107 protein-coding genes and 5 tRNA genes (1 of these 112 only partly in view) are annotated in these 112790 nt (G+C 67.1%); 45 read left to right on the top strand and 67 right to left on the bottom strand.

Translation table 11 applies throughout. From position 1 onward, the window contains the following. The 4 genes from gyrA to ABNQ38_RS16430 all read left to right on the top strand — a co-directional run. Positions 1-317, top strand: partial view of a DNA gyrase subunit A gene (gyrA, locus tag ABNQ38_RS16445; protein WP_377809332.1) — the 3' end only. It extends 2485 nt beyond the left edge of the window; only the last 317 of its 2802 coding nucleotides appear in the window; the start codon falls outside the window, past its left edge; its stop codon occupies positions 315-317. Between the two features lie 23 nt (positions 318-340). Continuing rightward, positions 341-904, top strand: a complete 564-nt coding sequence (gene coaD, locus ABNQ38_RS16440; protein WP_109050033.1) for a pantetheine-phosphate adenylyltransferase — start codon at positions 341-343, stop codon at positions 902-904. Positions 905-1045: 141 nt separating this feature from the next. After that, positions 1046-1121 (top strand) — tRNA-Lys (locus tag ABNQ38_RS16435). A gap of 195 nt (positions 1122-1316) precedes the next feature. Further along, positions 1317-2996: a methyl-accepting chemotaxis protein gene (locus ABNQ38_RS16430; protein ID WP_377809331.1), complete on the top strand. Its 1680-nt coding sequence runs from the start codon at positions 1317-1319 to the stop codon at positions 2994-2996. A gap of 76 nt (positions 2997-3072) precedes the next feature. On the opposite strand, the gene ABNQ38_RS16425 is transcribed toward ABNQ38_RS16430, so the two are convergent. The 3 genes from ABNQ38_RS16425 to ABNQ38_RS16415 form a co-directional block, all read right to left on the bottom strand. Further along, positions 3073-3149: transfer RNA gene (locus ABNQ38_RS16425), tRNA-Arg, on the bottom strand. 66 nt (positions 3150-3215) lie between these two features. After that, positions 3216-3512, bottom strand: a complete 297-nt coding sequence (locus tag ABNQ38_RS16420) for an ETC complex I subunit (RefSeq protein WP_109050332.1) — start codon at positions 3510-3512, stop codon at positions 3216-3218. A 75-nt stretch (positions 3513-3587) separates the two neighbouring features. Further along, positions 3588-3665, bottom strand: a tRNA-Pro gene (locus ABNQ38_RS16415). A 155-nt stretch (positions 3666-3820) separates the two neighbouring features. On the opposite strand from ABNQ38_RS16415, the gene ABNQ38_RS16410 reads away from it, so the two are divergent. Then, positions 3821-4225 carry a hypothetical protein gene (locus ABNQ38_RS16410; protein ID WP_377809330.1) on the top strand — a complete coding sequence of 135 codons (405 nt, stop codon included), beginning with the start codon at positions 3821-3823 and terminating at the stop codon, positions 4223-4225. On the opposite strand, the gene ABNQ38_RS16405 is transcribed toward ABNQ38_RS16410, so the two are convergent. The 10 genes from ABNQ38_RS16405 to tpiA all read right to left on the bottom strand — a co-directional run bounded on the left by ABNQ38_RS16405 (position 4194) and on the right by tpiA (position 15293). Beyond that, positions 4194-5426, bottom strand: coding sequence for an ABC transporter permease (locus tag ABNQ38_RS16405; protein WP_377809329.1), 1233 nt, complete (start codon positions 5424-5426; stop codon positions 4194-4196). The two genes, ABNQ38_RS16410 and ABNQ38_RS16405, sit on opposite strands and share 32 nt — an antisense overlap. Continuing rightward, positions 5423-6136, bottom strand: coding sequence for an ABC transporter ATP-binding protein (locus ABNQ38_RS16400; protein WP_377809328.1), 714 nt, complete (start codon positions 6134-6136; stop codon positions 5423-5425). Before ABNQ38_RS16400 ends, ABNQ38_RS16405 begins: the two co-directional genes overlap by 4 nt. A gap of 19 nt (positions 6137-6155) precedes the next feature. Next, complete coding sequence (locus ABNQ38_RS16395) at positions 6156-7802, bottom strand: efflux RND transporter periplasmic adaptor subunit (RefSeq protein WP_377809327.1); 1647 nt, start codon at positions 7800-7802, stop codon at positions 6156-6158. 91 nt (positions 7803-7893) lie between these two features. Next, positions 7894-8364 carry a DUF192 domain-containing protein gene (locus ABNQ38_RS16390; protein ID WP_377809326.1) on the bottom strand — a complete coding sequence of 157 codons (471 nt, stop codon included), beginning with the start codon at positions 8362-8364 and terminating at the stop codon, positions 7894-7896. An 87-nt stretch (positions 8365-8451) separates the two neighbouring features. After that, the gene (kdsA, locus tag ABNQ38_RS16385; protein ID WP_377809325.1) at positions 8452-9279 is read right to left on the bottom strand and encodes a 3-deoxy-8-phosphooctulonate synthase; all 828 of its coding nucleotides are present in this window, start codon (positions 9277-9279) and stop codon (positions 8452-8454) included. Between the two features lie 127 nt (positions 9280-9406). Continuing rightward, positions 9407-10102, bottom strand: coding sequence for a dienelactone hydrolase family protein (locus ABNQ38_RS16380; RefSeq protein WP_377809324.1), 696 nt, complete (start codon positions 10100-10102; stop codon positions 9407-9409). Between the two features lie 74 nt (positions 10103-10176). After that, positions 10177-12006, bottom strand: a complete 1830-nt coding sequence (locus ABNQ38_RS16375; RefSeq protein ID WP_377809323.1) for an autotransporter domain-containing protein — start codon at positions 12004-12006, stop codon at positions 10177-10179. 165 nt (positions 12007-12171) lie between these two features. Then, entirely contained in the window at positions 12172-13803 is a 1632-nt protein-coding gene (locus tag ABNQ38_RS16370) for a CTP synthase (RefSeq protein WP_377809322.1), read from the bottom strand. 222 nt (positions 13804-14025) lie between these two features. Beyond that, on the bottom strand, positions 14026-14349 hold the full coding sequence (secG, locus tag ABNQ38_RS16365; protein WP_377809321.1) for a preprotein translocase subunit SecG: 324 nt from the start codon (positions 14347-14349) through the stop codon (positions 14026-14028). Between the two features lie 188 nt (positions 14350-14537). Next, positions 14538-15293 carry a triose-phosphate isomerase gene (tpiA, locus tag ABNQ38_RS16360; protein WP_377809320.1) on the bottom strand — a complete coding sequence of 252 codons (756 nt, stop codon included), beginning with the start codon at positions 15291-15293 and terminating at the stop codon, positions 14538-14540. Positions 15294-15598: 305 nt separating this feature from the next. Between tpiA and mbfA the strand changes: the two genes are divergently transcribed. Next, on the top strand, positions 15599-16555 hold the full coding sequence (gene mbfA, locus ABNQ38_RS16355) for an iron exporter MbfA (RefSeq protein ID WP_377809319.1): 957 nt from the start codon (positions 15599-15601) through the stop codon (positions 16553-16555). A 113-nt stretch (positions 16556-16668) separates the two neighbouring features. Continuing rightward, positions 16669-17181 (top strand): MarR family winged helix-turn-helix transcriptional regulator, encoded by a 513-nt coding sequence (locus ABNQ38_RS16350; protein WP_377809318.1) that lies wholly within the window; start codon positions 16669-16671, stop codon positions 17179-17181. Between the two features lie 21 nt (positions 17182-17202). Here the strand turns inward: ABNQ38_RS16350 and ABNQ38_RS16345 are convergent, their stop codons facing one another. Next, positions 17203-17493, bottom strand: a complete 291-nt coding sequence (locus ABNQ38_RS16345) for a hypothetical protein (protein WP_377809317.1) — start codon at positions 17491-17493, stop codon at positions 17203-17205. Positions 17494-17661: 168 nt separating this feature from the next. Between ABNQ38_RS16345 and ABNQ38_RS16340 the strand changes: the two genes are divergently transcribed. Then, a complete protein-coding gene (locus ABNQ38_RS16340; RefSeq protein WP_377809316.1) occupies positions 17662-18363 on the top strand; it encodes a response regulator in 702 nt (233 codons plus the stop codon). Then, complete coding sequence (locus ABNQ38_RS16335; protein WP_377809315.1) at positions 18360-19772, top strand: ATP-binding protein; 1413 nt, start codon at positions 18360-18362, stop codon at positions 19770-19772. Before ABNQ38_RS16340 ends, ABNQ38_RS16335 begins: the two co-directional genes overlap by 4 nt. Positions 19773-19919: 147 nt before the next feature. Here ABNQ38_RS16335 and ABNQ38_RS16330 read toward each other — a convergent pair whose 3' ends face one another. Beyond that, positions 19920-20609 (bottom strand): response regulator transcription factor, encoded by a 690-nt coding sequence (locus ABNQ38_RS16330; protein WP_098739703.1) that lies wholly within the window; start codon positions 20607-20609, stop codon positions 19920-19922. Between the two features lie 524 nt (positions 20610-21133). Here ABNQ38_RS16330 and ABNQ38_RS16325 point away from each other — a divergent pair. Then, positions 21134-21307, top strand: a complete 174-nt coding sequence (locus ABNQ38_RS16325) for a hypothetical protein (RefSeq protein WP_199235437.1) — start codon at positions 21134-21136, stop codon at positions 21305-21307. 90 nt (positions 21308-21397) lie between these two features. Here the strand turns inward: ABNQ38_RS16325 and ABNQ38_RS16320 are convergent, their stop codons facing one another. The 3 genes from ABNQ38_RS16320 to hflK all read right to left on the bottom strand — a co-directional run bounded on the left by ABNQ38_RS16320 (position 21398) and on the right by hflK (position 25447). Further along, positions 21398-23047, bottom strand: coding sequence for a DegQ family serine endoprotease (locus ABNQ38_RS16320; RefSeq protein ID WP_377809314.1), 1650 nt, complete (start codon positions 23045-23047; stop codon positions 21398-21400). Positions 23048-23247: 200 nt separating this feature from the next. Continuing rightward, positions 23248-24171: a protease modulator HflC gene (gene hflC, locus ABNQ38_RS16315; protein ID WP_377809313.1), complete on the bottom strand. Its 924-nt coding sequence runs from the start codon at positions 24169-24171 to the stop codon at positions 23248-23250. A gap of 13 nt (positions 24172-24184) precedes the next feature. Then, positions 24185-25447, bottom strand: a complete 1263-nt coding sequence (gene hflK / locus ABNQ38_RS16310) for an FtsH protease activity modulator HflK (protein ID WP_377809312.1) — start codon at positions 25445-25447, stop codon at positions 24185-24187. Between the two features lie 172 nt (positions 25448-25619). Between hflK and apbC the strand changes: the two genes are divergently transcribed. Next, positions 25620-26780: an iron-sulfur cluster carrier protein ApbC gene (gene apbC, locus ABNQ38_RS16305; RefSeq protein WP_377809311.1), complete on the top strand. Its 1161-nt coding sequence runs from the start codon at positions 25620-25622 to the stop codon at positions 26778-26780. A 39-nt stretch (positions 26781-26819) separates the two neighbouring features. On the opposite strand, the gene ABNQ38_RS16300 is transcribed toward apbC, so the two are convergent. Then, on the bottom strand, positions 26820-28070 hold the full coding sequence (locus tag ABNQ38_RS16300) for an Hsp70 family protein (RefSeq protein WP_377809310.1): 1251 nt from the start codon (positions 28068-28070) through the stop codon (positions 26820-26822). Positions 28071-28177: 107 nt separating this feature from the next. Then, positions 28178-29218 (bottom strand): SDR family oxidoreductase, encoded by a 1041-nt coding sequence (locus ABNQ38_RS16295; protein WP_377809309.1) that lies wholly within the window; start codon positions 29216-29218, stop codon positions 28178-28180. Positions 29219-29445: 227 nt separating this feature from the next. Between ABNQ38_RS16295 and ABNQ38_RS16290 the strand changes: the two genes are divergently transcribed. From ABNQ38_RS16290 to ABNQ38_RS16280, 3 genes are read left to right on the top strand one after another with little or no spacing between them, the layout of a single operon-like run. After that, on the top strand, positions 29446-29667 hold the full coding sequence (locus ABNQ38_RS16290; RefSeq protein ID WP_377809308.1) for a sulfurtransferase TusA family protein: 222 nt from the start codon (positions 29446-29448) through the stop codon (positions 29665-29667). A 48-nt stretch (positions 29668-29715) separates the two neighbouring features. Next, entirely contained in the window at positions 29716-30954 is a 1239-nt protein-coding gene (locus ABNQ38_RS16285) for a DUF2478 domain-containing protein (protein WP_377809307.1), read from the top strand. Between the two features lie 32 nt (positions 30955-30986). Next, entirely contained in the window at positions 30987-31313 is a 327-nt protein-coding gene (locus ABNQ38_RS16280) for a DUF1244 domain-containing protein (protein ID WP_149233625.1), read from the top strand. A gap of 61 nt (positions 31314-31374) precedes the next feature. On the opposite strand, the gene ABNQ38_RS16275 is transcribed toward ABNQ38_RS16280, so the two are convergent. Next, positions 31375-32001, bottom strand: coding sequence for a glutathione S-transferase family protein (locus ABNQ38_RS16275; RefSeq protein WP_377809306.1), 627 nt, complete (start codon positions 31999-32001; stop codon positions 31375-31377). 99 nt (positions 32002-32100) lie between these two features. After that, on the bottom strand, positions 32101-32910 hold the full coding sequence (locus ABNQ38_RS16270; protein WP_377809305.1) for a substrate-binding periplasmic protein: 810 nt from the start codon (positions 32908-32910) through the stop codon (positions 32101-32103). A gap of 490 nt (positions 32911-33400) precedes the next feature. On the opposite strand from ABNQ38_RS16270, the gene ABNQ38_RS16265 reads away from it, so the two are divergent. Together ABNQ38_RS16265 and ABNQ38_RS16260 are read left to right on the top strand one after the other, a co-directional pair. After that, positions 33401-36769 (top strand): response regulator, encoded by a 3369-nt coding sequence (locus tag ABNQ38_RS16265; RefSeq protein ID WP_377809304.1) that lies wholly within the window; start codon positions 33401-33403, stop codon positions 36767-36769. Positions 36770-36842: 73 nt separating this feature from the next. After that, entirely contained in the window at positions 36843-37811 is a 969-nt protein-coding gene (locus ABNQ38_RS16260; RefSeq protein ID WP_377809303.1) for a response regulator, read from the top strand. On the opposite strand, the gene ABNQ38_RS16255 is transcribed toward ABNQ38_RS16260, so the two are convergent. The 4 genes from ABNQ38_RS16255 to cobD all read right to left on the bottom strand — a co-directional run bounded on the left by ABNQ38_RS16255 (position 37774) and on the right by cobD (position 42084). Then, the gene (locus ABNQ38_RS16255; protein ID WP_377809302.1) at positions 37774-38964 is read right to left on the bottom strand and encodes a PP2C family protein-serine/threonine phosphatase; all 1191 of its coding nucleotides are present in this window, start codon (positions 38962-38964) and stop codon (positions 37774-37776) included. The two genes, ABNQ38_RS16260 and ABNQ38_RS16255, sit on opposite strands and share 38 nt — an antisense overlap. Before the next feature lie 3 nt (positions 38965-38967). Beyond that, positions 38968-39318 (bottom strand): STAS domain-containing protein, encoded by a 351-nt coding sequence (locus ABNQ38_RS16250; RefSeq protein ID WP_377809301.1) that lies wholly within the window; start codon positions 39316-39318, stop codon positions 38968-38970. Between the two features lie 56 nt (positions 39319-39374). Continuing rightward, on the bottom strand, positions 39375-40829 hold the full coding sequence (locus ABNQ38_RS16245; RefSeq protein ID WP_377809300.1) for a diguanylate cyclase: 1455 nt from the start codon (positions 40827-40829) through the stop codon (positions 39375-39377). Between the two features lie 136 nt (positions 40830-40965). Then, complete coding sequence (gene cobD / locus ABNQ38_RS16240) at positions 40966-42084, bottom strand: threonine-phosphate decarboxylase CobD (RefSeq protein ID WP_377809299.1); 1119 nt, start codon at positions 42082-42084, stop codon at positions 40966-40968. Between the two features lie 65 nt (positions 42085-42149). Here cobD and cbiB point away from each other — a divergent pair, with 65 nt between their 5' ends. Beyond that, the gene (gene cbiB / locus ABNQ38_RS16235) at positions 42150-43112 is read left to right on the top strand and encodes an adenosylcobinamide-phosphate synthase CbiB (protein WP_377809298.1); all 963 of its coding nucleotides are present in this window, start codon (positions 42150-42152) and stop codon (positions 43110-43112) included. A 4-nt stretch (positions 43113-43116) separates the two neighbouring features. On the opposite strand, the gene ABNQ38_RS16230 is transcribed toward cbiB, so the two are convergent. After that, positions 43117-43698 carry a hypothetical protein gene (locus tag ABNQ38_RS16230; RefSeq protein ID WP_377809297.1) on the bottom strand — a complete coding sequence of 194 codons (582 nt, stop codon included), beginning with the start codon at positions 43696-43698 and terminating at the stop codon, positions 43117-43119. A gap of 157 nt (positions 43699-43855) precedes the next feature. On the opposite strand from ABNQ38_RS16230, the gene ABNQ38_RS16225 reads away from it, so the two are divergent. The 3 genes from ABNQ38_RS16225 to ABNQ38_RS16215 all read left to right on the top strand — a co-directional run bounded on the left by ABNQ38_RS16225 (position 43856) and on the right by ABNQ38_RS16215 (position 50418). After that, positions 43856-46222 (top strand): MHYT domain-containing protein, encoded by a 2367-nt coding sequence (locus ABNQ38_RS16225; RefSeq protein WP_377809296.1) that lies wholly within the window; start codon positions 43856-43858, stop codon positions 46220-46222. A 165-nt stretch (positions 46223-46387) separates the two neighbouring features. Beyond that, a complete protein-coding gene (locus tag ABNQ38_RS16220) occupies positions 46388-49207 on the top strand; it encodes a penicillin acylase family protein (protein WP_377809295.1) in 2820 nt (939 codons plus the stop codon). Then, positions 49204-50418 carry a threonine ammonia-lyase gene (locus ABNQ38_RS16215; protein WP_377809294.1) on the top strand — a complete coding sequence of 405 codons (1215 nt, stop codon included), beginning with the start codon at positions 49204-49206 and terminating at the stop codon, positions 50416-50418. The genes ABNQ38_RS16220 and ABNQ38_RS16215 overlap by 4 nt, the downstream gene beginning before the upstream one ends. Before the next feature lie 12 nt (positions 50419-50430). Here the strand turns inward: ABNQ38_RS16215 and ABNQ38_RS16210 are convergent, their stop codons facing one another. From ABNQ38_RS16210 to ABNQ38_RS16175, 8 genes are all read right to left on the bottom strand, one after another. Next, positions 50431-51198, bottom strand: coding sequence for an ABC transporter ATP-binding protein (locus ABNQ38_RS16210; protein ID WP_377809293.1), 768 nt, complete (start codon positions 51196-51198; stop codon positions 50431-50433). Next, positions 51186-51938, bottom strand: coding sequence for an ABC transporter permease (locus tag ABNQ38_RS16205; RefSeq protein ID WP_377809292.1), 753 nt, complete (start codon positions 51936-51938; stop codon positions 51186-51188). Before ABNQ38_RS16205 ends, ABNQ38_RS16210 begins: the two co-directional genes overlap by 13 nt. Positions 51939-52029: 91 nt before the next feature. Then, positions 52030-53070, bottom strand: a complete 1041-nt coding sequence (locus ABNQ38_RS16200) for an ABC transporter substrate-binding protein (RefSeq protein ID WP_377809291.1) — start codon at positions 53068-53070, stop codon at positions 52030-52032. 183 nt (positions 53071-53253) lie between these two features. Next, positions 53254-53382 (bottom strand): hypothetical protein, encoded by a 129-nt coding sequence (locus tag ABNQ38_RS16195; RefSeq protein ID WP_377809290.1) that lies wholly within the window; start codon positions 53380-53382, stop codon positions 53254-53256. A 157-nt stretch (positions 53383-53539) separates the two neighbouring features. Beyond that, on the bottom strand, positions 53540-53827 hold the full coding sequence (locus ABNQ38_RS16190; RefSeq protein WP_377809289.1) for a DUF1330 domain-containing protein: 288 nt from the start codon (positions 53825-53827) through the stop codon (positions 53540-53542). Between the two features lie 99 nt (positions 53828-53926). Then, the gene (locus tag ABNQ38_RS16185; protein WP_377809288.1) at positions 53927-55321 is read right to left on the bottom strand and encodes an NAD(P)(+) transhydrogenase (Re/Si-specific) subunit beta; all 1395 of its coding nucleotides are present in this window, start codon (positions 55319-55321) and stop codon (positions 53927-53929) included. Positions 55322-55325: 4 nt separating this feature from the next. Then, positions 55326-55745: an NAD(P) transhydrogenase subunit alpha gene (locus ABNQ38_RS16180; protein WP_377809287.1), complete on the bottom strand. Its 420-nt coding sequence runs from the start codon at positions 55743-55745 to the stop codon at positions 55326-55328. Positions 55746-55771: 26 nt separating this feature from the next. After that, entirely contained in the window at positions 55772-56920 is a 1149-nt protein-coding gene (locus tag ABNQ38_RS16175; protein WP_377809286.1) for a Re/Si-specific NAD(P)(+) transhydrogenase subunit alpha, read from the bottom strand. 386 nt (positions 56921-57306) lie between these two features. On the opposite strand from ABNQ38_RS16175, the gene ABNQ38_RS16170 reads away from it, so the two are divergent. Further along, entirely contained in the window at positions 57307-57555 is a 249-nt protein-coding gene (locus ABNQ38_RS16170) for a DUF2312 domain-containing protein (RefSeq protein WP_012973951.1), read from the top strand. A gap of 53 nt (positions 57556-57608) precedes the next feature. On the opposite strand, the gene ABNQ38_RS16165 is transcribed toward ABNQ38_RS16170, so the two are convergent. Beyond that, complete coding sequence (locus ABNQ38_RS16165) at positions 57609-59861, bottom strand: anthranilate synthase (RefSeq protein WP_377809285.1); 2253 nt, start codon at positions 59859-59861, stop codon at positions 57609-57611. Between the two features lie 289 nt (positions 59862-60150). Then, positions 60151-60870 carry a phosphate signaling complex protein PhoU gene (phoU, locus tag ABNQ38_RS16160; RefSeq protein ID WP_377809284.1) on the bottom strand — a complete coding sequence of 240 codons (720 nt, stop codon included), beginning with the start codon at positions 60868-60870 and terminating at the stop codon, positions 60151-60153. A 188-nt stretch (positions 60871-61058) separates the two neighbouring features. Here phoU and ABNQ38_RS16155 point away from each other — a divergent pair, with 188 nt between their 5' ends. Next, on the top strand, positions 61059-62372 hold the full coding sequence (locus ABNQ38_RS16155) for a pentapeptide repeat-containing protein (protein ID WP_377809283.1): 1314 nt from the start codon (positions 61059-61061) through the stop codon (positions 62370-62372). A gap of 99 nt (positions 62373-62471) precedes the next feature. Here ABNQ38_RS16155 and ABNQ38_RS16150 read toward each other — a convergent pair whose 3' ends face one another. Beyond that, complete coding sequence (locus ABNQ38_RS16150) at positions 62472-63005, bottom strand: MarR family winged helix-turn-helix transcriptional regulator (protein WP_377809282.1); 534 nt, start codon at positions 63003-63005, stop codon at positions 62472-62474. Between the two features lie 534 nt (positions 63006-63539). Between ABNQ38_RS16150 and aguB the strand changes: the two genes are divergently transcribed. Beyond that, positions 63540-64448, top strand: coding sequence for an N-carbamoylputrescine amidase (gene aguB, locus ABNQ38_RS16145; protein ID WP_377809281.1), 909 nt, complete (start codon positions 63540-63542; stop codon positions 64446-64448). Between the two features lie 50 nt (positions 64449-64498). On the opposite strand, the gene ABNQ38_RS16140 is transcribed toward aguB, so the two are convergent. Both ABNQ38_RS16140 and ABNQ38_RS16135 read right to left on the bottom strand, forming a co-directional pair. Beyond that, entirely contained in the window at positions 64499-65098 is a 600-nt protein-coding gene (locus ABNQ38_RS16140) for a putative metalloprotease CJM1_0395 family protein (protein ID WP_377809280.1), read from the bottom strand. Between the two features lie 101 nt (positions 65099-65199). Then, complete coding sequence (locus ABNQ38_RS16135) at positions 65200-66234, bottom strand: histone deacetylase family protein (RefSeq protein WP_377809279.1); 1035 nt, start codon at positions 66232-66234, stop codon at positions 65200-65202. Positions 66235-66553: 319 nt separating this feature from the next. On the opposite strand from ABNQ38_RS16135, the gene ABNQ38_RS16130 reads away from it, so the two are divergent. From ABNQ38_RS16130 to ABNQ38_RS16120, 3 genes are all read left to right on the top strand, one after another. Continuing rightward, positions 66554-69376 (top strand): SLBB domain-containing protein, encoded by a 2823-nt coding sequence (locus tag ABNQ38_RS16130; RefSeq protein WP_377809278.1) that lies wholly within the window; start codon positions 66554-66556, stop codon positions 69374-69376. Next, positions 69373-70167: a glycosyltransferase gene (locus ABNQ38_RS16125; RefSeq protein WP_377809277.1), complete on the top strand. Its 795-nt coding sequence runs from the start codon at positions 69373-69375 to the stop codon at positions 70165-70167. Before ABNQ38_RS16130 ends, ABNQ38_RS16125 begins: the two co-directional genes overlap by 4 nt. A gap of 134 nt (positions 70168-70301) precedes the next feature. Next, positions 70302-70769, top strand: a complete 468-nt coding sequence (locus ABNQ38_RS16120; RefSeq protein WP_109051699.1) for a helix-turn-helix domain-containing protein — start codon at positions 70302-70304, stop codon at positions 70767-70769. Here ABNQ38_RS16120 and ABNQ38_RS16115 read toward each other — a convergent pair. The 5 genes from ABNQ38_RS16115 to ABNQ38_RS16095 are packed head-to-tail and all read right to left on the bottom strand — an operon-like array spanning position 70679 to position 75786. Beyond that, complete coding sequence (locus ABNQ38_RS16115) at positions 70679-71728, bottom strand: glycosyltransferase family 2 protein (RefSeq protein WP_377809276.1); 1050 nt, start codon at positions 71726-71728, stop codon at positions 70679-70681. The genes ABNQ38_RS16120 and ABNQ38_RS16115 overlap by 91 nt on opposite strands. An 11-nt stretch (positions 71729-71739) precedes the next feature. Next, on the bottom strand, positions 71740-72741 hold the full coding sequence (locus tag ABNQ38_RS16110) for a hypothetical protein (RefSeq protein ID WP_377809275.1): 1002 nt from the start codon (positions 72739-72741) through the stop codon (positions 71740-71742). Then, positions 72734-73990, bottom strand: coding sequence for a glycosyltransferase family 4 protein (locus ABNQ38_RS16105; RefSeq protein ID WP_377809274.1), 1257 nt, complete (start codon positions 73988-73990; stop codon positions 72734-72736). The genes ABNQ38_RS16110 and ABNQ38_RS16105 overlap by 8 nt, the downstream gene beginning before the upstream one ends. 43 nt (positions 73991-74033) lie before the next feature. Continuing rightward, entirely contained in the window at positions 74034-75251 is a 1218-nt protein-coding gene (locus ABNQ38_RS16100; RefSeq protein ID WP_377809273.1) for a hypothetical protein, read from the bottom strand. A 31-nt stretch (positions 75252-75282) separates the two neighbouring features. Further along, positions 75283-75786 carry a hypothetical protein gene (locus tag ABNQ38_RS16095; RefSeq protein ID WP_377809272.1) on the bottom strand — a complete coding sequence of 168 codons (504 nt, stop codon included), beginning with the start codon at positions 75784-75786 and terminating at the stop codon, positions 75283-75285. Between the two features lie 380 nt (positions 75787-76166). On the opposite strand from ABNQ38_RS16095, the gene hutG reads away from it, so the two are divergent. Continuing rightward, entirely contained in the window at positions 76167-76991 is an 825-nt protein-coding gene (gene hutG, locus ABNQ38_RS16090; protein WP_377809271.1) for an N-formylglutamate deformylase, read from the top strand. A 108-nt stretch (positions 76992-77099) separates the two neighbouring features. Here hutG and ABNQ38_RS16085 read toward each other — a convergent pair whose 3' ends face one another. The 7 genes from ABNQ38_RS16085 to ABNQ38_RS16055 form a co-directional block, all read right to left on the bottom strand. Next, positions 77100-78725 carry an ATP-binding protein gene (locus ABNQ38_RS16085; RefSeq protein ID WP_377809270.1) on the bottom strand — a complete coding sequence of 542 codons (1626 nt, stop codon included), beginning with the start codon at positions 78723-78725 and terminating at the stop codon, positions 77100-77102. A gap of 483 nt (positions 78726-79208) precedes the next feature. After that, the gene (locus ABNQ38_RS16080; RefSeq protein WP_377809269.1) at positions 79209-79697 is read right to left on the bottom strand and encodes a MarR family winged helix-turn-helix transcriptional regulator; all 489 of its coding nucleotides are present in this window, start codon (positions 79695-79697) and stop codon (positions 79209-79211) included. A 217-nt stretch (positions 79698-79914) separates the two neighbouring features. Beyond that, positions 79915-80694, bottom strand: a complete 780-nt coding sequence (locus ABNQ38_RS16075) for an SDR family oxidoreductase (RefSeq protein WP_377809268.1) — start codon at positions 80692-80694, stop codon at positions 79915-79917. Positions 80695-80717: 23 nt separating this feature from the next. Further along, positions 80718-81440, bottom strand: a complete 723-nt coding sequence (locus ABNQ38_RS16070) for a DnaA ATPase domain-containing protein (RefSeq protein WP_377809267.1) — start codon at positions 81438-81440, stop codon at positions 80718-80720. Between the two features lie 13 nt (positions 81441-81453). Then, positions 81454-82521, bottom strand: a complete 1068-nt coding sequence (locus tag ABNQ38_RS16065; RefSeq protein ID WP_377809266.1) for an AI-2E family transporter — start codon at positions 82519-82521, stop codon at positions 81454-81456. Next, a complete protein-coding gene (locus ABNQ38_RS16060; protein WP_109446365.1) occupies positions 82518-83078 on the bottom strand; it encodes a CDP-alcohol phosphatidyltransferase family protein in 561 nt (186 codons plus the stop codon). Before ABNQ38_RS16060 ends, ABNQ38_RS16065 begins: the two co-directional genes overlap by 4 nt. Continuing rightward, a complete protein-coding gene (locus tag ABNQ38_RS16055) occupies positions 83075-84445 on the bottom strand; it encodes a DUF2066 domain-containing protein (protein WP_377809265.1) in 1371 nt (456 codons plus the stop codon). The genes ABNQ38_RS16060 and ABNQ38_RS16055 overlap by 4 nt, the downstream gene beginning before the upstream one ends. A 97-nt stretch (positions 84446-84542) precedes the next feature. On the opposite strand from ABNQ38_RS16055, the gene purM reads away from it, so the two are divergent. From purM to ABNQ38_RS16040, 3 genes are all read left to right on the top strand, one after another. Further along, positions 84543-85604 carry a phosphoribosylformylglycinamidine cyclo-ligase gene (gene purM, locus ABNQ38_RS16050; protein ID WP_377809264.1) on the top strand — a complete coding sequence of 354 codons (1062 nt, stop codon included), beginning with the start codon at positions 84543-84545 and terminating at the stop codon, positions 85602-85604. 21 nt (positions 85605-85625) lie between these two features. Further along, positions 85626-86291 (top strand): phosphoribosylglycinamide formyltransferase, encoded by a 666-nt coding sequence (gene purN / locus ABNQ38_RS16045; protein WP_377809263.1) that lies wholly within the window; start codon positions 85626-85628, stop codon positions 86289-86291. Positions 86292-86415: 124 nt separating this feature from the next. Further along, positions 86416-86559, top strand: coding sequence for an aa3-type cytochrome c oxidase subunit IV (locus ABNQ38_RS16040; protein ID WP_109051686.1), 144 nt, complete (start codon positions 86416-86418; stop codon positions 86557-86559). Between the two features lie 47 nt (positions 86560-86606). Here ABNQ38_RS16040 and ABNQ38_RS16035 read toward each other — a convergent pair whose 3' ends face one another. The 6 genes from ABNQ38_RS16035 to ABNQ38_RS16010 form a co-directional block, all read right to left on the bottom strand. Further along, positions 86607-89255 (bottom strand): valine--tRNA ligase, encoded by a 2649-nt coding sequence (locus ABNQ38_RS16035; protein ID WP_377809262.1) that lies wholly within the window; start codon positions 89253-89255, stop codon positions 86607-86609. A gap of 66 nt (positions 89256-89321) precedes the next feature. Further along, positions 89322-90005, bottom strand: a complete 684-nt coding sequence (locus tag ABNQ38_RS16030) for a DUF2497 domain-containing protein (RefSeq protein ID WP_377809261.1) — start codon at positions 90003-90005, stop codon at positions 89322-89324. Between the two features lie 96 nt (positions 90006-90101). Then, on the bottom strand, positions 90102-91505 hold the full coding sequence (locus ABNQ38_RS16025) for a TolC family outer membrane protein (protein ID WP_098739751.1): 1404 nt from the start codon (positions 91503-91505) through the stop codon (positions 90102-90104). 2 nt (positions 91506-91507) lie between these two features. Next, on the bottom strand, positions 91508-91834 hold the full coding sequence (locus tag ABNQ38_RS16020) for a rhodanese-like domain-containing protein (protein WP_098739752.1): 327 nt from the start codon (positions 91832-91834) through the stop codon (positions 91508-91510). Positions 91835-91936: 102 nt separating this feature from the next. Beyond that, complete coding sequence (locus ABNQ38_RS16015) at positions 91937-92593, bottom strand: protein-L-isoaspartate O-methyltransferase (RefSeq protein ID WP_377809260.1); 657 nt, start codon at positions 92591-92593, stop codon at positions 91937-91939. Beyond that, positions 92590-92811 (bottom strand): hypothetical protein, encoded by a 222-nt coding sequence (locus ABNQ38_RS16010; protein WP_377809259.1) that lies wholly within the window; start codon positions 92809-92811, stop codon positions 92590-92592. The genes ABNQ38_RS16015 and ABNQ38_RS16010 overlap by 4 nt, the downstream gene beginning before the upstream one ends. 87 nt (positions 92812-92898) lie before the next feature. On the opposite strand from ABNQ38_RS16010, the gene ABNQ38_RS16005 reads away from it, so the two are divergent. From ABNQ38_RS16005 to ABNQ38_RS15995, 3 genes are all read left to right on the top strand, one after another. Continuing rightward, a tRNA-Cys gene (locus ABNQ38_RS16005) sits at positions 92899-92972 on the top strand. Between the two features lie 219 nt (positions 92973-93191). Beyond that, positions 93192-93267, top strand: a tRNA-Asn gene (locus ABNQ38_RS16000). Positions 93268-93530: 263 nt separating this feature from the next. Then, positions 93531-93782 (top strand): hypothetical protein, encoded by a 252-nt coding sequence (locus ABNQ38_RS15995; RefSeq protein WP_377809258.1) that lies wholly within the window; start codon positions 93531-93533, stop codon positions 93780-93782. A gap of 35 nt (positions 93783-93817) precedes the next feature. On the opposite strand, the gene ABNQ38_RS15990 is transcribed toward ABNQ38_RS15995, so the two are convergent. After that, positions 93818-94060, bottom strand: coding sequence for a hypothetical protein (locus ABNQ38_RS15990; RefSeq protein ID WP_109048993.1), 243 nt, complete (start codon positions 94058-94060; stop codon positions 93818-93820). A 69-nt stretch (positions 94061-94129) separates the two neighbouring features. Beyond that, the gene (locus ABNQ38_RS15985) at positions 94130-94309 is read right to left on the bottom strand and encodes a hypothetical protein (protein WP_098739756.1); all 180 of its coding nucleotides are present in this window, start codon (positions 94307-94309) and stop codon (positions 94130-94132) included. Positions 94310-94536: 227 nt separating this feature from the next. On the opposite strand from ABNQ38_RS15985, the gene ABNQ38_RS15980 reads away from it, so the two are divergent. The 8 genes from ABNQ38_RS15980 (at position 94537) to ABNQ38_RS15945 (ending at position 100510) form a co-directional block, all read left to right on the top strand. Continuing rightward, entirely contained in the window at positions 94537-95565 is a 1029-nt protein-coding gene (locus ABNQ38_RS15980; protein ID WP_377809257.1) for a S1C family serine protease, read from the top strand. A 98-nt stretch (positions 95566-95663) separates the two neighbouring features. After that, entirely contained in the window at positions 95664-96275 is a 612-nt protein-coding gene (locus ABNQ38_RS15975) for an NUDIX domain-containing protein (RefSeq protein ID WP_376959431.1), read from the top strand. Between the two features lie 154 nt (positions 96276-96429). Continuing rightward, entirely contained in the window at positions 96430-97431 is a 1002-nt protein-coding gene (locus ABNQ38_RS15970) for a cysteine synthase A (RefSeq protein ID WP_377809256.1), read from the top strand. A 17-nt stretch (positions 97432-97448) separates the two neighbouring features. After that, the gene (locus ABNQ38_RS15965) at positions 97449-98156 is read left to right on the top strand and encodes an alanyl-tRNA editing protein (protein ID WP_377809255.1); all 708 of its coding nucleotides are present in this window, start codon (positions 97449-97451) and stop codon (positions 98154-98156) included. 53 nt (positions 98157-98209) lie between these two features. Then, positions 98210-99097 carry a sulfurtransferase gene (locus tag ABNQ38_RS15960; RefSeq protein WP_377809254.1) on the top strand — a complete coding sequence of 296 codons (888 nt, stop codon included), beginning with the start codon at positions 98210-98212 and terminating at the stop codon, positions 99095-99097. Then, positions 99094-99528 (top strand): GNAT family acetyltransferase, encoded by a 435-nt coding sequence (locus ABNQ38_RS15955; protein ID WP_377809253.1) that lies wholly within the window; start codon positions 99094-99096, stop codon positions 99526-99528. The genes ABNQ38_RS15960 and ABNQ38_RS15955 overlap by 4 nt, the downstream gene beginning before the upstream one ends. Continuing rightward, complete coding sequence (locus ABNQ38_RS15950) at positions 99504-100121, top strand: GNAT family N-acetyltransferase (protein ID WP_377809252.1); 618 nt, start codon at positions 99504-99506, stop codon at positions 100119-100121. The genes ABNQ38_RS15955 and ABNQ38_RS15950 overlap by 25 nt, the downstream gene beginning before the upstream one ends. A gap of 146 nt (positions 100122-100267) precedes the next feature. Then, positions 100268-100510 carry a hypothetical protein gene (locus tag ABNQ38_RS15945; protein WP_246307237.1) on the top strand — a complete coding sequence of 81 codons (243 nt, stop codon included), beginning with the start codon at positions 100268-100270 and terminating at the stop codon, positions 100508-100510. A 326-nt stretch (positions 100511-100836) separates the two neighbouring features. On the opposite strand, the gene ABNQ38_RS15940 is transcribed toward ABNQ38_RS15945, so the two are convergent. From ABNQ38_RS15940 to ABNQ38_RS15920, 5 genes are all read right to left on the bottom strand, one after another. Then, on the bottom strand, positions 100837-101922 hold the full coding sequence (locus ABNQ38_RS15940) for a pyridoxal phosphate-dependent aminotransferase (protein WP_377809251.1): 1086 nt from the start codon (positions 101920-101922) through the stop codon (positions 100837-100839). Between the two features lie 162 nt (positions 101923-102084). Next, positions 102085-102858 carry an amino acid ABC transporter ATP-binding protein gene (locus ABNQ38_RS15935; protein WP_376959759.1) on the bottom strand — a complete coding sequence of 258 codons (774 nt, stop codon included), beginning with the start codon at positions 102856-102858 and terminating at the stop codon, positions 102085-102087. A gap of 42 nt (positions 102859-102900) precedes the next feature. Then, complete coding sequence (locus tag ABNQ38_RS15930) at positions 102901-104007, bottom strand: amino acid ABC transporter permease (RefSeq protein WP_109047536.1); 1107 nt, start codon at positions 104005-104007, stop codon at positions 102901-102903. A 5-nt stretch (positions 104008-104012) separates the two neighbouring features. After that, positions 104013-105212 carry an amino acid ABC transporter permease gene (locus tag ABNQ38_RS15925; protein WP_377809250.1) on the bottom strand — a complete coding sequence of 400 codons (1200 nt, stop codon included), beginning with the start codon at positions 105210-105212 and terminating at the stop codon, positions 104013-104015. 215 nt (positions 105213-105427) lie between these two features. Next, positions 105428-106447 carry an amino acid ABC transporter substrate-binding protein gene (locus tag ABNQ38_RS15920; RefSeq protein WP_377809249.1) on the bottom strand — a complete coding sequence of 340 codons (1020 nt, stop codon included), beginning with the start codon at positions 106445-106447 and terminating at the stop codon, positions 105428-105430. Positions 106448-106850: 403 nt separating this feature from the next. Between ABNQ38_RS15920 and metC the strand changes: the two genes are divergently transcribed. The 4 genes from metC to ABNQ38_RS15900 all read left to right on the top strand — a co-directional run bounded on the left by metC (position 106851) and on the right by ABNQ38_RS15900 (position 110373). Next, complete coding sequence (gene metC / locus ABNQ38_RS15915; protein WP_377809248.1) at positions 106851-108029, top strand: cystathionine beta-lyase; 1179 nt, start codon at positions 106851-106853, stop codon at positions 108027-108029. 30 nt (positions 108030-108059) lie between these two features. Then, a complete protein-coding gene (gene hisI, locus ABNQ38_RS15910; RefSeq protein ID WP_377809247.1) occupies positions 108060-108494 on the top strand; it encodes a phosphoribosyl-AMP cyclohydrolase in 435 nt (144 codons plus the stop codon). 574 nt (positions 108495-109068) lie between these two features. Beyond that, positions 109069-109752 carry a calcium-binding protein gene (locus ABNQ38_RS15905; RefSeq protein ID WP_377809246.1) on the top strand — a complete coding sequence of 228 codons (684 nt, stop codon included), beginning with the start codon at positions 109069-109071 and terminating at the stop codon, positions 109750-109752. 135 nt (positions 109753-109887) lie between these two features. Further along, positions 109888-110373, top strand: coding sequence for a PRC-barrel domain-containing protein (locus ABNQ38_RS15900; protein WP_377809245.1), 486 nt, complete (start codon positions 109888-109890; stop codon positions 110371-110373). A gap of 102 nt (positions 110374-110475) precedes the next feature. On the opposite strand, the gene ABNQ38_RS15895 is transcribed toward ABNQ38_RS15900, so the two are convergent. Further along, positions 110476-111987: a TRAP transporter large permease subunit gene (locus ABNQ38_RS15895; RefSeq protein ID WP_377809244.1), complete on the bottom strand. Its 1512-nt coding sequence runs from the start codon at positions 111985-111987 to the stop codon at positions 110476-110478. Between the two features lie 20 nt (positions 111988-112007). Next, positions 112008-112547, bottom strand: a complete 540-nt coding sequence (locus ABNQ38_RS15890) for a TRAP transporter small permease subunit (protein WP_377809243.1) — start codon at positions 112545-112547, stop codon at positions 112008-112010. Positions 112548-112790 lie beyond the last annotated feature (243 nt).

Genomic DNA, 112790 nt, shown 5'->3' with positions numbered 1-112790 from the left:
AGCGTAACGGCTCCATCGTCGCCGCCTTCCCGGTCGAATCGAACCATCAGGTGATGATGGTCACCAACGGCGGCCAGGTGATCCGCATGCCTCTGCACGATGTGCGGGTGGCAGGCCGCAAGACGCTCGGCGTCACGCTGTTCCGCGTGGGGGCGGACGAACGCGTGGTGTCCGTCGCCACCATCGCCGAGGAAGAGGGCGAGAATGGCGTGGGTGAGAACGGCGTCGGGGAGACTGGAGTCGAGGACGGCGGTGACGCCAACGGTTCGGTCGGGTCGGTCGGCGATGCCGGCGGCACCACCGGGCCGAACGAATAACGGACGGGCCTAAAGGGGAACCCATGGCGACCAGCCAGACCGAGACCAGCAAGGGTCGTCGAATCGGTGTCTATCCAGGCACCTTCGATCCGATCACCAACGGTCACATGGACATCATTCAGCGCGCCGCCCGTCAGGTCGACCACCTGATCATCGGCGTCGCCCGGAATGCCGGCAAGGGGCCGCTCTACTCCACGGACGAGCGGGTCGCCATGGTTCGCGAGGATGTGGCCGCGCTGAATGCCGGCGGTGCCAGCATCGAGGTGCGGGCGTTCGACAATCTGCTGATGCATTTCGCCATCGAGATGAACGCCCGCGTCATCATCCGCGGCCTGCGCGCCGTCTCGGACTTCGAATATGAATTCCAGATGGCGGGCATGAATGCCCGTCTGAACCCGAAGGTCGAGACGATCTTCCTGATGTCGTCGGAGAAGCACCAGTTCATCTCCTCGCGCTTCGTCAAAGAGATCGGGCGCCTGGGCGGCGACATCCGCCATTTCGTCTCGGCCCGTGTCGCCGAACGGCTGGCCGAACGCTTCGCGCTGGAGGCCGGCAACGGCACTGTCCCGACGACCAGCCAGACCTGACCTTCGAAACCATGGGTTTGATGGGCGAGTTCGATGCAAAATCCTGCATCCGCCATCAAGCCCATGGTTGACCTTTCAGGCGCGTCTTTCTATGGTGCGCCCACTTCCGGCGGGGGCCAGTTTCCCACCGCCGCGCTGGATGATCCGGTAGCTCAGTCGGTAGAGCACGTGACTTTTAATCATGTGGCCGTGGGTTCGAATCCCACCCGGATCACCATCCTTCCAATCACGCACTGATGAATTCCGGCAGTTTCCTGCCGGCTACATCGACACAAATCCGCACCGCTCGCTCCTTCTCTCCTTACCGAATCAGCGGAAGGGATGAATACGGGTCAAACCCAATTTATTCTTCCAGCGATCCCATTAAGACTCCCAAGCAATCAGGAATGGGAGCTTAGCCATGGATCGGTTGATGAATGCGTCCGTTCGGGCGAAGGTGATTGCCGCCTTTTCGGTGCTTCTGATTGGCATTGCGCTGCTCGGCATGTTTGCGATCAACCGCATGTCGTCTGTCAATGACGAGGCGGCGGAAATTCGCAACAACTGGCTGCCGTCGGTCGCCGCCGTTTCCGAGCTGTATGTAACCTTCTATTCCTATCGCACGGTGGAAGGTGCATTAATCGCGGTGCAGGACGAGGAACGGATCCGCAAGGAAGAGGAAAGCCTCGACCAGACCATCCGCACCATGGAGGAAAGGCGTCTCGCCTATGAAAAGCTGCTGACGCAGGGCTGGGAAACCGAGACTTATCGGAAGTTCGTCGATTCGCTCAACCGCTACGTTGCGATCAGCCGGGACAAGGTGCGTCCACTCGCCCGCAGGAACGAGACCGGCAAGCTGTCCGAACTCTTCATCGGTGAATCGCGGCAGGAATTCCGCACGGCGAAGGCTTTGCTGGAAGAGCTGGTGAATTTTAACCGCGTCGAGGGCGTCAAGGCGGCGGACCATGGCGCCGAGATCTACGTCGTCTCCCGCAACTGGATCATCGGTGCCGTTCTGGCGGCCGTGATGTCCGGCTTCGGCGCCGCCCTGCTGATCCTTACCGCGGTCGTGAAGCCGATCCATGCGCTGACCGGCACCATGGGCCGGTTGGCGAACCGGGAGATGAGCACAGAGATTCCCGGAACGGCTCGCCAGGACGAGTTGGGCTCCATGGCCCGCGCGGTTCAGGTGTTCAAGGACAACATGATCGAGGCCGACCGCCTTGCTGCCGTCGAAGCCGCCGAACAGCAGGCCAAGACGCGCCGCGCCCAAGCCGTCGAACGGTTGCTCACCGGCTTCGAAAATTCGTCGACCGCCGCCCTGCGCACAGTCGCAGCCGCCGCGTCGGAGTTGGACGCCACCGCGCACGGCATGTCGGCGATGGCCCAGCAAACCAGCACCCAGGCCACCGTCGTGGCGTCGGCGGCCGAGCAGACCAGTGCCAATGTCCAGACCGTCGCCACCGCGACCGAGGAAATGGCCAGTTCGATCCGCGAGATCGGCACCCAGATCGCCCGCTCCGCCGACATCGCCGGCAAGGCGGTGAGCGAGGCCAGCCAGACCAGCGACGCGGTCCGCAGCCTCGCCGAAGCCGCGCAGAAGATTGGCGAGGTGGTCGGGCTGATCACCGACATCGCCAGCCAGACCAACCTGCTCGCCCTGAACGCCACCATCGAAGCGGCACGTGCGGGAGAGGCCGGCAAGGGCTTCGCCGTGGTCGCCAGCGAGGTGAAGAGCCTTGCCGGCCAGACGGCCAAGGCGACGGAGGAGATCGCCAGCCAGATCGGCTCCATCCAGCAGACGACGCAGGGTGTGGTGACGGCGATCACCGGCATCGGCGGCACCATCGGCAGCATCAACGACATCACCACCGCCATCGCTGCCGCCATCGAAGAGCAGAGTGCCGCCACCAACGAGATTTCCCGCAACGTCCAGCAGGCCGCGGCCGGGACGCAGGAAGTGACGGGCAGCATCGTTCAGGTGACGCAGGCGGCGGGCGAGGCCGGCAATGCCGCCGGTCAGGTGCTGACCGCCGCCGGCGAGTTGTCCCGGCAGGCCGAACTGATGCGCCGGGACGTCGAAACCTTCCTGGGCGACATCAAGGCCGCCTGAGCGCCACCCTCCCAGCCGCAAACAAAAAGCCCCGCCGAAGCGGGGCTTTTTGTCGTTCCGAAACGGACTGCCGAGATGGCGACCCCAGCTGGATTCGAACCAGCGACCTGCCGCTTAGAAGGCGGCTGCTCTATCCAACTGAGCTATGGGGCCATATCCCGGTTTCTTCCCCCGGATGCCGGTCGCGACTCGAGCCGACACCGGCTGTCGCATAGGCTATCAGAAGCGCGGGCGGTCGGTGCGGAAGTTGTCGGCGTAGTTGCGCGGACGGACGCGGCGGACCGCAGCCTCCTGCACGGTATAGCTCCAGCCTTCGCGCTCCGCGAAGGCGATGGCCTCTTCCTTGGTCTCGAAGGACAAGCGCACCTGGTTCAGCGTGTCGCCGGAGCTGGTCCAGCCCATCAGCGGTTCCGGACGGCGCGGCGTCTCGATCTCGTAATCCAGCATCCAACGGTGAGTCTTGGCCCGGCCGGATTGCATGGCCGTCTTGCTCGGCTGATAGATCCGGACGTTCATGGCTTGCTCGTCTCCCCAAATGCCTGCCGTTGCGTCCTGGCTCCATGGCTTGGACGCGGATTTGTCCTCTGGCGATGGTCGGGGCGCCCGGATTCGAACCGGGGGCCTCCAGTACCCAAAACTGGCGCGCTGACCAGACTGCGCTACGCCCCGTCGCCGCGTTGTGAGATACACGAACGCCACGCCCACGGCAAGCGGAGGGCGCACCGCTTTCGCGGTCTTTTCCATCCCGCCTGCCCTGCCGGTTGTTCGCTGCGGCATTCGGTCGCTCAACAGCCTGTCGTCAACACCGTTCCGGATCCGTTTCGTTGCCATCACTCACCCCCGCACCAGTCGCCATCTTCCTGTTCCAGCCGGACCTTGCCGACCGGCCGGACCGCCGCTCGGCCATCGACCTCGCCCACGAACTGCTGCGAACGGGTGCCGCTGTGGATGTGGTGGCGCCGATGGGCGGAGGACCGCTGCGCGCCGAGTTGGACCCCGCTGTCGGGCAGATCGACCTTGCCAAGCGCCATGCCGCCACATCCCCTCTCGCCCTGGCGCGCATGGTGGCGGAACGGCAGCCGGCGCTGCTGGCGGTTCCGCGGGAGGTGGTCTGGGTCGGCCGGCTGGCGCTATGGCTGGCGCGCAGCAAGGTGCCGCTGGTCGTGCTGACGGGCGAGGTGGAGGCCGACCTCGCGGCTATTCGTGCCGCAGCGCCTCGATCGGGTTGAGGCGGGCAGCCCGTCTGGCGGGGTACAGGCCGAAGAACACGCCGACGATACCGCTGACCACCACCGCCAGAACGACCGAGTCGATCTGGATCAGCGTCGGCCATCCGGCCAGAGTCGCGACTCCCATGGCGGTGCCGATGCCGAGCGCCACGCCGACAGCCGCGCCGATCAGCGACAGGGTGGTCGATTCGATCAGGAACTGCACCAGGATGTCGCGCCGCCGCGCCCCAATGGCAAGCCGCAGCCCGATCTCCCGTGTGCGCTCGGTCACCGACACCAGCATGATGTTCATGATGCCGATACCGCCGACCAGCAGCGAGACTGCCGCCACAGCGGCCAGCAGGAAGGACAGGGCGCGTGACGAGGCATCGCGGGTCGCTGACACCTCCGACAGGTCGCGCATCCAGAAATCGTCGTCCTGGCCGGCAACCAGCCGGTGGCGCTGGCGCAGCAGGTCGCGGATCTGTGCCTGGGCCTCGGCCATGTCGGTGCCGTCGCGCATCTTCACCACCATGGTGTGGATGAAGCGCGGGTTGCTTTTCGCCATGCCCGGAATGTTGCGCTTGGCGGCGGACAGCGGCACGAAGATGACGTCGTCCTGGTCCTGTCCCTGGGTGTTCTGCCCCTTCTCCGCCAGCACGCCGACGACGGTCAGCGGGGTGGAGAAGACCCGCACCGGCTCGCCGATGGGGTCGCCGCCGCCGAACAGGTTGCGCACCACTGTCTGGCCCAGCACCACCACCTTGTTGGCCTGTGCCACATCCTCGTCCGACAGGCCGCGCCCCGTCGCGACACTCCAGTCACGGGCATCCATGTAGTCGGGCGTGATGCCGAACAGCACGGTGCCCCAATTCTGGTTGCCGGCAACGATCTGCAATCCCCAGCGCACCGACGGAGCCGTCACCACCACGCCGGGGATCTCCGACAGCACCGCCAGAGCATCGTCCTCCGTCAGGGAAGAGGCCGTGCCGGCGCCCAGCTTCACTCCGCCCCGGGCGATGCTGCCCTGCCCCACCATGATCAGGTTGGTGCCCAGGCTGGCGATCTGGCGCAGCACCTGATCGCGCGCACCGGCGCCCACCGCGACCATGGCGATCACGGCGGCCACGCCGATGACGATGCCCAGCATGGTCAGCGCGCTGCGCAGCGGATTGGCCCGCAGCGAATCGAGCGCGGCGCGCAGGGCGTCCCAGGCGGTCATGCCGCGGCCTCCGGCGTCTGGTTCACGTCGTCGATCAGCCGGCCGTCGCGGAAGTGCAGGACGCGGGACGCGAAGCGCGCCACCTCCGGCTCATGCGTCACCAGCACGATAGTGATGCCGCGGCGGTTCAGCCGCTGGAACAGGCCGATGATCTCCAGGCTGGTGGCGCTGTCGAGCGCCCCGGTCGGCTCGTCGGCCAGCAGCAACAGCGGATCGTTGACCAGCGCACGGGCGATGGCGACACGCTGCTGCTGCCCGCCGGAAAGCTGGGTCGGCCGGTGCCTTGCCCGCTCACGCAGCCCCACCGAGTCGAGTGCGGCGAGCGCCCGCTCGACCCGCTGGGCGTGGCCGACGCCGGCATAGACCATCGGCAGCATGACGTTGTCGAGCGCCGTCTGCCGCGGCAGCAGGTTGAAGGATTGGAAGACGAAGCCGATGCTGCGGTTCCGCACCGCCGCCAGCGCGTCGGAGGTCAGTCCGGCGCCCTCCTGCCCCGCCACCTCCTGCCCCCCCAGCCGGTAGGTGCCCGAATCCGGGCGGTCCAGGCAGCCCAGCAGGTTCATGAAGGTGGATTTGCCGGACCCCGACGGCCCCATCACCGCAACGAACTCGCTACGCTGGATGACGACGGAGACATCGTCCAACGCATGGACGATCTGCGGCCCCATGCGGTAATGGCGGGTCAGGCGCTCAACCGTAATCAGAGGCACGACCTGAGGCTTGGCCGCTTCAGAAACCAAGGCGCGGTCCCCGGCGGGTGTCGCGGTCGGCCGCGAGGATGCCGGTGATGACCTCCTGCCCCGCCCGCAGGTCGCCGGACACCACCTCGGTGAAGCTGCCGTCGCCAATGCCGAGCCGCACCGGCACACCGACAGGGCTCCCGTTGCCTGGGCTGGGCACCCAGACGGTGCGCGTGGCTTCGGCTGCCCGGCCGGGATCGACCAGTGACTCGAAGCGGTCGCGCTGCGCCGGGTCGAGCAGTCCGGCCATCCGCTCCAGCGTCGCGGTGCGGATGGCGTTGGCCTCCACGCGGCGGCGTTCCGGATCGCCACCTTCCGCATCCAGTGCTGCGAAGCGCTCGCGGGCCTCGGCGACCAGGGCGGCGATGTCGCGCCGCTTGATCTCGTCCAGCTTCAGCCCGTCCGTCACCCGCTTGGCGGCGGCCTCCAGCGCCGCGGCACCGCGCCCGCCATTCAGGCCGCCGGTGGTCGGCGCTGGCGCATCGGCGGAAGACTCTACGCCCGGCGGACGGAAGCGCAGGGCCGCATTCGGCAGTTTCACCGCCGATGGCCGTTCATCCACCGTGATGCGCAGGTTGGCGGTCATGCCGGGCAGCAGCCGCAGTTCCGGATTTTCCACCGTGATGACGACGATGTAGGTGACGACGGTCTGGTCCTCCTTCGGCGCCAGCCGCACCTGCGCCACCCGGCCGGTGAAGCTGTCGCCGGGGAAGGCGTTGACGGTGAAACGCACCGCCATGCCTTCGCGTACCCGGCCGATGTCGGCCTCGTCGATGTTGGCCAACACCTCCATCTGCCGCAGATCCTGGGCGATGGTGAACAGGGTGGGCGCCGACAGGCTGGCCGCCACCGTCTGGCCGGTGCTGACCGCCCGGTTCACCACCACGCCGTCGATGGGCGACCGGATGACCGAGCGGTTGAGGTCGACACGGACCAGCTGCAAGGCCGCCTCGCGCTGAGCCACCTGGGCACGGGCGACCTCCACCTGGGCGGCGGCGACCGCCAGCGACGCTGCGGCGGATGCCTCCGCCGCTTCGGCCTGCCGCTTCTGCGCGCGGGCGGCGATCAGCTGGGCCTGGGCGCTGTGGGCTGCGGTCTCCGTTTTCTCCAGATCGGCGGCGGCGACCACGCCACGGCCCTGCAGGTCACGCCGGCGCCGCAGGTCGCGCTCCGCATCGCGCTGGGCAAGGTCGGCGCGGACGATCTGCGCGTCGGCATTGGCAATGCTGGCGTTGGCATTGGCGAGATCGGCCCGCGCCTTGTCGAGCAGGGCCTGCTGCTGGATCAGCGCCGCCTTGGCGGAATCGACATCGGCACCGGCCTGGGCCAGCCGCGCGGCCAACTGGTCGCCGTTCAGCCGGGCGAGGATCTGCCCGCTGGTGACGCGGCTGTTGAAATCGGCATTGAGTTCGGCGATCTGGCCGGACAGTTGCGAGCTGACCTCAACCGTCACCAGCGCGCTCATGGTGCCAGTGGCGGTGATGGCGCTGACCAAAGGACCTTGCTCCACCCGCGCCAGCCGGTAGGCCGGTCCCGGCTCGGCCCGCGCCAGCACGACATAGGCGGACAGGCCGGCCGCGGCGCTGAGCGCCAGTCCGAGAAAAATCGCCGCCCGCCTGCCTGCTCCCTTGGCCATCGCGCCCCTCCGCACCGCGCCACCTGCACGATGAATCTGGGAGAGTTTACGCGAAAGTCATGGGCTGGGGGGCCGTCTTTCGGCTTTCGGCTTACGGCTTGGCAATGTCCGGCGAGACCACCCGGTCGCCGGGACGGATGCCGAGCCGCGAGGCCATGCCGCCGTTCAGTTCCAGGATCGCCTTGACCGGGCCGTCGGAATTGACGGAATCCAGCGATTCCGGCACCGCCCGCTCATGGATGTTCACGATGCGGCCGTCGGCGGCGATGAACAGCATGTCGAGCGGGATCAGGGTGTTCTTCATCCAGAAGCTGGCGGGCTGCACCCGGTCGTAGACGAACAACATCCCGGCATCGGCGGCCATCGACTGGCGGAACATCAGCCCCTGGGCCTGCTGGCCGGGCGTCAGCGCCAATTCGATGTCGAAGCGGAACTTGCCGCCGCCGGCCGTCTCGACGGTCAGCTTGGATTTCTGGAAACTTTCCAGCGCCAGTGCCGGGAAGGCGACCACCAGCAGCAGGAGTGCCGCCACCACACCCCGAAAATTCCGACCGACCGTCATGCATGTCCCCGAAGGCTGACTTGACCCGTGGATGAGGGAGAGGCGCCAGTGAAGCACGGCGCCCCGCCCCAGCCAAATTAAGCCTGTTTAGGACTTCGCCAGACGGTCGAAGGCCTGGAGCTTCGCCAGCAGCGCCGGCATGTCTGTCAGCGGGACCATGTTGGGACCGTCGCTGGGGGCACAGTCGGGGTTCTCGTGCGTCTCCATGAAGACGGCGGCGACGCCGACGGCGATGGCGGCGCGGGCCAGGACCGGAACGAACTCCCGCTGGCCACCCGAGGTGGTGCCCTGCCCGCCCGGCTGCTGGACGGAATGGGTGGCGTCGAACACCACCGGGAAGCCGGTCTCCGCCATGATCGGCAGCGACCGCATGTCCGACACCAGCGTGTTGTAGCCGAAGCTGGCGCCGCGCTCGCACAGCAGCACGCGCTCGTTGCCCGAGGCGACCAGCTTGGCGGCGACGTTCTTCATGTCCCAGGGCGCCAGGAACTGGCCCTTTTTGACGTTCACCGCGCAGCCGGTTTCGGCGGCGGCGATCAGCAGGTCGGTCTGCCGGCAGAGGAAGGCCGGGATCTGCAGCACGTCCACAGCCTCGGCGACCGGGGCGCACTGGGTGGATTCATGCACGTCGGTGATGACCGGGCAGCCGAACCGCTCGCGGATTTCCGCGAAGATCGGCAGGGCCTTGTCCATGCCCAGACCGCGCGCGGTGGCGATGGAGGTGCGGTTGGCCTTGTCGAAGCTCGACTTGTAGATCAGCCCCATGCCCAGCGCGCGGGTCATCTCCACCAGCGCGGACGCGGTCTCCATCGCATGGTCGCGGCTTTCCATCTGGCAGGGGCCGGCGATCAGGACGAAAGGACGGTCGTTGGCAATGGTCAGGTCGCCGACCTGAACGGCGCGCGGCGTGGTCATCGGAGTGCTCCAAAACAAATCGAGGCGAGAGGGCGCCGCCCTCCCGCGCTCACCCGACAGGGGGTCGGGCAAGGGTCGGAAGACCCTTGCATCCCACTATTCAGGAAATCGGTCAACGGCGCTGGCGTCAGGCCAGATGCGTCCGGAAAAACTCCACCGTCAGCCGGTTCGCCTCGTCGGCCGCATCCCGGTCGTAATGCTCGCCACCCGGCCGGGCGAAGGCATGGTCCATGCCGGGATAGACTTTGGCGGTCACCCATTCGTTGCCCTTCACCCCGGCGACCACCGCATCGCGCTTGTCGGGGCTGGAGAACTTGTCGTTCTCCGCGATGTGCAGCAGCAACGGCTTGGCGATCTTCCCGGCCTCGCCCAGCAGCCCTTCCAGCCCGACGCCGTAATAGCCGACATTGGCGTCGGCGTCCGACCGCGTCGCCATCATGAAGGCAAGCCGGCCGCCCAGGCAGTAGCCGACGCTGCCGGCCTTTCCGGTGCAGCCGTCCTGCCCGCGCACCCAGGCCAGCGCTGCTTTCAGGTCGTCCACCGCCTTGTCCTGATCCATGCCGTTCAGCAGGGCAAAGGCTTGGTTCCATTCCTCTTGCGTCTTATCGGTCAGTTGCACGCCCGGCTGCTGGCGCCAGAACAGGTCCGGGCACACCGCCAGGAAGCCCTGCGAGGCGTACCAGTCGCACATCTCGCGCATCACCGCGTTGACGCCGAAGATCTCCTGAATGACCACCAACCCGCCGGCGGGGGCCACCGTGGGCTTGGCAACATAGGCTGAGAAGCGGCCGCCATCGGCGGCGTCGATCATCACGTCTGACATGGTGCTGTCATCCTCCCGTTGGCAAATCCGCCCCTGATATGGAGCGGAGTTGCCCCCGGTCACCCCGCCTTTCGTCAGAAACCGACACTGACGCCAATGAGGCCGCCGAAATCGCGGCGGTTCTCCTCGCCCAGCCGGGCATTCAGGCCCAGCGTGCCGGTCACCGACTCCGCCAGCTTGAAGGAGGCGCCGGCCGTCAGGTCGACATAGCTGCGGTCCGGCTTCGCCACCGCCACGTCATAGGCCAGCGTGGAAATGCTGCGGCTTTCCACCGTGATGGTGCGCTGGTCGTCCTTGAACTCCCGGTTCAGCGTCACCTTGGCATAGGGCAGGACGCCGCCGAAATCATAGGCCGCCTGATAGCCGATGCTGCCGACCAGCGAGTTGCGGGTCTGCGAGCGGTAGGTGAAGCCGAACAGGCTGTTGTCCTCGCTGAACCCCTCCACCTCGACATGCTGGTAGCGCAGGCCCAGCACCGGGCCATGGGTCAGCCCGCCGGTCATGAACTCATAGCCGCCCTCGGCGCCGATGGAGGCGTTGATGCCCTCGGTGTTGCCGCTGGTCGAATGGTCGGTGCCGTTGATGCTGACACCACGGCGCAGATCGTAGTCGGCGAAGCCGATGGAGCCGACGCCGTTCACGAAGGCGCCGCCCATGCGGTAGACGCCGTAGCCGCTCAGCACATACTCCCGCTGCTTGTAATCGCCGCCGGTGGAGAAGCTGCCGCGGTAATGCGACGCCGTGCCGGCCACGCCGAGCAGCAGGTTCTCGGTGAAACGTTTGTCGATGCCGACGCTGACCGACAGCGGCGTCCCACGTACCTCCGCCTGACCGCCGGCACCGGGGTCGCCGGTGCGGTCGCTGGTCAGCCGGCCGACTCCGCCGCTGATCCAGGCGCCGCTGGTGCCGGGCTTGCGGCTCCACAGGCTGGTCGCCGCCTGGGCCAGGATGGTGGAGGTCAGCCGGTCGCGGGTGTGGATCGGCGATTCGGCGAGCTGCGCCACATTGCCGGGGGCGGTCAGCGCGTTCAGCACGAAGTCCGACACCGCGCGATGCCCGGCCGTGGTCGGGTGAACGCCGTCGGCGAACAGGTAGGTCTGGGCCGCGTTGGGCGCCACCAGCGTCCCGGAGGTGCAGAGCAGCGAACTGCTGGTGGTGCAGGCGGTGCCGGTCACATTGGTGAAGCCGAAGGCCGCCGGATTGGCCGCCGCCGCCCGCAGCAGGGAATATGTGTCGATGGGAATGACCGATACGCCGGCATTCGCCAGCCCCAGCGTGACCAGCTGGTTATAGCCGCTGACCAGCTGCGTGATCTGTGCCGCCGCAGTGGCACCCTGCGCCCGCCCGAGCGGCGTCGATCCGATATCGGGCACCGTCGGCACCAGGATCGTGCGCGCCCCGGCGGCGCGCAGACGCGCCACCTGCGTCACCAGATCGCCGGCAGCCTGCGTCACCGTCGCCTGTGCGGTGGCCGGGTTGTTGAGTGCCGTGAAGATGTCGTTCGCTCCACCCCAGACGGTGTAGAGCGCATTCGGATCGGCCCGGCCGCCGCTGGAGGCGAGATAGCCGGAGATCTGCGTCGCCACGCTGGGGGCGAACGCGGTCGGGCCGTTCGCCGGAAAACCGACCGAGGTGCTCACCCGTGCGCCGCCAACTGCATAGTCGGTGCCGCCCCGCGCAGCCGTGGTGGCGGACGTGCCGAATGCCCCGGCGACGGTCTCCGCCCACACCGGACCCGGGTTGGTGGTGAACTTGCCGCCGACGGGCAGCAGCGACTGGAACGCGCCGCTGTCGGTCAGGCTGTCGCCGAAGAAGATGGTGGAGGAATAATCCGCCGCGAGGGCCGGGACCGCGGCGACCGCAGTCAGACAGGTGGCGAGCGCGGCGATCCTGACGCGATTCATGGCCCTTCCCCGATCAGATTGTTCGATTGTCCGATTTTCAGAGGATCGTCGCACAAGGGTATCGGACGAGCAAGGCACCTGACGTATGGGGAAGGTTACCAGCAGCAAAAAGCCCCGCCGGTGAGGGCGGGGCTTCCGTGGCCAAGGACGGTCGGTCCAAAAAGGTCAGACCAGCCGGCTCTGATCGATGGCCGCCTTGATGAAGGCGGTGAACAGCGGGTGCGGTTCGAACGGCTTGGACTTCAGTTCCGGGTGGAACTGCACGCCGATGAACCAGGGATGGTCGGGGATCTCGACGATCTCCGGCAGTTCCCCGTCCGGCGACAGGCCGCTGAACCGCATGCCGCAGCGCTCCAGACGCTCCTTGTAGTACACGTTCACCTCATAGCGGTGACGGTGCCGTTCGGAGATGTCGGTGGTGCCGTAGACCTCGGCGACCTTGCTGCCGTCCAGCAGCTTGGCCGGATAGGCACCCAGACGCATGGTGCCGCCCAGATCGCCGACCTCGGCACGGCGTTCCAGCGTGTTGCCGCGCATCCACTCCGTCATCAGGCCCACGACCGGGTTGCCCGGCTTGCCCAACTCGGTGGAGCCGGCATCCTCGATCTTCGCCATGTTGCGGGCGGCTTCGATCACCGCCATCTGCATGCCGAAGCAGATGCCGAAGTACGGCACCCTGCGCTCACGCGCAAACTGGGCCGCCCGGATCTTGCCTTCCGTCCCGCGCGAGCCGAAGCCGCCCGGCACCAGGATGCCGTGGACGTTCTCCAGCCGCTTCACCGCCGCATCGTCGTCCTCGAAGATCTCCGAATCGATCCAGTCGAGGTTAACCTTGACGTTGTTGGCGATGCCGCCATGGGTCAGCGCCTCGGCCAGCGACTTGTAGCTGTCGAGCAGGCTGATGTACTTGCCGACCACCGCGATGGTGACCTCGCCCTGCGGCTTGCGCACCCGATCCATGATGCGGGTCCAGCGCGACAGGTCCGGCTCCTTGTCGGTCGGCAGGCCGAAATAGCTCAGGACCTGGGTGTCGAAGCCTTCCTCGTGGTAGCTGATCGGCACCTGATAGATCGAGTCGACGTCGAGCGCCGCGATCACCCGCTCCGGACGGATGTTGCAGAACAGCGCTATCTTCTTGCGCTCGTTCTCCGGAATCGGACGGTCGGCGCGGCACAGCAGGATGTTGGCCTGGATACCGACGCTCAGCAGTTCCTTCACCGAATGCTGGGTCGGCTTTGTCTTCAGCTCACCGGCGGTCGGGATGTAGGGCAGCAGCGTCAGGTGGATGTAGAGCACATTCTCCTGGCCGACCTCATTACCGAACTGGCGGATCGCCTCCAGGAAGGGCAGCGACTCGATATCGCCCACCGTACCGCCGATCTCGATGAGGACGAAGTCCTCGTCGGTGGCGTCGGCGCGGATGAACTCCTTGATCTCGTCGGTGATGTGCGGAATGACCTGGACGGTGCCGCCCAGGTAATCGCCGCGACGCTCCTTCGCGATCACGGTGGAGTAGATGCGGCCGGTGGTGATGTTGTCGCCCTTGCGGGCCGACACGCCGGTGAAGCGCTCGTAATGGCCGAGGTCAAGGTCCGTCTCGGCCCCGTCGTCGGTCACGAAGACCTCGCCGTGCTGATACGGGCTCATCGTGCCGGGATCGACGTTCAGGTACGGGTCCAGCTTGCGCAGCCGCACCTTGTAGCCGCGCGTCTGGAGAAGCGCCCCAAGCGCCGCCGATGCCAGACCTTTGCCCAGCGAAGAAACGACGCCACCGGTGATGAAGATGTAGCGAGTCATGTCCGTCCGAAGAGCTTGAGAGCTGTTCCATGTCCCCAAAGGGGATGGATTTGCCATGTTCCCGTGGGGGACGGAGTTTCCGTATCCCCCGACAGGGGCGAATGTTCCAGTCCCCGGAGAGCCGCAGCGGCGTCAGCCGCAATCAGCCCTCAAAAGAAAGAGGCGGCTTCGGGGAGGCCGCCTCGCTGTCCGCTTCGCACCCGTGCGCTGGGAACTGTCCCGTTACTGGGACACCGGCGGCGCGGGTTGGGTCGGAGCGGCCGGCTGGGCCGGGGCCGCCGGGCTCGCCGGCAGCGTGTCGATGATCGACACCGGGCGCGAATGGCCGCCGGCCAGGATCGCCAGCACGATGCTGGTGGCAAAGAAGCAGCCCGCCAGAATGCCGGTGGTCCGCGTCAGCAGGTTGGCCGTGCCGCGGGTGCTCATCATGCCGCCCATCGTGCCGCCGCCGATGCCGAGCCCGCCGCCTTCCGACCGCTGGATCAGGATCACACCGACCAGCCCGACGGCGATCAGTAGGTGAATGACCAGAATCACCGATTCCATGCGATGCTCACCCCACACCATCCCAAAAATCGAATAGCGCGCCACAGGCCGTCTTAAGGGCCCGTGGCGCGCGCCCATTGTTTGTACCGCGCCATCGCGCGATATGCCAGCGCCAAAATACCTGCGCCTTATCCATTGGCGGCATGGCTGACACCGATTGCGCGCCATGCCGCCAGGGAAGCCCGGCGTCAGCGGCAGGCGGTGCCGATGGCCCAGAAATCGTCGGCCTTCAGCGACGCACCGCCGACCAAAGCGCCATCGACATTCTCCACCGCCATCAGCTCCGCCGCGTTGCTCGGCTTGACCGAGCCGCCATAGAGGATGCGGACCTTGGCGGACTCCGCGATCTTGCCGTCCAGTTCGGCGCGGATATGGGCGTGCATCGCCTTCACATCGTCCGGGGTCGCGGTCTTGCCGGTGCCGATGGCCCAGACCGGCTCATAGGCGATGACGGTGTTCTCTGCCGTCGCACCGGCGGGAATGGAACCGGCCAGTTGCCCAGACACCACGGCGTTGGCCTGACCGGCATCGCGCTGCCCCTCGGTCTCGCCGACGCAAATGATGGCGACGAGGCCCTCCTTGTGGGCGGCCACCGCCTTGGCGTTCACCACGGCATCGCTCTCGCCATGGTCGGCGCGGCGCTCCGAATGGCCGAGGATGACGAAGCGGCAGCCGGCGTCCTTCAGCATGGTCGGCGCCACGTCGCCGGTGTGGGCGCCGGAGGTCTTCGGCGCACAGTCCTGGCCGCCCAGCGCCAGCGGGCTGTCGGCGATCGCCTCGCCCACCGGGAACAGCAGCGGGAAGGGCGGGCAGACCAGCATGTCGAAAGCAACCGGCCCGGCGCCCTTCAGCCGGCCGGCGAGGTCGGAGGCGAGATCCAGCGCGTCGGCCTTCAACCCGTTCATCTTCCAGTTTCCGGCGATCAGCTTCCGGTTGGCGGTCATGGTCGTTTCCTTCTTGTCTCGGCTTTATATGGGAACTTGCGGAACGTTCTTTGCCTCTCGTGACCAAAGCCCATAGCAAGCCCGCTGCGGAATTTCCACTCACCCGACCGGCACACCGACCCCCGAAAGCCATAAGAGACATCTTGTAGCAGTCCCCCGGCGGAGGCCGGCAAACCTCCTTCCGGCAAAGCCGGATCACATCCTTGGCAGAGCCTCACCATACGAAGTGCCATGTTGCAGATGCCCCTTTCCGGAATAGCATCAATTGCAATGAACCAACTCCCCGCGGCGAAGGCCTGACAACCATGAAGAACTTCTCGGACCTGACGGAAAAGGAGCTGCTGGCACTCGCCATCGCGCTGGAGGAGGAGGACAGCCGCATCTATGACGAGTTCGCCCACGGTCTCGCCGACAATTATCCCGACACCGCCAAGCTGTTCCGCGCGATGGCGTCGGAGGAAAGCGGGCACCGCCATCGGCTGCTGGAACTGTTCCAGGCACGATTCGGTGACCACATCCCGCTGATCCGCCGCCAGGACGTGAAGGGCTTCGTCGAGCGCAAGCCGGTCTGGCTGACCCGCCCGCTGGGGCTAGACACCGTGCGGCGGCAGGCCGAATTGATGGAGGCGGAAACCAAGCGCTTCTACACCCGTGCCGCCGAACGGACGCAGGACACCGCAATCCGCCAGCTTCTGGGCGACCTGGCGGAGGAAGAACGGCGGCACGAAGCCAAGGCCGAGCGGCTGGAGGCGAAATACGTCTCGCCCCAGGTGCGCGAGCAGGAGCACGAATCGGAACGGCGCCTGTTCCTCCTGCAGATCGTCCAGCCGGGTCTGGCCGGGCTGATGGACGGGTCGGTGTCCACGCTGGCCCCGCTGTTCGCCGCCGCCTTCGCCACCCAAAGCAGCCATGAGACCTTTCTGGTCGGTCTGGCCGCCTCCATCGGCGCCGGCATCTCGATGGGCTTCGCCGAGGCGCTGTCCGACAACGGGTCGCTGACCGGGCGCGGCAGCCCATGGCTGCGCGGTCTGGTCTGCGGCGCCATGACCACGCTGGGCGGACTGGGCCACGCCCTGCCCTATCTGATCCCGCATTTCTGGACGGCGACCGCCATCGCCATCACCGTGGTGGCGGTGGAACTGGCTGTCATCGCCTGGATCCGCAACCGTTACATGGACACGCCGCTGCTGTCCGCCGCCTTCCAAGTGGTGGTCGGCGGCCTGCTCGTCTTTGGCACCGGCATCCTGATCGGCAGCGCCTGAGTGCGGGAGGAAAAGCCGGTTTCCGGAACGAGCTTGTTCTTGTAACCGGGCGCACGATTGTTTATGTCTGAGTTGCTGTCCTAATTAGAATAAATTGAACCAACCGCGTCGCCATGGCTGACCTTAAAGCGGGCGTAAACCAGCTCTTCCTCCGCGAGGAGGAACTCCGCACCGGGATGGAGCTGCTTTTCTACGCCTATCGCGAATTCACCGCCGAACCGGACGAAATTCTGGCGGAAATCGGCTTCGGCCGCGCGCATCACCGCGTGATCTACTTCGTCGGCCGTTATCCGAAGATTACGGTGTCGGAACTGCTGGCGATCCTGAAGATCACCAAGCAGAGCCTGTCGCGCGTGCTGGGCGAGCTGGTCCGCCAGGGCTTCATTGACCAGCAGACCGGTGCCCGCGACCGAAGGCAGCGGCTGCTGGAGCTGACGGAAAAGGGTGTGGAGCTGGAGCGCCAGCTGTCCGAGACCCAGCGTCAGCGCATCGCCCGCGCCTATCGCATGGCGGGGGCCGAGGCGGTGGAGGGTTTCCGCAAGGTGATGATGGGCATGCTGGACGAGGAGGACCGGGCGAAATTCGCACCGCCCGTTCCCCCTGCCCGTCTTGCCATCAAACGCTGATCCGGAAAATGTCGTAGCGGATCAGCCGGCTTTCGATTCGATAGTCTCCGCCGGAGCTGCGGTTTGGGCCTCCGCCGGCGTTGCCTCGGTCGGCTTTGCTTCGGTTGCGCCGTCAGCCGGCTTTTCAGCGGCCGTCTTCGCCTCGTTGGGATTGCGGCGGCGGAAGCCGCCCTTGCGGTACACCACGTTTTCAGAAGCGCCCGGTGGGCATTGAACGATGTTCCCGCCCTTCGCCAGGAAGGCACGGGTCATGTCGGCGAGGTCTTGGGCGTCCAGGTCCCGGGGGTCGTTGGACCTGTGGTGGTCGGCCATCGTGATCGCTCCTCGTGTCTCTCGGCCCTCAGCGGAGGGCACATGGAGGTTAACACGGATCAAGGCCAAAACGGCCAAGCGCTTACACGACTGCCCGCCATGCATACCCAAGATATGTTCGACAGGCACCTCTATGTCGATTGCGGGGAGCCGCGTTATAGTCCGGCCATGACCGAAGATCAGCCCCACATCCTGGTCGTCGACGACGACACCCGCCTGCGCGAACTCTTGCGCAAATACCTCGCCGGCAACGGCTTTCTGGTCAGCACCGCCCGCGATGCCGCCGATGCGCGGGCACAGCTGGGCGGGCTCGCCTTCGACCTGCTGGTGCTCGACATCATGATGCCGGGCGAATCGGGGCTGTCGCTGACCGAATCGCTCCGGCGCGAGCGGGACCTGCCGATCCTGCTGCTGACCGCCCGCGACGAGCCGGACGACCGCATCGCCGGGCTGGAAGCCGGGGCCGACGACTATCTCGCCAAGCCCTTCAACCCGCGCGAGCTGCTGCTGCGCATCAACTCCATCCTGCGCCGGCAGGCGGCACGCCCGCCGGAATCGACGGCCCCGCCGGCCGCCCCGGTCCGGCTCGGTCCTCTCACCTACCTGCCCGACCGGGACGAGTTGCGCCAGGGCGACGAGGTGATCCGCCTGACCACGGCGGAGGCCAGCCTGCTGCGCATCCTCGCCACCTCGCCCGGCATCACCTTCACGCGCGACGAGCTGACCGAACGCAGCAAGGTCGCCGGCAATGCCCGCACCGTCGATGTCCAGGTCACACGCCTGCGCCGCAAGATCGAGGCCGACCCGCGCGAGCCGCGCTACCTCCACACCGTCCGCGGCGAGGGGTATGTGCTGAGGCCCGATCCGTGACGGCGAGCGGGCAGGCCGGGGCTGACAATGCAGCGGCCAAGCGGGCGGCGGTCCGCCGGGCCGAACGGCGGCGGCGTACGCCGTTCCTGAAAAGGTTCCTGCCGCGCACCCTGTTCGGCCGGTCCCTGCTGATCATCGTCACGCCGGTGATCCTGGCCCAGGCGGTGGCGACCTGGATCTTCTACGACCGCCATTGGGATACGGTGACGAACCGGCTGGCCTATGGGGTTGCCGGCGACATCGCCACCGTCATCGCCGTGCTGGAACACGACCCGACGCCGGAGGGCCGCGACTGGACGCTGGCCACCGCCGCCCGCACCACCGACCTGATCGTCACGCTGGAGCTTGGCCAGATCCTGCCGGAGCAGCGTCGCCAGCAAAGCGGCCTGCTCGGCGGCCTGCTGGAACGCACGCTGGGCAAGGCGCTGGATGAGCGGGTCGGCCGCCCCTTCACGATAAACACCCGCGTCGCCCACGAATGGTACGAGATCCGGGTGCAGATGGCCGACGGCGTGCTGTCGGTGATGTCGCCGGAACGCCGGCTGTTCACACCCACCAGCTACATCTTCATCCTGTGGATGGTCGGGTCGGCCATCGTGCTGTTCGCCGTCGCCATCCTGTTCATGCGCAACCAGATCCGGCCGATCAAGCGGCTGGCGATTGCCGCCGATGCGCTGGGCAAGGGACGCGACGTCTCCAACTTCAAGATGGAGGGGGCGACGGAGGTACGGCAGGCGGCATCCGCCTTCCTGCTGATGCGCGAGCGCATCCAGCGCCAGATCAACCAGCGTACGGAGATGCTGGCTGGCGTCAGCCACGATTTGCGCACGCCGCTGACCCGGATGAAGCTGGCGCTCGACATGATCGAGGATCCCGACCTCGACCCTGAGGTGGAGGAACTGAAGGCTGACGTCGCCGAGATGGAGGAGATGATCGAAGGCTACCTCGCCTTCGCCCGCGGCGAGGGGACCGAGGCGGTGCAGCCGACCGACCTGACCCGCCTGCTGAACGAGGTTGCCGCCGGCGCCCGGCGCGAGGGAACCGAGGTGACGCTGACCGCACCGGAGGGGCTGTCCCTTCCGCTGCGGCCCAACGCGGTCCGCCGCTGCATCGCCAATCTGCTGGTCAATGCCGGCCGTCACGCCGGCACCGCCTGGGTCAAGGCGGAGCGGAAGGACGGCGTGATCGAAATCACCGTGGACGACGACGGCCCTGGCATTCCCGCCTATCTGCGCGACGACGTGTTCAAACCGTTCTTCCGCGTCGACAGCAGCCGCAACCTCGACACCGGCGGCTCGGGCCTGGGGCTGACCATCGCACGCGACGTGGCGCGCAGCCACGGTGGCGACATCACGCTGGACGACAGCCCTTACGGCGGCCTGCGCGCGGTGATCCGGCTGCCGATCTGATCCGATGAGGGGATGCCATGAAAAAGCCCGCCTTCGTTCAGGCGGGCAATTCATGTCATGCAATGACGGCCTCGTCCCCCACCCTCCCTGCAAGCAGCAAAGCGCAGGCAGGAAAGGTGGGAACGGGGGCAATGGACGAGCGCGGGGTTACTGGTTCGCCGCCGCCGCGACGACATTGGCGCCGGCAAGCTCGCCGCCGATGCCGTTGTTCAGCGCCCAGATGGCGGCCTGGGTGCGGTTGGAGGCGTTGATCTTGCGCAGCAGGCTCTTCAGGTGAACCTTTACGGTGGCTTCCGTGATGTTCAGATGGTTGGCGATCATCTTGTTGCTGTCGCCGTTCAGCAGGCAGCGCAGGATCTGCACCTCGCGCTGCGACAGGCCCTTGCGCGACACCGGCATCTCGGTGCCGTTGCCGTTGACGCGGCCGGAGATCAGCAGAGCTGCCAGATGGGTCGGGAAGACCTTCTCGCCCATCATCACCAGCTTCAGCGACTGGGCCAGCGCGTCGGACGACAGGTCCTTCATCAGATAGCCGTCGGCACCGGCTTCCAGCGCGTTCGCCAGGCGGCGGGTGCACAGGTCGCTGGTCAGAATGACCAGCCGGGTTTCCGGCAGCAGGGCGCGCAGGCGGCGCATGCCGTCGGCTTCCTCGTCGCCGCCATTCTGCAGGTCAAGAAGGACCAGCTGAGGCCGAATGCCGTTCTCGACCGAACCCAGCGCCTCCCGCAGGTTTCCCGCCTCGGCGACGATCTGGAAGGGCGAATCATCGAGCAGGCGTTTCAGCCCCTCGCGAAACAGCTTGTTCGAGTCGATAAGAAAAGCGCGCACTGAGTCCATCGTCCGCTCCCGCAATTTTAGTCGATCGTCATGACGTCGTGGCCAGGATGAAGGCCGTTGTACAGAGGAAGGTCCCGACGCATTGGCGATTCGGCGATTACCCCTCGATAGCTTCGGCAGGCCGTTATTTAGGGGGAGGTTACCCCCGTGTCGTGTCCTACGGTACCACTCTCCGGAGTTAAAAGAAGAACGCATTGGACATATGCGCAAAGCCTCCCCAAGATTTCCGGATCCAAAGATATCACAGCAGCGAACATTGTTATGCGCAAAGGCATTAACTGTTTTGTTAACCACCACTTATTTGCGTATGAGCGTATCTCCTAAGCAATCAATGCCGCAAAATTCTCACATCGGGTTGCTCCGATCACTGCCGACGGGATGACGCCAACGGATACCCCGAATGGAACATGCGTACTTTCGACATAGAAGAGGGCGCCGCCATCGTCGTAGCCTTGACCCTGCCCGGTCGCGCATGCGCATTTCCGCCGGCTTCCGCCACCTGGCGGAGAGAGGATGAGGACAGGATGGGCTGGCAGATCATCGCCGCCGCAATGGCGGGCTATCTTGTGCTGCTAGGGCGCAGTGCCTGGAAACAGGGCGAGTTCCTCCAGTACCTGCGCAGCCTCGCCATCGTCGCCACCCTGTGCGCCCTGCTCGCCGGCGCCGTCGCCCTGGCGATGTTGCTGGACGGCGCATAGGCGCGCGGCCAGCCCCTTCTCCCACTGCCCACAAACGAAAAGGGCGCCGGCGGTTTCCCGCCGGCGCCCTTCTTCATTGCCCGCAGGCGATCAGCTGAGCGGGATCGCCACAAAGCGCAGGTCGCCCTTGCGGTCGACCAGCAGAAGCACCGACTTCTTGCTCTGCTCCTTGGCCTTCTGAACCTTGGCGGTCACGTCCTCGGGCTTGCGGACCTCTTCCTGGCCGACCTCGATGATGACGTCGCCGGCGCGCAGGCCCTTTTCCGCCGCGGTGGAGTTGCCCGCCACGTCGGTGATGACCACGCCCTTCATGTCGGGCTTGATCTCGTACTGCTGGCGCAGCTCCGGGGTGATGGCGGTCAGCTTCATGCCGAGGGATTCGGTCGGCTTCTGGGCCGGGGCCTTGTCCTTGGGCGGCTGCTTCTCGTCCGGACCGGCGGCGAGCAGACCCTGCTCCTCCGCGGCCTCAAGCTCACCGACCTTGACCTGGACGGTCTGCGACTTGCCCTTGCGCCACACTTCGACCGGAACGGCCTTGTCGATGGAGGTTTCGGCGACGACACGCGGCAGGCGGCGCATCTCGTCGATTTCGCGGCCATCGAACTTGGTCACGACGTCGCCGGCCTGGATGCCGCCCTTTGCGGCCGGGCCATCGGGAGTGACGGAGGCGACCAGCGCGCCCTTGTGGCCGGGCAGGCCAAGGCTTTCGGCGATCTCCGGCGTCACCGCCTGGATGCGCACGCCCAGCCAGCCGCGGCGGGTCTTGCCATAATCCTTCAGCTGCGCCACCACCTGCTTGGCGAGGTTGGACGGAATGGCGAAACCGATGCCGACCGACCCGCCCGACGGCGAGAAGATGGCGGTGTTGATGCCGATGACCTCGCCGTTCAGGTTGAACATCGGGCCGCCGGAATTGCCGCGGTTGATCGAGGCGTCGGTCTGGAGGAAATCGTCGTACGGGCCGGCGTCGATGTTGCGCTGGCGCGCCGAGATGATGCCGGCGGTGACCGACCCGCCGAGACCGAACGGGTTGCCGATGGCCAGAACCCAGTCGCCGACGCGCATGGCGTCGCTGTCGCCGAAGGGAACGGCGACCAGCGGGTGGCTGGTCTTGATCTTCAGCAGGGCGAGATCGGTCTTGCTGTCCTTGCCGATCAACTCCGCCTTGATGTTGGTGTCGTCCTGCAGGATGACAGTGATCTCGTCGGCATCCTGAACGACGTGGTTGTTGGTGACCACATAGCCGTTCTTGGCGTCGATGATGAAGCCGGAACCGAGCGACGTCGCCTTGCGCTGCGGCTGGTCCTGCTGCTGCTGGCGGTCGAAAAAGTCCTTGAAGAAGTCCTCGAAGGGCGAGCCCGGCGGAAACTGCGGGACCTCCGGCCGCTGGCCCTGCGGACGCTGCGGCGCGTTCTGGCTGGTGGAGATGTTGACGACCGCCGGCAGCAGCTTTTCCGCCAGATCGGCGAAGCTGCCGGGCGCATTGCGGTTCGGCGTTGCAGCTTGAGCTTGAGCCGGAGCGGCGGCGATGCCGCCCATCACGGCGCCGCCGGCCATGACCGACGTCATGCCCCAGACGATCGCGGCGACCAGCGGCCGGACGCCCGCCTTGCGAGGCCGGGCCTCGGCCACGGCGCCGCGCGTGGCGGGTTCGAAGTTGGGTATGCGAATCAACGTGCTCTCCCTACCAGACGTCCGGCCGATTCCATGGACGGGAGCGGCCGCCCAGTTCTGGGCCATATATGTGTTGGGCCAAGAGTATGGCCGCAAGATGGCGTGCCGGTCCAGTCGGCACCAGTGGAAAACTTAAGGCCGGAGTTTTCTTTTGAACTCTTGCTGCGGACCGTAGCTCCATCGGCTCGCCCGGCCCGACAGCATTGCGGCCGGACCGGGGGAGACCCCGATCCGGCCGCAAGCCGTTTTGAACCTGTCGCGCGGCGTTACTGCGCCGGAGCGGCCGGCGCGGGGGCCGGTGCCGGAGCCGGCGCACCACCGCCGACCTGCGGGCCGGCGCCGTTGAAGTAACGGAAGAACTCGCCGGTCGGCGACAGCACCATGGTGGTGTCGTTGCCGTTCAGCGACTTCCGATAGGCTTCGAGCGACCGGTAGAAGCCGTAGAAGGCGGGATCCTGCGAGGTCGCCTCGGCGATCAGCTTCAACGCGCTGTTGTCGCCTTCACCGCGCAGGATCTGCGCGTCGCGCTGGGCCTCGGCGATGATGACCGTGCGTTCGCGTTCGGCACGCGACTTGATCTGCTGCGACTGCTCCTGGCCCTGGGCGCGGGCCTCGGACGCTTCGCGTTCACGCTCGGACCGCATCCGGGCGAAGATCGACTGGCTGGTCTCCTCCGGCAGGTCGGCGCGGCGGATGCGGACATCGACGATCTCGATGCCGAAGCGCTTGGCCTCGTCGTTCACCTGCCCCTTGATGTCGGTCATGATGCGGGCACGTTCGTCCGACAGCACGGCCAGCACCGTGACGTTGCCGAGCACGCGGCGCAGGGCCGAGTTGACGATGGAGTTCAGGCGGGTTTCGGCCACCGCCTCGGTCCCGGCGGTCTGGTAGAAGCGCAGCGGGTCGTGGATGCGGTAGCGGGCGAAGGCATCGACATCCAGGCGCTTCTGGTCGGCCAGGATGACCTGCTCCACCGGCGGGTCGAGGTCGAGGACGCGGCGGTCGAGCAGCCGGACCTCCTGAATGAAGGGGATCTTCACCTTCAGGCCCGGATCCTGGATCACCCGGCGTGGCTCGCCGAACTGCAGGACGAGCGCCTGCTGGGCCTCGTTGACGGTGAACAGGGCGGACGACGCGACGACGCCGAGGGCGACGATGGCGATACCGGCGATGGCGAGGGTGCGTTTCATGATGCGATCCTCCTCACTGGCCGGACATTGACGGGTTCTGAGAATTCTGGGGCAGCGCGGACAGCGGCTGCGTCTGCGTGCCGGACCGCGCGCCCCCCTGGTTGCCGCCCTGGTTGGACGGAGCCTGACGCGGCGCCTGCTGCTGCGGGGCCGGCGTGGCGTTCGGGGCCAGCTGGTTCAGCGGCAGATAGGGCACGACGTTCTGCGCCGAACCCTCGACGATGATCTTGTTCCGGCCGCGGAAGATCTCCTCCATGGTCTCCAGATACATGCGCTTGGACGTGACGTCCTTGCTCAGCGCATAGGCCTCGTAAACCTTGCGGAAGCGGTCGGCGTCGCCCTGCGCCAGGCTGACCACCTGCTCGCGGTAGGCCGAGGCCTCCTGCACCAGCCGCTCCGCCTCGCCGCGGGCGCGCGGGATGATGTCGTTGCGGTAGGCTTCCGCCTCGTTGCGGGCACGCTCGCGGTCGGCGCGGGCACGCTGCACGTCGTTGAACGCGTCGATGACCGGCTGCGGCGGGTCGGCCTTCTGCAGCTGGACCTGGGTGATCTCGATGCCGGCCTGATACTCGTCCAGCATGGTCTGGAGAAGCTGGCGGGTCGAGGTTTCGATCTGCTGGCGGGCCTCGGTCAGGGCGGGCTGCAGGTCGGTGCGGCCGATGACCTCGCGCATCGCGCTCTCGGCGGCCTTCTTCACCGTCACTTCCGGCTCGCGGATCTTGAACAGGAAGTTGCCGGCGTCCTTGATGACCCAGAACACCGTGAAATCGATGTCGACGATGTTCTCGTCGCCGGTCAGCATCAGCGACTCGTCCGGCACGTCGCGGTCGTTGCGGCCGCCGCCGACGGAGGACCGGTAACCGACCTCGATGCGGTTGACGCGCGTCACCTTGGGCAGCAGCACCGTCTCGATCGGCGATGGCAGGCGGTAGCGCAGGCCGGGCTGTTCGGTGCGGGTCCACTCGCCGAAGCGCATGACGACGCCCTGCTCGTCCGCCTCGACGCGGTAGATGCCGCTGGCGAGCCAGATCAGGCCGAGCACGCCGGCGACCAGCGCCACGCCGCGGCCGCTGCCGAAGCCGCCGGGCATGGCACGCCGCAGGCGGTCCTGGCTGCGCCGCAGAAGATCCTCAAGGTCGGGAGGCTGCGGGCCACCGCCACCGCCGCCATTTCCTCCGCCCTGGGGACGGCCCCACGGGTTGCCCGGGCCGTTGTTGCCCGGCGGGGGACCCCAGGGGCCGCCACCTCCGCCCCCACCTTGATTGTTCCACGGCATCCGACTCAGTCCCCCTCTGCGATTCGTCCCATCATGTGGAAGCGCAATGGCTTAAGCCCCGCGCATCCCTTTACCGATCTCGTCCGTCGGTCCTATAGTCCCCCATACCCTTCGGCAAGGATTCCACCAACGGATATCCGCCAATATCGGGAAGACAGCGGAGTTTTCAACCATGGCGCAGATCAGCGAAGCTCAAGTCATGCAGGCGCTGAAGACCGTCATCGACCCGGACCGGGGCGGCGACATCGTCAGTTTGGGCATGTTGTCGGGCCTCGTGGTGCGCGACGGGCATGTCGCTTTTTCCATCGAAGTGGACCCCAAGCGCGGCGCGCAGGCCGAACCCCTGCGCCACGCCGCCGAGAAAGCGGTCGATGCCCTGCCCGGCGTCCTTTCGGTCACCGCGGTACTGACCGCCCATCGCGCGGCACCGCAGGGTGCGGCACAGAGCCACACGCATTCGCATGGTGGGCAGCACGGCCACTCCCATGGTCATTCCCATGGAGGGGCACCGCAGGGCGACCCGCAGAAGCCGCTGGTTCCCGGCGTGAAGGCCATCGTCGCGGTGGCGTCCGGCAAGGGCGGCGTCGGCAAGTCGACCACCTCAGCCAATCTGGCGCTGGCGCTGGCGGCGAACGGGCTGAAGGTCGGCCTGCTCGATGCCGACATCTACGGCCCGTCGATGCCGCGCATGATGGGGATCGCCGGCCGACCGAACAGCCCCGACGGCAAACGCCTGGAGCCGATGGAGAATTTCGGCATCAAGGTCATGTCCATGGGCTTCCTGGTCGCCGAGGACACGCCGATGATCTGGCGCGGACCGATGGTGATGAGCGCGTTGCAGCAGATGCTGCGCGACGTGAATTGGGGCACCCTCGACGTGCTGGTGGTGGACATGCCGCCGGGCACCGGCGACGCCCAGCTGACCATGGCCCAGCAGGTTCCGCTGGCAGGTGCGGTGATCGTCTCCACCCCGCAGGACATCGCCCTGCTGGACGCCCGCAAGGGGCTGAACATGTTCCGCCGCGTCGACGTGCCCGTGCTGGGCATCATCGAGAACATGAGCTATTTCTGCTGCCCCAACTGCGGCCACCGCACCGACATCTTCAGCCACGGCGGCGCCCGCAAGGAAGCCGACGATCTGGGCATGGAGTTCCTCGGCGAGATCCCGCTTCACCTGTCGATCCGCGAGACCTCCGATCAGGGCCATCCCATCGTGGTGTCGCAGCCCGATTCCGAGCATGCCCAGGTCTATCGCCGGATCGCGATGCGCCTGTGGGAAAAGATCGGCGGCGGCACCGGCGGCCGTGCGGCGCCGCGCATCGTCGTGCAGTGACCGGTCAGGGGTGGGAGGTCATCTCCCACCCCGTCGCGTTCATCCGTAGCGCCGCAAGGCTTCCACCGTCAGCCCCAGGCCGACGGAGCCGAAGATGTTGCCTTCCACCACCCGCGCGCCCGGCGCCTCGGCCAGGATCGCCGCGCGGACCTGGGGCAGCAGGGTGGAGCCGCCGGTCAGGAACACCGCGTCGATGCGGTCGGCGGTCACGCCTGCGTCGGACAGGCAGTCGCGGATGCGCGTGCCGATGCGGGCCGCCAGCGAGCCGGTGGCGCGGTTCAGCGCCTGCCGATCCACCGCAAGGGCAAGGTCCCCGTCGCCCCAATCCAGCGCCAGCTGCGTCGCCTCATGGTCGGACAGGGCGATCTTGGTGCGCTCCACAGCCATCGCCAGCGCATGGCCCTGGCGATGTTCGACCACGCCGATCAGGCGCTCGATCTTCTCCGGCTCGGCGGAATCGCGTTGCAGGCGCTCCAGTTCGGCCATCGCCTTGGCGGTGTAGAGGAAGTTGATCTTCGACCAGGTGGCCAGATCGAAATAGATGCTCTTCGGCGCCAGCAGCCCGGCGCGCTTCATGGCGCTGCCCAGCCCCAGCTCGGGCATGGCGGTGGCGAGGCTGAGGTCACGGTCGAAATCGGTGCCGCCGACGCGGATGCCATCGTTGGCCAGGATGTCGCCGGCTCGGTCGGCCTTGCCGCGCCGCTCCGGCCCAATGCGCACGACCGAGAAGTCGGAGGTGCCGCCGCCGATGTCGGCGATCAGCGCCAGTTCCTCGCCCGCCACCTGCTGCTCGTAATCAAGCGCGGCGGCGATAGGCTCGAACTGGAAGGAGACGTTGCGGAAGCCGGCGGCCCGGGCGATCTGGCCCAGCGTCTCTTCAGCCGCGGCATCGCCGGCCGGATCGCCATCGACGAAATGGACCGGGCGGCCGACGACGACGTCGCCCAGTTCCCCGCCCAGCGCATCCTCGGCCCGCTTCTTCACCAGATCGAGGAAGGTGCCGATCACCGCGCGGAAGCTGATGCGGCCCTTGCGGAGTGCCGTGTCGGCGTCGATCAGGTCGGTGCCGAGCATCGACTTGATCGAGCGCATTAGCCGCCCTTCCACCCCAGACACATAGCCGTCGATGGCGGCCTGGCCGATGGTGGTGCGGTCATGTTCGAAGTCGAAGAACACCGCGGTCGGCAGGGTCGTCCGCGTGCCGTCCAGCGCCAGCAGACGGAAGCCGTCCGCATCCTGTACGCCCAGCGTCGTGTTCGAGGTGCCGAAATCGAGCCCGCACGCCGTCATGTCCCGCCTCCTGCCCGGATGACCGGTACGGCCAGCCGCCGCACCGGAAAAGGGGCGAGCGTATAACGGCTCCGGACCGCCGGATCAAGCGCCCTGCCGATCGATCGTCACATGTGGCGCATCGCCCTGCCCGCCAGAGGACGGCTGGCCAGCACCACCGGCAGCAGGAACAGGGTCAGGTTGGTCCAGGAGAAGGCACGTCCCCGCCCCTCCTCCCTGCCCCGGCCTCTACCCCTGCCGTGCTCCGGCTGCCGTTCCATCCAGCCGCCGCTGGCGCCCTGATATTCCGGCATGGCCGTCAGCACGCCGCCCGAGGTGTCGGGGGCCGAACGGTTCTGGAACATGTCACGCTCGATGGTGTGAGCGAGCGCTCGCTCGGTCATCTGCGGCGCCATGGCGTTGCCGACGGCGGCGAGACGCCCCTCGGCGCCGACGAACAGCTCGCGCTGGGGATTGGCCGCCAGCGACAGGATGGCCGCAGCGACCTCCTCCGGCGGGTGGATCGGGTTCAGCGGCTTGATTGCCCGGCCGGTGTAGTTGGCGGCATGCTGCCACAGCGGGGTGTCGATGGAGGCCGGCATGACCATGCAGACATGGATGTCGGGCTCGTCCACCAGCTCCTGACGCAGGGATTCGGAGAAGCCGCGCACGGCGAATTTCGCCGCGGTGTAGGGGGTGGCATAGCGCTGGCCGATGTTGGACACCATCGACGCGGTGTTGATGACGATGCCCTCCCCGCGGTCGAGGAAATGGGGCAGCACGGCGCGGCAGCCATGGACCATGCCGAAGAAGTCGGTGCGCACCACCTGCTCGAACACCTCGTCGGGGATGTCCTCGAAACGGCCGAAGGCGATGACGCCGGCATTGTTCACCCAGACGTCGATGCCGCCGAACGCTTGGATGGCACGGTCCGCCAGAGCCTGCATCGCGCGCTGGTCGGTCACGTCGGTCGGCACCACCATGGCGCGGCCGCCGGCTTCGATGCACTCCTCCGCCACCTCGTGCAAAGCCGCCATCCGCCGGGCGGCCAGGATCACCGCGGCCCCCTGGCTGGCGAACTCCAGCGCGGTCGCCCGACCGATGCCGCTGGAGGCGCCCGTGATGACAACCACCTTGTCGCTCATATCGCTGCCCGGCCGCTTCGCCATGACCGCAATCCTTTCGTCAAAGTTTCTCGGGGCAAATTCCTTGCGATTGCGCCGTACAACAGCGCAGGGACCGGAAAATTTCGGACGAGGGTCGACCGCGGCGCATGCGGCATTCCCGCCGCCGGTCTGGAGATGCGGAGACGAACCGGCTACAGTCACATGTCCTCGTTAAGGATTTTGTCCTCAACCAGTGTGGAGCGGGCGCGGTGCCGGCGAGAGAGCTTGACGTGAAGGGGCTGCATTGCCCGTTGCCCATTCTGCGCACCCGCGCCCTGCTGAACGGGATGGAGGCTGGGGAGGAGCTGGTGGTCTACGCGACCGACCCGGCCTCCGTCATCGACTTCAAGCATTTCTGCAACACGACCGACAACGCGCTGCTGTCGCACGAAACCCAGCCCGACGAAATCCACAAGACGGTCTTCGTCTACCGCATCCGCCGCGGCGTCTGAGGCGTCCATCGCCGCCCGTCCGCCGTCCCGCGAAAGGTCCATGCCCCGATGCCGCTTCTCCCCGCGATTCTGCCGCCCCTGCGTCCCGGGGCCGTCATCCATGGCCCCGGCTCCTATGGCGTCGATACGCTGCTGGACGGCTTTTCGGCGGAGCTGAAGCGGCGCGGCTTCCGTGTCGGCGGACTGGTCCAGCGCAACCACGGGACGGGCGAAGATTGCGCCGAGCGGATGGAACTGGTCGATGTCGCCACCGGTCACGCCTATGACATCACCCAGAAGCTGGGCCGGGAATCGCAGTCCTGCCGCGTCGATCCGACCGGCGTGGCGGAAGCCAGCCAGGCGATCCGCAACGCCGTCGCGTCGGGCGTCGACCTGCTGGTGGTCAACAAGTTCGCCGGGCTGGAATCGCACGGCGACGGCCTGTCGGACGAGATGCTGGCCGCCATCGCCGAAGGCATTCCCGTACTGACCAGCGTCGGCAGCCGCTATCTCAACGAATGGCAGACCGCGACCGGCGGCTTCTGCGACCTGCTCTCCCCGGTGGCCGACGCGCTATGGCGCTGGTGGGGACCGCAGCGGATGTACCAGGATCTGGTGCAGGGCGTCGCCGATGCCGACGTCCGCCGTGTCGTCACCGGCGACAAATGGGTGCTGGTGGAAACCGCCGATGGCCTCGGCGTCGCCGCAAGGCAGGCGCCGGCGGCAGAGGGCGCAGCAGAGGACACTGCGCAGCCCTGGATCGGGCGGGGCCTGCGCGATCTTGCCGCCATGGCCGCTCAGTCCTGGGATCCGCTGGAGATCGCCGTCGGTGTCGCCGCCTTGAACGCGCATTACAACCGGCCCGACGTGACCGGCGTCCCCGGCAACGGGCTGAACCTGTTCGCCGCGGTCGAGGGCCGGGTCGTGGTGATCGGCGGCTTCCCGCAGCTTGCCCGCCGCCTGCCCCGCGCCAAGGTGATCGACATGAACCCGCAGGAGGGCGAGTACCCCGAGGCCGCCTGCGACTGGCTGCTGCCGGGCGCCGATGCGGTGGCCATCACGGCGTCGGCCTTCGCCAACCGCACCTTGCCCCGCCTGCTGCGGGTTTCGGCGGGAGCGGAGGTGGCAATGGTCGGCCCCGGAACGCCGTTGACCCCGCGCCTGTTCGATTACGGGATCCAGTCGCTGGCCGGTTTCGTCGCCATCGACCGCGAAGCGGTGGTGCGCACCATCGCCGGCGGCGGCGGTTCGCGCGATTTTCATCCCTATGGCCGGATGGTCACGCTGCACCGGCCACCCCACTCTTAACTGAACAAGAATACCGGAGGAGTTGAGACCCCATGGCCGATCTGGACCATCAGACCCGCATTGAACTGGAAGCAGCTGCCTTCCGCGGTCTGGTCGAACATCTGCGCAAGCGCACCGACGTGCAGAACATCGACCTGATGAATCTCGCCGGCTTCTGCCGCAACTGCCTGTCGAAATGGTATGCGGCGGCGGCCAAGGAACGCGGCGTCCAGCTGTCCGACGAGGATGCCCGCATCGCCGTCTACGGCATGCCCTATTCCGAATGGAAGCAGAAGCACCAGAAGGAAGCCACGCCCGAACAGCAGAAGACGTTCGAGGATACCAAGCCGCTGCACGCCGAGATCAGCGGCCACCGGTAAGCCACACTAACCTTCACCAAGCCCCCTTCCCGCGCCGATGCACGGAGAAGGGGGCAACGCCTCAGGCGTTCACCGAAAAGGGCTGCACCACCGCCTTGAACTCCGCCATCGCCTCGCAGGCGTCGGAGTGGGCGGCGAGCGCCGGCCAGCGGGAGCGGTCGAACACGGCCGGGTGGGCTTCGCCGACAAAGCGCAGGGCGCAGCCGGCGGCGATGTCGGCATGGCCGATGCGGTCGCCGAACCACCAGGGACCGGCAGCAGCGGCGCGGTCAGCCTCCAGCACGTCGAGAACGGCACCGATCTGGCCGGTGCAGCGCTCCATCCACAGATCGGACCGTTCCTTGTGCAGGACGCGTTCGTAGACAAGGCTGACCGCCTTGTCGGCCAATCCCGTCGCCAGCGCTGAGAGCTTCAGCGACCGTCGGCGCTCCGGCCCCTGGCGGGCGATCAGCGCCCGGTCCGGTCCGGCGACTTCGTCCAGATGATCGAGGATGGCGCCGCTTTCGATCAGCACTTCGCCATCCGCCAGCACCAGCGTCGGCACCCGCTTCAGCGGGTTGAAGCGTGCGATCTCTGCCGCGTCGGAAAAGACCGACCAGGGCCGATGCTCGTACGCCATGCCGTAGAGGCGCAGAGCGATGGCGACGCGGCGCACGAAGGGCGAATCATACTGTCCGATCAGAATCATCGACATAATCCCCGCTGATGGGTGGGCCCCGCTGATGGATGGCCCTCTCTACTCATCCTAGACCGGATTTATCCCGCCGCTGCATTCGTGCAACGCGACTCAGTCCCGCGCCACGATCGGGGTCAGCTTATAGCGGGCGGCGATGCTCTCCAGCCGACCATCTGCCTTGATCGCGGCAACGAAGGCATTGACCCGGTCCAGCCAGGCTGCATCGCCCGGCGCCACCGCATAGGCGTAGGGGGTTGGCTGCACCGGCACGTCCGGTACGATCAGCCGTGCCCAGGGGTGAAAGGCCAGCATGCGCTGCCCATAGGGATAATCGGTCAGGAAGGCGTCGGCACGGCCGGACTGCACCTCCTCCTCCCGCTCCTGCGGGCGGGTGACGGCGACGATGCGCGCGGCCTTCATGGCGGAGCGGGCGTAGCCGTCCATGTAGGTGTCCTTCTGCACCGCCACGACATTGCCGGTGCGGTCGAGATCCTCCCACCGCTGGATGCCGCCGTTGGTCTGGGTGGTGACCGCATAGATGCCGCTGCGCAGATAGGGCTGGCTGAAGGTGACATGCTGCGCCCGTGCCGGGGTGGCGCCGATGGCGAACATGCCGATGTCGCAGCGGTCGGCCAGCAAATCCTCGATGAAGCGGGGAAAGCTGCTTTCCACCACCGTCAGGCGAACGCCCAGATCCTTGGCGAATTCCTGCGCCAGCTCCGCATCCAGCCCCTCCAGCGCGCCGGTGCGTGGATTCCGGAACGAGATCGCATAGTAATCGGGCCAAGAGCAGACACGAAGTTGCTTCTGTTCTGCAATTTTCTGAAGTCTCCCGTCCGCCGCCATGGTCGGCGCCACGATTCCGACCGACAGAACCGACAGAATTGAGAAGCTGACCGCCCAAAGGCCGCGCATCGCCATGTCACACCTTTCGTTAACCAACCATCGCTGTTCTTTGCGATCTGGAAGCAAGACCGCAAAACCGCAGCGGTATCTTATCATCGACCGGTTCGCAACGGCAGCGGATGCTTGGCGTCGGGTGTGTGTAGCTGCTATTGTCCCAGGCGCAAACTTCGACCAAGAGCTTGGGCCCAGCGCATTGATCCGACTGCGATCCGACCGCGGACCGCAGATGACGGACGGGTTCGGACCCATGCAAGCTGCGGCTTGGTCGCTCCACCACATCTGACCGTCCGGAACGAACGCCCTGTCCCCGTCCCCAGTTAAAGCGGATCTGAAGGGTCTCTTCGAAAAGCGGGGCGGCATCATCGCCTTCGCCCTTCTTGCGGTTTTCGCCCTGCTGATCAACCAGGGCCAGCAGCTGATCACCGCGCGCCAGGCGGCCCTCGACTCGGCCGAGGCCAGCCTCGCCAGCCTTGCAGCGGCGCTGGAGGTCTCGACCACCCGTACGGTGCAATCGGTCGACGTAACCCTGTCCTCCATCGTCGACGCGCTGTCGGACGCCAACTGGACGGGGGAGGACGGCGCACCCGGTCCCGACGTGACGGCCATGCTGACGGACCGGCTGCGCCGGTCGCCCCACCTGCGCGGGCTGACCCTGCTCGACCGCACCGGCCGGATCGTCGCCACCACCGAAGGTGCTTACCCCGCCGCCACCTACCTGACGGAACTGGACGTGTTCCACCTGCAGGCGGCTGCCCAGGGCAACGGGCTGGTGATCGGCGATCCACGCCCGGGACGCAGCCTGATCGACCGCACCCCGGCAGGCGAACGGTCGGGCCGCTGGCTGCTGCCGATGAGCCGTGCCCTGCGCGAGGCCGACGGCAGCCTGCAGGCGGTCGTCGTCGCCACCGTCAATCCGGATTACTTCCAGGGCCTGTACCGGGCGGTGCAGGGTGGCACCGGCGCGGGATTGGGCGACCGGATCGCGCTGTACCGCTATGACGGCACGCTGCTGACCGTCCAGCCGCAGATCGGGGACGAGATCGCCAAATCCTTCGCCGCCACCCCGCTGTTCCACCATTATCTGCCGCAGGCGGAATATGGCGTGTTCCGCCACTCCGGGACCGATGTCGGCGCCGGCCCGGGAACGCGAATCGTCGCCTATCGGACGACCCCGGTCTGGCCGCTGATCCTGACGGTCAGCGTGCGCACGGACACGGTTCTGGCCCCCTGGCGCGACAATCTGCGGATGGCGTCGCTGCTGTCCGGCGGCATGATCCTGCTGCTCAGCCTGTTCGGGCTGCTGCTGGCCCGCTCCCTTGCGGCACAGCGCGAACAGGGCAAGGAGCTGGAAGAGACCAATGCCCGCCTGTCCGCCATCGTCGATACCGCGGCGGAGGGCATCGTCACCGCGCGGCCGGACGGCGTGATCGAAGCGGCCAACCCGGCCGCCCATGCCATCTTCCGCTGCGCGCAGGGCGAGCTTGTCGGCCGGCCGGTGGTGGATTTCCTGCCGACCGACAGGCGGTCCGGCGTCTCCCACGCGCTGGAAGAGATCGCGCGCGGCCGCCACGCCATGGACCTCGCCACCCGCGGCGAGATCATCGCGCTGCGTGTGGCGGCCGACGATGCCGGGGATCGGACGGAAAGCTTCCCGCTGGCCTACTCGATGGCCTTGGTCAAGACCGCCGCTGGCCCGCTTTATGCCGCCATCCTGCGCGACCTGACCGAGGAGAAGCGGCTGGAGCATACGTTGCGCGACGCCAAGGAGCGGGCGGAGGACGGCCAGCGCATCAAGATGGAATTCCTCGCGACGATGAGTCACGAGATCCGCACACCGATGAACGGGGTGATCGGCATGGCCGGGCTGCTGCTCGACACGCCGATGGAAGCCGAACAGCGCACCTATGCCGAGACGATCCGCGATTCCGCCGAATCGCTGCTGGTCATCATCAACGACATCCTCGACTTCTCGAAGATCGACGCCGGCCGGCTGGATTTGGAGGTTGGAGAGTTCGAACTGGTGCCGATGGTCGAGAGCGTCGCGGAAATTCTGGCGCCGCGCGCCGCAGCCAAGGGACTGGACCTCGCCAGCTTCGTGCCGCCGGGGCTGCGCGGTCCCCTGCTGGGCGATGCCGGGCGGCTGCGGCAGATCCTGTTGAACCTTGCCGGCAACGCCGTGAAATTCACCGATTCCGGCAGCGTCACCATCCTGTTGAGCGAGGAGCCCGACGAGCGGCAGGAAGCGGACGGTCCCGACGCCGGCAAGGCTGAAGACGGCGTCCGCGTCCGGTTCGAGGTGCGCGACACCGGCATCGGCATCCGGGAGGAGGAGCGGCCGCGCCTGTTCGCCATGTTCACCCAGGTCGATTCCTCCCCCGCCCGGCGCCATGGCGGCACCGGTCTGGGACTGGCGATCTGCAAGCGGCTGGCCGAGCTGATGGGCGGCCGGATCGGCGTGGACAGCGAGCCGGGGACGGGAAGCGTCTTCTGGGTGTCCGTCCCGCTGAAACGCGGTGTCGGCAGCGCCCATCCGCCGGCCCCCATCGGCAACTGGGCGGGACGGCGCCTTCTGCTGGTCGATGACATCGCCGTCAACCGCGATCTGCTGACCCGGCAGATCGACGGCTTCGGCATCGTCGTCGAGACGGCGGAGAACGGAGAGCAGGCGCTCGACCGGCTGGTCGCCGCCGCCCGTCTTGGCACGCCCTTCGATGCCGCGATCCTCGATCACCGCATGCCCGGCCTGACCGGGCCGGAGGTGGCACGGCGTATCCGCGCCATACCGGAACTGGCCGGCATCCGGCTGGCGCTCGCCTCCTCGCAAAGGCTGGAGGGGCAGGGGCAGGAGCAGGCGCCGGTGGACACCCACCTGCCCAAGCCGATCCGCTTCAGCACCCTGTGCCAATGCCTCGCCCGCCTGCTGGAACGGCCTGCGCTGTCGCTGGCAGGCGCCCCGGCCGCGTCCTGGCCCGATGCTGCGCCGGGGAGCGGTCCGGCCGCCGGGAACGTCATTCCGCGTCGCATCGACAGTCCGGCAGCGGTGCCGCCGACCGCCGCAAAAATCGATCCGGCCCCCAACGGCCAGCCGACGCCACGCGTCCGCGTTCTGGTGGCGGAAGACAATCCGGTCAACCAGCAGCTGACGCTGGCCCTGCTGCGCCGGGCCGGCGTCAGCGCGGAAGCGGTGTCCAACGGCGAGGAGGCGGTGGAGGCGGTGACCGCCCGGCCGTACGACCTCGTCCTGATGGACGTCCAGATGCCGGTGATGGATGGGCTGGCGGCAACGCGGCGGATTCGCCGGCTGTCCGGAACGGTAGCCCGGATTCCCGTCGTGGCGCTGACCGCCAATGCCATGCAGGGCGATGCCGCCATCTGTCTGGAGGCCGGCATGGACGACTATCTGTCCAAGCCGATCAACGCCCGCAAGCTGCTGGACACCATCGCCCGCTTCATCCCTCCGGCGGCGGACGGCAAGAGTGACGGCCCCGGCCAAGCCGCATCGCCACCGAAGGCGGACTCCGGACCCGCCACCGTCAACACCGAGAAGATCGAGGAACTGCGCGATGCGCTGGGCAAGGACGGCTTCGCCCTGCTTCTCGAAACCTTCTTCGGCGACAGCCCGCAGCATCTCGATCTGCTGCGCGCAGCCATTGCACGCGGCGACCGCACCGGAATCGAGCGGGAAGCCCACATCCTGAAGGGCTCGGCCGCGAATGTCGGCTTCGACCGGATGGCGGACACCGCTCATCATCTGGTCGACGCTGCCCGCCGTGGCGACCTCGACGCCCTGACCGCCACCGCGGGCGAACGCGTCGCCGACGAACTGTCGGCGGCACGGAAAGCAGCTGTGGCGCTTGTGGCGACTGCCGATTGATGTCTACAACTGGCAATGCTGCGACGCAGTGCCGCCGGTGATTGTGCGATTGCGGCGGTTTCGGTAAAATGCCATGGAATTTCCCCAATCGCGCCCCGAACCGCTGGAGTACACGCCGACCATGGCCGATGCCGTCACCGCTCTGGTCGTCGATGACGAGGAAATGACCCGCGCCATCGTCGCCGGCTATCTGTCCCGCATCGGCTATCGAACGCTGGAGGCGGAGACGAAGGCGCAGGCCTGGGAGATCCTGTCGGCCAGCGGATCGACGATTCATGTCGTGCTGCTCGACCGCCGGCTGTCCGACGGCGACGGTTTGGAACTGTACGAGCGGATGAAGCGCGAGCCGCATCTGGCCGACATCCCCGTCATCGTCCAGACCATCTCCGACAGCAGTTCCGAAATCGCCGCGGCGATCCGTGCCGGCGTCTTTTATTACCTGATCAAGCCCTATGACGGCGCCCTGCTGCGCTCCGTCGTCCGTGCGGCGGAGGAAACGACCGGAAGGTTGAAGAGCCTGCAAGGCGACCTGCGGTCACGCTCCGACGCCATCGGCCTGCTGCGCGACGGGCGCTTCCGCTTCCGCACCCCGCAGGAGGCGCAGAATCTTGCCATCACCCTGTCGTCGGTTGCCGCCACCGCTCACAGCCTGACCTTCGGCCTGTCGGAGATATTGGTGAACGCGGTGGAACACGGCAACCTCGGCATCGGATTCGAGGCAAAGGGGCGGCTGAAGGCCAGCAGCATGCTGGCGCGCGAGATCGAGGCGCGGCTGGCCTCGGCCGAACATCGCGAAAAATACGCCACCTTGCATGTCGAGCGCACCGACAGCCGCGTCATCTTCACCGTCACCGACATGGGGTCGGGCTTCGATTTCAACCGCTACCTGTCGGTCGATGCCTCGCAGTCGGATGCCACCCATGGCCGCGGCATCGCGCTGGCCCGCATGGTCGGTTTCGACCAGCTCACCTTTGTCGGCAACGGCAACCGCGTGGTCGGCATCGTCAATCTGGACCGGACCGCGGACGGACGCTCCGGCTGATCCACAGCACCGTCAGATCGTCGGACAGCAGCCGGGGCACGGTCGCGAAATAGCGGTCGAGCATACGGCCCAACGGACGCTCCAATTCATCGTCGCCGAGCCCCCGCACCAGATCGGTCACGCCGTCATAGCCGAACATCTCGCCGTCCCAGCCACGCGCCTCGTACAGCGCGTCGCTGAACAGCAGCAGGGTCGAGCCGAGCGGGAAATCCAGGCAGTGGTTGCGGTATCGCGCCTCGCCCGCCAAGCCCAGGGGCAGACCGCAACTCGGGCCCACCTCCAGCCCGCCGTCCCTGTGGCGGACCAGCGGCTTCGGCGCGCCGGCGGTGGCGTAGACCAGCCGGTCGGCACCGACATCGACCACGGCATAGATCATCGCGGCGAACTGCGCCTCCGGCAAAAGCCTGACCAGCAGACCGTTCAAGGCGCGCAGCGTCTCGGCCGGATCGTCGGCCGGCAGGTCGGTGCGGGCCAGCAGCGCGTGCAGCCGGAAGGTGTTCAGCGCGGCCGCCACCCCGTGGCCGGTGAAGTCGCACAGGAACAGGGCGAAGCGCCGGTCATCGAGCGGACGCGCGCCCCACAGATCGCCGCCCAACTCCGAACTCGATTCGAAATGGCTGTCCATCGCGATGCCATAGCGCCCCTCCAACGACCGGCAGGCAGAGGCATCCGGCAGCAGTCCCAACTGCATCTGCCGAGCCAGCGCCATCCGCTGCATGGCGCCGTGATGGTAGCTGTGCAGGCTGCGGATAACCTCCTGAAGGGAGCGGTCGAGGCGGCGCCTCTCCAGATACACCGACAGGCGGGCGGACAGTTCCGCCAGGGTCAGCGGACGCGCCAGCAGGTCGGTTGCCCCTGCCCGCATCAGCTCCGCCCGGCGGGAGCCGCTGGCAAAGCGGCCGAGGATGGGCACGTCGCGCAGTTGCGCCATCTCCCGCAATCCCACCAGGAGATCCGGGCCGAAGCCGGGCAGCCCGGCATGCAGAAGGAGAAGCTGCGGGGGCTCGGCCTCGGCATCGGCAACCGCCTGCGCCAGCCCGTCGCCCTCCACCACCGTGAGGCGTCGAACCCCCAGCCGGCCCAGGACATCACGCAGCGGCCCGGCGGCGGATGGGCGAGGATGGCCGATGACGACCGGCGGACCGCCGCTCACCACTCAGAACTCGCAGGGAATGATGGTGTGGAATTCGGAAATCTCGATTAGGTCGCGGACCTGCCCGCGTGGATGCTTCAGGCGGAAGGTGATGCCGGCCTGCCTGGCAGCGTTGTTCGCCATCACCAGAAGCCCCAACCCCGCGGAATCCATGTAATCGACGGCAGACAGGTTGAGGACGCAATCCGCGATGCCTGCCTTCTCCCACCCCGCGAGGATCGCCCGGAAATCGGTGTCGGCTTCGAAGGTGATCCGTCCGCGCATCTCCAGTTCGCGCAGGGTGCCGCTGTCATGCACCGTGTAGTCCATCGCCCCGTCCCACATTGCCAGCGGCCAACTGGACGGCCCGGGCATCGGGGCGTCTCCGCGATCAAGGATAGCATAACGTGGAACAGGAACCAGCCTTGAGGCTACATTCCAGGCTCGAACACCGCCACAAGGTTGCGGCCGAGATGCTTAGCACGATAAAGCGCGAGGTCGGCACGATGGATCGCCCGTTCCAGCGTGTCGGTCGCACCCTCAAGCCCGGCGATGCCGATGCTGACCGTCAGACGGAAGGTGCCGTCCGGTGCCTCGATGGGCATGCGGGCCAGATGGCGGCGCACCCGTTCGGCCACCACGCGGCTTTCATCGGCGGTCGCACCGGGCAGGACCACCACGAACTCCTCCCCGCCCAGCCGGCCGAGGATGTCGTATTCCCGCAGGATGGCCTGACAGCCGGCCGCCACCATGCGCAGCGCATCGTCGCCGGTGGCATGACCGAAGCTGTCGTTGATGCGCTTGAAATGGTCGACGTCGAGGACGAAGACCGACAGCGGCTCGTGGAAGCGATGGGCGCGGGCCAGCTGGGCGCGGGCCATGTCCATGAAGGAACGCCGGTTGAAAATGCCGGTCAGCGGATCGCGCGACGCCATGTCGCGCAGCGCCTCTTCCATGCTTCGGCGTTCGGTGTAGTCGTAGATCCAGGCCAGATTGACCGCCGTGCCCTGGATCACCGCCTGATTCACCGTGAACAGGGTCCAGAAGGGCGACCCGTCGGCCCGCCTGAACTGAACCTCCATGTTGGTGACACCGCCGCCACCGCGCAGCCGCTCCAGCACGCGCAGGCGCTGGTGGCTGTCGAGGTAGTAGTCACGGGCGCGGCTGCCGATCAGCTTCTCGCGCGGCAGGCCTATCAGCTCGGCGAAGCGGGTGTTGACGAAAATGATGCAGCCGTCGTCGCGGCGGGACACCGAAACGCCGATCGGGCTCTGTTCGAGGATGGCTTCAAGCCGCTCCTCGTTCGGATGCAGGGCATCCAAATCCCGGGTGACACCGGCAATGCCCGACTCATCACGGAAGGCGCCCCTGGCCGGGAAGCGGGTCGCACCCTTCGCCACAAGCACCGGCGCCTCGTACCGGACATTGCCGCCATAGTCCAGCAGCGTGCCGGCAGCCGGACTCCCGGCCTGCGATGCAGCCTCGTCCGCATGCATGGCCTGCCGATACACCGCATCGACGTCCGTCACCGTCACCAGCCGCAGGCTTTCCGCCCCTCCCTCGGCCTTCGCGCCGGACGGAAGCGAGGTCCAGGGCGCCTCCGCCACCGTCACCCGGCAGACGGTGCCGTCGTTCCGCAGCGCCCGGTGCGCCCGCGCCGGGTCGGCGGCCGGACCGCCGCCATCGCAGGTGTCCAGCCCGAACTCGCACAGGCTGCGTCCCGGCAAACCACCCGGTTCGCAGGCCAGGAGGGTATGGAGCGCCGGATTCGCATGATGAATGATCCCCGAAGCCGCGACGACGCAAACCCCGACCGGAAGGCGGTCGAGGATCGACAACGCGGCATCGCGTCCGTCATGCGCATCACGGCCGGAGATCATTGCCATGCAACCCGGAACCGGCATGGCTGAGAGTGTCTCATTGACTTTTGATTCCCCGCAGCGCCGGTGGTTTCCGACAAGGTCGAACTGAAAGGGCCGGACTTCTAAGAACGGTTGAGTGTATAAAATTTACGGCGATTGTTCAAGACGCGGACATTTTACAAGGTTGCATCGCCCAAACTTGTTTCCGGACAAGCGCGTCATCGAGACGACGCCATGCCGCATCGTCTTCCGGCAGTCCGAACCGCAGCCAATCCGGCCGGTGCTCGAACCGGCGGACCAGGATTCCGGCTTGGCCCAGTGCCCGATAGAGCACCGGTGCCCGATCGTCCTCGACAAGACGGAACAGCTCCGTCCCGCCAACCACCCGCAATCCGGCTCCCGTCAGCAGCCGGTCCAACTCCGCCGCGGCATCCATCAGACGGTTGCGTGTGGCTGCGATCCAGCCGCGGTCGCTTAGGGCCGCGGTGGCGATGCTCAGTCCCGGACCGGACACCGCCCAGGGTCCGATGGATTCGCGCAATGCCGCCGCCAGATCGACCGGGGCGAGCGCTATGCCCAGGCGCAGCCCCGCCAGCCCGAAGAACTTGCCGAAGGAGCGCAGGATGACCAACCCCGGCCGGCCGGCATGCGCGGCGGCACTGTCGTCCGGCCGCATATCGGCGAAGGCCTCGTCCACCACCAGCCAGCCGCCGCGCGCGGCCTGCGCCGCGGCAAGCTCCAGCAGCCGGGCGACAGGCCAGCGCCGGCCATCGGGGTTGTTGGGGTTGACGACGACCAGCACGTCGGCCTCCGCCACGTCCGCCGCCATCCGCACGTCGTGGCCGGCCAGCGCCCAGCAGCGGGCATGCTCGGCATAGGTCGGCCCCAGCACGGCTACGCTGCCCGGCGCACGCAGCCGCGGCAACAGCTGGATCAGCGCTTGCGAACCGGAGGCCGCGGCAACCAGCTCCGCCGATGGCACGCCATAGCAATCGGCCGCCGCCGCGCGCAGCGCCGCCTCCTCGCCCCGGCCGGGAAGCCGGGTCCAGGCGTCCTGCGGCAGCGGCGGCAGCGGATAGGGCCAAGGGTTGATGCCGGTGGACAGATCGACCCACGGCAGCGGCGCACCGGGAAAGGCGGCGCGGGCACCGTCCAGATCGCCGCCGTGCAGAAGGGCGCCGCCGGTCGCCTCACCCTGCCCCCGCGGGTCCGCCATAGGCGGGTCCGCTCCATGCGGGTCCGCCATGTGCGGCTTGGTCGCCGGGCTGTCTTCGGCCATGATCGCGCTCCTCATTTCCCCGTCGCGCGGCCAGCGGGCCGCCCCAATCCTGGAACGTTCCTGCCGTGCCGCTGCATCCCTTCCTGCTCGCCACCGCGCTGATCATCGAGGCGGCGGTCGGCTATCCCGATCCACTCTACGCCCGCATCCGTCACCCGGTCGTATGGATCGGAGCGCTTATCGCCCAGTTGGACGGCGCACTCAACCGCGAGACCGACGGTTTCGACCGCCGCAAGGCGTTTGGCGTCCTGGCCGTGCTGGTGCTTCTGCTAACAGTGGGCGGAATCGCGGTTGCTGTGGCCTGGGCCTGCCGGCTCCTGCCCTTCGGCTGGCTGGTCGAGGCGGCGCTGGCATCCACCCTGCTGGCCCAGCGCAGCCTGCACGACCATGTGGCGGCGGTCGTCAAAGGCTTCCGCACTGCCGGGCTGGAGGGCGCGCGCAAGGCGGTATCGATGATCGTCGGCCGCAACCCGGCCACGCTGGACGAACCCGCCGTCGCCCGTGCCGCCATCGAAAGCCTTGCCGAGAATTTTTCCGACGGGGTGGTGGCGCCGGCCTTCTGGCTGCTGGTCGGCGGGTTGCCGGGTCTGGCGCTCTACAAGGCGATCAATACGGCTGACAGCATGATCGGCCACCGCACCCCGCGCCACGAAGCCTTCGGTTGGGCAGGGGCACGGCTGGACGATCTGGTCAACCTGCCGGGATCGCGCCTGACCGCCCTTCTGCTGGTGGGTGCCGCCTGGATGACGGGAGGGGCGGATGCGCGACAGGCGTGGGCGTCGGTCAGGCAGGACGCCCACCGCCACCGTTCCCCAAACGCCGGCTGGCCGGAGGCGGCGATGGCCGGTGCGCTCGACCTGCGGCTGGGCGGCCCGCGGGTCTATGGCGCCATCCGAATCGAGGATGTCTGGCTCGGCGCGGGACGCGCCGCCGCCACGCCGGACGACATCGGCCGGTCACTGGCGCTCTACCGCCGCGCCTGTATGCTGCTGATCGCCGGGGCGCTGGTGCTGGCCGTGCTGGGGTGACCGCTCACCCCCGCCCCGCCCGCCGCACCATCAAGGACAGGCGCCGGCCGACCCGGCGCGCGAACTGACGGACCGCGATCAGCAGTCCGCGTGCGGCGCGGACGGGAGCGGTTTCCTTCAGCCAGGCGAGCCAGGCCGTCACCCGCACATAACCCCAGGCGAACCAGCCGATGGTCAGCAGCTTCGGCTTGGCGATGTGGAACAGCCGCTCCACCAGCGTGATCTTGACCAACTCCGCCACGATGATCACGCCGGCGCCGGCCATGGGGCGGCCTGTCGCGAACAGCCAGGCGCCGACCGGCTTCGCCGGCTCTAGCAGGGCCAAAGGCACAAGCACGAGGACCAGCGACGGATAAGGTCCAAGCCCCGCCACCCATTGTCCGAATCGCGCGAACAGCGGCAGCCGCGCGATCTGGCGGGCGACCGGACGCACCACCCAATAGGCCAATGCGTCCAGCAGGAAATACGCGACCGCGAACAGTGTCGCGACCGGACGCAACAGGCGGGACAGCAGTCGGCGCGTCGGCGACGGCGGTTCGGGGGAGGCGGGACGGTTCTGAGCCCCGGGAGGGGGAGTGCTGTTCATTGGAAATATTCCGCCGGAGGTCCTAGGTCCCTTCTACCACGAAGGCGAGCCTTTCGTTCGTGGGAAGGGGCTGGCACCTTCAGCCAAATTGTTTCCGTAAACGCACAATCGAGTCCGCTCCTTCCCCGAACGATCCCACACAACAGCCAAAGCGACCGTGCCCGGCCATTACGACCCCCTCCTCGTCGCATTATCCTATGTGATCGCCGTGTTCGGCGGTTATGTGGCGCTGGATCTTGCCCATCACTCCCGCGGTGGCACGGCAGACCAATCCGTCGTGTCGGACCTCCGGAACGCGACCGGAAGCGGTCCGGGCGACAAACGGCGATTGGCCGGTGCGGCGCTGGCACTCGGTGCCGGAATTTGGTCGATGCATTTCATCGGCATGCTCGCCTACCGCAGCGACATGCCCATCGGCTATGACGCCGGGCTGACTGCGTTGTCCTTCGTGCTGGCCGTCGGCGTTTCGGGAGCCGGCCTGTTTGCGGTAGCGCGAAACCGCCATAACAACTATTTTAAATTGCCGATTGCGGGCACTCTGACAGGGCTCGGCATCGTCAGCATGCATTATGTGGGAATGGCGGGAATGCGCATGGACATGGACCTGTCCTATGACGTGGTTCTGGTCGCTGTTTCGGTGATCGTCGCCATCGCCGCCTCGACCGCGGCGTTGTGGCTGGCCTTCCGGACCAGCCGCCCGCTGCAACGCGCCTCCGGCGCCGTGCTGCTGGGGCTGGGGGTGGTGACGATGCACTACACCGGCATGGCCGCCGCCGGGATGGAGCCTATAACAGAGCTGAGCACCGCCATCGGAAGCGCGGACGCCAACCCGACCGTCCTTCCCCATGCGGCGTCCCACTCCGGCCAGGGCATCGCACTGTCCTCTTCCCTGCTGGCGATCATGACCGGGATGGGGACGCTGCTTCTGCTGTCGCTGGCGATGCTGTCGTCGATGCTCGACCGCCGGCAGCAGGCGGAGCGGTCGGCTGAGCAGGAAGCGCGCTACCGTGCCATCGTCGATACCGCGGTGGACCCCATCGTCCTGATCGACGACCGGGGCATCGTGGAGTCCTTCAACTACGCGGCGGAGAAGACCTTCGGCTACCGGGCCGAGGAGGTCATCGGACGCAACATCAACATGCTGATGCCGGAGCCCTACCGCAGCGCCCATGACGGGTATCTCGACCGCTACCACCGGACGGGCGAGCGGCGGATCGTCGGGATCGGCCGCGAGGTGGACGGGCTGCGCAAGGACGGCACCACCTTCCCGCTCGACCTGTCGGTGGGCGAGTGGCACGTCGGCAAGCGCCGCATGTACACCGGCATCATGCGCGACATCACCGCCCGCAGGGCGTCGGAGGAAGCGATCCTGCGCGCCCGCGACGAGGCGGAGGCTGCGAGGGTCGAGGCTTTGCAGGCCCGCGACGATGCCCAGCGCGCCGACCGCGCCAAGACCAAGTTCCTGGCCGCCGCCAGCCACGACCTGCGCCAGCCGCTACAATCGCTGTTCTTCTTCGCCCACGCCCTGTCGGACAAGCTGGAGGATCATCCGGCCGCTCCCCTGCTGGCCAGCATGACCGATTCGCTGAACGGGCTGCGGGTGATGCTGGACAGTCTGCTGGATGTCTCCCGCCTCGATGCCGGGGTGGTGAAGCCGAGCGTCACCGACTTCGCGCTCGGCCCCCTGCTGGAGCGTCTGGCGGAGGAATACCGCATCCGCGCCGCCGAGTCGGGCCTGACGCTGCGCCATGTCCCGACGTCCGCTTGGACCCGCAGCGATCCCGCCCTGCTGGAACGCATCCTGCGCAACCTGATCGAGAACGCAATCCGCTACACCGAGCGCGGCGACATCCTGATCGGCTGCCGGCACCGTGCCGGCGCGTTGCGGCTGGTGGTGCTGGATCAGGGCATCGGCATCCCCGCCGACAAGTTCCAGGATATCTTCCAGGAGTTCACCCAGCTCGCCAATCCGGAGCGCGACCGCCGCAAGGGACTTGGGCTGGGGCTCGCCATCGTGCGCCGGCTGGCCGGACTGCTGGAGCATGGGGTGACGGTGCGATCCGCCCCCGGACTCGGCAGCGGCTTCTTCCTCGACCTGCCGACGGCGGTTCCGCGCCCCATCCCGAAGCCGGTGCGCGTCCCCGTCGAACTGCCGGACGCCAAGGGGCTGATCGTGGTCGTCGACGACGACGCCATCATCCTGCTGAGCATGCGTGCGATGCTGGAGGAATGGGGATATGAGGTGGTCGCCGCGGTGTCTGCCGACGAGGCCATCGCCTCGCTGCTGAATCTCGGCCGGCAGCCGGCGATGATCGTCGCCGACTATCGCCTGCGCGAAGGACGGACGGGGGTGGAGGCGATCCGCGACATCTACGGCGTCTGCGGCGTGCGCGTTCCCGCCGTGGTGCTGACCGGCGACACCGACCCCGCCCGCATCGCCGAGGTCCAGCGCAGCGGCCACCGGCTGATCCACAAGCCCGTCTCCGCCCCGATGCTGCGCGAGATCCTGACCACCGCCGCATAAGGCGGCAGATCTTCCACCTGAACCGGCGGCAGGGGCGCGAAAAAGCGCCCGACTCCACCGAAGCAACCCTGGACGGGCCGGCGGCCGGAAGACTAGCATCCGCCGCCCGCCCGAGCCCCCGGCGGCCCCCGCCCGTCGCCGCCCCCTTCTCTCCCACGGACCGTGATGCTGCGCCGTTCCCTGATCCGCGCCGGCGAGACCTGCGCCTTCCAACTCCGCGCCGCCCTGGCGCGTGCGCTGTCCCGCCCGGCCCCGCCCGTTGCTCCCCCTGCCGCTCCGCCCTATGACGGCTATCCGCCGCCCCACCAGACGCAGCAGCCGGTCCAGCATCCCGGCGCGCCCTATCCAGGCGCCCCTTACCCGCAGGCGCCGCATCAGCCGGTCTATCCGCCAAATGCTTATCCACCCGGTGGCACCTATCCGCCGGGAACCTATCCCCCCGCGGCCCATCCCATTGGTGCTCAGCCGCCCGGCCAGCCCTATCCCCAGCAGCAACCGGCGCCGCCCTACGGCATGCAGCCGCAACCGATGCCGCCCCCTCGCAACTTCCGGCGCCCACGCCTGCGCCTGCCGCGGGGACGCTGGGGCAAGGTCGCGGCCGTCGTTGGCGTGCTTGTGCTGTTGCCGCCGGCCGGTCTGCTCGGCACCTATGTGTGGATGCGGGCTCAACAGCCGCAGACCAGCGGCACCGTTGCCATCCCCGGCAACGGCGCACCGGCCGAGGTCGTGCGGGACAGGCAGGGTGTGGTCCATATCTTCGCCGCGACCGAACGCGACGCCTACCGGGCGCTGGGCTATGCCCACGCCCAGGACCGCCTGTGGCAGATGGAGACGATGCGCCGGGCCGGGGCCGGCCGGCTGGCCGAGCTGATCGGCACCAAATACGGCGACTTCGCGCTCCGCACCGACCGGCTCATGCGCACGCTGGGCGTCCGCCGCGCGGCGGAGGCAATGGCCGCCACCCTGTCGCCCGACGCCCGCACCGCCTTCGAAGCCTATGCCGAGGGCGTGAACGCCTATCTCGCCACCCGGTCGGAGGCGCTGCCTGTCGAATTCCAGCTTCTGCGTCACACCCCGGAGCCCTGGACTGTTGCCGACAGTCTGGTCTGGGCCAAGCTGATGGCGCTGCAACTGTCGGCCAATTACCGCGACGAGCTGTTCCGCTCCCGCGTTCTGGAACGGCTGTCGCCACAACAGGTCGACGATCTGTTCCCGCCCGACGGTCCAGGTTCCCCCACCACGCTGGCGAGCGACCTGCGCGGCATGGATTTGCGGGAAACGGTGCGCCGCACCCTGGCGGCCCTGCCGCAGATGGGTTTCGACACCGCGTCGAACGAATGGGTCCTGACCGGCGCCCGCACAACGACCGGCAAGCCGATCCTCGCCAACGATCCGCATCTGGGGCTGGAAGCGCCGATCCTCTGGTATCTCGCCCGCATCGTCACGCCGGACTTCACCGTCACCGGTGCCACCGTGCCGGGCGTGCCGCTGACCATCCTGGGCCACAACGGCAAGGTCGCCTGGGGCTTCACCACCACCCACAGCGACACCCAGGACCTGTTCGTCGAGAAACCCGACCCGCAGGATGCTGCGCGCTACCTGACCCCCGACGGCAGCCAGCCCTTCGAAACGCGTGCCGAGACCATCGGCATCGCCGGCGAGGCGTCGCAGACACTGACCGTCCGAACCACGCGGCATGGCCCCGTCATCTCCGATCTGGACGCCCCGTCCATCGACGGCAAGGCGCCCGGCCCGGTGCTGGCGCTGTCCTTCCCCGGCCTTGCCGACGACGACACCAGCGCGGAGGCTCTCTATCGCCTGAATCATGCCGGGTCGGCGGAGGGCGTGCGCGACGCGCTGCGCCTGCATGTCGCCCCGCAGCAGAACGTCGTCTATGCCGATGTGAGCGGAGAAGTCGGCTTCATCACCCCCGGCCGGGTGCCGATCCGCCGCAAGGGCGATGGCCGCGTGCCGGTTCCCGGTTGGACCGGCGAGTATGACTGGACCGGCTTCCTGCCTTACTACGCCCTGCCGCAGTCGGTGAATCCGCCGACCGGGCAGTTCGTCAACGCCAACAACGCGGTGGTCGGGCGCGACTATCCCTATCGCCTCGCCACCGAATGGCCGGATCCCTCGCGCGCCAAGCGCATCGTCGAGATGCTGGGCAACGGGCGCCATTCTATCGAGGATGTGGCGCGCCAGCAGATGGACATCGTCTCCCTGCCCGCCCGCGACTTCCTGCCGGACCTGCTGAAATATCCGACGCCGCCCGGCCTTGCCAGCGACGCGGTAGCCCAGCTGCGCGGCTGGGACGGCCGGATCGACCGCAACCGGCCGGAACCGCTGATCTTCGACATGTGGCTGCGGGAGTTGGTCCGCGCCGTATTCGCCGACGAGCTGGGCGCCGATTTCGCCTCCTACTGGGATCTGCGGCCGGAGGCGTTGCGCAATGTCCTGAACAACCGGCCGGAGTGGTGCGACGACGTCACCACGCCGCAGAAGGAAAGCTGCGCCGACGTGATCGGACGGTCTCTCGAAACGGCGGTCAGGGCGCTGGCCGAGCGTCACGGCTCCAGCATGAAGAGCTGGCGCTGGGGCGACGACCACACCGTCGCGCTGGTCCACCGCATGCTGAGCCGCGTGCCGCTGATCGGCGGCAAGGCCGACCTGTCGGTTGAGACCGACGGCGATTTCTTCACCGTCAACCGCGGATCGACCACCATCCGCGACCCCGGAAATCCGTTCCGCCATGTCCAGGGCGCCGGGTTCCGCGCGGTCTACGATCTGGCCGATCTCGACAATTCCCGGTTCGTGATCGCCACCGGCCAGTCCGGCAACATCTGGTCCCGCCATTGGGGCGATCTCGTCACCCTGTGGCGCGATGGCGGTTCGTTGCGTATGGCCGGCGACCGTGGCACGCTGGTCTCGGCAGGGGCGGAGGTGCTGACACTCACACCACGCAACACCGGGACAAACACGAAATGACCATCACGCTGGAGGACGTGCGCGCCGCAGCGGCGCGCATCGCGGGACACCTGCCTCGAACGCCCACGGTTCCGGCTCCCCGCCTGGGGGACATGGCGGATTGCCGGATGCACGTGAAGCTGGAGAACCAGCACGCCACCAGCTCCTTCAAGGAGCGCGGCGCGCTGAACAAGCTGTTGTCGCTGGGCGAGGCGGAACGCCGCGCCGGCGTCATCGCCATGTCCGCCGGCAACCACGCCCAGGCGGTGGCCTGCCACGCCACGCGGCTGTGCATCCGTTCCACCATCGTCATGCCGGCCTTCACCCCCTTCACCAAGGTGGAGCGGACCGAGAATCTGGGCGCCACCGTCGAACTGCATGGCGAGACGCTGAGCGAGGCCGCCGCCTTCGCCCATGAGCTGGCGGCGCGCGACGGGCTGACCTTCGTCCATCCCTATGACGACCCGCTGGTGGCCGCCGGCCAGGGCACCGCGGCGCTGGAGCTGCTGGAGGATGTGCCGGACCTCGACGTGCTGGTGGTGCCCATCGGCGGTGGCGGGTTGATCTCCGGCATGGCGACAGCGGCCAAGGCGCTGCGTCCTGATCTGGAGATCGTCGGGGTGCAGTGCAGCCTCTACCCGGCGGTGCGTCAGGCGCTGGCCGGCCTGCCGATCACCTGCGGCGGTGCCACGGTGGCGGAAGGCATCGCGGTCAAGGCGCCCGGCGCCCTGACCCTGCCGATCATCCGCGCCCTGGTCGACGATGTGGTGGAGGTGGGAGAGGCCCGGCTGGAGGAAGCGGTCTATCGCCTCGCCACCGTGCAGAAGCTGGTCGCCGAGGGGGCCGGGGCGGCGGCGCTGGCCGCGGTTCTGGAGGACCCGCAGCGCTACCGCGGCCGCAAAGTCGGCATCGTGCTGTCGGGCGGCAATATTGACTCCCGCATCATGGCTCAGGTGCTGATGCGCGGGCTGGTCTATGAGGGCCGCATCGTCCGCCTGCGCATCGGCATCACCGACGCTCCCGGCGCGCTCGCCCGCGTCACCCGCCTGCTGGGCGAGGCCGGAGCCAACATCGTCGAGGTCCACCACCAGCGCCTGTTCCACAACGTGCCGGTCAAGATGGCGGAAGTGGATGTGGTGCTGGAAACCCGCAACCAGACCCATGTGGATGCGCTGATCGCCCGCATGAAGGACGCGGGGTATCCGACCAGCCTGATGATGGAAGTGGGGTAAGCCCCCACCCCGTCAGATGCTGTAATTGTCCGCGATCTCCGAGCGCAGCTGCTCCACCTGATCGCGGAACACCGCTCCGTCCCGGCCGGCACTGTTGCGCACGTCGCGTACCACGCGGGCCGGGGTGCCGCCCAGCACGATGATGCGGTCGGCCAGATGGACCGCCTCTTCCAGGTCGTGGGTGACGAACAGAACCGTCTTGCCGGTTTCCTGGTGGATGCGGCGAAGCTCGTCCTGGAGATTGTGTCGGGTGATGGCGTCGAGCGCGCCGAAAGGCTCGTCCATCAGCAGGATGTCCGGGTCGACCGCCATGGCGCGGGCGATGCCGATGCGCTGGCGCTGGCCGCCCGACAGCTCGTAGGGCCAGCGGCGGGCATAGCCGTCGAGCCGCACGAGCTTCAGCGCGGCTTCCGCCCGGCGGCGCCGCTCGTCGCGGCTGACCGGTAGCCCCTCCAGCCCGAATTCCACATTGCGGATCACCCGGCGCCAGGGCAGCAGGCGGGCATCCTGGAACACCAGACCCACCGGGCGATGGCCGGGGCGCTGGTCTTGGTGGATGGTGACGCCGCCGCTGCGCGCGGTGTGCAGCCCGGCGACCACGCGCAGCAGGGTCGACTTGCCGACGCCGGACGGGCCGACGATGGCGACGAAGCTGCCGCGCTCGACCGACAGGTTGACGTCGACCAGAACCGGCGGCGCGTTCTTGCCGTAGCCGATGGACACGTCCTCGAGGTCGATGACCGAGGCGGTTGCGGTCTTGGAGAGGGTCACCGCTGCCATGAGAGCACCCGCGACTGGACTTGCATGAACAGGAAATCCGATACGCCGTAGAGCAGCGCGATGGTGACCATGTAGAGCACGACGATGTGGGTCGCCAGCAGGCCGGACGCCTCCATCATCCGCATGCCGAGGCCGGAGATGCCGAACAGCTCCGCCGCGACCACGGTCATCCAGCCCTGCCCCAGCCCGGCGCGCAGGCCCGACAGGATGCCCGGAAGCGCGCCCGGCAGAATGATCTTGAACAGGCGCGGGATCAGCCCGCCCTGGCCGAAGGCATAGCCAAGCTCGATCAGGTCCTTGTCCACCCCGCGCACCGCGGCGTAGCTGGCATAGTAGTTGATCCAGAACACCGTCAGCGCGATCAGGAAGGACGCCGCCCCCTCGCTGACGCCGAACCAGATGATGGCGAAGGGGATCCAGGCGATGGCCGGGATCGGACGCAGCATGCGTACGACCCAGGCCTGGAAGGCGTCCCACTTGCCCCATAGTGCCGCCGCCGTGCCGAAGGACACGCCGAGGAAGGTGCCCAGCGACAGCCCGACCAGATAGTGTGACAGGCTGGCCATCACCATCGCCTGCCAGGTGCCGCTCTTGAACTCCGTCAGGAAGGCGGCGGGCACCGCGCTCGGCGACGGCAGCAGCCGGGCCGGCACGACGCCGCTGCGCGCCACCGCTTCCCACGCCAGCAGGAAGACGATGACGCCCAGCGCCGACAGGGCGATCTTGTTATAGGTCTTCATCGGCTTGTCGATGTCCCTGGAGTGTAATCGTTTCAAGCAGAAGCGCTTGAAACGATTACACGGAAAAAGCCAGACTCAATTCCCGATCGGCTTACTTGACCGCGGCGTCGTAGAAGCTGAAGTCGAAGGCCTCGGCCACCGGAACCGTCTCGGACGCCGAGCCGATCTCCTTGGTGTAGGCCATCATCTGCTCGACCGCCGGGACGACCTTGTGCGGATCGGCGACGAACTTCGACCCCGGCCCCTTGAAGGCGGCTTCCAGCGTCGCCGGCTCCATCAGGCCCTTGCCGAGATAGTTGTTCACGATCTTGGCGGAACCGGCCGGATCCTTGGCGATCAGGTCGACCGCACGGATGTGGGCCTTGACCAGCGCCTTGATGGCGTCGGGGTTCTTCTTCAGCACCTCGGCGCGGGCGGAAACCACGGTGCCGGGCTGGTCCGGGAACATCTGGGCGCCGGTGGCGACCAGCACGACGTTCGGGTCCATCTGCTGGGTGACCGTCACCGTCGGCTCGCGGATGGTGGCGGCGTCGAGCGCGCCGGCCAGCAGGGCCTGCTGCGTCTTCTCGATGCCCATCGGCACCAGCTCGACATCGGCCGGATCGACCTTCACCACCTTGAACAGCCAATGCTTCAGCACGGTGTCGGGAACCGAGCCCGGCGGCTGGGTGCCGATCTTCGGCTTGCGGCCGGTGTCGGAGACGAATTTCTTGAAGGACTCAGCGGTCGGGGTGGTACCCACCGTCTTGGCGAAGGGACCGCGGGCGGCGACGACCATCTCCTCCACCGCCGAATTGGCGATGACCGAGATGTCGGCACCCTTGGTGCGGGCGACCAGCACGGGAGCCACACCGGCATAGAGCAGGTCGATCTGGCCGGCGGCCATCGCCTGGATGGCGTGCGGGCCGGATTCGAAACGGGTCAGCTTCAGCGCGATCCCGGCATCCTTGGCCCAGCCCTGCCCATCGACGATGAACAGCGGCGATGCCGCCAGAATGGGAATGTAGCCGATTTCCAGCTTCACCGGGTCGGCGGCGTGCGCAGTGCCCGGCATGACGGCAGCGGTCGACGCGGCAGCCGACGCGAGGGCGACCAGGGCGGCAAGGGTGGAGCGGCGGGTCAAGCGGAGCATCGGATCGTCCTCGGCTAAGGTTCCGACGCTATTTAGCACGGTTGCCCGAATGGGGAAGAGAGATTTCCACATAACAGGAAACGGGAATTGACAATTTAACACGCCATCATCGTATTATCCTTGGACCGAAACCGCCTGGAACCGCGGGTAATGTGGGTTCGGTGCGGCGCTGGCGGTTCGGCTTCAGGTCTCGGTCAGCAGGTAGAGCGAGACGCCGCAGAGCGAGACGCCCACCATCAAGATCGCCATGGCGATGCGCGTCCAGAGCGTGATGTGCGAATCGAGCGGGTCGGAGAGATCGTCTTCATCCATGGTCGGGTTTCCGTCACTGTGGGGGAACCGGCGGCAGGCAGGCCGCCGGCTTTCGGTGACGGTAAGCGTTAGCGGTGCCGTGTTGCGGCGATGTGTCCCGCGGACGGTCCTGTGTAACGCTTGGTAACGGCTTCCCTTGATGGTTACAGGCGGGGCGTCACAGGCCCTCTACCACGATCATCTTGAAATCGGCGGCGTCGCGACGGGCCTCGCGGGCCTTGCGGTATTCCGGGCTGTCGTAGAAGGCCTTGGCGGTCGCCACGTCCGGGAATTCGAGGATGACGATGCGGTTGGGCTGCCATTCGCCTTCCAACAACGCCGTCTCGCCGCCACGGCTGAGGAAGCGTCCGCCATTCCTGGCAATCGCGTCGGGGGTCAGCGACTTGTAGACCTCATAGGCGACCGGATCGGTCACACGCACGTCGGCGATGATGTAGGCGGTCATCGGTTCCACATCCTATTTTATGGTCTTTGAGCCCAAAAGAAACGGGCGCGGGAAGCCTCGCCTCCCGCGCCCGTTTCGGTCAACCGCTTGATGTAGCGGTCAGGCTTCCATCGCCTTCACGACCTCTTCGGTGACCTTCTTGGCGTCGCCGAACAGCATCATCGTGTTAGGGCGGAAGAACAGCTCGTTCTCGACGCCGGCATAGCCGGCAGCCATGCCGCGCTTGATGAAGAACACCGTCTTGGCCTTCTCCACATCCAGGATCGGCATGCCGTAGATGGGCGAGGTCGGATCGGTCTTGGCCGCCGGGTTGGTCACGTCATTGGCGCCGATGACGAAGGCGACATCCGCTGTGCCGAAGTCGCGGTTGATGTCCTCCAGTTCGAACACCTCGTCGTAGGGCACGTTGGCCTCGGCCAGCAGCACGTTCATGTGACCGGGCATGCGGCCCGCCACCGGGTGGATGGCGTACTTCACGTCCACGCCTTCATGCTTCAGCACATCGGCCATCTCGCGCAGCGCATGCTGGGCCTGGGCCACCGCCATGCCGTAGCCGGGGACGATGATGACCGACTGCGCGTTCTTCATGATGTAAGCGGCATCCTCCGCCGAGCCGGCCTTGACCGAGCCCTGCGGACCCTTGGCACCGGCCACGGCACCCCCCGCCTCGCCGCCGAAACCGCCGAGGATGACGTTGAAGATCGAGCGGTTCATGCCCTTGCACATGATGTAGGACAGGATGGCGCCCGAGGAGCCCACCAGCGCACCGGTGATGATCAGCAGGTTGTTCTGCAGGGTGAAGCCGATGCCACAGGCCGCCCAGCCGGAATAGCTGTTCAGCATCGAGATGACCACCGGCATGTCGGCGCCGCCGATCGGCAGGATCAGCAGGAAGCCCAGCGCCAGCGCCACGACGACGATCAGCCACATCGCGGCATCGGCGTTCGACTGCACCAGCCAGCCGATCAAGAGGACGGTCAGCACGCCGAGCGCCGCGTTCAGCGGATGCTGCATCGGGAAGACCAGCGGCTTGCCGGTAACCAGACCCTGGAGCTTGGCAAAGGCGACGATGGAGCCTGTAAAGGTGATCGCACCGACCGCGGTGCCCAGCGCCATCTCGATCAGCGAGCCCTTGGCGATGGCGCCGCGGATGCCAATGCCATAGGCCTCCGGCGAATAGAAAGCGGCGAGCGCCACGAAGACGGCGGCCAGACCGACCAGCGAGTGGAAGGCGGCGACCAACTGCGGCAGCGCCGTCATCTCGATCTTCTTGGCCACCACATAGCCGATGGCGCCGCCGATGGCGATGCCGAGCACGATCATCCAATAGGACTGGACGATGGGCGAGGCCAGCGTGGTCAGGATGGCGATGGTCATGCCGACCATGCCGTAGATGTTGCCCTGGCGCGAGGTCTCCGGGCTGGAGAGCCCGCGCAGCGCCATGATGAAGCAGATGGAGGCGACGAGGTAGAGAAGGGCCGACAAGGTTTCCATGGTCTTACTTGCCCTTCTTCTTGAACATGGAGAGCATGCGCTGGGTCACCAGGAAGCCGCCGAAGATGTTGACGGATGCCAGGATGACGGCGAGGAAGCCCAGGACCTTAGAGAAGCCGAAACCGGCCGGACCGGCGGCGACCAGCGCGCCGACGATGATGACCGACGACACGGCGTTGGTGACGGCCATCAGCGGCGAATGCAGGGCCGGAGTGACGCGCCAGACGACGTAGTAGCCGACGAAGCAGGCCAGCACGAGTACCGTCAAACCGGTGACGAAGAAGCTGCCATGACCGCCGGCGGCCTCCGCGGCGGGCTGCGCCGCGTGCGCGATCTGGGCGGCCAGCTGGTCGGCCTGCTGGCCGAGCGCCGCGAGGTTCGCCTTGAGCTCGGCAATACGGGCGGACAGTTGGGTCTGATCCATTGCGGTAAGTCTCCTCGGGCGCCCGGTCAGCCGGCGAAGGCGGGGTGAACGACGGCGCCGTCGCGGGTCAGCGCGATGGCCTTGACGATCTCGTCGTCCCAGTTGACGACGACGCCCGTCTCCTTGCCGTGTAGCGACGTCAGCAGCGCCAGCAGGTTCTTGGCGTAGAGAAGCGAGGCGCTCTCGGCGATGCGGCTTGCGTAGTTGGCATGGCCGACGATCTTCACGCCGTTGGCCGTGGTCACCACCTCGCCCAGCTTGGCGCCCTCGACGTTGCCGCCCTGCTCCACCGCCAGATCGATGATCACCGAGCCCGGCTTCATCGACGCCACATGCTCCGCCGTCACCAGGATCGGCGCCTTGCGGCCGGGGATCAGCGCCGTGGTGATGACGAGATCCTGCTTCTTGATGTGTTCGGCGACCAATGCGGCCTGCTGGCGCTTGTAGTCGTCCGACATCTCCTTGGCGTAGCCGCCGGCGGTCTCAGCCTGCTTGAACTCGTCGTTCTCGACAGCGACGAAGCTGCCGCCCAGCGACTGCACCTGCTCCTTCACCGCCGGGCGCACGTCGGTGGCCGAGACGATGGCGCCGAGGCGCTTGGCGGTGGCGATGGCCTGGAGGCCGGCGACGCCGACGCCCATGATGAAGGCGCGGGCCGGCGGCACGGTGCCGGCGGCGGTCATCATCATCGGGAAGGCGCGGCCATACTCGCTGGCGGCATCGACGACGGCCTTGTAGCCGGCGAGGTTGGCCTGGGAGGACAGCACGTCCATGACCTGGGCGCGGGTGATGCGCGGCATGAACTCCATGGCGAAGGCGTTCACGCCGGCATCGGCGTAGGCCTTCACATGGTCGCGGCTGTTGTAGGGATTGAGGATGGCGAACAGCAGCGCACCCTTGCGGATCAGCGCCAGTTCGTCCTCACCGCCCTCGGAAGCGATCAGCGGACGCTGCACCTTCAGCACGATGTCGGCGTCGGCCAGCGCCGCAGCCTGATCGGCGGCGATGGCGGCCCCCGCCGCTTCATAGGCCGCGTCGGTGATGCTGGAGCCGAGACCAGCCCCGCTTTCCACCACCACGTCCAGTCCCAAACCCTTCAGTTTCTTCACCGTTTCCGGTGAGGCGGCCACGCGAAGTTCGCCCGCACGTCGCTCCTTTGGAATGGCGACTTTCATTAGATAAAACTCCCCTGCCTCAAATACGCCGATCCCGGCATCCCCCATGGGTTATCGGCACAGACGACGCGCATACATGCCGGATCCATGTGACTTTGTGAAGCCGAACCCACCGATGGTAATACCAGCCTATTGGGTGCGCCGCAACAAAGGGAATGGCTGCGTAGGCCTATCGTACGATTGTTTCATACAAACAGACAAATCAGCCACGGGCTGTTCAAATTCCGGCGACGCTTTCGCTTATACGTAAGGAGTCGCCGCGACGCGATGACGCAGCCGTGTCCCTGCCGTGCACCAGCGCGGCACATCGCCGGCTTGCCATTCCCCCCGCCCGCCGATATTGTCCCGCCCCGTTCACGAACACCCCCATCGTTTGAGGTTTTGCCATGTCCGACGTCGGCGGCATCGCGGCGGATCGCCTGAAGTCCTTTGTCGAGCGCATCGAGCGTCTCGAAGAGGAAAAGCGTGGTCTGCAGGAAGACATCAAGGAGGTCTACGCCGAGGCGAAGGGCACCGGTTTCGACACCAAGATCATCCGGCAGATCATTCGCCTGCGGAAGATGGACAAGGCCGACCGCCAGGAGCAGGAAGCCATCCTGGAGCTCTACAAGGAAGCGCTGGGCATGGTGGAGTGACGGGTTTCCCGCCACTCTCCCAGCTTACCGGACTTGCGGACGCGGCGGCCCCTTCAGGCCGCCGCTTCGCGTTCCGGCACCTCGGCGGCATGCCCGGCCAGCATCTCCATGACGTTGGCGACGAGCGCCAGCCCAGCCCCTCCATTGGCCCCGCCGTCGGCGGCCCCGTCCAGCGTCAGGATCGATTCGGGATGGAACTGCACGGCGGCCAGCGGCAGCGACCGGTGCTCGATCGCCATCACCGTCCCGTCCTCCGTCTCCGCCGTCACCCGCAGGTCCGGCGGCAGGCTGTCGCGCCGCGCCACCAGCGAATGGTACCGGCCGGCCCGCATCCCCTGCGGCAGCCCGTCGAAGAGCCCGCTCCCCTGGTGACGCAGGCTTGACGCCTTGCCGTGCATCGGCTCCGGCAGGCGGTCCAGCGTCGCACCGAAATGCTCGACCATGCCTTGCAGTCCCAGGCAGACGCCGAACACCGGCACGCCGAGATCGAGCGCCGCCTGCACGCTGCCGACAACATCGAAATCGGCCGGCCGCCCCGGCCCCGGCGACAGCACCAGCAGGTCGGGCGGGTCGTTGCGCAGGGCGGCACGCGCATGGGTATGGCGCAGGGTCGTGACGCTGGCGCCGGTCTGGCGGAAATAGTCGGCCAGCGTATGGACGAAGCTGTCGTCATGATCGACCAGCAGCACCCGCTTGCCCTCCCCACTCCCTTGCCCGCTCCGCCGGACACCGCTCTCAACCACCGACAGCCGGGGGCCGGCACTGCGCACCGCGTCGAGGAAGGCCGACGCCTTCAGCCGGCATTCGGCGTCCTCGGCATCCGGATCGCTGTCGGACAGCAGGGTGGCGCCGGCGCGGACGAAGGCAACCCCGTCCTTCATGCGGATGGTGCGCAGGGTCAGCCCGGTGTCCATCCCGCCGTCGAAGCCGATGCGTCCGAACGCCCCGCCGTACCAGCGGCGCGGCGAATGTTCGGTATCCTCCAAGAACTGCATGGCCCAGCGCTTGGGCGCGCCGGTCACCGTCACCGCCCAGCTGTGGGTGAGAAAGGCATCCAGCGCGTCGAAACCATGGCGCAGGCGCCCTTCCACATGATCGACGGTGTGGATCAGGCGGGAATACAGTTCGATCATCCGCCGGCCGATCACGCGAACGGAGCCGGGTTCGCACACCCGCGCCTTGTCGTTGCGGTCGACGTCGGTGCACATGGTCAGCTCCGCCGCATCCTTGGCCGAGTTCAGCAGCGTCAGGATCTGCGTCGCGTCGGTCAGCGCATTACTTCCGCGCGCCACCGTGCCGGAGATCGGGCAGGTCTCCACCCGCCCCTGGCCGACGCGCACATACATTTCCGGGCTGGCGGCGACCAGGAACTCGCCATCGCCAAGATTGGTCAGCGCCTCGTAGGGGGCGGGGTTGGCGGCGCGCAGACGGCGGAAGATCGTGGCCGGGCTGTCGGCGCAGGGCTCGGCGAAAGTCTGGCCGGGGACGACCTCGAACAGATCGCCGCGGTTGAAGGCCTCCTTCGCCGCCCGCACCACCTGCTGGTATTCGCCGGGGGCGTGGTCACACTCCGCAGCGGCGTTGGTATCGGGCCGATAGCCGTGGACCCGCCCGCCACCCGCGATGCCCTCGGTCGAGACGCCGTCCACCGCGAACTCGTAGGCGAAGCGGCGCGCCACCCCGGCGGCATGGTCGACCACCAGCAGCCGGTCGGGCAGATACAGCACAAGGTCGCGCTGGTCGTCCGGCCGCACCAGCCGGCGGCGGATCGACTCGAACTGGAAGGCGAGATCGTAGCCGAAGGCGCCATAAAGCCCCAGGAACGGTTCGTCCGGGCAGGCGAACAACGTCATCAGCGCCCGCAGCACGCTGAAGACGGAAGGCTGGCGGCTGCGCTCCTCCTCGGCGAAGCCCCCGGCCGGGCGACGCACCAGGGCGGTGACCCGGCCGGCGGTGACCTCCAGCCCGACAAGCGCCTCATGCCCGTCCAACGCCCCGGCCACGGCGGGCAGCAGCAGCCGGCCGCGCGGGTTCAGCGCATCGATGCGCACGGTCCGGCCGCGGGCGGTCACCGACAGCGGCGGATCGACGAAGCCCAGCACCTGCCGCCGGTAGCGGCCGGGCGCCTCCACCCCGCCGGACAGCAGCAGCCCGCGCCGCTCGTCGAGCGCAGTGACCAGCGCATCGAGCGCCTCGGCCGGCACCGCCGGCTCGGCAGTGCGGTGCAGACCGAGGCCACCGCCGGTCTTGACCGCGAACGGATCGAGGAAGGCGGGATCGGCAAGGAACAGGTGGGATGGGATCATGACGGCGGTGCTCCGATTCGGACGTCTTTTCGGTGACGCCGCCCGGTGCTTCCGCCTGCCTGTCCGTTCTTCCGCTGGGTGACCCGCTGTGACGGGTCAGGAAAAAGGCCGCTCCGGATGCACCGGGCGGCCTTTTGTTCTCAATCCACGCTCACGCGCGTCGCCAGGCCGGCCCGTTGGAGACGGGCCACCACCAATGCTGCGACAGGAGGGGCGAGGAGATATTCATGACCGCAACCGCAACACAGGGCGGGGCTACCTGTCAAGTGCTCCCTTCAAGCGTTCCCTGTCACGCCCGGTCCTGCGGCGGGGCGACGGCGTAGCTGCTGAGGTCCTCCTTGCGGCGCTCGTCCGACGGCAGACGGCCCTTGACCAGGAAGCTGATGTTCTCCGCCACGTTGGTGGCATGGTCGCCGATGCGCTCGATCGACTTGGCGGCGAACAGCAGGTGGGTGCAGCCGGTGATCTGCGCCGGCGTCTCCATCATGTAGGTCAGGAACTCGCGGAACAGCGCGGTGTAGGCGGCGTCCACCTCCCCGTCGCGGTCGCGGACGGAGGTGGCAAGCTCCGGATTCTGTTCGGTATAGGCACGGCGCATGTCGCCGATCATCGCCTGCACCATCCGCCCCATGCGGACCAGCGAGGCGACCGGCGGCGCCACCGGCAGGGTCGACAGCGTGACCGCGCGCTTGGCGACCGATCCGGCGAAATCGCCCATGCGTTCCAGGTTGGAGGCGATCTTCAACGCCGCGACGATCTCGCGCAGATCCTTCGCCATCGGCTGGCGCAAGGCCAGCAGGCGAACGGTCATCGCCTCCACCTCCGCCTCCAGCCGGTCGATCTCGGCATCGCCCTTCAGAACCTCACCGGCGATGTCGGCATCGGGACCGGCCAGAGAATCGAGCGCAAGCCCGACCTGCCGCTCCACCAGTTCGCCCATGCGGTCGATGGCGCTGCGCAGGGCCGCCAGTTCGGTGTCGAAAGCCGCAAGCGTGTGTCCACCCGACATGATCCCCAACTCCTTGTTCCCACTTGGCTGCGACCGGCGGTTCCGCGCCCGGCGCCCCGCAGATGGGGCCTGACGCCGTCCACGCCAAGGCGGCGCGGCACTGGATGCGGCATTAACCTTTGGCATAGATTATTTCGGAACACTGGTCTATCGATGGACCACGCAACCATGCAGACCGGGCAGGATCGATGACACCGCACGAGTTGGTTGCCGTGCTGGAAAAGCACGAGCGCTGGCTGAAGAACAAGTCGGGCGGTTCGCGCGCCAACCTGACCATGGCGAACATGGAAGGGTCGAACCTGTCCGGGGTCAATCTGGCCCAGGGCAAGCTGTCCGGCGCCAACCTGTCCCATTGCGACCTGTCGAACGCCAATCTCAGCACCGCCGACCTGTTCGCCGCGCATCTGACGAAGGCCGACCTGTCGGGCTGCAACCTCTATCGCGCCGACCTGCGTGGCGCCCACATGCGTGGCGCCAAGCTGAAGCGCGCGATCCTGAAGGAGGCCGACCTGCGCGGCGGCGCCCTGCTGTATGGCGGGCATGGCGGCAAGAACGGCAAGGGGCTCGACTTCGTCCGCTCCGACCTGTCGGGCACGGATTTCGACGACGCGTCGCTGAACAACGCCAACCTGTCGGGCGCCGACCTGACCGACGTGTCGATGAACGGCGCCGATTGCGAGGGTGCGCTGCTGACCGGCGCCACGCTGATGCGCGCCAGCATGAAAAGCTGCAATCTGGCCCGCGCCGACCTGCGCGGCAGCAACCTGTCCGGCGTGAATTTGCAGGGAGCGGTGCTGCGCGACGCCAACCTGACCGGCGCCATGCTGGCCGGAGCCAACCTGCGCAACGCCGACCTTCAGGGGGCGAAGCTGGAGGGTGCCGATCTGGCCGGGGCCGACACCACCGGTGCCAATCTGGCGCGGTCGGCCGACAATTTCTCGGTCCAGATCCAGCAGGCGCTGCACAGCCATTACACCTGGATCAACACCAACGGAACGATGGGCGCCAGGGCCGACCTGACCGCCGCCGACCTCAGCCACATCGACCTGACGGGGGTCAACCTGTCGGGCGCCAATCTGAAACGGGCCAATCTCAGCGGCGCCAAGATGCGCGAGGCGCTGCTGATCATGTGCGACATCTCCGAAGCGGTGCTGGACGGCGCCGATTTCAGCGGGGCGATCCTAGACGGCGCCAATCTGCGCGGCGCCAACATGACCGAGATCCGGCTGGACGGGGCAGGAGTCGGCTGGGTCGATATAAAGGGACCGGACGGTCAGCCGACCGGTCGCCTGTGGGCGGCGAACCTGACCGGCGCAAGGCTGACCGGCAGTTCCTGCGTCCGCACCAACCTGCGCGGTGCCAACCTGTCCGACTGCGATTTCAGCAACGCCAACCTGACCGGTGCGATCCTGAGCGACGCCAACATCCGCGACGCGAAATTCACCGGGGCCAACCTGACCGGCGCCAGCCTGCCGCCGCCGCCGGACCCGGACGACGATTGACCCGAGATGCGGCTGATCGGACGGATGGCCGCTCCAGACAAATCTTTCGAGATCGACTGAAACGGGGCGGCGGGAGCAGCGGACCGAATCAGCCTTGCACTACCTCTCGTCCCGCCCGCCGCCGTCTTCGCCGTCGCGGGCCGCCGCGCAGGCGGCGTTGAGGTTGGCGCCGACACGGCGCAGCACCTCCAGCGTCAGGTCCAGATCTTCAGGCGCAATGCCGTCGATGGCGATCTGAGCGATCTCCGACGCGCTGGGCATCATGGTCTGACGCAAGGCCCGACCCTTGTCGGTCAGAAAGACGTTCATCTTGCGGCGGTCGTGGCTGTTGCGCACGCGTTGGACCAGCCCCTGGCTCTCCATCACGTTGACGGCGGTGACCGTGGTCGGCTCCATCATGCCCACGCGGTGACTCAGCTCCCGCTGGGTCAATCCGTCCTCTTCCCACAGGGCACGCAGGAAGAACCATTGCCCCATGCTGACCCCCGACCGCGCGATGCGTGTCTGGAGGGCGCGGGCGAAGGCGCGATTCACGTCCCGGACGACGAACGATAAAGCACCATCGGCCGAACCGGCCGCGTCTTCCGACTCGCGGGGGCGTTCCGGCTCCCACCCCTTGACAGACGCCTCCATACCGACAATCTCTCTGCCGTCGTTCCGTGCCCACAGCCACCCCAGCCCATCGGCCGCGATGGACGGACAGCCGCCTGTCGAGGCGACGCCGCCGCATTGCATCCACCGGGTCCATGCCTGTCTGGTAACACCACCTTGACACGAGTGGGCATGGCTGCGTCATCCAATCATAACGTGTTGTGTGCAAAGCGCAAATCAATTGCGCAGCCATCGGTCGCCGGCATGCAATGATATGTCGGTTTTGGTCATCCAAATCGCCGGCAGCGTAAGCAGAACACGCCCACAGACTCTTCGCATGGCCGACTTGTGTCACATCCATCTTTTTGGCGCCGTCACCAGACACCATATCCGCATATGATGATTGATATGATCATTGCCGATTGGATCGGTTTTATTTGGCAATTCGTACAGCACCAGAGCGTTAAATTAATATTTCGCTAAATTATTGAGAATTCCTTTCCAACCACTTTCAACTGCCGCGACCTTTGGTCACACAAACCCCGAACCGCCCTTCACAGGAGCCGTGAACCCGCAATGACCGCTTCGCCGACCGTCCCTTCGTCCCGTACCGTCACCGTCGCCGCCACCCAGATGGTCTGCAGCTGGGACCTTGCCGCCAACGTCGATGGCGTCGAATCGCTGATTCGCGAGGCTGCCGCCAAGGGCGCGCAGATCGTCCTGCCGCAGGAGCTGTTCGAGACCCCCTATTTCTGCAAGGACCAGAAGCAGTCGTTGTTCGAACTGGCTGCGCCGGCCGAAGGTCATCCGGTGATCGGACGGATGCAGGCCCTTGCGCGGGAGCTGTCGGTGGTCATCCCCGTCAGCTTTTTCGAGAAGGCCCGCAACGCCTACTACAACTCGATGGCCATGGTCGATGCGGACGGCAGCCTGCTGGGCATCTACCGCAAGTCCCACATTCCCGACGGTCCCGGCTATCAGGAGAAATTCTATTTCAGCCCCGGCGACAGCGGCATCCAGGTGTTCAAGACCCGCTACGCCACGGTCGGCTGCGCCATCTGCTGGGACCAATGGTTCCCGGAGACGGCGCGCATCATGGCGCTGAAAGGGGCGGAGATCCTGCTCTATCCCACCGCCATCGGGTCGGAACCGCAGGATTCCTCCATCGACAGCCAGGGCCACTGGACCAGGGTGATGCAGGGCCATGCCGGCGCCAACCTGATGCCGCTGGTGGCCTCCAACCGAGTCGGGGTTGAGCAGGGGGAAGGCTGCGCGCTGACCTTCTATGGCTCGTCCTTCATCGCCGGCCCGCAGGGGGAGATCGTCGCGCAGGCCGACCGCGAAAGCCGGACGGTCCTGACCGCCAGCTTCGACCTCGACCGCATCGCGGCGCAGCGCGCCTCCTGGGGCGTCTTCCGCGACCGCCGGCCGGAGCTGTATGGCGCCCTGCTGACGCTGGACGGCGAAACCACCCCGCGTCGCTGACCGGTAGGGAGGGGAACTGGCGCTGGCGACAGGCGCTGACCGCCGCGACGTCAGACCGTCAGCCCCTTCCCTGTTCCGGAATTGCTGCGTCCCGCAGTCCCGAGCGCCTGTGCAGCGCCGTAGGCGGCAGCAGCGCGGGCGGATGCCGTATCGCCACCCTGCCGGCGCTGTTCGGATTGGGCTTGCAGCTTCGCCGCATCGGCCTGTGCGGCGACTCGCAAGTCCTGAGGCGAGGGATCGGCCGGTGCGAGCGCCGCGGCCTTGACCTGCTCCATCTTGGCGACCGTGGCCGCCGGTTCCGATTCGGCGCTGACATCGATCGGCACCTCGCCGGCGGTGGCGTAGTTCTTGCCGTCCGGACCGCGGGTAAAGGTGAAGGAGGCGCCGCCGGCATGGGCACCGCCGGCCGCCTGATGCGCCGCCTCATGCTGGCGGACGCTGGTGTCGGCCTGCTTGAGTTTCTGGACCTGCTGCTGAGCTGCGTCGGACAGGGTGACGCTGTCGGCGGAGCCGCTCTTGCCATCCTGAGCGCCGGATTTCTGGGCACCGGACGCGTCCTTCCCGTCCCGCCGCAGCGGCACACTGCGCGGGGTGGAATAGGTTCCGATCGACGGGCTGGAGATGGAAAGGTCGGCAGCCACCGCCCGCATCCTCACTCAGATGCCGAACTTCCCATCAATTTAGGACGATTCGTCCGCACCGGCAACGGTATGGACATCCCTGCGACCGTCCCTAGGCCCGCCCCTCCGTCTCAGACCTGCTCGAAGCCGGTCAGGACGTTGGCGACATTGACGCCCAGATCGTCGACGGCATAACCGCCTTCCAGCACGAAAAGGGTCGGCAGGCCGACTCCGGCGATGGCGGCGCCCATGCGCAGGAAATCCTCCGACAACAAGCGGAAGCGGGAAATCGGGTCACCGCCATAGGTGTCCGCACCCAGCGACAGCACCAGCGCGTCGGCGCCGAACTCGCGGATGCGTGCCGCCGCAACGGCCAGCGCCTGGGCGTAAGCGTTCCAGTCGGTCCCCCAGGGCAGCGTCAGGTTCAGGTTCGCCCCTTCCCCGGCACCCGCTCCGGTCTCATCGGCATGACCGCAGAAATAGGGGAACTCGTCGGCCGGATCGGCATGGATCGACACGAACAGCACGTCGCCACGCTCCCAGAAAATCTCCTGGGTGCCGTTGCCATGGTGATAATCGACGTCCAGCACCGCCACGCGCGCAGCCCCACCGTCGCGCAGGGATTGCGCCGCGATGGCCGCGTTGTTCAGGAAGCAATAGCCGCCGTAGAAGGCGTGGCCGGCATGATGACCCGGCGGACGGCACAGCGCAAAGGCGCTGCGGTCGCCGGCCCGCAGCCGGTCGGCGCCGGTCAGTGCGCTGTCGGCTGCGGATGTCGCGGCCCGCCAGGTGCCGGCGGTGATCGGCGTCCCCGCATCGAAGGAGTAGAAGCCGAGCCGCCCATCGATGGAGCGGGGCACCCGACGCCGCGACATTCCCGGCGCCACCCAGTTCAGTGGCAGCGCGTCGATGTCGGCGCCATGCTCCGCCACCCAGTCGTCCCAGGCGGTCTGGAGAAAACCGAGGTAGCCGGCGTCATGCACCCGTTCCAGCGGGGCGATGCCGTGACGGGTGGGCTCCACCACCGGCCCCAGCCCGACCGCCTCGATCCGCGCCCGGACGATGTCGGCACGCTCGGGCTTCTCGTAGCAGGGAACGAGTTGGCCGTCGTTGAGTTCGGACCGGCCGGCCTGCAGCCGGTGCTCTTCGCTGTGGATGACGATCACGCCGTTGGCTTCCTTGACTGTTTCGCCGTCCCGGAAAGGTTCGGACCGGCGGAAGGCGGCCCCATCATAACGCCGCCCCGTCATCCGCGGATGCCACCCTTTTGCATGGCGCCCCGGACGCAGGCCATTGCCTTTCGGCCTATTGCACGCGATAGTGTTCAGCGCGGATTACTCGCGCTGTGCGGGTGGTTGCTGGGGTTGTTTGACATCCATGTTGGCTGCTGCGTACAGGATATTCGCCCGAATTGCGCCCGGGGCGGCGTTGATTCTGTGGGCGTGCGTCGTGTCGGCCGCCGGGCCTACGCGGGACGATCCACCATTGCCGCGGCCTCAGCCGGCATCGACGGCCTCCCCCCTGGAGGCGGCCTTCTCCACCCGGGCGGGAGAAGCGTTGCGCCAGTTCGGCTATGACCTGTTCGCCTCGGCCACCGATGCGGCTTCGGCGGCCGAGGCCGCGCCCGGCGCCATCCAGGGCGACTATGTCCTGAACACCGGCGATACCGTTCTGGTCACCCTGCGCGGCCAGAAATCCTTCAGCAAACGCTTCGCCGTCGACCGAAACGGCCAGCTGGTGGTGGACGATCTGCGGCCGCTGACCGCCGCCGGCCTGACGCTGGACGCCCTGCGACGCGACTTGGCCGCCGCCGTCGCCGCCACTTGGCCCAGCACCGATGCCTTCGCCTCGCTGGCGGAGGTGCGGCGGATCGGCGTGCTGGTCACCGGCGCCGTCCACCGCCCCGGCCGGCAGGAGATCAGCGCCTTCGCCACCGTGCTCGATGCGCTGTCGGCTGCCGGCGGTGTGGATCGCGGCGGCAGCCTGCGCGCGGTCAGGCTGATGCGGTCCGGCGGTGCGGTCATGGTCGACCTCTACGCCCTGCAAATCGCCGGTGCCACCGGCAATGCGGACATGACATTGCGTGACGGTGACCGCCTGTTCGTCCCGCCGCTCGGCGCCACCGTCGCGATTGCCGGACCGGTGAAACGGCCGGGCATTTATGAACTGCCGCCGGATGGTGGCCCCTTGTCGGCGTCGGAGATGCGCGACCTCGCCGGTGGCGCGCTGCGGCCCGGCCGCGGCCGGCTTGTGCGATTCGGCATCGGGCCGTTGGGCGAGGAAGCGACGGAGGAGATCGCCGATCCCGACGCCAAGCGGTTCGGTGACGGCGACCTGCTGTTGATTGCGCCGGAACGGGAAGACCGCCGCGGTGAGGTTCGGCTCGACGGACATGTGCTTCGTCCCGGCCCGCGCGCGCTGACCCGGGCTAAATCCCTGTCCGGACTGCTTTCCCGTGCGGATCTGCGCCCATCGGCCTATTTTCCCTTCGCCGCCCTGGAAAGCACGGCCCCTGCCACGGCGGCGCGCAGCCTGCGTCCGGTCGACCTGTCGGCCGTTCTGAACGGACGCGATCGCCGGCAGCTTTCGGACGGCGACACGCTCTATGTCCTGGGGACTGCGGACGTCGATTTCCTGACGTCGGAGGCAGTGCTCGCCCTGCTGCGCGGCGAACGCCAGCCACCGCAGGATGCCTGTCCCGGTCTGGTCGCGCTGGCGCGCATCCTGGCGGCGGAGCCGGCCGGTCCCCTCGCTACCGGTCCGCAGGCGCACGCTGCCGCCACGCTGACCGGTTCCCGCACCCCCTGCCCGCCCCTGTTCGCGACGGTGCCGGACCTGCTGCCGCTTGCCCTGCGCCATTCCGTTCTTCGCCTGACCGGTGCGCCGCGGCCCGGTTTCTATCCCGTCGCCGATGGTCCAGAGAACGCCGGCGCGCGCGAGACCATCGTCGAATCGGAAGCGCCTCAGTACGAGCTGATCGGCCATGTCCGCCGGCCCGGCACCCGCCGGTTGCCGGCAGGGGCCACGCTGCGCCAGGCCCTGGCGGAGGGCAAGGCCTTGAAGCGCGACGTGTATCCGCTGCTTGGCATCGTCGAACGCTATGACCGGCGGACCTTGACCCGCGCCTATCTGCCCTTCTCCCCGCAGGAGGTGGCCGCCGGACGTGCCGACCGTGCCCTGAGCGATGGAGACCGCATTCACCTGTTCGCCGCCGACGACATCCGTGGCCTGGTGAAGCCCGCCGACTCCAGGACGGACAGCAAGGCGGACGACGAGTCCGAACCGCCGATGCTGGCGGCTGTGCTCGATCCGGCCATCGTCGCAGTGATCGGAGAGCGGATTGTCCAGCTGCGCGGCGCCGTGCGCGATCCCGGCGGCTATCCGGTCGCCGACCTCACGCCGCTGGCGGCCCTGGTCGCTGCGGCAGGTGGGCTGTCCACCGACGCCGACCCCACGGTGGCGGAACTGACCACCGCCAACGGCACACGCAACGCCATCGACCTGACCCGCGACGGCACCCGCAGGATCGGCCCCGGCGATGCACTACGGATCAACCCGCGTCCGCAGGCGCTGGAGGCCCGCGCGGTCGCCATCGAGGGGGCGGTGCGCCGTCCCGGCCGCTACGACATCGGCCGCGGCGAGACGCTGTCCTCCCTGATCGCGCGGGCCGGCGGCCTGATCGACGACGCTTATCCGGCTGGAGCCGTGCTGACCCGTGAGAGCGAACGCCGCCGCGAGAAGGAGCAGTTCCAGCTGCAAGCGCGTGAATTGGAGCGCACGCTGGCGCTGGAGGTGGAGAAGGGCGAGCCGGTGAAGGCGGAGAATGTCGCGCTGGCCCGCCAACTCGCCGCCCAACTCCGCGCTGCCGAACCGCTCGGCCGCGTGGTGGTGGAAGCGGACCCGGCTATCCTGCGCAGCCGGCCGGCTCTCGACCCGCTGCTGGAACCCGACGACCGGATCGTGATCCCGAAGCGACCGTTGACCGTGGCGGTGTCGGGCGAGGTTCTACATCCGACCGCCGCGCAATTCGTCAGCGGCAAGGGTGCCGAGGATTACCTGAACGAGGCGGGCGGCCCGACCCGCGATGCCGACACCGGCCGCAGCTTCCTGGTCCTGCCGGACGGCCGGGCACGGCCGCTGGCGCTGTCCTCTTGGAACCATCGGGTGGACGTTATCCCACCCGGGTCGATCTTGGTGGTGCCGCGCGACCCCCGCCCCTTCGACGGGCTGGACGCCACCAAGGCCATCGGCAACATCCTGAGCCAGCTGGCGATCACGGCGGCCTCGATTTCGGTGATCACGCGATGACGCCGCCCGCCCCGCCCCGACTCGCCATCCTGACCGTGGTCCGCAACGACTGCGCCGGACTGGCCGACACCTATGACAGCCTGCGCGAGCAGCTCGGTCCCGGCATTGTCTGGCTGGTCGCCGACGGCGCCTCCACCGATGGAACGGCGGAGTGGTTGGTGGGCCATGCCGATGTCCCGCTGTGGTGGCGCTCAGCCCGCGACTCGGGATTGTACGATGCGATGAACGATGCGCTCGCGGCCGCGGGCCGGCTGGGCTGCAGCCATGTGCTGTTTCTGAATGCCGGCGACCGGCTGGCGGAGCCGGGCAGCGGCATGCGGCTTTTGCAAGCGATTGCCCGGCATCCCGACTGCGCCCTTTTCTATGGCGATGCGCTGGAACGGCTGGGTGACGGACGTATCCTGCTGAAGCGCGCCCGCTCCCACCGCTGGGCATCGCTGTGCATGTTCACCCACCATCAGGCGATGATCTACTCCGTGACTGCGCTGGCAGGACTACGCTTCGACTCCGGTTACCGGATCGCGGCCGATTATGACTTCACCTTGTCGGTGCTGAAGCGCGGACGGGCCGAACGGCTGCACTGGCCGGTCTGTCTGTTCGCGGCAGGCGGCCTGTCGCAGCGCGACGCAACCACTGGCCGGCATGAGCAAACAGCGATTCGACAAAGGCATTTCAGCCATGGAGCCACACACGCGGCAATGATCGCCATGGTTCAACGAGTCGCACTGGCATTACGCCACCGTCTTCCCGCTCTATACGCGAAATTACGTTTCCGATGCCCTGAAATTTAATGTCTTTCGCTCTCTTCCTCCCCCTTCCACCCAAACGGACCGTTGATACGCACAAATGGTTGCATAGAATTTACTTTCTGAACTAAGCATTCTCGCGGCGCCTTCCCTCTGGCTTTCCTTTCGAGGTACGACTTATGAGCGCGACCAAGACCAAACTCGCCCCCGCCCACACCCTGTCGCGCCGCGGCGAAGGACCCAACCCCATCGACATCCATGTCGGAGCCCGCCTGCGGCTTCGCCGGACCCTGCTTGGCCTGAGCCAGGAAAAGCTGGGCGAAGCGGTCGGGATCACCTTCCAGCAGCTCCAGAAGTACGAGCGTGGGTCGAACCGCATCAGCGCCAGCCGCCTTTACAACCTCTCCCAGGTTCTCGGTGTGCCAGTCAGCTATTTCTTCGACGACATGCCGTCGCCCGACCAGATTGCCGCCGAAGTCCCGGCCGAGGCGATGAGCGAGACGGACGAGTTCGAATCGATGGCCCGCCGCGAGACGCTGGAACTGGTGCGCGCCTATTACCGAATCGAGGATCCGGGTGTGCGCAAGCGGACCTTCGACCTGCTGAAGGCGCTGGGTGGCGACCGGATCGCGTTGCTCGAAGAGTAAGGGTCGCCGGCCGGACGGACAGTCCGGACAGACTCGGAAGCGGCGCGGATGGACGGGAAACGGTCGAACGCTCCCGGCCCCATTGCCGCCGACCGCATCTTGAGCCCGACCTGCCAATAGTAGAACGCGCGCGCCAGCGCGTGGTCTAGCCCGGCTGTGCCATCGAGGACGCCAAGGCGCAGCACATAGGCATGCAGAAACGCCAAGAGCGGCCGGCCCGGCAGGCGCTGGAAAAGCCGCTTCTGCATGCGCCGGCCGATCAGAGCGCGGAGGCTGGGAAAGGCGCTGGAGCCGCCATCCGGTTCACCCGTTATCAAGCGGTCCATCCGACCGTCGGCACGAATCGCCGCCTCCCAATCGGAGTAGCGGTTGTGGCGGTCGAACCAGGCCGAGAGCGGCTTGGCATCCTCATGGTCCATCGGGTGGCGAAGCCGGCCGGTCGTGCCGGCCACCTGCGGCTGGTAATGCCCCTCCACCTCCCACATCGCGGCGATATCCAGGTCGGGCTGATCGGGAAAGCGCGCGCGCCGACGGTCCAGCAGAGCAAGCTTGCGATTCCAGCAGCCGAAACGCAGCCGCCGGCCGCGGACGACCGGCCTGCCGTCGATCCAGTAGGCCGCGCAGGCCGGGCCAGTCGCCATCAGCCGGGCGATCTCCTCAACCAGTTCCGCCGTCAGCCGCTCGTCGGCATCGACGAATAGAACCCAGTCATGGGCGAATGGCAGACTATCCAGGCACCACTGCTTCTTCTTGGGGTAGCGGCCATTCCAGCGGAAGGGAACCAGGCGGGCGCCATGTGACCGTGCGATGTCCAGCGTACCGTCATCGCTGCCGCTGTCGACCACGAAGCACTCGGCGAATCGGGCGAGCGGCGGCAGGCACTGCGGCAGGTTCGCCGCCTCGTTGCGCGTCATCACCACCACGGAGACCGGAATGGCGGTCATGGCGGGCGCAGGCATGTTGGAAATCCTCATGGCGCCGCCTCCACCCCCGTCGTGCGTTCCCGCAAGGCATGGGACACGGATAGGGCGAATCCGGCGGCGACAAGCCCGACCAGCCCGGCCAGCGGAATCACCACGGCCGGGTTCGGCCAGTCCGGCAGGGTGGCGGCGGCCGGCGGCTGGATCATGTCGGCAGCAAAGGGCAGATCGACGCCGATCATCATCGCCACCCGCTCCTGGTCCAGCAGCAGGTCGCTCAACGCCTGTCGGTGTTCCGCAACGGTGACGGCACCGAGACGAAGCTTGATGTGGGCGATCTGGGCGGCACTGCGCCGGGCCGCTTCCGCCCGCAGATGGGCGTCGGTGGCCGCGGCAATCCGCCCGAGCAGTTCCACTGCAATCGCCCGGTCGGCATGGCGGAAGGTGATCCGCCGCATCGGACCCGACCGCAGCATGTCGACAACCAGCCGATCACGCAGGGCGCGCGCCACGCGGTCGCCGTCCGGCTCAACCCAATCCTCGCGCCCGACCATTGCGAGAAAAGCCCGCTTCACCGTCGGGAACAGTCCGGGCGGCGGACGCCAACGCTCCGCCTCCGCATCCCAACGCTCGGCAAACAGGGCGCGCAGGATGGCCGGGTCCGCAGCCAGACGGTCGGCCACCGGTCCCGAACCGAACAGTTCAAGATAGCGGGCGAAGTCGGACAGCGATTCGTCCCCCGCCCCCGGCTCGGCAACACCGGCGGAGTCGCGGCCGTTGAGCGTCGGCACCCGTGCCCCCATCGCGGCGGAGCCAACCCGGGCCGTCGGCCCGATCACCATTGCCGCGGTATAGGCCGGCGTCACCAGCCACAGAGCCGCCACCGCCAGCGCCAGACCGCCCACCCAGCCGCCGACCAACCAGCGCCAGCCGGTCCGCAGGGTGCGGACAAAGCTGCGCAGGTCACCCTCCCCTCCGGCCATCGGCAGAGCCAGCGTCATGGCATGCGGCTGAGGCTGGATGTCACGCGGGGCGATGACGCCGTCAGGCATGGGGCAACGGCCTCCCCAACAGGGGCCGGACGGCACGGCGTGCCTCGACCAGACGTTCGGCCAACCCGACGAAGGCCGCGGCGGCGCGGTCGGCCGTCCAGGCTTCGGCCTTTCTGGCAGCGCGCTCCCCCTCCGCCGCACAGCGCTCGGGGGCGGCGGCATAGGCGCACACGGCTTCGGCGATGGCGGCCCCATCGAACGGGTCGATCACCATGCCGCATCCGTCCATTTGGGCCGCGGCCTCGCTTCCGGCCGGTCCCAGGAACAGGCAGGGCCGGCCAGCCGCCTGCACCCCGGCCAGCTTGCTCGGCACCAACATCCCCTCCGCCGCCGGGTCCATCGCCACCAGATGCAGGTTGGCGGCGGACAAGCACTCCGCCAACCGGTCGGCAGGCTGCCAGGGAAGCCGGCGCAGATTGCGCACGCCCTTGCGGCGTGCGGCCTCTTCCACCGCAGCGAAGCCCCTGCCCTCGCCGACCAGCAGGAAAATCACGGATGGATCGCTGTGCTGCAGGCGGGCCGCCGCCTCCAGCACGCCGTCCATCGGATGGGCAAGCCCCAGCGTCCCGGAATAGGCCACGAGGAAACGGCCGTCGCCCTCCGTCAACCCCAGGGAGCGGCGGACGTTGTTGCCGGCCTTCTCCAGGGGACGGATCCCCGGATCGGGCCAGTTGGGCAGCAGGGTAACCCGATCCGCCGCCACGCCGGATGCGACGATGCGTTCGCGCATGCAGCGCCCAATGGCGATCACCCCATCCTGCCGCCGCAACGCCCGCGCCATGCCATGCCCGGCAACGCGGAGGAGCAGGTCCGGCATCCGCACGCCCAGCACCGGAAGAAGGTCCGGGTAAAGATCCTGGCACCAGTGCAGCGACGCCGCACCATGGCGCGCAGCCAAAACCGCACCGGCCAGCGCCAGCATCGGCGGATCGGTCATCGTCACGACGAGGTCGTGGCGCGGCAGGCGCAGGGCCTGAACCGTGAGTCGGCAAAGCGAGTCGAGATAGGCGCGCGTGTCGGGCCGCTCACCCTCCGCCACCCTGCGGCCGGTGCGGATGAGCGTGACCCCGTCCGGAACAGCGCAGTTCGGCGCCTTGTCGCCGACCGGCTCGCCATCCGCAACCACCGTCACCCGCCAGCCCGCGGCCGCAATTCGCCCGGACAAATCCGACAGGCAACGTCCGGTCGCCCCGCGGTCAGGCGGGAACACCCGGTTGACGAAAATTATGGACGGTCGGTCGAGCAGCACGGCGCACCGAAGCGTTAATTACACGCGAAAGTATGAAGATCCTCTATGAATCAGACAACCCCTTCCTGCATTCGGCCGCCAAAAGCATCAGGGATAGAATGACGCCGGTGTCGAGGTACTTGAAACTCGTGTGAAGGCAGAGCGCCATCGCCAGCGGCGGCACCACCGCCAGGGCCAGCGGTGGATCGGCCGCCAGAAGCCCGCACCAGGGCCTGACCAGCGCGCCGAGATAGGCCGCCAGCGCCACCAAGCCGCACAGACCGGTCTTCAGCAGGCTGTAGCTCGCCAGCGTGTGGGTATAGCTGACCCGCCAGCCGCCCACCGCCGGATTGGCGATCCGCGCGCCCCAACCGTCGCCGAACAGCAGAGCCCAGGGAGAGGCGACGGCATGCTCGATCACCGCCGCCGCCTCTTCCCACCGGGCATTGATTCCGGTCAGCCGCGTCTTCTCCGCCGCCTGCTGCCACGCTCCGACCAGCGCGTCCCCACCGACGGCAGCCGCCAGCCCCAGACCGATCAGCAGAGGTAAGGCCAGCCACGCCTGCCGCCCCGCCCACCACAGGGCGATCAGCGCCAGCGCCAGCAGCGCCAGCCCCAGCGCGGTGCGGTGGACCGCTCCGGCCAGCGCGGCAAGGCAGAGAGCCCCGCCGACGGTACAGGGAATGGCGGCAAGCCAATGGCGGAACCGGCCGCCGATGCCGATCAGCGACAAGGCCGTCGCCGGCAGCACCACGGCGGCGAACAGCACCGCAGGCGCATTGAGCAGATAGGCGCCACCGTCGGCCATCGCCCGCTGTCCGATGGCGCCGAACCCCCAATCCGCCTGCCGCCACCAGCGCAAGGCCAGCAGCAGGCCGGCAATGCCAAGCCCACCGGCCAACGCGCGCACGGCGGTCCGCCCCGCGGCGCGCAGGGCCGGCACCAGAAGCACGGGAAGGAACAGGTACAAGAGGGGCACGACGTCGCGCAGGATGTCGACCGCGTCCCACCCTAGCGCGGCCCCACGCAGCAGCGGCACCCACAGCAGCCAGGCGAATGCCGCAACCGCCACCGACATCCATTCCCTGTCAGGCGACGTCCGCAGCGCATGACCGCTCGCCACCGCCAGAGACCATTTCCAGCCGATCGACAGCAGAATCAGAAGGCCGATGGACAGTTCCACCCCTCGCAGGGCCGGCGGCGCCGGCACGCTGAGGCCGCCATAGACAAGCAGGGCTGCCGCCATCGACAGCGCGCCCATCCGTGCGGCGGCCACCGTCATGGCCGCCCCTCGCGGAAATCGGCCGCGTGGCTCAGGCCCAGCGTTGCTCGGCACGGTCCAGGCGATAGAACAATCCCTCCTGCGGGCGCAGCCGCAAGGTTCCGGTCAGGGTCAGCGGTTCCCGCGTCGCCGGCAGGGCGATGGCGGTGTGGACATGCATCATGGTCGCCGGTCCTGGGCTTTCGCAGGCGGGACAGCCCATCGGATTGGCCGACAGGATGAAGCGGTTGTGGGCGGCGCCGTCGGTCAGCGGCACCATGAAGCCGCGCACGGTGACCGGCCGGCCGTCCAACGCCGACACCTTCACCGGAAATTGCGGATCGCCGGCCAGACCGCCCATCCGCACGGCGCCCAGGTCGCGCCAGATCGCCGTGGACTCGTCCAGCGGCAGATGAAAGGGGCCGGCAGGGTGGCTCGGCGCCTCCGGCGTTCCGGCAGCCCAAACGGCCCAGCCGGCGACCGGGGCCAGCGCAAGCGGCAACAAGATCTGGCGCCGGCCGGGCATGGCCGTGCCAAGACGGGTGGCGGTGGTCATGGTCGCTTCTCCCCTGCTGCGTTGCTTCGTCACCGGGGCTGCGAAATCGGGGCGCCGTGTGTTGTCGAAGTCTTTTGTCCGGTCGCCTGGGAACTATCCGAGGAACAGCTGTGTCCGGTGCGGGGCGACGCCTTCTGTTGGGCGGTCGCCGATTGCGCGAAAGTTTCCGGCAAGCGCAGCTCAAGGTCAACCGGCAATTCTGCCGGGCGCAGCAGGAAATGGAACGCGTAAGGATAGGTTTCCACCAACCCGGCACCCCCACTCTTTCAAAAAACCGCAATCTGTTTGACGGGGTGCTGCACCGCCCGTCATAGTCCCACCGCTGGCCCTGCCGCACTGCACACAGTGCGGCGCAAGCCGTTCCGATGACGAGACGAGCCATGGAAACCTTCCGCTTCCAGCCGGGCGAAACCCCGGTCCTGCTCAGCATTCCGCATGTCGGGACCATGATTCCGCCGGACATCGCCGCAACGATGACGCCGGAGGGACTGGCGCAGCCCGACGTCGACCGCCATCTGGACCGGTTGTACCACTTCGCCCCCGCGCTCGGAATCGGTTTCCTGACGGCGCTGTGCTCGCGTTATGTGGTGGACCTCAACCGCGATCCCGACGGCGTCGTGCCGCAGCCGGGGCAGGACCCCACCGAAATCTGCCCCCTGACGACGTTCGACCGCGCACCGATCTATCGACCGGGACTGGAGCCCGACCGTGCGGAGATCGAGCGGCGGCTCGGCGCCTATTGGCGTCCGTATCATGAGCAGATGCGCAGCGAGCTGCGCGCCTTGCGCGACCGCTATGGCGTGGCGATCCTGTTCGACGCCCATTCGGTGCGCAGCACGGTTCCGCGCTTCTTCGACGGCACCCTGCCCGACTTCAACCTCGGCACCGGCGACGGCAGCAGCGCCGCCCAGCCGCTGGTCGTCCGGCTGATGAATGTGCTTTCGGCATCGGAGCGCTATTCAGCCGCGCTGAACGGCCGCCTGCGCGGCGGTTTCATCATCCGCAGCTATGGCCAGCCGGAAGAGAACATCCACGCCATCCAGCTCGAACTGACCCAGTCCACCTATATGGACGAAGACTCTCCGTATCACTTCCGCCCGGCGCTGGCGGCAGAGGTGAAGCCGTCGCTGGAGCGGCTGCTGAGCGTCGTGGTCGAATGGGCATGGCAGAAGGCCAGCGGCCAGCGGCGGGCGGCGTTCCTGTAACGCCTCACCGCCTGCCAAGAGACCCGCTGTGCAAAAGGGTCCACCATGAAAGAGTGGCCCTCCCCCGTCGCCGGGGAAGGGCCGAAGGACGGCCTGATCGGGGATGGATCAGATCTGGCCGCGCTCGCTGGCCTGACGCATCAGGACATATTGGCGCATCATCTGGTTGCGGAAGCGATAGCGCTCCAGTCCCGGCTCGACCACCGGGGCCAGGACGCCGCCATGGTCCTCGCGCGTCAGGCGCTTCAGCAGGTCGAGCGTCGAGGCGCTCGGCAACTCTCCGCTGTCACCAGCCAGATCGTTGGGATCGAACACGCCATAGGCATCGGCCGGACACAGCGCCACAGCCAGCAGCGCGTCCTCCAGCTCGGCCCGACGGTCGGCGGCCAGCGCACGGGCGTAGCTCTCGACAATGCCGCGCTCGGCTTCCTGCAGGCAGCGGGCGACGGCATAGCCCAGATCCGGCCGTTCCACCAGCTTGCTTCCGCGGCTGACGGCGCTTCGCGCCGCATGCAGGCCGAGAAGCTGGGCGTAATAGGGCAGGCCACGCACGAACTCCGCGATCCGCCGCACCACGTCGGGGGCGAACTCGATACCGGCATTCTGCGCACCGGCCTGGATCAGCCGGCCGATCTCCTGATCGGTCATCAGCGGCAGATGCACCGGCACCAGCGAACGCTGGATCGACGGATGCTTGCCCAGCAGCTGGTCGAGATTCTCGGCGACGCCGACCACCAGCAGGGTGACCGGGATCGAGCTGTCGGTCAGGTTCTTGAACAGCTCCGCCAGCTTGTTGCGGAAGTCCTCGTCCTGGACGCGGTCGTACTCGTCCAGGATCAGCAGCACATGGGTGGCGTGGATGCCAGACAGAACCTCGTTCAGCTCGGTGACGCTGAAGGTGCCGTCCGGCAGCAGCTCGTTCAGGCTGGCGAAGTTGCGCCGCGCCGCGAACGGATTGTCGAGTGCCGAACGGTAATAGGTCGACGGGATCTTCTTCAGGAAGTGCCTGAAGATATCCTCGAAACTCAGTTCGCCGCTGCAGGTCAGCTTCAGCGACAGATAGCCCGCCTGCCCGGCGATCTTCTCGATCGCGTTGGCGACGGAGGTCTTTCCGCGGCCGCGGTCACCATAGAGGATGACGTGCGCCCGCTCCTCCTCGATGGCCGAGATGATGCGGCGCAGCGTGTCGTTGCGGCCGATGAACAGACCGTTCAGCTGCTGCTTCGGCCGGGTCGGCGTGAAGGCTTCCCGCAGCAGGCCGTTCAGCTCCGGCGTCAGGCCCTTGAGCATGGCCGGCGCATTGGCACCCATGCCGCCGCGATAGCCGCCGTTGACCGACATGGTGAAGCGCGGCAGGTCGTGCTCGCCCTCGGCATCCTGGCCACCCGGCTGCGGGAACATGTGGCCGCGGCGGTCGCCGGTGGCCTCGTTGTCGATGATATCGGGCAACCGCGGCGCGGCCGGACCGCGCATCGCTTCGAATCCGGCACGGCCACCGATGCCGCCACCCATGTTGCCGTCCACCGGACGCAGGTGAGCCCCGCCGGGCCGGGCGAATCCCGGTCCATTGGAAAAGCCACCGGCCCCGGCATTGCCCATCCCAGGCCCAGCAACGCCGGAACCGCCCATGCCCGGTCCGCCGGTCAGCGGATTCGAACCAAGGCCGCCACCGGCAGCCGGCATGCGCTCGTCGGCCACAGCGGCCGAACGACGCTTTCGAAAGAAATTCCGCATCCGTCCCAATCCCCACGCGTTGTCGGCGTTCGCGGAACCGGCCCCCTTTCGGCTTCTCGAATGGGCCAGGGACGGGTCCGCGTGTTCCCGATGTAAGCGCTGCGCCGGCCGGGGTGGGCTGGGATTTCGGATATAATACCGACGCGGCATTCCCCCTTTGGGGACCTCTTTCGAAGGGATGCGCCCCCGAAACCCTCGGGCGCATCCCGGCCATCCTCAGCCGAGAAGAATCGGGCCGACCGTGGCCCAGCCATAGAGCACCGCCAGGAAAAAGGCGAGGGTCATGCATTCGCGCAGGAAAGCCAGAACCGACATGCCAACCTCCGTTGTTCGCGTCTTGTTCTGATAGAACTACCAGAACGGACACGGAACGGCAACAAGACAGTTCTCTCTATGTTCCTGTTTTGGACTCGGGTGTTCCATTCCGGACACAGATCGAACGGACAGGAGGTTGGAAAGTTACGTGTCGAACGCAGGAATGTGTCAGGCCGGATCGGCGTCGTCATAGCGGATCAGGTCGGTCCAGGCGCGCTCCAACCGGCGCAGCGTGCGATAGGTGGTCTCGAAGTCGGCACCGTCGCTGTCAGTGCGCAGCAGGCTGTCGGCGCGCGTCGCTTCCAGCTTCTTCAGCGCTTCGCAGGTGGCCAGCCCCTGGTCGGACAGCTTGAGCCGGGCTGCCCGCCGGTCGCGCTGGGACGGGCTGCGGTCGACATAGCCCGCTTCCACCAGGTGCTTCAGATTGTAGGAGGCGTTGGAGCCCAGATAATAGCCGCGCTCCAGCAGGTCGCGGACCGACAGTTCCTCGGTGCCTATATGCAGCAGCATCAGCGCCTGTGTCGGGCTGAGGTCGGTCACGCCGATGCGGGCCAGTTCCATCCGAAGCACGTCAAGGAAGCGCCGGGTGATGCTTTCCATGACGCGGCCAAGGTCGGTGTAGACCGCGGGGGCCGCCACACTCTGCTGCATGCTCATCGTTCCTGTGCCAGTGGCTCGCAAAAGCCGTTGTCCGGTCGCCGCGGCACTGCCGCGTTTTGCCGACCGGCGGACCGGGGAAGCGGCGCCCAAGCCGATGCTGGAGCACCCCTTCCCGTCGCCGTTTCTTAATGGCCTGTGACGATGGGCGGATTTTATTGCGAATTGGAGAGACAAACTTGAGACGCGGCGGCGGCCCGTCTCCCGATACCGCAGGTTACATCGTGCCGGGGAAAGCTCCGCCATCCAAAAGGATGTTCTGCCCGGTCATGAAACCGGAGCTTGCGGCACAAAGAAAGGCACAGGCAGCCCCGAATTCCTCCGGATCGCCGAATCGGCCGGAGGGATTCGACTTGCGGCGCAGTTCCATCTCTTCGTCGATGCTGCGTCCGCCGGCCTTGGCACCGCCTTCCATCGTCTTGCGCAGGCGGTCGGTCTCGAAGGGGCCGGGCAGCAGATTGTTGACGGTGACGTTGTGCTTCACCGTCTGGCGCGACAGGCCGGCGACGAAGCCGGTGAGACCGGTGCGGGCACCGTTCGACAAACCCAGAATCGGGATCGGTGCCTTAACCGCGGCCGAGGTGATGTTGACGATCCGGCCGAACCCCCGGGACATCATGCCGTCCACCGTCGCCTTGATCAGGAAGATCGGCGTCAGCATGTTGGCGTCCAACGCGCGAATCCAATCCTCGCGGTCCCAGTCGTGGAAGTCTCCCGGCGGCGGGCCGCCGGCATTGTTGATCAGGATGTCCGGCTCCGGGCAGGCGGCGAGCGCCGCGGCCCGCCCCTCCTCCGTCGAGATGTCTCCGGCGGCGGTGGTGACGGTGACGCCGGTCGCCTTGCGGATCTCCTCGGCGGTCGCCTCCAGCGCATCGGCGTTGCGGGCGGTCAGGGTGACATGCACGCCCTCGCGGGCCAGCGCGAAGGCGCAGGCGCGGCCCAGCCCCTTGCTGGCGGCGCAGACGATGGCGCGGCGGCCGGCGATACCCAAATCCATGGTCGTCTCTTCCCTTGTCGGTATCAGAGGATCGTTTTGGAACCGGATCGTTGCGGTTCCGTCCGTTGCAGTTCCGAAAGGACTTCCCGGGCCAACGGCACGGTCACGCCACGATGGGCGGCCAGCGACGCATGGTCCAGCGCCGCCACCAGACGGCGGGCGAAATCGAGTGATCGCTCCATCCGCGCCAGCAGATAGGTGATGACCTCCATCCCCGGCCGCAACTGGCGGTCGGCGAACAGCTTGACCAGAACCGCGGCGAGCAGCGCGTCGTCGGGCGGCCGGACCTCGACAGCCGGCGCGCCCTTGATGCGCGACCGCAGGTCGGGAAGCTTCGTCCGCCAGTGCGACGGCGCCTTGCGCGACAGCAGCAAAAGATGGCCCCGCTGCTCGCGGGCGAGGTTGTAGAGATGGAACAATGCCTGTTCCCGCTCCGGCTTTCCGGCAACCATGTCGGCATCCTCGACGACCACCGCGTTGGCGGGGGCCAGCAGGGACGGCACCGTTGCCGACTCAAGGGCATCGCCGCGGGTCACCAGGGCATGGCTGCGGGCGCGCCAGACCTGGGACAGGTGAGTCTTGCCGCAGCCGGCGGGTCCGTACAGCGTCAGTGCCGGGGCGGGCCAGGACGGCCAGCGGTCCAGCCACGCCACGGCATCGGCATTGCTGGGTGCGACGAGGAAATCCTCGCAGCCCATTGCCGTCCGGTGCCCGAGATCGAGCGGTATCTGCGCCGGCAAGCTCATGCGGACACACCCATCAGCGTTCCGCGTCGGTGCCGCGGTAATACGGACTCGAGAGATACTGTCGCAAGGCAAAGCGGGTCAACACGCCGATCACCGCGGCGACCGGCACCGCCAGCAGCACGCCGACGAATCCGAACAGGCTGCCGCCAGCCAGCAGTGCGAACATCACCCACACCGCATGCAGCCCGACCTTGTCGCCCACCAGCTTCGGCGTCAGGACATTGCCTTCCACCGCCTGCCCGAACAGGAAGATGCCGATGACGATGGCGACACGCCAGAACTCGTCGAACTGCAGCAGGGCAAGGCCGGTGCTGGCGACGAAGCCGAACAGAGTGCCGACATAGGGGATGAAGGACAGGAGCCCGACCATCAGGCCGATCACCAGCCCGAAATCCAGCCCCGCCGCCGACAGCGCCAGCGCATAGAAGACGCCGAGCACGACGCAGACCGTCGCCTGCCCGCGCACGAAACCGGACAGGGTGACGTTCACTTCGCGGGCCTGCTCGCGCACCGTCTCCGCATGCTGGCGCGGCAGCCAGGAATCGACCTTGCCCACCATCAGGTCCCAATCGCGCATCATATAGAAAGCGACGACGGGGGTGATGAACATCAGCGTGACGATGTCGAACAGCGCCAGCCCGCCCGACAGGATGCGCGTGACGATGCGGCCGACCAGGCCCGCCACCTCGCCAGCGTAATTGCCGGCGGCGGCGCGCAGCCGCTCGACATCGTCGGCCGGCAGACGGTGGATGAAGCGGTTCAATGCCGGAATCAACCGCTCCTTCGCCAGGGTCGCATAGTTCGGCAGAACCTCAAGCAGATGGGAGACCTGCCCCTGCACCAGCGGCAGCAGCAGCAGCGCCATCAGCACCATGACCAGCACGAAGCCCAGCAGCACCAGCGTGGTGCCGAGCCAGCGCGGCAGCCCCGCCGCCTCCAGCCTGTCGACCGCGGGGTCGAGCAGATAGGCGATGGCCAGCCCGACCACGAAGGGCAGCAGCATGTCGGCCAGCAGCCACAGCGCCAAAACGAACAGCCCCAAGCCGATCAGCCAGAAGCGGAGCTGCTTGGCCGGCGTCACGGAACGCCGCCGAGCCGGTTGAACAGCAAGGCGCCGCGCCGGGCGTACATCACACCGGACAGCACCGTCGTCACCGTGCAGACATACACCAGCACATCGACCAGTTCCCAGCCGTTCAGGTGGATGTCCGGCAGCCCCAGTGCCGGCGGCGCCAGCACGGCGGCTGCCAGCGCGATCTGCACCACCGTATTCACCTTGCTGATGTAGAGCGGCTGCATCGCCAGCGTCTCCTTCAGCGTGAACAGCAGGATGACGCCGCCGATGATCATGATGTCGCGGAACACCACCATCATCGCCAGCCACAAGGGGATGGTGCCGACCCAGGCCAGGGCGATGTACACCCCGACGATCAGCGCCTTGTCGGCCAGCGGATCGAGATAGCCGCCGAGCACCGTACGCGCGCGGAACATGCGGGCGATGGCGCCGTCCAGCGCATCGGACAGGCCGGCGGCGACGAAGAGGGCGAAGGCCCACTCCATCCTGCCGGTGAGGATCATGTACATCGCGGCCGGAACCGCCACGATGCGCAGGAACGTGATGATGTTGGGTACGCTCACGGTGCGCTCTTCGCCGGCAGCGTTCCCAGGTTGCGCGGCGGCGCGCCCATCGTGCCCACGGCACCCGCGTCCATCGGCGCCGACGGCGACAGCGATGTCGGGGAGGCCATCGGCGAGGCCGCAGACGGAACGGCACCGGCCGACGCGGCACCCGACCCGCGCGGCAGCAGCGTCAGCTGCCAGTCAGCCGACGGAGCCGGCAGCGCGGGATAACCGGCGGCAACAGGAGCGGCGACGGGCGGCGCGGCATGCGCGAAGCTCAGATCCTGGCGGGCGAGCGCCTGGGCCAGCTGTTCCGGCGCTCCGCGATAGGTCAGGGTGATCAGCGCCTCGCTGCGGGTGATCGACATCAGGGTGTTGCGGGTCACAGCATTGACTGCGGACAGCCGCTTGCGCGTTTCCACCCAGTCGTTCACCGCGGTCAACGGCACGCGGACGAGGATGCTCTGCTCCGGACCGGTGGCGGTGGTGTGCTCGCGCTTCCACGAATCGTCCACCTGCGTTCCGACCGACGCGACGGCACGGTTCAGCAATTCGTCGGCGGTACCGCCGCCCTTCACCTGCACCGTCTGGTTCTCGCGCGTGCCGTCGAGCCCGTAACGGGTGACGTCGACCGTCAGGCCGCGGGCCGGATCGGGGCCGTTGGCCGGAAGATCGGTGCGGGCGACGACGACTCCGCCCGCCTTGTAGGCCTGGGCGATGCGGGCGAGCGCGTCGGTATTGCCGGCGACGGCGTCCTCGCCGCTGATCGCCTGGGCATCGGACAGTTCGCCATCCGGCACCACCAGCGGGACCAGCGAGGCGGCGGGCTGCCGCGCCTCCCAGGCCGCGCGCCACGGGGTGCGGTCCTGCCACAGGATGGTGCGCCCGTCGCTCAGCGTCACCGGCAGGATGACGAAGGGCCGCGACGGCGGCTCCACATACTGGGCGGCACCGCCGCTCTGACCGAGGGCATCGCGCACCGCATTGGGCCGGAACCGCACGGTGATGGCGCCGACATAGCGGCTGGCCGACACCTTCTCCTCATCGATCTCGAAGCCCTGGACCAGCCTGGCGATCTCGCCGTCGGACAGGCGCGGAGGGTTGCCGCCGCCGGGAACGAGCCGGCGGTACAGCTCCGTCCAGGCCTTGGCCTGCGCCTCGCGGATCGCCTGGTCGCGCACGGTGGTCGGATTGCTGCCGTTGATGTCGACCCGGACGCCGGACACCGCGAAGGGGTCTGCAGCGGACGGGGCGGCGGCAGCGGAGGTGGCGGCCGGCGGCGGGGAACCGGTCTGCGCCCCGGCCGGCCCGGTCATCGTAACGACCAGAGCGGTGGACATGGCAGCAAGACCGGCGAGGAGCGGCGCGCGGCGGCGGTGGAGCATTGCAAAGCCTTCCGATTCGAGTATGTTCGGCCCGAGCCCAAGGCCCGGTATATAGCTCAGCCCAAGCGAGGATACCATCAGCACCCAGTCCTATAACATGTCCGACGCCTACAAGCAGGCCGGTGTGGACATCGATGCGGGCAACGCGCTTGTCGAAGCGATCAAGCCGCTTGCCCGCTCCACCGCGCGTTCAGGCTCCGACGCGGGCCTGGGCGGTTTCGGCGCGCTGTTCGATCTGCGCGCCGCCGGCTACCAGGATCCGCTTCTGGTCGCGACGACCGACGGCGTCGGCACCAAGCTGAAGGTGGCGATTCTCGCCAACCGTCACGACACGGTCGGCATCGATCTCGTCGCCATGTGCGTCAACGATCTGGTGGTGCAGGGCGCCGAGCCTCTGCTGTTCCTGGATTACTACGCCACCGGCAAGCTCGACGTGGCCGCCGGCCGCGACATCGTCGCCGGCATCGCCGAAGGCTGCCGTCAGGCCGGCTGCGCGCTGGTCGGCGGCGAGACCGCCGAGATGCCCGGCATGTATGCGCAAGGCGATTACGACCTCGCCGGCTTCTCCGTCGGTGCGGTGGAACGCCAGCATGCCCTGACCGGTTCCGCCGTCCAGGCGGGCGACGTGGTCCTCGGCCTCGCCTCCACCGGCGTGCATTCCAACGGCTATTCGCTGGTGCGCAAGCTGGTCGAGAAGTCGGGCCTCGGCTACGACTCAGCCTGCCCGTGGAATGCCTCGAAGACGCTGGGCGAAGCCCTGCTGACGCCGACCCGCATCTATGTGAAGAGCACGCTGAAGGCGGTGCGCGCCGGCACGGTCCGTGCCATGGCCCACATCACCGGCGGCGGCCTGATCGAGAACATTCCGCGTGTCCTGCCGGACGGGCTGGGAGTCGTTCTCGACGCCTCGGCCTGGACCCTGCCCCCCGTCTTCTCCTGGCTGATGAAGACCGGTGGCATCGCTCCGTACGAGATGGCGCGCACCTTCAACGTCGGCCTCGGCATGGTCGTCGTGGTTCCGGCCGACAAGGCGGCCGAGGCCATCGACATCCTGCGCGAAGGCGGCGAGACGGTCTTCACCGTCGGCACCGTCACCGCCCTGAAGGACGGCGACGCCCGCGTGACCGTCACTGGCATGGACGCGGCCTGGACCGCGTAAGGGACGCCTAAGGATTCGTTGATGAGCAAGTTGAAGCTCGGCGTCCTGATCTCGGGGCGCGGCAGCAATCTGCAGGCGTTGATCGACGCCTGCACCGCGCCGGGTTTCCCGGCCGAGATCGCGCTGGTGCTGTCCAACAAGACCGATGCCTTCGGCCTTGAGCGTGCATCCGGTGCCGGGATCGCCACCGCGGTGGTCGACCACCGCGACTATCCCGGCGACAAGCCGGCCTTCGAGGCGGCGATGGATGCCGCTCTGCGCGAGGCCGGTGTCGAGCTGGTCTGCCTTGCCGGCTTCATGCGCCTGCTGTCGCCCTGGTTCGTCAAGCAATGGCACAACGCGCTCATCAACATCCACCCGTCCCTGCTGCCCTCCTTCAAGGGGCTGGACACCCATGAGCGGGCGCTGGCCGCCGGTGTCCGCTTCCATGGCTGCACCGTCCATTACGTGCGTCCGGAAATGGACGAGGGTCCGATCATCGCCCAGGCGGCGGTGCCGGTCCTGCCGGGCGACGACGGCCACAGCCTGGCCGACCGCGTCCTTTTATCGGAACACCGGCTTTATCCGCATGCCGTTCGACTGATCGCCGAAGGCCGCGCCCGAGTCGATGGCGATCTGGTGCGGATCGACGGTCCGGCTCCGGAGCTTGCGGCCCTGGTTAACCCGCCGCTGAACCAACCGCTCTAGGCCCCTCCCCCTTCCGATCGCCACTCTTCCTGCATGGGTGACGGTTCCACTCGGAATCTGTTGCGTTTCTGCGCGCCCGCGTCAAAATTTGCGGGCAAAAGAAACTGTTGGAGGATTGATCGATATGGCGGCCGTGAGTCCGAACCCGGTCAGTGCAGAGACCGTCCGCTCGCATCAGGCGACTTGGATCGCCTTCACCAAATTCATGAAGCTCAGCATCGCCGGGGTCATCGCCGTGCTCGTGCTGCTGGCGATCTTCACGCTGTAGCGGACGGATGGGAAGGGGGCATCTAACGAAGCCCCCTTCCCCACACATCACCCGGCCAGCATCTCCAGCGCCTTCTGCAGCTTGTCGCGGGCCTGATCGGCGGCCTCGCGGCGGTCGCGCTGCTCCTCGATCACCTCTTCCGGAGCCTTGGCGACGAACTGCTCGTTCGACAGCTTGGCGTCGATCTTCTTGATCTCGCCGGTCAGCTTGTCGATCTCCTTAGACAGGCGCGCCTTCTCCTTGTCGAGATCGACGATGCCTTCCAGCGGCAGAACCAGCGTCGTCTCGTCCAGCACCGCCTGGACGCTGCTCTTCGGCACATCGCCCTGGAGCGGCTCGACGCTGGACAGGCGCGCCATGCGCAGGATCAGGTCGCGGTGGGTGTCCAGCCGCTTCAGGCTGACCGCGTTCGGCTCCTTCAGCTTCAGCTCGATCTGCGCCGCTGGCGGGACGTTCATCTCCGACCGCATGGAGCGGACCGAGCTGATCAGACGCACGACCCAATCCATCTCGTCGCGCGACGCCGGATCGACGCTGTCGGCGGCGAACTCCGGCCATTCAGCCGAGATCAGCCGGTTGGCACGGGCCGGCGACAGCTGCTCCCACAACTCTTCCGTGATGAAGGGCATCAGCGGATGCAGGATGTGCAGGATCTGGTCGAGCACCCAGGCGGTGGTCGCCCGCGTTTCCGCCTTCGCCGCCTCGTCGGTGCCGGCGAGGATCGGCTTGGTGAACTCCATGTACCAGTCGCAGAAGGTGCCCCAGGTGAATTGGTAGGCGGCACCGGCGGCCTCGTTGAACTTGTAGGCGTCGATCGACTCGGCGACCTTCTTCGCCGCATCGGCCAGCGCGCCGACGATCCAGCGGTTGACCGTCTGGGTCAGCCCGACCGGCTTGTAGCCGGCGACCGGATCGCAGCCGTTCATCTGGCAGTAGCGGGCGGCGTTCCACAGCTTGGTGGCGAAGTTGCGGTAGCCCTCGACCCGGTTCACCGCCAGCTTGATGTCGCGGCCCTGCGCGGCCATCGCCGACAGGGTGAAGCGCAGCGCATCGGTGCCGTACTGGTCGATGATCTCCAGCGGGTCGATGACGTTGCCCTTCGACTTCGACATCTTCTGGCCCTTCTCGTCGCGGACAAGGGCGTGGATGTAGACAGTGCGGAAGGGCACGTCCTTCATGAAATGCAGGCCCATCATCATCATCCGGGCGACCCAGAAGAAGATGATGTCGAAGCCGGTCACCAGCACGTCGGTCGGGTAGTAGCGGTCCAGCTCCGGCGTCTGATCCGGCCAGCCGAGCGTCGAGAAGGGCCACAGCGCCGACGAGAACCAAGTGTCGAGCACATCGGCATCGCGCGTCAGCTCGACATCGCTGCCGTAATGCACCTTCGCGGCGGCGCGCGCCTCCTCCTCGGTCTCCTCGACGAAGAAGGTGCCGTCCGGACCGTACCAGGCCGGGATCTGATGGCCCCACCAGATCTGGCGGCTGATGCACCAGGGCTGGATGTTGCGCATCCATTCGAAATAGGTGTTCTCCCACTGCTTGGGCACGAACACCGTCTTGCCGGTCTCCACCGCCTCGATGGCGGGCTTCGCCAGCGTCGCGGCATCGACATACCACTGGTCGGTCAGCCACGGCTCGATGGCGACGCCGGAGCGGTCGCCGTGCGGGACCATGTGGGTGTGCGGCTCGATCTTCTCCAGAAGCTCAAGCGCCTCCAACTCGGCGACGATTTTCTTGCGCGCCTCGTAGCGATCCAGCCCGCGGTAGGCCTCGGGTACATTGTCGTTCAGCCGGGCATCGCGATCCATGATGTTGATCTGCTCGAGCCCGCAGCGCTTCCCGACCTCGAAGTCGTTGAAGTCGTGGGCCGGCGTGATCTTCACCGCACCCGAACCGGTCTCCGGATCGGCATATTCGTCGCCGACGATGGGGATCAGGCGGCCGACCAGCGGCAGGCGGACCATCTTGCCGATCAGGTCCTTGTAGCGCTCATCCTCCGGATGCACCGCCACGCCGGTGTCGCCCAGCATGGTTTCCGGACGGGTGGTGGCGACCACGATAAAGCGCCCCTCTTCTCCGTCGATGGGGTAGCGGAAGTGCCAGAGGTTGCCCTTGATCTCCTTCTGCTCGACCTCGAGGTCGGAGATCGCGGTGTGCAGCTTCGGGTCCCAGTTGACCAGCCGCTTGTCCTTGTAGATCAGCCCCTGGCGGTGCAGTTCGACGAACACCTTGCGGACGGCGCGGCTCAGCCCCTCGTCCATGGTGAAGCGTTCGCGCGGCCAGTCGGGCGAAGCGCCCAGGCGGCGCAGCTGGCGGGTGATGGTGCCGCCCGATTCGGCCTTCCACTCCCACACCTTGTCGATGAAGGCGTCGCGGCCGAAATCGTGGCGGGTCTTGCCGTCCTTCGCCAGATTGCGCTCCACCACCATCTGGGTGGCGATGCCGGCATGGTCGGTGCCGGGCTGCCACAGGGCGTCGCGGCCGCGCATGCGGTTATAGCGGGTCAGCACGTCCTGGATGGTGAAGGTCAGCGCATGGCCCATGTGCAGGCTGCCGGTGACGTTCGGCGGCGGCATCATGATGGTGTAGGGATTGCCGTTCCCCTGCGGCTGGGCGGCAAAGGCGCCCGACTCTTCCCACAGGCGGTAGTGCTTCTCCTCGACCTCGGCGGGCCGGTACGTCTTTTCCAACATCACCACGAACTTTCGCTAGAAACGTCTTAATCGGGGCTCAAACGGGCAGGGATCGAAAAGGCTGGATCAGAATTTCTGCGACCGCCGGATCATGCGGTCGATCTCCTGCTGGACCAGCCGCTCGACCACCGTCGGCAGATTCTCGTCCAGCCATTCCTTCAACAGCGGCTTCAGCAGTTCGCGCACGACCTCTTCCACCGTGCGGATGCCGATGGGCATCGGGCCGATGGACAGGTCGTCGCCCAGCTCGCGCGCCAGATGGGTCAGGTGGTGCGAGGCATCCTCCGCCGTCCGGCGGGAGATCAGCCCGGCATCCGGATCGACCGCGCGGCGGCGCGGACGCGGCGGGGGCGGCGGCTCGTCATCCTCGAAATCGTCGAAGGCCGGCATCGGCCGCCGGGCGGCCGGACGCGGCGGCGGCATCGGTTCCGGTTCCGGCTCGTCCCAGCGCGGCGGGGGCGGCGACGGCTCCGGAAAGGACGGCTCCTCCGGCCAGGGGTCGGGATCGGGCTGGCCGAAGTCGGGCCGCTCGTCCGGTTCATCCTCCACCATCTGGGTCAGTTCCAGAACGTCGTCGTCCTCCTCCACCATCGGGGGTGGCGGGGGCGGCGGCGGAGGGGGCGGCGGAGGTGGAGGCGGCGAAGGCGCCTGGGTTTCCGATTTGGCAGGCTCGCCGTCCTCGGAAATGATCCGCCGGATGGAGGCGAGGATTTCCTCCATCGAAGGTTCTTGCTGGCCCTTATCGCTCATCTTGGCAACCCGAGACGTCAACCTGCCCCAAACCTAGGGCAGGGCTGGCAAAAAAGCCATAATACAAAAACGGCCCGCTTTCGCGGGCCGCTTCGTTCATTCGGTCACCGAAGTTCCGAACCACTTGCCCCGCGTCTTGTCGTAATTCGCGGTCGGGTCGTATTTCTGGACCGGCAGGTTCAGCCGATCGGCCGTCAACTGTCCGCTGGACGCCAGTACATTGAAGGCCGCGACCATTTCGTCGTGCTGGGCACGGACGAGGAAGACGCGGGCGTTCAGCAGTTCCTGTTCCTGGTTCAGCACGTCGAGCACGGTGCGCGAGCCGACCTGCGCCTCCTGACGGACGCCTTCCAGAGCGATCTGGGCCGCCTTGATCTGCGCCGAGTAGGACTCGATGCTGGCGCGGGCCGTTTGCAGGGCCTGCCAGGCGCTGACCGCCGATTCGGTCACCTGACGGCGGGACTCCTCGATCTGCAGGCGGGCCTGGTTGGCGGTCTGCTTGGCCTCGCGGACCAGAGCTTCCGGCTGGCCGGCCTGATAGAGCGGGATGGTCACCTGGGCGGTAACCTGCGCACTGTCGGAGCGGTTCAGATCGATACCGGACGAACGGCCCGGATCGTAGGTGCGGGTGCCGCTGGCCGAGAGGTTCACCGACGGCAGCAGGCGGCCGTACTGCTGGTCCACCGCCTCGCGCTGCGCCGCCTCGGTGTAGGAGGCGGACAGGACGTTCGGGTTGTTGGCGCGGGCCAGCTCGACCAGTTCGTCCAGGTTCTTCGGCAGGCGGAAGGCCGGCTTCGGCGCCTTCAGCTCGCCGGGAGCGGCGCCGACCAGACGCTCGTAGGTGGCGCGGGAGGCGCGCAGCGTGCCTTCGGCGGAAATCTTGGAGGCGATGGCGGCCGACAGGCGCGACTCGGACTGGCTGACGTCGGTGCGGGTGTATTCGCCGACGCGGAAGCGGTCACGGGCGGCGTCCAGCTGGCGGCGCAGCACCTGCTCATTGTTGGTTTGCAGCTGCAGGATGGCCTGGTTCTGGACGATGTCCAGATAGGCCTGGGCGGCGGCCAGCAGGACCGACTGTTCCGAGGCGATCAGGGTGGCGCGCTGCGCCTCGACCAGCCGCTCGGCGCGGCGGACGGCCGGGGCGACGGTGGCGTCGTAGATCGGCTGCGTGGCGGTGACGCCGACGCTCTTGGCGTTGGCTTCCGAGCCGGTCGAACCGCCGTCGAACTTGCTCTCGCTTGTCGAGCGGGAGATGCCGGCGGTCACGCGGGCCGTCGGACGGTAGCCGGACAGCGCCTGGGGCACGCCTTCGTCGACGGCACGCAGGCGGGCGCGCTGGGCGCCGATCGTCGGGTTGTTGGCATAGGCCTGGGCGAGGGCCTGTTCGAGGGACTGGGCCTGGGCCGTACCACCGCCGGTCACTGCTGTGCCCATCGTGGCGGTCAGGGTCAGGGCCGTCGCCAGCAGCCAGCGGCGCGCAAAACGGCTTCGCACGGTCATGTTCAGTAGACCTTCATGTTCGGGTCGATTCGGCGCGCCCAGGCATCGACACCGCCATCCAGGTTGATGGCGCGGTCGAAGCCCTTGGAACGCAGCCACATGGTGACCTGCGCGCTGCGGCCACCGTGGTGACACACGACGACGACATCGCGGTCCTTCGGCAGCTCCTCCACCCGACCGGGAAGCCCGTTCATCGGGATGTGCAGGCTGCCGTCGATGGCGCACAGCGCAAACTCCCACGGTTCGCGCACGTCGAGGACGACCGGTTCGTCGCCGGCCTTGCGGCGGCGGTCCAGTTCTTCCACCTCGATCTCAAACGGTGCGGCCATGGTTGCTCACTTTCGTGCAAGGGCGACGGCGACGGTAGCGCAGAACCGCGCAGAGGTAAACTGCACGGTTCAGTTCAAGACCAGTCCAACCGGCGAATCCGGTCAGAACACGAAGGAGGCCTTCTTTTCGAAGCCCGGCAGCGCGTGCGGCTGTGCCTCGAACAGGGTGCGGCTGGACACCACGCCGGCGGTGCGCTGGAACAGCCGGACCTCGCCGACGCTGCCCTTGCCCTGGACGATGGCGACCAGACGACCGCCTTCCGCCAGCTGGCCGGTCAGCGAAGCCGGCACCTCCGGAACGGTACCTTCGACGACGATCACATCATAAGGGGCGTTTTGGGCGTACCCCTCCGCCAGCGGACCGGTGACAGTCTTGGCGTTGGCGATCCCCTGCCCGGCCAGCGCCGCGGCCGCGGCGGCGGTCAGTTCTTCGTCGCAATCCAGGCCGACAACCGACGAGGCGAGCCGCCCCAGCACCGCGGTGGAGTAACCGCCGGCGGCCCCGACGTCGAGCACGCGGTCGGTTTCCTGCACGGCAGCAGCCTGCAGCATACGGGCGAAGACCATCGGTTCCAGCAGGAAGCGGCCCTTGCCGATGGGGAGATCGTCGTCGACATAAGCGACGCCGCGCGCCGACGAAGGAACGAAGGCTTCGCGCGGAAGCTCCGACAGGACATCGACGAGACGTTGATCCGTCACCTTGTTGGGGCGGATCTGTCCCTCGACCATGAAATAGCGTGCGGCGGCGAAATCGGTCATGGCGGTCGCTTATTGATGTGTTGTGACGACACCGGCACCAAGCCGAACAGCGAACGGCTTCCTGCCATGGCGGTATATAGCCGCAAAGGCTTGGCGAACACAACGTCACGAGCGATATGCGGGCGGGCTTTGCCGAAGGTCGGGAAAACGGCCGGCGGAGTCGTCGGCAAAGAGCGGCCATGCCGGTTCGATCGTCGATGTTCGAAAATCGTCACCATTCGCCTTGACCGCTCCGTTCCAGGCCGCTATACCACCGCTCCACACCGAGGGCGCACCGGAAACGGCGCGCCGGTGCCGGTCAGGATGGCGCGGTGGCAGAGTGGTGATGCAGCGGACTGCAAATCCGTGTACGTGGGTTCGATTCCCGCCCGTGCCTCCATACCTGACAGCAGTATAGATGATGGTCAATTAGACTGAACGCAGCCCCGCCCCCAGCGGGGCTTTTCGCGTTTGGGCCTTGTTTTCATTCACAGAATGCCCCTCGCCCGCCGTCGAAAGAAAATTCATTTTTCTGTCGGAATTGGCTTGGCAGGGCCGAATGGTTCGGCTATACACCCGCCACGCCAACAACGGCGACGGCCGAAAGGTCAGTCACCGATCCCGGTTAGCTCAGTTGGTAGAGCAGCGGACTGTTAATCCGCTTGTCGCTGGTTCGAGTCCAGCACCGGGAGCCAGATCGAAAAGGCCGGATGCCGAACGCATCCGGCCTTTTTGTCTTTCTGCACTCTTGCTGCTTGACTGTGGCGCTTAAGTAACCGAATTCGGTTTAAAGCAGTTGGGCTAGGACTGACGGTGGCCCACCACGGCATGAACTAGTCCCAAAAGACGATCCTGCTTTGCCGGAAGCGAAATGCCGCGCACGTCTGTGCGGGGTTAGACTTGATAATAATCCGGGCCGAGCCTTGGGCCGGGCGTCTCCAGCCGATGGAGGACCGCCGTGCTTCTGCCATTCCAATCCGAACATTTCCGCACCGCACCGCCGGTCGGCAGCACCGGCAACCGCTCGTCCGAATCTGACGAGCGTCCGGTCCGGACGGTTGACTGCGTCACGGCAATGCTGCTGTTCCTGGCGGCCGTGCTGGTCGCCCTGCTGGCTTTCAGCGCCGATTGGACCGGACCTGTCGCCGACCGCAGTCCGCAGGCCTACGAGAACACCCCGGTTCTGGTGATCCCGCCCCACCCGCGCTGAACGGTCGGGAGCAAGGCACCGGTCGTCGAGGCGCCTTACTCCACCAGATCGTCATAGATGCTGTCGTCGGAATCCGATGGGTCGCCGCCCACCGCGGCGACCGCCACCCGCTTCCATTCCCCACACCAGTCGGTGGACAGGGTAATTGGGAAATCGCCTTCCGGGCTTCGCGGGGTCACCACCGGCGGATAGCGCCGGCAGGTTCCCTTCGGCCCGCGCTGGCGGAGCCCCTGCCCCTCCCAGAAGCGGCAGGTGTAGCAGGTGTCGAGTCGCTTCATCGCGGACCGCTCTCCTTAATGATGGCCGGCGTTATGTCGGTCGGCCACGCGGACCCGCTTCTCCCTCCGTCAACCGGTGGAGGGCGGTTTGGCAGGCCGCATCGTGTCTGCGCATCTGGCGTAGTACGACTTGATGTCCGCGTCCAGAACGCTGCGGCGGCGTCCCTCCTCGGACCCCTCCGGTGCGTCGCTCAGGCGCTGGAACTCCTGGACGGCCTGTTCCAGTTCCTGTTCGCTTTCGATGGGCATGCTGTCACCTTTCCCCTTTGATTGCGGGACCCGGACAAGACAACAGCGGCTGACGGCGGTATGTTTCCATCACCATGGTCGCGCTTGTGGTGGACGACCGCGCGATGACGGCTTGATGAGCCGCGACTCGAACGCAATGTCATGCTTGTGTCACCCGAGTCGCGACGGACAGGGCCGCGCGTCGCCGGGGGTACCCTTGGCCCTGCCTTGCGCGGGAGTGCGGCGTCATGCGGGTCGTCTCAACACCGGTTATGCCGCGTCTGGTGGCGGCCGTCCTTTTCCTGATCGGCCTGCAATTGGCCGTCCCCGGCGTTGTCCCGGCCGAAGCGGCGGAGTCTGCGCAGTTCGACCCGGAGCGTGTCGTCCGTTCCGTCGTCGGCATCACCGCCACTGTGCCGGCGGACAGCCAGAGCGCCCGCACCCTGGGCACCGACCGCGAGGGCAGCGGGGTCGTCATCGACGGTTCCGGCCTGATCCTCACCATCGGCTATACGGTGATGGAAGCGTCGCAGATTCAGGTCATTGCCGCCGACGGACGCAGCTATCCCGCCAACATGGTGGCCTATGACGCCGTCAGCGGCTTCGGGCTGCTGCGGGCGGAGATGGGGTTTTCAGCCCCCTGGCTGCGGCTGGCCGGTCCAGGCGCCGTGAAGGAGGGCGACACCCTGCTGGCGCTCAGCGGCGGCGGCAATCGCGGAGCCACCGCCGTGAAGGTGGTCGGCAAGCGGGAGTTCGCCGGCTATTGGGAATATCTGCTGGACGAGGCGCTGTTCACCTTCCCGCCGATCCGCGCCTTCAACGGCGCCGCCCTGGTCAACCGCGAGGGCCGGCTGGTCGGCATCGGATCGCTGCTTGTGGCGGAGGCGGTGGAGGGGCGCGGCCTGCCCGGCAACATGTTCGTCCCCGTTTCGGCGCTTGAGCCGATTTTGGCCGACCTTCTGGCTTACGGGCGACGGCAGGAACCGGCCCGTCCCTGGCTGGGCGTCACCCTGCGCGAAGAGATGGGGCGGCTGCTGGTGGAAAAGGTGTCGCCACGCAGCCCAGCCGAGTCGGCCGGCCTGCGCCCCGGCGATTGGATCGTCGGCGTCGGCGGGCAGCGCTTCAATGGACTGGCGGATTTCTACCGCAAGCTCTGGGGGCTGGGACCGGCCGGCATCGTCGTTCCGCTCGAGGTGATGCGCGGTTCCACCTTGACCCCGGTTCCTGTGACCTCGGCCGACCGCGTGCGGTTCCTAAGGCTGAACCCGACGCTGTGATGCCTGCCCCAACAGCCGGTTACCTTCCCGGGCGCTTGTGAACGGCGCGCCGGCATAGCACCCTGTGGGAAACAGCCATCCATGGACCCGCGCCCATCATGAACCATCCCGACATCGAGATTCTCGACAAGAAGACCCCCTACAAGGGCTTTCTGACCATCGACGTCTACCGCCTGCGCCACAAGAAGTTCGACGGCACCTGGACCGACGTGCTGCCGCCGCGCGAGGTGTGCGATCGTGGCGCCGCGGTGGGCGTCCTGCTCTACGATCCCGATCTCGACACCGTGGTGATGATCGAGCAGTTCCGCGTCGGCTCTGCGGCAGCCGGCGGCCCGGCCTGGATGACCGAGATCGTCGCCGGCATGGTCGGCGAAGGCGAGAGCCCGGAGGAGGTTGCGCGCCGAGAATCGATGGAGGAGGCCGGCTGCGCCATCCAGGAGATCGAGCAGATCTGCGATTATTACGTCAGTCCGGGCGCCTTCACCGAAGTCGTCACCGTTTTCTGCGGCCGGGTCGACAGCCGCAACCTCGCCGCGACCGGCGGCCTGGAGGAGGAACATGAGGACATCCGCATCATGGCCCTGCCGGCCGACGAGGCGATCGGCATGATGGACGAGAACCGCCTGCGCAACTCCGTCGCCATCATCGCCATCGGCTGGCTGGCCCGCCACCGCGAGTCCCTGCGCAAGCGCTGGCTGGGTCAGGGGTAAGGTGCGGGGGGGGGGTCCGGCTCCCAGGCTCCACCGCTTATTTCACGCTTGATTCGCGTTCAATGCAGCATTTCACACTCCCTACCTTGAAACCGCAGCCCTGCGCCCTGATAGTATCGCCAGCAATCCACATCCGACTTTGGGAGTACCCGCCTTGGACATCCGCAACGGCTTCATCGGCGCCATCGGCAACACGCCGCTGATTCGCCTGGAAGGGCCATCGAAGGCGACGGGTTGCGAAATCCTGGGCAAGGCGGAGTTTCTGAACCCCGGCGGGTCGGTGAAGGACCGTGCCGCTCTCGCCATCGTCCGCGACGCGGAAGAGCGCGGGCTGCTGCGCCCCGGCGGCACCATCGTCGAGGGCACGGCGGGCAACACCGGCATCGGGCTGGCTCTGGTCGGCAATGCGCTCGGCTATCGCACCGTCATCGTGATGCCGGAAACGCAGAGCCAGGAAAAGAAGGACATGCTGCGCCTGGTCGGCGCCGACCTGCGGCTGGTCCCGGCAGTCCCCTATTCCAACCCGGACAATTACGTCCGCTATTCCGGCCGTCTGGCCGAGGAACTGGCGAAGACCGAGCCGAACGGCGTCGTCTGGGCCAACCAGTTCGACAACACCGCCAACCGCGACGGCCACCGCACCACCACCGGGCCGGAAATCTGGGACCAGACCGGCGGCAAACTCGACGCCTTCACCTGTGCGGTGGGCAGCGGCGGCACGCTGGCTGGCATCGCGCTGGCCCTGAAGGAGCGGAATCCGAACATCCGCATCACGCTGGCCGACCCGATGGGCGCCGCCCTTTTCAGCTACTACACCAGCGGTGAGCTGAAGTCGGAAGGCAGTTCCATCACCGAAGGCATCGGCCAGGGCCGCATCACCGCCAACCTGGAAGACGCGCCAATCGACGACGCCGTGCAGATTCCCGATGAAGAGGCGCTGCCGATCGTCTTCGACCTGATCAAGACCCAGGGTCTGGTGCTGGGCGGATCGAGCGGCATCAACATCGCCGCGGCCATGCGGGTGGCGCGTGACCTCGGCCCCGGCCACACGGTGGTGACCATCCTGTGCGATGGGGGGCAGCGTTACCAATCGAAGCTCTTCAATCCTGACTTCCTCCGTGAGAAGAATCTTCCTGTGCCAGACTGGCTGGCCTGACTCTCTTCGAGGGGGATATGGACGCGCTTTTCCGTGAGGACGCCTACGCCCGCAACTGCGTCGCCACCGTTACGACGGTGGACGAGCGTGGCATCCGGCTCGACCGCACCGTCTTCTATCCGACCGGCGGCGGCCAGCCGGGCGATACCGGCGTCCTGCGCTTCGATGGTTTCGAAGTCCGCATCAAGGACACGGTGAAGGGCGACGGCGGCCCCGACGATGTCATCCATGTGCCGGAAGACGGACAGGAACTGCCCAGCCCCGGCACCGCGGTGGAGGCGGAGATCGATTGGGACCGCCGCCATCGCCACATGCGCATGCACACCGCGCTGCATTTGTTGTGCGCGGTGGTGCCGGGGTCGGTCACCGGCGGGCAGATCGGCGCGGACAAGAGCCGGTTGGACTTCAACGTCCCCGCCGAATCGCTGGACAAGGACTCCATCGCCGAGGCGGTGAACCGGCTGATCGCTGCCGACACTCCCGTCGGCACCCGCTGGATCACCGACGATGAGATGGCGACGCAGCCGGAACTGGTGCGCACCATGTCGGTCAAGCCGCCGACCGGCAGCGGCCGGGTGCGCCTGCTGGATGTGGAGGGGGTCGATTTGCAGCCCTGCGGCGGCACCCATGTCGCCCGCACCGGCGAGATCGGCGGAATCGAGGTGACGAAGATCGAAAACAAGGGCAAGCAGAACCGGCGCGTCGTCATCGCGCTGAAGGACTGAAGCCGTTTCGCCGATCCGTTGCCCGACAGCCCCTATTCTCAAGGACGCGCAGCATGAGCGACAGCATTGTTGAAGCGCTGGCCGGCCCCGTCGTCTCCACCGACTGGCTGGCCCGCAATCTCGGCCGGACGGGGCTGAAAATCCTCGACGGATCCTGGCACATGCCGGCCCTGAAGCGCGATATCCGGGCGGAGTTCGCGGCGTCCCACATCCCCGGCGCGCGCCTGTGCGACGTCGACGAGGTGGCGGCGCCGAACACCGCCCCTCTGCCCCACATGGTCCCGGACGAAGAAACCTTCGCCGCGAAAATCGGCGCGCTGGGCATCGGCGACGGCGACACCGTCGTCGTCTACGACAGCGCTGGCATGGCGACCGCGGCGGCGCGTGTCTGGTGGCTGTTCCGCCTGTTCGGTTTCGACCGGGTGGCGGTTCTGGACGGCGGCCTGCCGAGATGGCTGGCGGAAGGCCGCCCGACCGAATGGGGCGAAGCCGCTGCGGTCCAGCCGGCGGTCTTCACGGCGCGCAAGCGGGCAGACCTGCTTCGCAGCGCCGATCAGGTCCTCGCCAACATCGACGCACAGGCCGATCAGGTCACCGACGCCCGTGCCCAGCCACGATTCGAAGGTGCAGTGGCCGAACCCTGGCCCGGCCGGCGCAGCGGCCGCATTCCCAGCAGCTTCAACCTGCCCCACACCGACCTGATCGACGCTAACAGCAAGACCCTGCTGCCGCCGGACATCATCGTGCAGAGGGCGCGTGCGGCGGGGCTGGACCTCGACCGTCCGGTGGTTGCCTCCTGCGGCAGCGGCATCACCGCCTGCGTCATCGCGTTGGGCCTCGCCACCGCCGGCAAGCCGGACGTGGCGATCTATGACGGCTCCTGGGCCGAATGGGGCCTGCGCGAGGATCTGCCGCTGGAGACGGGGCCGCGGCAGCCGTGAGCGCCCCCCTCACTGTCAGGTCCTGCGCAGCGGAGGATTGCGACGCCGTCGTCGCGCTGTGGACAGCCTGCGGGCTCGTGGTGCCATGGAACGACCCGGCGGCCGATTTCGCGCTGGCACTGTCGAAGAGCAGTTCGACGGTGCTGGCCGCCATCGAGGACGGGCGGGTCGTCGCCACCGCCATGGTCGGGCAGGACGGACATCGCGGCTGGATCTATTACGTGGCCGTCGATCCGGCCTTGCAAGGCCGGGGCCTCGGCCGCCGGATGGTGGCGGAGGCGGAGGGTTGGCTGGCCGCGGCCGGCATGCCCAAGGTCCAGCTGCTCGTCCGCGAGACCAACCAACGGGTGCTGGCCTTCTATGAGAGGTTGGGATATGCCAGATCGCCCGTTACGATGATGCAGAAATGGCTGACCAACCCTTTTCCCTGACCCGCCCCGCCGTGCACGCCGCCAGCCGGCCGGGCCATCTGCCGGTGATCGTCACCTATCTGGAGATGACGGCGCCGCCGGCCCATGCGCCGGTGCGCCGGCCGGCCGGAAACCTCACGCTGGTGCGGTCCAATCCGCCGAGCTGGTCCTTCTACCGCTATCTCTACGACACGGTGGGCGAGCCCTGGCTGTGGCACGAACGCCGCCGCATGCCGCGCAAGGAGCTGGAGCGCTCGATCCTCGACCCGCGGGTGGAGGTGTGGGTGCTGTATGTCGACGGCACGCCCGCCGGTTACGGCGAGCTGGACCGGCGGACGCAGGAGACCGACCTCGCCTATTTCGGCCTGATGCCCGACTTCATCGGCCACAAGCTGGGCCCCTGGCTGCTCGATACCATCATCCGCAAGGCCTGGGACGGCGGTGCGTCGAAGCTGGTCGTCAACACCTGCACTTTCGACCATCCCAAGGCCCTGCCGCTCTACCAGAGCATGGGTTTCGTCCCAACCCGCCATGTCGCCCGCGAGGTCCGCGACCCGCGGCTGGACGGTGCGCTGCCGCGCAGCTCGGGGAATCATATTCCGCTGGCGGGATAAGGCTGGGGAAGCCGACCCACCTCCCCCCTTGACCATTCCGACCACCGCGCCCCATCTACCGCGGAACGCCGGAACCCTGTTGCGGACCGGCGCGTTCCTTCAGACAGGCGGAAGCTCCGCCATTACGAGCGTGAGGTGGGGCCTTGATGGGTTGGATCATTCGGACGCTGGTGTTGTGCTTTATCGTCGGCTTCGTGCTGTCGTTCCTGCGCATCGATCCGGCCAGCATCCTGACGAACAGCTGGCAGACGGTGCAGGACATCGCGGCACTGGTCATCGAAGCCGGGAGCTGGGCCCTGCCCTACATCCTGATCGGCGCGGTCGTGGTGGTGCCGCTGTCGCTGATCGGGCTGGTCATGCGCTGGAACCGCTCGCGTCCGCCCTCCTGAATCCGGACAAAAAAACAGGAGGCACCGGAACCGGAGCCGGAGCCTCCTGTGAAACAGGGAGGGTTAGAGACAGTCATAGGTCTACGCCCGATCACCCCGTCCTGCGTTGATGCATGTCAACGGACCGGCACTTTCCCCGACCTTTGCTGAAACTTCCGTCCGGAAAAGAAAAAGCCGGAGCCATCCATGCGGACGCTCCGGCTCAGTGATACAGGGAGGTTTAGAGACGAGACGGACTTTATGTCGAAACGCATAGTCCGTTCGTTGATCTGAATCAAAAGCACTTAAATTCCCGGCAAGCCACCCGCATTGTCCCACCGCTGTTCTCAGCCGAGAATCTCCGCCAGCGCCACCACCAGCGCCTTGTTCTCCTCCTCGCGGCCGACGGTGATGCGCAGGCAGTCCGACAGACCATATTCGGTCACCGCCTTTACCAGGATGCCGCGGTGGGCGAGATGGTCGATGACCGCCTGGGTGCCCAGCGACGGATCGGTCGGCACACGCGCCAGCACGAAGTTGCAGACGCTGGGATAGACGCGCAGCCCGACACGTTCCAGTTCGCGCGACAGCCAGGGCAGCCATTGCGCATTGTGGGCGAAGGTCGCCTCCTCATGCCCGGCGTCGGTCAGCGCGGCGGCAGCGGTCAACTGGGCGGGCAGCGAGACGTTGAAGGTGCCGCGGATGGCGTTCACCGCCTCGATCACAGTCGCCGGACCATAGCCCCAACCGACCCGCAAGCCCGCCAAGCCATGCATCTTGGAGAAGGTGCGGATCAGCATGACGTTGTCGCAATTCTCGACGATCTCCGTCCCGTCGCTGTAATCCGGCAGGCGGCAGTAATCGGCATAGGCCGAATCCAGAACCAGCAGCGTGTGCGGCGGCAACCCGGCGCGCAGCCGCTGCACCGCGTCGGCCGGGATGTAGGTGCCGGTCGGGTTGTTCGGGTTGGCGAGGAAGCAGATTCTGGTGCGCTCGCTGGCGCGGTCGATCAGCGCCTCGACATCCACCACCATGTCCCGTTCCGCTGCGACGACCGCGGTGGCGCCGGCGGCGCGGATCGCCTTGAGGAAGCCGCGATAGCCCCGTTCGTGGCACAGCACCTCGTCGCCGGGCCCGGCGAAGGCCTGCGCGACCAGATGGATCATCTCTTCCGACCCGGCAGTGCAGACGATGTGATCGAAGTCGATGGAATGGCGGCGCGCGATGGCGTGGCGCAGCGGTTCCTGGTCCCAGTCGGGATAGCAGTGGATGCGGGTCGCCGCCTCGCAATAGGCGTCCAACGCCAGCGGGCTCGGGCCGAGCGGATTGTGGGTCAGCGACAGGTCGATCCACCGGCGGCCGTCGCGTGGAGGGCGAGCGGGACGGTACGGCTTGATCTGGCCAACGCTGGGACGGGGGCTGAGCAGGTCCATAACCTCGGTCTCCGGTAGCGGATCGGTCGAACAGCACGTCAGGCGACCGATTGAACCGCAAACCGGTGCGCGACGCCACAGGACATTGCGCCGCGCACCCTAAGTCGAGGTGTTTTGTTTCCGGATGGCAGGCCGAACGGAACCGCCGGCCTGCCGACCGTCTCAGTGGTTTAGAATTTGGCTGAGGAAGAGGCGCGTGCGGTCCGATTTCGGATTGGAGAAGAATGCATCCGGCGTGTCCTGCTCGACGATCTCGCCGCGGTCCATGAAGATCACGCGGTCGGCGACCGACTTGGCGAAGCCCATCTCGTGCGTCACGCACAGCATGGTCATGCCGTCCTCGGCCAACCCGATCATGACGTCCAGCACCTCCTTGACCATTTCGGGGTCCAGCGCGGAGGTGGGCTCGTCGAACAGCATCACCTTCGGGCTCATGCACAGCGACCGCGCGATGGCGACGCGCTGCTGCTGGCCGCCCGACAGCTGGCCGGGATATTTCTTGGCCTGTTCGGCGATGCGCACCCGCTTCAGGTAGCTCATCGCCCGCTCTTCCGCTTCCGCCTTCGGCATCTTGCGGACCCAGATGGGGGCCAGCGTGCAGTTTTCCAGCACGGTCAGGTGCGGGAACAGGTTGAAATGCTGGAACACCATGCCGACTTCGCGGCGGACCAGCTCGATGTTCTTGAGGTTGTTGGTCAGTTCGATCCCATCGATGACGATGGTGCCCTTCTGATGCTCCTCAAGCCGGTTCAGGCAGCGGATCATCGTCGATTTGCCCGACCCGGACGGGCCGCAGACGACGATGCGCTCGCCCTTCTGGACGCTGAGGTTGATGTTCTTCAGGACGTGGAACTCGCCGTACCACTTGTTGACGCCCGTGCAGCGGATGATTTCCTCGCCGCTGAGGGCGTGCTTCGGCTTGGCTGCCTGGGACATGGCCTGGGACATGGGTTCTCGTGTCTCCCTTGACGGCGAGGATCAGCGGCGGTGGCCGCGATTGAGATCGCGTTCGAGCTTCTGGCTGTACTTCGACATGCTGAAGCAGAAGATCCAGTAGATCACGCCGATGAACAGATAGGCCTCGCGGTAGAAACCGCGCCAGGACGGATCGGACAGCGCGGCCTTCGCCGTGCCGAGCAGATCGTACAGGCCGATGATGATGACCAGCGAGGTGTCCTTGAAGAAGCTGATGAAGGTGTTCACCAGCGGAGGGATGGCGACGGCCAGCGCCTGCGGCAGGATGATCTTGCGCATCTTCTGCCAATAGCTGAGCCCCAACCCGTCCGCCGCCTCATACTGGCCCTTAGGGATCGCCTGCAGGCCGCCACGGATCGCTTCCGCCATATAGGCGGCGGCGAACATGATGAAGGCGATCTGCGCGCGCAGCAGCTTGTCGATGGACACGCCGTTCGGCAGGAACAGCGGCAGCATCACCGACGCCATGAACAGCAGGCTGATCAGCGGCACGCCGCGGATCAGTTCGATGTAGGTGACGCACAGCACCTTGACCGCCGGCATGTTCGACCGGCGGCCCAGCGCCAGCAGGATCGACACCGGGAAGGCCACGGCCAGACCGATCACCGACAGGATGATGGTCAGCGGCAGGCCGCCCCACAGCGTGTTCTCGACATAGGTCAGGCCGAAGACGCCGCCCCACATCAGGACCGCCACCAGCGCCAGCCCGGCGGCCCAGACCAGCCCGAACCACGGCTTCCAGAAACGGCGGTCGCAGCTGGCGACCAGCAGGGCGATGAAGACGGCGATGGTCACCAGCGGCCGCCACTGCTGTTCCCACGGGAACATGCCGAACATGATGAAGCGCAGCTTCTCGCTGATGAAGCCCCAGCAGGCGCCGCCGGCATCCTGCCGGCAGACGGTTGAGGTCGCGTCGAAGCCGTGGGCGCGGAACAGCAGCCAGTTCATGAAGGGCGGAATCGCCGACGCCAGCAGCCCCAGAACCAGAATGGTCAGGATGGCGTTGTACCAGCTGTTGAACAGGTTGTTGCGCAGCCAGGCAATCGGGCCGACGGTGTTGGCCGGCGGACGTTCGTCCGGCAGGCCGACGCTTTGCACGTTGTCGGTCATGGCCGTTACCGCTCCACCAGCGCGATGCGCTTGTTGTACCAGTTCATGAAGATCGAGATGCTGAGGCTGATGACCAGATAGGTGCCCATGATCATCGTCACGCCTTCGATCGCTTGGCCGGTCTGGTTCAGCGTCGTGTTGGCGATGGACACCAGATCGGGATAGCCGATGGCCAGCGCCAGCGAGCTGTTCTTCGTCAGGTTGAGATACTGGCTGGTCAGCGGCGGCACGATCACCCGCAGCGCCTGGGGCAGGATCACCAGACGCAGCGTCGGGCTGCCCGGCAGGCCGAGTGCACGGGCCGCCTCGGTCTGGCCCCAATTGACCGCCTTGATGCCGCTGCGCACCACCTCGGCGATGAAGGCTGCGGTGTAGAGCGTCAGTCCGGTCAGGATGGCGAAGAATTCGGGCGAGATGGAGCCGCCGCCGGTGAAGTTGAAGCCGGTCAGCTTCGGCACGTCCATCGCGAGCGGCGCGCCGCCGGCAAGCCAGGTCAGGATGGGCAGGCCGACGATGAGGCCGAGCCCGGTCCAACCAGCGGGGAACGGCTGCCCGGTGCGGGCCTGCCGTGCCTTGGCCCAGCGCGACACGCCCCAGGCGGCGACGATGCCGACCAGCAGGGCGATGCCCATGTTGGTCCAGACCGGGTCGGGCGCGGGCACCGGCACGCGCAGGCCGCGCTGCGACAGGAAGACGCCCGGGATCGGGTTCAGCGCCTGGCGCACCGGCGGCAATCCGTCGGACACCAGCGCGTACCAGAAGAACAGCTGCAGCAGCGGCGGGATGTTGCGGATGATCTCGACATAGGTCGAGGCCAGCTTGGCGATCAGCCAGTTGCTGGACAGGCGGGCGACGCCGATGAGCGTGCCGATGATCGTCGCCAGGATGACGCCGATGATCGACACCTTCAGCGTGTTCAGCACGCCGACCAGGAAGGCCCGGCCATAGGTGTCCTTCGGCGAATAGTCGATCAGCGACTCGCCGATGCCGAAGGCCGCTTCACGCTCCAGGAAATGGTACCCGGTCGCGATCGAGCGCCGCGCGAGGTTGTCGAGCGTGTTTGAAATCAGAAACCAGCCGACCAGGACGACCGCGCCTACCACCAGAATCTGGTAGACGATGGCGCGGAACGTCGGGTCGCTGAGGGAAAACGATACGCCACCCGGCGGCGGAGCGCCTTGGGTGGTCCGGGTCTCGGTCGCCACGGACTACTCTCCCCCAACCATCGCGCTCCATACGGTGCCCACGCGGTCCCGGACGTTCTTCCGGGCATTTCCCACACCGTAGGGAATGCGACATGTCTCCCAAATGCGGCCCCCTGCGCAGGCGCTTCGCTGGCGCCCTTCGCGACCGCTCCCAAAAGAACCGGAAGGCCGCCCCCGGCAACGGGCTGCGGGCGGCCTTCAGACGGTGACGTGCCTTACCGGAACGGCTGCGCGTACATCAGGCCGCCCTTGGTCCACAGCGCGTTCAGGCCGCGCTCCAGCTTCAGCGGGGTGCCCGGGCCGACGTTGCGGTCGAAGATCTCGGCATAGTTGCCGACCTTCTTCACGACGTTGTAGGCCCACTTCTCGTCCAGGCCCAGGGCCTTGCCCATGCCCGGCGAGGTGCCGAGGAAGCGCTGGATGTCCGGGTTCTTCGAGTTGGTGAACTCGTCGGCATTCTTGGAGGTAATGCCGAACTCTTCCGCCTGGATGGTGGCGAAGATCGTCCATTTCACGATGTCGAACCACTGGTCGTCGCCATGGCGCACGGCCGGGGCCAGCGGCTCCTTGGAGATGACTTCCGGCAGGATGACGTGGTCGTCGGGAACCGGGGCGACACCGGCACGGGTACCGGCCAGACCGGACACGTCGGTCGTCAGCACGTCGCAACGGCCGGCGAAGTAGGCGGCGTTAACCTCGTCGTTCGACTCGATGACGACCGGGTTGTAGGTCATGTTGTTGGCGCGGAAATAGTCCGCGAGGTTCAGTTCGGTCGTGGTGCCAGACTGGACGCAGACGGTGGCGCCGTTCAGCTCCTTGGCGCTCTTCACGCCCAGCTTCTTCGGAACCATGAAGCCCTGGCCGTCGTAATAGGTGACGGGGGCGAAGTTCAGGCCGACCGAGGTGTCGCGGGTCAGCGTGGCGGTGGTGTTGCGCGACAGCAGGTCGACTTCGCCCGACTGGATGGCGGGGAAACGCTGCTGGGCGGACAGCGGGGTGAACTTGACCTTGTTGGCATCGCCGAAGATGGCGACGGCGACGGCACGGCAGTAATCGACGTCCAGGCCGGTCCAGTTGCCGGCGCTGTCGGGGTTGCCGAAGCCCGGAAGGCCGGCGTTCACGCCGCACTGCACGAAGCCGCGCTGCTTGACGGTGTCCAGCGTGGCAGCGCCGGCGACGGCGCTGGCGGAAACGACCACGGCCGCTGCGGCGGCGGCCAGGAACCCTGACTTCATATTATGAACTCCACCCTGTTCTTGCGTTCTTCGCTTTGAGCGGTCTGATGACGCGCTTGGTCACGCCGGCTCCATAATCCAACCGGAACGACCCTGCCGGACCGATCCGCCTGACAATCCGGCGGACCGATCCCCACTGGACCCGTCCTGTGAGGATCGCGACGCAGCCATGCGCGTGGGACAAGAGTGTATCAACTTGATCCGGCTTGTCGAATCCTCTGTGCATTGGTGGTGTTACCAGAACATCCCGTCCACTGACGGCCGTTGCGCGCAATCCGCGATGGCGGTGGGACGTCCGGAGTGACAGAATGTTCGGCCGCGCCCGCACCGCCTGCCCTGGGGTTCTCCCGGCTATGGTGGACTCGGACGGGCCGGATTGCCGCTCCAGCCAAACGGACAGTCGATGAAGGACGTCACCAAGGACACGATTCTCGTGCATGCCGGCCGCGACCCGCGGAACAACCACGGCATCGTCAACCCGCCGGTCTATCATTGCTCGACCGTGCTGTTCCCGACCTTGGACGCGCTGGAGGAAAGCGACCGGAACATGCTGACCAGCGTGAACTACGGTCGCATGGGCACGCCCACCACCTTCGCCTTCGAAGAGGCGGCGGCTGAACTGGAAGGCGGCTACAGGTCGGTGAACACCGGCTCCGGCCTCGCCGCCATCGCCATCGCGCTGTCCGCCTTCACCAAGGCCGGCGACCATGTGCTGATCACCGACAGCGCCTATGGCCCCACCCGCCGCTTCGCCAAGGAGACGCTGATCCCCTATGGCGTGGAGGTGGAGTTCTACGATCCCTGCATCGGCACCGGCATTTCCGCCCTGCTGCGGCCCAACACCAGCGTGGTCTTCCTCGAATCGCCGGGCTCCCTGACCTTCGAGGTGCAGGACGTTCCGGCCATCGCCGCCGCCGCAAAGACGGTCGGCGCCACGGTGATGATCGACAACACCTGGGCGACCCCGCTGTTCTTCCGCCCCTTCGACCATGGCGTCGATCTGTCGATCCATGCCGCGACCAAATATATGGTCGGCCATGCCGATGCGATGCTGGGCGTCGTCACCTGCCGCGACGAGGAAAGCTGGACCGCGGTCAAGAAGACCGCCACCCGTTTCGGCGTCTGCGGCGGGCCGGACGACCTCTATCTCGGCCTGCGCGGCCTGCGCACCCTGTCGGTGCGCATGCGCCAGCACCAGGAGAGCGCACTGGCGCTCGCCGACTGGCTGGCAGCCCGGCCGGAGGTGACGCGGGTGCTGCATCCCGCCCGTCCCGACTTCCCCGGTCACGAGCTGTGGAAGCGCGATTTCACCGGCTCCAGCGGCCTGTTCTCGGTGATCGTCAATCAGGTGCCGCGCAAGGCGCTGGCGGCGATGCTGGACGGGATGGAGCTGTTCGGCATGGGCTACAGCTGGGGCGGCTTCGAAAGCCTGATCCTGCCGACGCGGCCGGCGGCGGTGCGCTCCGCCACCCGCTGGACGGATCCGGGTCAGGTTCTGCGCCTGCACGCCGGGCTTGAGAGCCCCGACGACCTGATCCGCGACCTTGAGGCCGGCTTCCGGCGGATGGCCGCCGCTCTTTGAGTGCGGCGGACAGTTGAGGAGTGATTTGCCATGACGGAAACACCGTCGACCGAGATCGGCCCGTTTGAAGAGGTGCTGGCTGCCATCCGCTTCACCGCCGATGGGTTGGTGCCCGCCATCGCCCAGGCCGAGGGCAGCGGCGAAATCCTGATGATGGCCTGGATGAGCCGCGATGCGGTGGTCGAGACCCTGTCCACCGGCCGCGTCTGCTACTGGTCCCGGTCGCGCGGCGGGCTGTGGCGGAAGGGAGAGACCTCCGGACAGGTGCAGCGGCTGAAGGATTTCCGGGTGGATTGCGACGGCGACACTCTGCTGCTGATCGTGGTGCAGGACGGCGTCGCCTGTCACACCGGCCGGCGCAGCTGCTTCTATCGCGCCTGGCGCGACGGAAAGCTGGAGACGATCCAGGCGGTCGAAACCGATCCGTCCATCCTCTATGGCGACCATTCGCACAGCCACGGCTGAGAGACCAAACTTGAAAAGGGCTGGGACGGGAGCCGATTCGCAACGGCGGGTGCATTCGTTGATCCACATCAAAGCGGCACCCCTGCCGAAGGGTATACACACCTTCTTGTCTCTAACCCTCCCTGTATATGACTGCACCGGGCGCTCCTTTGGACGCCCGGTTATTTTTTGCCTCAGGGACCGCATCCGAAACTTCGGACAGCGATCGGCGCGTTTGCACCGCGGAACCTCTTTCGGACGATCCGCTCCGGCAGCCTGTTTGGCCGGTGGCATACCGCCTCGCCTGCCCGCGCATCGCCTTGGTCAGCCGAGCCTGTGCCGTTCCGCAGCTGAAAACCTGCCCATATGGGAGAGAAAGTCTTCATTCAGTCTCAAAAAGATCCTGCTTTCGGCCACAAAAACAACGAATAAAGAAGCAGTTCATTTCTTTAATTCGATCAAGTTTCAATTATCTGTGTCATCTCGTCCGCCCCCCTTTGTATTGCCCCTTTATCGCTTTTCGACCGCCCGGGACCCATGGTTAACATCTGGTTAATCGTTAACAGCACGTTAACGGCACTGATGGAGAGACGCCATGCGCCAGTTTTGGGGGACTTCGAACAACGACGCCATGACCGGCACCGCCTTTGATGACCGTCTCGACGGCCTGGATGGCGACGACCGCATCGACGGCGCCGGCGGAAACGACCAGCTGTATGGCGAACGGGGGAATGACTCGCTGATCGGCGGCCTGGGCAACGACCAGCTGCATGGCGGCGACGGCAACGACTGGCTCGGCGATCCCTATGGCGGCAACGAGGCCGGCAACGATTCGATGTGGGGCGATGCCGGCAACGACCAGCTGTTCGGCGGCGACGGCAACGACTGGCTGGACGGCGGCACCGGCGACGACATCCTGAAAGGGATGCGTGGCGACGACACCATGATCGGCGGCGCCGGCAACGACACGCTGTATGACAGCTATCGCGACGGCGGTGCCGACCTGTTCCGGCCGGGCACCGGTGACGACACGATGGTCAGCTACACCGACGGGCAGGTCGACCGCTTCCTGATGGAGCAGGCGACCGGCGGCTTCGGCCACGACACCATCAGTTACTTCGAGCGGGGGATCGACCAGATCGAATTCCATGGCTACAGCGCGGGCCAGATGTCGCTGACCTCCAGCGGCTTCCAGTCGACCTTCACCTTCGCCGACGGCTCGTCGCTGACCGTCGATCAGGTCGGGCTGAGCGCCGGCCACGATTTCATCTTCACCTGACCTGTCCGCCCCCTGTCCGGAAGGAGGTCTCCCGGGAGCGATGGGGTCACCCCGTCGGCGCGGGGGACCTCCGGCCACGCTCGTGCTGTTGTAGGGGCGGACATTTCCGCGCCGTCAGCAAAAAGGCCAAGAACGATGGACCACCGCCGCCTTTCCCTGCGCACGCTCTTCCCCGCCCTGCCGGCCCTGGCTCTCCTGCCGGTTCTGGCGTTGGGTGCCTGCGCCAGTTCCGACATGGGCGGCGTCCCGTCGGCGGAGGTCGCGACCCAGCCTCCGGTGGAACTGGTCGGGCTGACCGTGCAGACACCGGACGGCCGCCGCATCCTCGGCAACGTCACCGACCTGGTGATCGGGCCGGCCAACCGGGTGGAGCAGGCGATCATCACCGTCGGCGCCCCCCGTTTCCCGAACGAGCACAAGGTGATGGTCGCCAGCGACAATCTGCGCTATGCCCGCAACCGTCAGGCGGTGATCCTCACCGGCATGACGGCGGAACAGTTCGCAGCGCTGCCGCCCACCGCCGGAAGTGACCGCATGGTGTCGCTCGGCAACAATGGGGTGGTTCTGCCTACCGGTACCGCACCGACCAACTGGGCCGGGGCAACGACCCCGACGCGCTGACCCTTTCCCAACCGGAAACGCACCAATAAGAAAGGGGGCCGGCTGAACCGGCCCCCCTTTTGCTGCCCAGATTTTACTGTCTGGCTTTAGCGACGCTTCCCATCACTTGCCCTGAAGCTGCTTCATGATGTCATCCGCCGGGCTCTGCTCCGATTGGCCCGGAGCGCCGAAGGGCGGAGCCACATCCTGATTGTCGAAGGCCGGAATCTCGATCTTCACGTCGTTCAGGTTGATCGCCGGTCCCTTGTCGCGGCCGGCATCGACCAGCTGCGGGAAGCCGATAACGAGACCGACCATGATGATCTGGATGATCACGAAGGGCACCGCACCCCAGTAGATCTGGCCGGTGGTGATCTTCCCGATCTTCCTGCCGGTGACCTTGTCGATGTAGTCCATCTTCGGCGCCACCGACCGCAGGAAGAACAGCGCGAAGCCGAAGGGCGGGTGCATGAAGCTGGTCTGCATGTTGACGCCCAGCAGGACGCCGAACCAGATCAGGTCGATGCCCAGCTTGTCCGCCACCGGTCCCAGCAGGGGGACGATGATGAAGGCCAGCTCGAAGAAATCGAGGAAGAAGGCCAGGACGAAGACCAGGATGTTGCAGACGATCAGGAAGCCCAGTTCGCCGCCCGGCAGGCCGATCAGCAGATGCTCCACCCAGAGGTCGCCGTTGACGGCGCGGAACACCAGGCCGAACACGGTCGAGCCGATCAGGATGAACACCACAAAGGACGACAGCTTGGCGGTCGCGTCCATAGCCTGACGCATCAGGTCCCAGCCGAGCTGACGCTTGGCAAGCGCCAGCAGGATGGCGCCGGCGGCCCCCATGGCGCCGCCCTCCGTCGGGGTGGCGATGCCAATGAAGATCGTGCCCAGCACCAGGAAGATCAGCACCAGCGGCGGAACCAGCGAGGTGATAACCCGCAGCAGCAGCTTGCCGCCACGCAGCGTGCGGGCTTCCGGCGGCAGGGCCGGCACCATCTCCGGCTTGACGATGCTGGTCAGCAGGATGTAGCCAGCATAGAGCGCGGTCAGCACCAGACCGGGGATCAGGGCGCCGGCATACATGTCGCCGACCGACCGGCCGAGCTGGTCGGCCAGCACGATCAGCACCAGCGACGGCGGGATGATCTGGGCCAGTGTGCCCGATGCCGCGATGACGCCCGACGCGATCCGGCGATCATAGCCGTAGCGCAGCATGATCGGCAGCGAGATCAGGCCCATGGAGATGACCGAGGCCGCGACCACGCCGGTGGTCGCCGCCAGCAGCGCGCCGACGAAGATCACCGCATAGGCCAGACCGCCGCGGATCGGACCGAACAGCTGCCCGATGGTGTCGAGCAGATCCTCGGCCATGCCGGATCGCTCCAGAATCAGGCCCATGAAGGTGAAGAAGGGAATCGCCAGCAGCGTGTCGTTGCGCATGATGCCGAACACGCGTTCCGGCAGCGCCTGCAACAGCGCCGGGGTCAGCAGACCCAGCTCGATGCCGATCAGGCCGAACACCAGACCGTTGGCCGCCAGGGCGAAGGCGACCGGAAATCCCATCAACAGGAAAAGCACCAGGGCGCCGAACATCACCGGCGCCAAATTGGCTGATACGAACTCTACCATCTGGGGGGCGCTCCCGGTCCTTAGGAATGGCTGTGCATCTTCTCGCCCGGCTCGTCTCGATGGCCGGTGAGAAAGGCGATGCGCTTGATCAGTTCCGACACACCCTGTGCGGTGAGCAGGAAGAAGCCGACCGGGATCAGAATCTTCGCGGGCCAGCGGATCAGGCCGCCGGCGTCGCTCGACATTTCATTGCTGTGGAAGCTGTCCCAGAACATCGGAAGCGACAGCTTCAGGATCAGGATCGTCATCGGGAACATGAAGACCAGGATGCCGAAGATGTCGACCCAGGCCTGGGTGCGGCGGGAGAAACGGCCCAGCACGATGTCGATGCGGATATGTTCGTTGCGCAGAAAGGTGTAGCCGGCGCACAGCAGGAACACCGCCGCGAACAGGTACCATTGCAGCTCCAGCCAGGCATTGGAGCTGATGTTGAACGCATAGCGGATGACCGCGTTGACCGAGCTGACCACCACGGCGACCAGCACGAGCCAGTAGGCGAGCTTGCCGATGCCTTCGTTCACGGCATCGATCAGCCCGCTTAGTCTGAGCAGACCTCTCAAAGGAGAAACCTCCCTGTTGCGGGGGCGCGGCCTTCGCCGTCCCCTTTTGCTTTTGTTGCAGCCGCATAGGCGCGGCAGGTCGCAACCCTCTCTCGTTCGGAGGGTATACCAAAAGATAGGATTTGAAGGGACTATTCCTTTCCCGCCTCCCAGCGGCAAGGGCTACGTTGGAGCTACGTAGAATCCCGTAGATTCATGGCGCGGATTGCCTTGCAATTCGCTTTGCGCACGGCAAGGCACGCA

The organism is Azospirillum sp. A29 (assembly GCF_042604625.1).
Lineage (GTDB): Bacteria > Pseudomonadota > Alphaproteobacteria > Azospirillales > Azospirillaceae > Azospirillum > Azospirillum palustre.
The sequence above is the reverse complement of the archived record's forward strand: the minus strand, read 5'-3'. Positions and strand labels throughout refer to the sequence as shown.

Coding starts and splice junctions, on each gene's coding strand:
- coaD (WP_109050033.1), top strand. CDS start 341: ATGGCGACCAGCCAGACCGAGACCAGCAAGGGTCGTCGAATCGGTGTC.
- ABNQ38_RS16430 (WP_377809331.1), top strand. CDS start 1,317: ATGAATGCGTCCGTTCGGGCGAAGGTGATTGCCGCCTTTTCGGTGCTT.
- ABNQ38_RS16420 (WP_109050332.1), bottom strand. CDS start 3,512: ATGAACGTCCGGATCTATCAGCCGAGCAAGACGGCCATGCAATCCGGC.
- ABNQ38_RS16405 (WP_377809329.1), bottom strand. CDS start 5,426: ATGACCGCCTGGGACGCCCTGCGCGCCGCGCTCGATTCGCTGCGGGCC.
- ABNQ38_RS16395 (WP_377809327.1), bottom strand. CDS start 7,802: ATGGCCAAGGGAGCAGGCAGGCGGGCGGCGATTTTTCTCGGACTGGCG.
- ABNQ38_RS16390 (WP_377809326.1), bottom strand. CDS start 8,364: ATGACGGTCGGTCGGAATTTTCGGGGTGTGGTGGCGGCACTCCTGCTG.
- kdsA (WP_377809325.1), bottom strand. CDS start 9,279: ATGACCACGCCGCGCGCCGTTCAGGTCGGCGACCTGACCATTGCCAAC.
- ABNQ38_RS16380 (WP_377809324.1), bottom strand. CDS start 10,102: ATGTCAGACGTGATGATCGACGCCGCCGATGGCGGCCGCTTCTCAGCC.
- ABNQ38_RS16375 (WP_377809323.1), bottom strand. CDS start 12,006: ATGAATCGCGTCAGGATCGCCGCGCTCGCCACCTGTCTGACTGCGGTC.
- ABNQ38_RS16370 (WP_377809322.1), bottom strand. CDS start 13,803: ATGACTCGCTACATCTTCATCACCGGTGGCGTCGTTTCTTCGCTGGGC.
- secG (WP_377809321.1), bottom strand. CDS start 14,349: ATGGAATCGGTGATTCTGGTCATTCACCTACTGATCGCCGTCGGGCTG.
- tpiA (WP_377809320.1), bottom strand. CDS start 15,293: ATGACCGCCAACCGGAAGCTGATCGCCGGAAACTGGAAGATGAACGGG.
- mbfA (WP_377809319.1), top strand. CDS start 15,599: ATGAAGAACTTCTCGGACCTGACGGAAAAGGAGCTGCTGGCACTCGCC.
- ABNQ38_RS16350 (WP_377809318.1), top strand. CDS start 16,669: ATGGCTGACCTTAAAGCGGGCGTAAACCAGCTCTTCCTCCGCGAGGAG.
- ABNQ38_RS16345 (WP_377809317.1), bottom strand. CDS start 17,493: ATGGCCGACCACCACAGGTCCAACGACCCCCGGGACCTGGACGCCCAA.
- ABNQ38_RS16340 (WP_377809316.1), top strand. CDS start 17,662: ATGACCGAAGATCAGCCCCACATCCTGGTCGTCGACGACGACACCCGC.
- ABNQ38_RS16330 (WP_098739703.1), bottom strand. CDS start 20,609: ATGGACTCAGTGCGCGCTTTTCTTATCGACTCGAACAAGCTGTTTCGC.
- ABNQ38_RS16325 (WP_199235437.1), top strand. CDS start 21,134: ATGGGCTGGCAGATCATCGCCGCCGCAATGGCGGGCTATCTTGTGCTG.
- ABNQ38_RS16320 (WP_377809314.1), bottom strand. CDS start 23,047: ATGGCCCAGAACTGGGCGGCCGCTCCCGTCCATGGAATCGGCCGGACG.
- hflC (WP_377809313.1), bottom strand. CDS start 24,171: ATGAAACGCACCCTCGCCATCGCCGGTATCGCCATCGTCGCCCTCGGC.
- hflK (WP_377809312.1), bottom strand. CDS start 25,447: ATGCCGTGGAACAATCAAGGTGGGGGCGGAGGTGGCGGCCCCTGGGGT.
- apbC (WP_377809311.1), top strand. CDS start 25,620: ATGGCGCAGATCAGCGAAGCTCAAGTCATGCAGGCGCTGAAGACCGTC.
- ABNQ38_RS16300 (WP_377809310.1), bottom strand. CDS start 28,070: ATGACGGCGTGCGGGCTCGATTTCGGCACCTCGAACACGACGCTGGGC.
- ABNQ38_RS16295 (WP_377809309.1), bottom strand. CDS start 29,218: ATGGCGAAGCGGCCGGGCAGCGATATGAGCGACAAGGTGGTTGTCATC.
- ABNQ38_RS16285 (WP_377809307.1), top strand. CDS start 29,716: ATGCCGCTTCTCCCCGCGATTCTGCCGCCCCTGCGTCCCGGGGCCGTC.
- ABNQ38_RS16280 (WP_149233625.1), top strand. CDS start 30,987: ATGGCCGATCTGGACCATCAGACCCGCATTGAACTGGAAGCAGCTGCC.
- ABNQ38_RS16275 (WP_377809306.1), bottom strand. CDS start 32,001: ATGATTCTGATCGGACAGTATGATTCGCCCTTCGTGCGCCGCGTCGCC.
- ABNQ38_RS16270 (WP_377809305.1), bottom strand. CDS start 32,910: ATGGCGATGCGCGGCCTTTGGGCGGTCAGCTTCTCAATTCTGTCGGTT.
- ABNQ38_RS16260 (WP_377809303.1), top strand. CDS start 36,843: ATGGAATTTCCCCAATCGCGCCCCGAACCGCTGGAGTACACGCCGACC.
- ABNQ38_RS16250 (WP_377809301.1), bottom strand. CDS start 39,318: ATGCCCGGGCCGTCCAGTTGGCCGCTGGCAATGTGGGACGGGGCGATG.
- ABNQ38_RS16245 (WP_377809300.1), bottom strand. CDS start 40,829: ATGGCAATGATCTCCGGCCGTGATGCGCATGACGGACGCGATGCCGCG.
- cobD (WP_377809299.1), bottom strand. CDS start 42,084: ATGGCCGAAGACAGCCCGGCGACCAAGCCGCACATGGCGGACCCGCAT.
- ABNQ38_RS16230 (WP_377809297.1), bottom strand. CDS start 43,698: ATGAACAGCACTCCCCCTCCCGGGGCTCAGAACCGTCCCGCCTCCCCC.
- ABNQ38_RS16220 (WP_377809295.1), top strand. CDS start 46,388: ATGCTGCGCCGTTCCCTGATCCGCGCCGGCGAGACCTGCGCCTTCCAA.
- ABNQ38_RS16215 (WP_377809294.1), top strand. CDS start 49,204: ATGACCATCACGCTGGAGGACGTGCGCGCCGCAGCGGCGCGCATCGCG.
- ABNQ38_RS16210 (WP_377809293.1), bottom strand. CDS start 51,198: ATGGCAGCGGTGACCCTCTCCAAGACCGCAACCGCCTCGGTCATCGAC.
- ABNQ38_RS16205 (WP_377809292.1), bottom strand. CDS start 51,938: ATGAAGACCTATAACAAGATCGCCCTGTCGGCGCTGGGCGTCATCGTC.
- ABNQ38_RS16200 (WP_377809291.1), bottom strand. CDS start 53,070: ATGCTCCGCTTGACCCGCCGCTCCACCCTTGCCGCCCTGGTCGCCCTC.
- ABNQ38_RS16195 (WP_377809290.1), bottom strand. CDS start 53,382: ATGGATGAAGACGATCTCTCCGACCCGCTCGATTCGCACATCACGCTC.
- ABNQ38_RS16190 (WP_377809289.1), bottom strand. CDS start 53,827: ATGACCGCCTACATCATCGCCGACGTGCGTGTGACCGATCCGGTCGCC.
- ABNQ38_RS16185 (WP_377809288.1), bottom strand. CDS start 55,321: ATGGAAACCTTGTCGGCCCTTCTCTACCTCGTCGCCTCCATCTGCTTC.
- ABNQ38_RS16180 (WP_377809287.1), bottom strand. CDS start 55,745: ATGGATCAGACCCAACTGTCCGCCCGTATTGCCGAGCTCAAGGCGAAC.
- ABNQ38_RS16175 (WP_377809286.1), bottom strand. CDS start 56,920: ATGAAAGTCGCCATTCCAAAGGAGCGACGTGCGGGCGAACTTCGCGTG.
- ABNQ38_RS16170 (WP_012973951.1), top strand. CDS start 57,307: ATGTCCGACGTCGGCGGCATCGCGGCGGATCGCCTGAAGTCCTTTGTC.
- ABNQ38_RS16165 (WP_377809285.1), bottom strand. CDS start 59,861: ATGATCCCATCCCACCTGTTCCTTGCCGATCCCGCCTTCCTCGATCCG.
- phoU (WP_377809284.1), bottom strand. CDS start 60,870: ATGTCGGGTGGACACACGCTTGCGGCTTTCGACACCGAACTGGCGGCC.
- ABNQ38_RS16155 (WP_377809283.1), top strand. CDS start 61,059: ATGACACCGCACGAGTTGGTTGCCGTGCTGGAAAAGCACGAGCGCTGG.
- ABNQ38_RS16150 (WP_377809282.1), bottom strand. CDS start 63,005: ATGGAGGCGTCTGTCAAGGGGTGGGAGCCGGAACGCCCCCGCGAGTCG.
- aguB (WP_377809281.1), top strand. CDS start 63,540: ATGACCGCTTCGCCGACCGTCCCTTCGTCCCGTACCGTCACCGTCGCC.
- ABNQ38_RS16140 (WP_377809280.1), bottom strand. CDS start 65,098: ATGCGGGCGGTGGCTGCCGACCTTTCCATCTCCAGCCCGTCGATCGGA.
- ABNQ38_RS16125 (WP_377809277.1), top strand. CDS start 69,373: ATGACGCCGCCCGCCCCGCCCCGACTCGCCATCCTGACCGTGGTCCGC.
- ABNQ38_RS16120 (WP_109051699.1), top strand. CDS start 70,302: ATGAGCGCGACCAAGACCAAACTCGCCCCCGCCCACACCCTGTCGCGC.
- ABNQ38_RS16115 (WP_377809276.1), bottom strand. CDS start 71,728: ATGCCTGCGCCCGCCATGACCGCCATTCCGGTCTCCGTGGTGGTGATG.
- ABNQ38_RS16110 (WP_377809275.1), bottom strand. CDS start 72,741: ATGCCTGACGGCGTCATCGCCCCGCGTGACATCCAGCCTCAGCCGCAT.
- ABNQ38_RS16100 (WP_377809273.1), bottom strand. CDS start 75,251: ATGACGGTGGCCGCCGCACGGATGGGCGCGCTGTCGATGGCGGCAGCC.
- ABNQ38_RS16095 (WP_377809272.1), bottom strand. CDS start 75,786: ATGACCACCGCCACCCGTCTTGGCACGGCCATGCCCGGCCGGCGCCAG.
- hutG (WP_377809271.1), top strand. CDS start 76,167: ATGGAAACCTTCCGCTTCCAGCCGGGCGAAACCCCGGTCCTGCTCAGC.
- ABNQ38_RS16085 (WP_377809270.1), bottom strand. CDS start 78,725: ATGCGGAATTTCTTTCGAAAGCGTCGTTCGGCCGCTGTGGCCGACGAG.
- ABNQ38_RS16080 (WP_377809269.1), bottom strand. CDS start 79,697: ATGAGCATGCAGCAGAGTGTGGCGGCCCCCGCGGTCTACACCGACCTT.
- ABNQ38_RS16075 (WP_377809268.1), bottom strand. CDS start 80,694: ATGGATTTGGGTATCGCCGGCCGCCGCGCCATCGTCTGCGCCGCCAGC.
- ABNQ38_RS16070 (WP_377809267.1), bottom strand. CDS start 81,440: ATGAGCTTGCCGGCGCAGATACCGCTCGATCTCGGGCACCGGACGGCA.
- ABNQ38_RS16055 (WP_377809265.1), bottom strand. CDS start 84,445: ATGCTCCACCGCCGCCGCGCGCCGCTCCTCGCCGGTCTTGCTGCCATG.
- purM (WP_377809264.1), top strand. CDS start 84,543: ATGTCCGACGCCTACAAGCAGGCCGGTGTGGACATCGATGCGGGCAAC.
- purN (WP_377809263.1), top strand. CDS start 85,626: ATGAGCAAGTTGAAGCTCGGCGTCCTGATCTCGGGGCGCGGCAGCAAT.
- ABNQ38_RS16040 (WP_109051686.1), top strand. CDS start 86,416: ATGGCGGCCGTGAGTCCGAACCCGGTCAGTGCAGAGACCGTCCGCTCG.
- ABNQ38_RS16035 (WP_377809262.1), bottom strand. CDS start 89,255: ATGTTGGAAAAGACGTACCGGCCCGCCGAGGTCGAGGAGAAGCACTAC.
- ABNQ38_RS16030 (WP_377809261.1), bottom strand. CDS start 90,005: ATGAGCGATAAGGGCCAGCAAGAACCTTCGATGGAGGAAATCCTCGCC.
- ABNQ38_RS16025 (WP_098739751.1), bottom strand. CDS start 91,505: ATGACCGTGCGAAGCCGTTTTGCGCGCCGCTGGCTGCTGGCGACGGCC.
- ABNQ38_RS16020 (WP_098739752.1), bottom strand. CDS start 91,834: ATGGCCGCACCGTTTGAGATCGAGGTGGAAGAACTGGACCGCCGCCGC.
- ABNQ38_RS16015 (WP_377809260.1), bottom strand. CDS start 92,593: ATGACCGATTTCGCCGCCGCACGCTATTTCATGGTCGAGGGACAGATC.
- ABNQ38_RS16010 (WP_377809259.1), bottom strand. CDS start 92,811: ATGGTGACGATTTTCGAACATCGACGATCGAACCGGCATGGCCGCTCT.
- ABNQ38_RS15990 (WP_109048993.1), bottom strand. CDS start 94,060: ATGAAGCGACTCGACACCTGCTACACCTGCCGCTTCTGGGAGGGGCAG.
- ABNQ38_RS15985 (WP_098739756.1), bottom strand. CDS start 94,309: ATGCCCATCGAAAGCGAACAGGAACTGGAACAGGCCGTCCAGGAGTTC.
- ABNQ38_RS15980 (WP_377809257.1), top strand. CDS start 94,537: ATGCGGGTCGTCTCAACACCGGTTATGCCGCGTCTGGTGGCGGCCGTC.
- ABNQ38_RS15975 (WP_376959431.1), top strand. CDS start 95,664: ATGAACCATCCCGACATCGAGATTCTCGACAAGAAGACCCCCTACAAG.
- ABNQ38_RS15965 (WP_377809255.1), top strand. CDS start 97,449: ATGGACGCGCTTTTCCGTGAGGACGCCTACGCCCGCAACTGCGTCGCC.
- ABNQ38_RS15960 (WP_377809254.1), top strand. CDS start 98,210: ATGAGCGACAGCATTGTTGAAGCGCTGGCCGGCCCCGTCGTCTCCACC.
- ABNQ38_RS15950 (WP_377809252.1), top strand. CDS start 99,504: ATGGCTGACCAACCCTTTTCCCTGACCCGCCCCGCCGTGCACGCCGCC.
- ABNQ38_RS15945 (WP_246307237.1), top strand. CDS start 100,268: ATGGGTTGGATCATTCGGACGCTGGTGTTGTGCTTTATCGTCGGCTTC.
- ABNQ38_RS15940 (WP_377809251.1), bottom strand. CDS start 101,922: ATGGACCTGCTCAGCCCCCGTCCCAGCGTTGGCCAGATCAAGCCGTAC.
- ABNQ38_RS15935 (WP_376959759.1), bottom strand. CDS start 102,858: ATGTCCCAGGCAGCCAAGCCGAAGCACGCCCTCAGCGGCGAGGAAATC.
- ABNQ38_RS15930 (WP_109047536.1), bottom strand. CDS start 104,007: ATGACCGACAACGTGCAAAGCGTCGGCCTGCCGGACGAACGTCCGCCG.
- ABNQ38_RS15920 (WP_377809249.1), bottom strand. CDS start 106,447: ATGAAGTCAGGGTTCCTGGCCGCCGCCGCAGCGGCCGTGGTCGTTTCC.
- metC (WP_377809248.1), top strand. CDS start 106,851: ATGAAGGACGTCACCAAGGACACGATTCTCGTGCATGCCGGCCGCGAC.
- hisI (WP_377809247.1), top strand. CDS start 108,060: ATGACGGAAACACCGTCGACCGAGATCGGCCCGTTTGAAGAGGTGCTG.
- ABNQ38_RS15905 (WP_377809246.1), top strand. CDS start 109,069: ATGCGCCAGTTTTGGGGGACTTCGAACAACGACGCCATGACCGGCACC.
- ABNQ38_RS15900 (WP_377809245.1), top strand. CDS start 109,888: ATGGACCACCGCCGCCTTTCCCTGCGCACGCTCTTCCCCGCCCTGCCG.
- ABNQ38_RS15895 (WP_377809244.1), bottom strand. CDS start 111,987: ATGGTAGAGTTCGTATCAGCCAATTTGGCGCCGGTGATGTTCGGCGCC.